Origin of the sequence: Algoriphagus sp. Y33, assembly GCF_014838715.1 — a bacterium.
Classification (GTDB): domain Bacteria; phylum Bacteroidota; class Bacteroidia; order Cytophagales; family Cyclobacteriaceae; genus Algoriphagus.
Genome location: NZ_CP061947.1, coordinates 4,330,001 through 4,445,343, shown reverse-complemented (window position 1 = coordinate 4,445,343; position 115,343 = coordinate 4,330,001). Strand labels below are relative to the sequence as shown.

Below are 115,343 nucleotides of genomic sequence, written 5' to 3'. Positions count from 1 at the left end.
AGCAGCTACGGCGGTTTTGCCAATAGTTTTACTTATGGGCCTATTTCATTGGAATTGTTTTTCCAAGGGCAATTTGGAAATAAGGTATGGAACTCAGATATCTACAATCTAGGAGCTTGGGGGTCTGGACCTGACAATCAGTTTGTAAGTCAGGAAGATTATTGGAAGCAGCCTGGGGATGTGACCACGGTAGGTAAGCCCTACGAAGGGGGGCAAGCTCCGGGAACCTCAAATATTGGAACAGCATCTACAAGACTATTGAGTGATGGTGGATATGTAAGATTGAAACAAGTGACGCTGAAGTATACCTTAGGGACAGCCACTGCCCAAAAAATAGGAATGAGCAGTGCAACTATCTATGTGCAAGGAATGAACTTGGCCACTTTCACTAAATACAATGGGATAGATCCAGAGGTTAACTCGGTAGGTGAAACTACTTACGGTTCCTTTCCAAATGGGAAGCAGATCACGGCTGGTATCAATCTTAACTTCTAATCGGAACTAAGGATGAAAAATTTTATAAAAATATTTATAGTAGGAAGTGTGCTATTCTTTGGTGCGTGTGATAGCATGCTGGAGACCGAACCAAGGCAAGACTTAACTCCTGAGACAGCCTTTACGGATGTAGAGAGCTTTGAATCCTTATTGTTATCTATTTATGGAAAAGTAAGAAGCTTTGACTATTATGGGCAGACGATGATGGTCGCTCCCGAAATCATGGCAGATAACCTAAGAATCATTGCCAACACCGGTAGATATATAGGACAGGAAGTTAACGCAGATAGAGCTCATATCAACCTTTGGGATTTTGACGAGGATACAAATGAATTCAGAGGCATTTACGCTGGAATCAATGAAGCCAATATTCTTCTTACCGAAATAGAGGAGGTAGAAGGGGATGAGGGGCTTCGCACCCAACTTAAAGGAGAGGCTTATTTTCTTCGGGCATTGTTTTACTTTGATTTAGCGAGAGTGTATGGTTATGAACCCGGTCAGGAAGTAAACGGATGGTCAACATCGGTTATTTTGAGGACTACCCCGACATTGGGCTTTTCAAATGCCGATTTTAGAGCCAGAAGCACAAATAGAGAAGTTTATGATCAGATTGAGTCCGATCTAAGCAATGCTGTTTCAAGCCTTGGGACTGAGGCAATAGGTACTGAAGGGATTTACCGAGCCTCTAAGGGGGCTGCTGAGTTGTTATTGGCTAGAGTTTACCTTTACGAAGGAAAAGACTCAGAAGCAGCGTCGATGGCTACACAAGCTATGGCTACTTTCGGGCTGGATAACACCGGGGAGGGGTTGTTGGAAGCTGCCGGGTATGAAGCTGCTTTTAATACCTTTCCAAATCCTGAATCGGTTTTCGAAATTGAAATCAGATCGGTGGATTGGTCAAGTGTGGATGGTGTAAACAACTCTATGAGTTCATTGACTGCAGATGTCTATACAGGCGCTCAGTTTATTGTAACAGCTACAGATGAGCTTCTTGATTCATATAGTGCAGGTGACGTGAGAAGAAATATGTGGGAGGAAACTACCCGAAGCGGCGCAGATGGGGTGGTGTATGAATCAAAAAAATGGCTGGGAGCTAAGGGTGACTTCTTGGAAAATCTTCCCATTTTACGTGCTTCTGAGTTATACTTGATCAGAGCAGAGGCTAGACAGAAAACCGGAGATGCTACAGGAGCCCTTGCTGATTTGAATGCATTAAGAAGCAAGAGGGGAGTAAGTTCATTGGCGGGACTGTCGGGCAATGCTCTTTTCCAGGCAATTCTAACTGAACGAAGAATTGAATTTGCGCTAGAGGGACATCGATGGTTTGACTTAAAACGGAATGGGCTAACCATCTCTAAGGCTGGATCAATTGAACCTGTTCCTTACAGTGATTATCGTATCCTTGCACCCATTCCTCAGGATGAAATTATTCTGAATGATCTGTTGGAAAATAATCCTGGTTATAACTAAAAATCAGAAAATTATGAAATTGAATAAGTTATATATATTCTTAGCAGTGATTTTGACATCTATGTCAATGACTGCTTGCTTTGACGATCAGGGTGCTGATGCTATTTTTGACGGAGGGTTCGTTGAATTTGAGGATGGAAGATTGCCTAATGGACGGACGGCTTCATTTGTAAGACTAAATGATGACCAGATCGATGTAGTAGATCTTCAACTAAATAGAGTTTCTACAGTTAGTAGTAATCCGATCAATGTAAATATAGAAGTAGATCCAAGTTCGACAGCAATAGCTGGAGTACACTATACATTTGAAGCTACTTCTACGACTATTAGTGCAAACGAGTTTGTTGAAACTATTCCCATTACGGTTTTGACAGGAAACATTGATCCTTCAGAATCACCTAATCTTGTCTTGAATATTACAAGTGCAGACGGAGCTCAGGTTTCCACAAACTATGGTTCGGTTACTTTGGCAATCAGGGTGATTTGTCAATCAGAACTAGAAGGAACATATTCTGTGTTTTACGAAACGCTTAAGATTGGGGACGGTACTGGAGGTGCAGATCAGACTTTAACCAACTATTCCTTGGATGATGAGGTTAATTTTGAAGTTTCAGGCACTGGAGCGTATCTGGTGGATGATATCAGCTTTGGGATATTTCCTGGGATGTATGGTGATGCAGCACCAAGTGGTACTGTCTACGATGTCTGTAGCGTCATCACTGGTGAACCTTCGAATACAGACCAATATGGTGATTCATATACCATCAATGGGATTGTTAACGAGGATGGGACAATATCAATCACTTGGGTGAATACCTGGGGAGATGGTGGCGATGTCGTACTGACAAAAAAGTAGTCTGTTATTTCTTTAGATACAAAAAGAGGGCTGAGGATAGCCCTCTTTTTTTTAAACTTTGATTAATTTATAGCGGTTTATAGAATTGGTAACGTAATCAAGAGATATGAGGAAAATTATATTAACTCTTACACTGCTTGTAGTTGCTGCTGCAGTACTCTTTGGGCAAAGCCATAGTTCTGTCAAAAGTGAGTTAAGCAGTGCCAGGACTCAGATCAATTCTTCATTTGATCAGGATTATCAGCATCTATTTATGCCAAAGCATTTGCTTATACAAAAGGCGAATGCCAGGGAAATTCCGTTAAGACTTACTTTGAGTAATGGTGAAATAGCAGAATTGCAATACTTTGATCAGACGGAAAATCCGGTCTATTATAAAACAATGAATGTAAATGCTGCAAATACTACAGGTACTGTAGCTTTACAACCAAATGGAAATCTGGGAGTCAATCTCACTGGAAAAGACATGGTTGTGGGTATTTATGATCAAACTAGACCAAAGATTGACCATGTAGAATACAAAGGCAGGCTTACTCAAGTGGATGGTTCTACGGAAACTATTTCCAACCACTCTACCCACGTTTCAGGGACGATACTTGCATCCGGGATTAGGGAAAACGCAAAAGGAATGGCTTCTGAGGCTACTGGGTGGGCATTCAATTGGGAAAGTGATCTCTCAAAAATGAATAACAATGCGTATGATCCAATCACAAAACCCGGTGGGCACCTTGTTTCCAACCATTCCTATGGGGTGGTTTTGGGTTGGTACACTAATTCCAGCAACAATTGGGCATGGGCTGGAAACGCTAGTATAGATCCTGACGAAGACTATAGATTCGGGTTTTACTCTTCCAAAAGTAAGGGATTGGATGATTTGATTTTTTCCAAACCTTATTATACGGTGGTCTGGGCTGCCGGAAATGACCGGAGTGATTCCGGTGATGGCAGTAGAGATCCCGATGGACCTGATGATACCATAGGCCCGGAAGGTGTGGCGAAAAATGTAATTACAGTAGGAGCAGTGAGTAATGTGCCAAATTATTCCAGGCCTTCGGATGTCTCGATGAGTAACTTTTCAAGTTGGGGACCTACAGATGACGGGAGAATAAAACCGGATTTGGTAGGTATGGGAGTGGGTGTTTTTAGTTCTGCTATTGCCAATGGAGGATCCTCAGATGCATATGCGACACTAAGTGGAACATCCATGGCATCTCCAAATGTAACCGGGTCACTCTTGTTGCTTCAACAATTGTATAGTAAACGAAACAACGGACGTTTTATGTGGGCTTCTACTTTGAAAGCTCTGGTACTCAATACCACCAAAGAAGCCGGTCAAAATACAGGACCTGATTATGTATACGGTTGGGGACTGCTTGATACGGAAGCCGCTGCCAATATCATTCTGAATGAAAATGGTTCTTCTGAAATTATACGAGAGGTTAATCTTGCTAATAAAGAAATATATGAATACGAATTTATTTCTGATGGTGTCAACGCTATCCGAATTACCATTGCATGGACTGATCCTTCCGGTACACCGGCAGCTGCCTCTTTGAATCCAAAGAATCTTATGCTTGTAAATGACCTTGACATCCGTGTAGTAGATGAACAAGGGAAATCCTACTTCCCCTGGACTCTGAATCCGGATGCAGGGCCCACAGCTAGTGCAGCTCAAGATAAAGATAACTTTAGGGATAATGTAGAGCAGATTTTAATTTCTTCTCCCATATCCCAAAAATATAGAGTTAAAATTTCACATAAAGGTGAATTGGTAAATGGTTCCCAAGATTTTTCGCTTGTGATGAAAGCGGGGACTCTTGATGGTGCAGATGAAACCCTTTATTGGATTGGAGGATCCGGTGGCAATTGGAATAATGAAAAGAATTGGTCCGCTTCATCAAATGGCCCTCCGATCAACAAAGTCCCTACACTCAGTTCAAGAGTAGTATTTGATGGGATTGCCGGCAGTTCTACAGTTGACTTTCCTGCCAATGCATATGCATTCAGTGTAAATCTCTTTGGCGATCAACCAGTGAATTTTGATTTGAACAGTAATACGCTTGAGGTTTCCAATGGACTACGGATAAGCAATCAAGTTACTACTGTCGAAAATGGAGAGATTGTTTTATCCAATGATGGTGTTAACAAACAAATCGTAGAGTTGGGGCAGGCTACTTTTGATGATGTAAACCTCCATTTCTTAAAAGGCAACTGGGAAGTCATTGAAGCCGAGCGTCTGGATGATGTTACAATTGGTCAAGCAAATTTGGAATATAAGACTGAGGAAATCCGTCTATCTACGTTGTTACTGTCTTCAGATGGATCATTACAGGGGGATTTTGATGAAATATTTTTTAGTGAGCAATTGGTGATAGCATCGGGAGCATCATTGAAGGAAACAGTGGGATTAGTGTTTGAGGGAACAAGCGGGACTTTTGAGAACAATGCTGCGGAATCCTCATATTTGCTGTCTATCACTTCAGGTTCATTGAATTTATTGAGCGATGGGATAACTTCTTTAGCTATAGACAATGGAGAAGCGGTTGTGCGAACTCCCCTGATTAATATTTCCAAGCTTTCCATAGGGCAAGCAGCTATCTTGAATCTTGGACAAAATGCTCAGGTTGTTATTTCAGAGGAAATTATTTCATCTGCCACACCTGGAAATCCTGCACATATCACAGCAAACTCTAAGGGAAAACTAATTCATGATCAATATAGAAAGTATTGTTTTGAAAATATCTCCATCACCAATGTCGACTTGGAAGGGGAGGCAATTATAAATCTAGGAAACTCTGGTACAATCACCAATTCAAGCGGTTGGCTTGAACAGAACTGTGAAGATGTACTTTTTGCAAATTTCGAAGCCCTCTATTCATGCGCGGGAGCGGCGGTCACTTTTGAGAATTTAAGTGAAGGGGCTATAACAACCTATGCTTGGGATTTTGCAGGAATGGGGTCTTCTGACTTGGAAAACCCATTTTTTGTCTTTGAAATTCCAGGTACATATATGGTTACATTGAGGATTAGTAACGCTGAAGGGTTTACGGATATTGAGCAATCCATCGTTGTTGAAGAAAATGCCTTGCAACAGCCCAGTATCGTGGTGAATGGCAGTGTACTGACCTCCCAGCAACCTGGAAGTGCCTATCAATGGTACCAAAATGGCGAACTTATTCTGGGTGCAACCTTGAGAAGTTTTGAGGTTACAGAAGATGGATTGTACCGGGTGGCAATTTTCAACGATGTGTGCAACAGCATTTCTGACCCTGTAGTAATCTCAGCATTACCCGATCAAGAAATAGAATTAGGCAAATTTGGCATATTCATCGGCCCTAACCCGACTGAAAAATCATTGAATATTGTCGTCAGCAACGATTATCAAGGACCTGTTACATTCCAGGTAGTGGATATGGCTGGAAGAGTGTGTTTTCTGAAAAAAATCACTAAGAACATTTCTGAACTGGAAGTGCAGCTTGATTTGAACGGGTCTAGAGGGGTATATATATTACAGATTCAAACTAATAATTTAACGTTTCACAAAAGAATTATTAAACAATAATGAAGAAGCTATTTTTAATAGCAACCACCATTCTGATTTCGCAATTGGTGGTAGCGCAAATTTCGAATATTAACATGAACGGAGCTCCAGCCAGACTCTCTAGCTATACAGGAGTGGATGGTTCCCCCTATCTTTTCACAGACTGGTCAAAGGCAGATATCGAAACTTTGAACGCAGGGCTGAAAGAGGATGTAGCCTACCGGCTAAATATACACGACAATGAGCTGGAAGTTGTAAACGAGGCGGGCAATAAAATCTACCTCAACAAAGATTTCATAGAATATGCTGTTCTTCATCGGCCCTCTGTATTAGTCGCTACAAGTGAAGAAGGTATCCTGCCCAGCCTTCTTTTCAAGAAGGGCTTTGATATCGTTAAAGGAGTAGAACCTGACGAGTTGGTTAATGTGATTTCAGAGGGTGAAAAATATACCTTGATTAGAAAGTTCTACTCAGATTTGGTGACCCAGCCTAAAAACAGCTATTCCCCTTCTCAAGGTCAGATATTTGTGTTTGAAGAGAGTTTTTACCTGATTGACTCAAATAAAAATGTAACCTCCGTGCGTAACAAAACAAACAGTATCATAAAATCTTTGAATAAGAAAGATCAGTCACTGGCTAAAGATATTGTTAAGGAGAATAACTTGAATTTAAGTAGAGAGGATCACCTGATGGTGTTTTTCCAAAAACTCAATGAAACCTAATCGGACCGGAACATAATAACTGACTTTTGCCGATTATTTGATCAAGTCCTCTATTCGGCTAAAAAGAGGATCTTGTCCATTAAGACCTTCGCATTTCAATATGTAGCGGTTTTCTGAAAATTGTCGGCTATTTCGAAGAAAATTCTTATCAATTCGGCTGCTTGGCCTGTCTTACTGCCACCCTCCTCCCAAACTTCTGTATAGATCAATATTGGCTAGTAGGATGCGCATTTTAAGATCGATCAGATTTAATTCGCTTTCCAGCGCATCACCTTGTGCGGTGTTGACTTCTAGGTAATTTGCAAAGCCGGTGCGGAACAACAGAGCAGCATCCATTATTCCTTTCTTGGTAGTTTGAATTCTCTCTTCTGCAAGCACGTACTCCTCTTCTAAGTTTTCGATAGTCACCAGCGCATCAGAAACTTCCTTAACCGCAATGATCAATTTGTCTTTGAAGTCCAGCTGAGCTATCTCTCTGAAGGCCAAAGCTCTTTTATGGTTGTTTTTCAATTTTCCGTTCATAAAAACAGGTTGAAAAATAGCTCCATTCAGAAGTGCAAAGGCAGATTCTACAGGATTTGCAAGTTTGCTCAACTGAAAAGCATCCACACCCAACCCTGCACTGATGCTGATAGAAGGGTACTTCATTGCCTGGGCTATTCCTACCTGGGCATTGCTTTCAATCAGGGCGTATTCAGCGGAAGCGATGTCAGGCCTGTTGGAAATCAGCTCTATCGGTACGCCAGTACTATATGTGTTCTGAAAGTCAGTGTTTTGCAACTCACTGGTGATCTCAATTTCTTGCGGCGATCTACCTAAAAGATAATTGAGACGATTTTCCTGAATACTATAGTTTCTTTTGATCTGGGGAATCAGCGACTGAAATTTTAGTTTCTGGGATTCAGTTTGCTGAATTGCAAGAGAAGTAGCTTCTCCGGCTTCAAATTGCAGCTTCACTATCCTCAAGGTGTTTTCATTCAGTTTCAAGTTTCTGTCCGCCACTTCCAGTTCTGCTTTAAGTTTTAGAAGTGTATAATAGGTTGCCGCAACTTCAGCGACCAGAGCTGTTTGAACAGCTTTTTTGAACTCTTCACTCTGCATATAAGAGGCCAGAGCGGCGTCTTTCTGCCAGCGGTATTTTCCCCATAGATCTATCTCCCAGCTGGATGAAATCCGTGTATAGTAGGAAAGTCGCTCAGTATATAATGTGGAGGGAGGATTTCCATCATGTACATTTCTGGATCGATTTGATCCGAAATTCGCAAAATTTTCCGATGCATACTCCCTGTCCAAAGCTAAGGGTGTTATACCTAAAGAAGGGGACATGTTAGCTTTGGATTGTTTGAAGTTCAACATGTTGATCTCAATATTCTGGATAGCTCGTTGCATGTCGAGATTGTTTGACAGTGCAGTGTCTATCAGACTAACCAGATTGGGATCATCAAAAAACGCTGACCATCTAATTTCAGTTAATGCCCGGGAGTCATATGAACTGGTATCTTGGTTAGATGTGCCTCCATAGAATTCTTCTGAAATGTCAAAATTAGGTCTTGAGTAAGGCTCTCCCACTTTACAGCCCGTAGCGGCCAGAAGAAGAAATACCAATAATCTTATTGACTGTAATCTATTCATGGGGATGTGGTTGTTCAACGGTTTCCAAATTAAATCTGTCGTGTAGTGATTGGAATAAGTATGCCAGCACAGGTATGATGAATATTCCAAGTATAATTCCTGACAGCATTCCTCCTGCAGTGCCTATACTGACAGATTTGTTGCCTTGTGCGGCAGATCCAACAGAAAACATCAAGGGGATCAAACCTACAGTGAAGGCCAGTGAAGTCATGATAATTGCACGGACACGCAGAGCACTTGCTTCTAGGACAGCATCCAGAACACTGGCACCTGCACGTCTTTTCTGTGACGCAAATTCTACAATCAAAATAGCGTTTTTAGCCAGTAGCCCGATGAGCATGAGTATCCCCACCTGCACATAGATGTTATTGTTGATTCCTGCCAGATTTATGGCTAGAAAAACACCAAATATTCCAGTGGGTAGAGACAGCATCACAGCAAATGGGAGCCAGAAGCTGTTGTATTGTGCGGCTAGTATAAAATAAACCAGAACAATACTTATAATAAAGACCATGGTAGCATCTGAGCCTGAGTTTTTTTCCTCCAGACTCATGCCTGTCCATTCATAGCTGTAGTTTGCAGGTAATTTGGCCGCTATTTCTTCCACTGCTTTCATTGCATCGTTTGTACTATATCCTTCGGCCGGAAGAGCACTGATTTTTACTGCGGTATATAAATTATACCTTCTCACCAGCTCTGGGCCAAAACCCTGCTCCAGGCTAATCAGCGTATTTAAAGGAACCATACCCCCTTCGTTGTTTTTTACAAATACCGAGTTAATCGCCTTCGTATCCTCCCGATACTGAACATCGGATTGAGCAAATACCTGATATTGTCTGCCAAATCGATTGAAATCCCCTACACGTCTCCTTCCAAAATACCCTTGTATGGTCTTCATCATCTCACTGACACTCACTCCAAGTTTTTTGGCTTTTTCGTAATCTATATTAATATTGTATTGAGGGTAGTTTACGTCGAAGGAAGAAAAAGCATTCTCAATTTCTTTACGGCCCATCACTTCATTGATAAAATCGTTTGCAGCAAGGTTGAAATCACTAAGATCTCCTCCTTCCCTGTCCTGCATTACAAATTCCAGACCGCTGAAGTCACCAAATCCCTGTACTGTAGGTTTTGGATACACTCTGATCTTGGCATCGATGATATGAGAAGAAAGCTTTGAAGTGATGTCTGCAATAACTTCTTCCAATTCCATGATTTCGCCCCGCTCGGAAATGTCTTTGAGTTTGATGTAGGCCATGCCATAGGATGTACTGGCGGCATTATCTACGATATTGTTGCCGGCGACGGTATTGATTCCTGCAACCGCAGGGTGCTTTTTTAAGATAGAGTCAGCTTGGAGCAAAGCTTCTGAAGTCCTATGGAGCGAAGATGCCGGCGGCATAGCCAATGATAAAGTAAGGAAACTGTCATCCTCTGTGGGAATAAATGCTTTCGGTGCTAAACCTGAGAGAAAAACAGTTCCCGCAGTAATTAGAACCAGCCCCGTAAGAGAAAGCCATTTATGCATAATAGCCCATTTTGCCATAACTACATATTTTGCTACAAATCTGTCAAATACGGTATCGAACTTCTTGAGCCCGGTATCCCTCCATGTTTTTGCTTTGATGACAAACCTGGAGCCACTTATGCTCTGTGAGAATCTCCCTCTTTTTCTTGGCTGCGTTTGCTCTTTGAAAAATAATATGATAAGTACCGGTCCAAGGGTTAGTGATATTACAGCCGAAATCACTACTGCAATGATAATTGTGTAGGCAAACTCCTGATAAAACACCCCGACTGGACCACTTAGAAATCCTACAGGAAGAAACACTGCTGAAATGACGACAGTAATGGATATAATGGCACCGGTAATCTCATTCATTGCCTCATCCACCGCTTGTCGTGCCCTCATGCCATGCTTATGCATTTTCTCATAGATAGCCTCTATTACCACTATCCCATTATCTACTACTATTCCTATGGATAATACCATTGAAAACATACTGAGTACATTCATCGTACTGCCGATTAGCTGAAGGAAAAAGAAAGTTCCCAGTAAAGAAATCGGAATGGTGATGGCGGTGATAAACGTGACTCTAAAATTTTGCAAAAAGATAAATACGACAAGAAAAACTAGCACGAAAGCTTCAATCAGCGTTTTGACTACCTGACTCATTGATTCATCGATCTGTTTTCTTACACTGTATGAAATATCATATTTCATACCTTCAGGAAAGAATTTTGAACGCTCCTCTAATACTGTCCTTACCCGCTCATCAATTTCCTTGGCGTTGGATCCACTCATCTGGACGATGTCCATGGTCACCCCGGGCATGCCGTCGACCTTGTTGTCACTTGCGTAATTAGAAGCTCCGAATTCTAATCTGGCCACATCTTTTAAGCGAAGTATAGAGCCATCATTGGCAGCTTTTATGACAAGATTCTCGTAACGCTCAGGTAAACTGAATCTTCCTTCATGACGAATGACTGTTTCAAATACTCCTTCCGAATCTTCTCCAAATTTACCTGGGGCAGCTTCAAAGCTCTGATCTCTAATCTGCTTGATCACATCATCAGGGGTAAGTGCATACAAAGCCATTTTTTCAGGCATAAGCCAAACCCGCATGGCATAATCCCTCTGCCTTAGAATAGTCGCTTCCGCTATTCCTTCCACACGTTTAAGTTCCCTTCGAATATCCCGTCTGATGTAAGCTTGTAGAAAAGTTTCGTCATAGGACGGGTTTTCGCTGTAGAAATTAATGGTCATGATACTGCCTTTTAGCCTCTTCATAACCGATATTCCTGCTTCCACCACTTCTGGAGGAAGAAATTCAGTGACTTCAGAAACCCTGTTTTGGATATTTACAGCGGCGATGTCTGGGTTAGTGCCTGGTTTGAAATATACATTGATAGTCCCTGTGCCCGCATTAGTGGCAGAGGAACTGATATAGGTCATACCTTCTACCCCGTTGATGGCTTCCTCTAAGGGAAGTAGTACTGAACCTGCGATAGTCTCTGCATTTCCTCCAGGATATTTGATACTTACATTTACGCTGGGAGGAGCTATTTCAGGGAATCGCTCGACAGGAAGACTTCTTATCCCCATTACCCCGGCCAGAACCAAGAGGATAGAAATTACCATGGCCACCACTGGCTGATCTATGATTTTTTTTATCATTTTTGGAAAATTCTAATGCTGAGTTTAATTAAATGGGTCCTAAAAATATCCTAGTTAGGGACTCTGTTTCGGGTTATTGGATTGACCTTGACACCATTGGCCAATTTGTCTAGCCCTGAGGTGATGATTCTATCGTTTGCTGACAGCGTTTTTTCTTTTACGATATAATTGTTTCCGGATATTCCCTCAATTTCAATTTCTCTTCTTTCTGCAGTATCGTCCTCTTTCAAGACGAATACAAATTTCTTGTCCTGGATAGAAACTGTCGCTCCCTGAGGGATCATCACTGCCTTGGGGTAGATCTGCTCCATCAAAATCTTACCTGTATTTCCAAGTCTGAGTAGTGTGTCAGGATTGCTGAATTTTGCCCGTAGTGAAATGGATCCTGTAGCTCTATCAATCTGTCCAGAGGTAGCATCTACAATACCCGGATGATCATAAATAGACCCGTCAGCAAGTACAAGCTTTACGTTAGGGTTCATTTTCATCGATTGGGAGGTTGTATCCATTTTCATTCGTTGATATAAGAGGTAATCCGATTCACTCATCGAAAAGTACACGTATACATCATTTACATTGGAGAGTACTGTCAATGGCTCTGAATCTGTCTGTTTGACCACATTGCCTACTGATTTGGGAAATCTCCCTACAAATCCACTAACTGGGGCCTTAATGGTAGTAAACTCCAATTTGATCCTCATATTAGCCTCTGCAGCTTTAGCCTTTTCCAAGGAGGCTTGGGCAACCTCATAATCAGCCTGGGATGTTTTTTGCTGCACTTCAGAGATTACCGCATTTTCTATTAAGGGCTGAAGACGGTCCAACTCCGTTTTGGCTTTTCTGAGCTTGGCTTCTTCAAGTTGAACATTCGCACTGGCATTTCTTAAATCTTCCAAGTAGGGTTGCTGGTTGATGTCCATCAATGGTTGTCCTTTCTTTACATATTGCCCTTCATCCACATGGAATTTTTCTATGATGCCATCCACTTGAGGACGAATTTCCACATCTTCTGTTCCTTCAATGGATCCAAGATATTGGAATGGAACTGCAGCTTTTTCTTCCTTTAGGGTAATGTATGGAAGAGTCAATCCTTGATCTTCCACCTCTTTTTCTTTGCAAAAGCTCATCGATAAAGTCAGCAAAAGAAATGCAGGCAAGCGCATTGTTCCAAAGCTGGGTATTCTGTCAGAAATTAATTTCATAGAGTTAATTATCATAAATTGAATAATTTAAAAAACTATAGAAGGGCTTTCTTGTCAATAAAATTCATACTCGTTTCCCGTCTCTCTTATTGGTATTATAGACTTAGATGATAAACCATTAAGTAAGGATCTTTGTTAATTTTAGTATTCATGTCCTAATTGATCAATAAGAACTAAATGATTGATTTTAACTAGGTATCTGTGGAGCATTTCTCCTAATATGGTGCCACCTAAAGCGACTGTATTCGAACTGGGAGGGTTTTTAGCTTCATTTTTCTCCAATTGGAAGGTGGTATACCCAATTCTAGGTAGATTATCGGATAATGGTGTTTTAAGATAAAGCGGAAATCAGTGATAAAGCATCTCCCTTAGCTATAAAAATAAGGTTTATAAGACTGAAATAAAGATTATGTTCTCTTTTGTGGATTTGGTCAAGGTATAGCGTAGTAGCAATAAAGAAACGGATTTCTACGTCTGTGATGATTTTCCAAATTTATGTTAATGGCAGGAAGGCAATTTTGACCTTCTACAGGCAATTAAAGAACTTTCGGGAAGTAGTTGGGACATATTGATGACAATTTGGGCAATCTATCGTCTTGTAGCTTTCCATGCTTATCTCCTATCTTTGGACTGATTACTTGACACTAAATCAAATTCTAGAGGAAGTAATCCGCTTACGATTGATGCCTGGGGATATGCCGTTGAATAGCCAGTTTGAATTGCTTTAGATCTTAAGGGACATGCGAATTCCATATTCCGCATCTTCTGGTTAACTTTGTTGCCAATTACTATAGGAGATGATTTACGTTTGTAGAAAAGAACACTTCAATGCCGCGCACAAGCTGTGGAATCCGAAGTGGTCAGATGAGCAGAACATAGAAGTCTTTGGCCCTTGCGCCAATATGAACTGGCATGGGCACAATTTTGAGTTAATCGTGACGGTAAAGGGTTTGCCCGATCCTGAAACAGGATTCGTAGTGGATCTCAAAAAACTCAGCACCATCATCCGTGATTTAGTGATAGAGAAAGTGGATCATAAAAACCTGAACGTAGATGTGGACTTTATGGAAGGGAAATTGGCCAGCTGCGAAAATCTAATCATGGAATTTTGGAAGATTCTAGAACCGGCAGTGAATGCAATTACTTCCCATGGAGGGCTGCACAAGCTTACATTGTACGAGACTCCAAGGAATTTTGTGGAGTACTTTGGGGAGTGATTTTTTTAATTTGAAATTTGAAATCTAAAATTTGAAATCTCACAAACTCTACATCATCTCCGGCGAACGATCAGGAGATCTGCATGCTTCTAATCTGGTGCGATCACTTCTGGATCAAGATTCCAGCCTAAACATTCGGGGAATGGGCGGGTCTTATTCCAGAGAAGCGGGGGTCGAACTAGCGGTAGATTATGCGGAAGTTGCTCTTATGGGATTTTTGGAGGTAATGCTGGGTTTCCGCAAAGTGCTGAAATACCTTAAGCGGGTAAAGAAGGATATTATTTCTTATCAACCAGACGCAATTATTCTGGTAGATTATGGCGGATTCAATATGAAAATTGCCGCTTTTGCGAAAAAAAATAATATTCCTGTCCATTACTACATTCCGCCGAAAGTATGGGCTTGGAATCAGAAAAGGGCTTTAAAGCTCAAGGCTTTTACAGATCAGATTTACTCTATATTGCCTTTTGAACCGTTTTTTTTCAATAAATATGACCTTCATGTCCATTATGTAGGGAATCCTCTCTTGGATGAGATTTCTAGGTTTGTTCCTCATGAGTTTTTCTTCCAAAAGAATGAGCTTAATTACCAGCCAATAATTGCATTACTGCCTGGCAGCCGGGCGCAGGAAATTAATGCAATGCTTGATCAAATGATCGCTTTAATTAAAGAATTTCCAAATGCGCAGTTTGTGATTGCAGGAGTGGCTGATCTCGGCACTGGGATATATCAAAGAGGGATTGATGCGGGTATTCGCGTGATTTTTGACCAGACTTACGATCTGCTTTCACATGCGATAGCCGCAGTCGTTACCTCGGGTACAGCTACTTTAGAGGCGGCCCTGTTTAGAGTTCCTCAGGTAGTGGTGTATCGAACGAGTCGTATTTCTTATGCGATAGCCAAAAGCTTGATTCGAGTGCAGTATATCTCCTTAGTCAACTTAATCGCAGATAAAGAAGTAGTAAAAGAGCTTATCCAGCATGATTTTTCTATTCCTAATCTGAAAGCTGAGCTGCGGCAGATTCTCGGTAATCCAGTATATAGGGGGCAGATGTTGCAGGGGTACGATATCATAAAGGAGCAAATCGGCGAGAGTAGTGCTTCAGACGCTGCCGCAGAGCTTATTTTGCAAAGTCTTGGAAAAAAATAAACCCTGCTTCATGGAAACAGGGTTTTATTATTAGGCAACCTGTAGTCGCTTAAACTTGGATTTGTCGAACTTTTCATGTGCGTATTTAGCATCTATGACCAGTTCTTTGATTGAATCATCTGACGGAATGTCATACATCGCATCTGTGATGATTGCTTCGCAGATTGATCTCAAACCTCTTGCCCCAAGATTGAACTCCACGGCTTTTTCTACGATAAAGTCAATTCCACTTTCTTCGAATGTGACCTTTACGCCTTCATAATTGAGGAGCTTAGAATATTGCTTTACTAATGCGTTTTTTGGTTCTGTCAGGATTCTTTTCAATGCATCAGCATGGAGAGGATCCAAGTGAGTCAATACGGGAAGTCGTCCGATTAATTCCGGAATCAAGCCAAAAGCTTTCAGATCCTGTGCCGTCACATATTGAAGCAAATTTTCACGGTCAGCCACTGCATCGGCTGCAGCTTTACTGAATCCCATCGGTTGCGTATTAAGGCGTTTACCGATGTGTCTTGCAATTCCGTCAAAAGCTCCTCCGCAGATAAAGAGAATGTTCTCCGTGTTGACAGCGATCATTTTCTGATCAGGATGCTTTCTGCCTCCCTGAGGCGGTACATTTACAACAGTACCTTCCAAGAGCTTTAGCATTGCCTGCTGCACACCTTCTCCACTCACATCTCTGGTGATAGAAGGATTGTCAGACTTTCTCGCAATTTTATCCAACTCATCTATATAAACTATTCCGCGTTCAGCTGCCTCCACATTGTAATCTGCTGCCTGCAGCAATCGGGTCAGAATACTTTCCACATCTTCCCCCACATATCCGGCTTCAGTCAGTACCGTAGCATCAGCTATACAGAATGGAACTTCCAGTGTCTTGGCCAAGGTTTTAGCCAGATAGGTTTTACCTGTTCCGGTATCACCTACCATGATAATGTTGGACTTTTCAATCTTCACATCATCGTTTTCATCTTTTTGGAATAGGCGCTTGTAGTGGTTGTAGACAGCCACCGTCAAAACTTTTTTGGCATCTTCTTGACCAATTACATATTGATCCAGATAGCTGGTAAGTTCCTTAGGTTTTTTGAGTTTGATTTTTGGTTTGGAATCGCCTGTTTTCTTGGCTTTGTCCTCTTCGCCAAGAATCATGTGAGCCTGATCAATGCAGAAATTACAAATGTGTGCAGAGATTCCCGACACCATTAGATCTACATCTTTCTTATTTCTACCGCAAAAGGAGCAGGTAATTTGAGCCATTATTTTGGTTTTTTAACTAGTACTTCATCGATAAGTCCGTAAGCTTTCGCTTCTTCTGCCTTAAGCCAATAATCTCTTTCTGAATCCTTCTCTATCACTTCCGGGGTTTTGCCGGTATGTTGAGCAAGAATACCATACAATTCCTCACGCATAGATAGTATAAGCTTCAAGGATATTTCCATATCTGTGGATTTTCCCTGCATACCGCCTGATGGCTGGTGAATCATCACTCTGGAATGTTTCAGAGCGGATCTTTTTCCCGCTGCTCCGCCCGCAAGCAATACCGCTCCCATAGAAGCAGCGATCCCAGTGCAGATAGTTGCCACATCAGGGCTTATAAACTGCATGGTGTCATAAATCCCAAGACCGGCGGTTACCGATCCTCCAGGACTGTTGACATAAAGCAACACGTCTTTCTTCGAATCTACGGACTCTAGGAAAAGCAACTGTGCTACAATAATGTTGGCAATGTGATCATCTACTCCTGTTCCAAGGAAAATGATACGGTCCATGATCAACCTTGAGAATACGTCAATCTCTCTGAAATTTTGAGGTCGCTCTTCAATTACAGAACGAGTCATGTTTTCAATATGTTGAGTGTACTGGTCAAAAGCAGTACCACTTACGCCTTGATTATGGATGGCGTATTTACGGAATTCTTCTTTGTTAATCATCTGTTGAGTTTGTTGTGGTAAGCAAAAATAAAAAAAGCCCTTGAATAAGGACTTTTTTATGATGATTTAAGCGATTTACTTCTCTAAAAGTTCCTTAAACTCATCGATGCTTATATCCTTTTCTTTCAAACTTATCTTTTCCATTGCAAAAGCAAGTACTTTTTCGTTCTGGATTGAAGTAAGCATATTCATATAGTTCTGACCTTCTTCACCTTTCAGGTAATTGTCCACGAACATGTCCATGCTGTCTTCCATCTGTGCGCCAAGACCTGAAGCTGCGAATTGCTCACGAACCATTTGCTTAGTTTTCTCAATTACTTCTTCGTGCTCAGCTTTGATTTCATTTTTGGTAGCAATCTCGTTAGAGATTAAAGACCATGTTAATTGTCGTGCGTAAATTGGGAATTCCTTTTCAATGTCTTCTTCAGTTACTTTGCCTTCATTGGCAATCGTCAGCCATTCTTTCAAAAATGCTTCAGGAAGATCAACTTTAGCAGCTTCTGTCAATACTTTCTTTAATTCTTCCTCAGTGAACACTTTGGATTCTTTGTCGTAATTCGTTTGAAGTGTTTCGCGTACTTTTGCGGTAAACTCCTCTTCGGACTTTACTACATCAGGACCGAAGATCTTATCGAAGAACTCTTGGTTCATTTCGGCAGCCTCTGTCCTGTTGATGTTTTTTACTGTCAAAGTCAACACTCCGTCAAGACCCTTCGACTCTTCTTCGCTTAGGCCGAAAGCCTCTTCCCACTGACCTTTCTTCACATCTTTGGCTTCAAATTCTACAACAGCTTCTTTACCAACACCGATGAATTTTCCAGCAAGTTTCTTGGTGATTTTAGTCAAATCCAAAGAAACTGTCTGCTCGAAGTCACCCTCAGCAGCTTTTAAGTCCCCATAGATACGGTCACCTTCTTCGCTTACTTCCGGATTAGTACTGTTGCCATACTGAGACTTTAAATTGTCAAGAGTTTCATTGATCAGCTTATCGTCTACTTTGATGGAGTATTTTGTTGCTTTGATCTTAGGGTCAAGCGTAAGATCTACCGATTCGACAAACCCGATTTTATAGTCAAATTCGAAATCTTTCTGAGTTTTCCAGTCGATAGACCCGTTTTGGTCTTGCGGAAGAGGATCTCCCAAGATTTTGAAAGTTTGCTCTTTCAGATAAGTATTCAGTGATTCGCTAAGTATAGTGTTGATTTCTTCCACAAGTACAGATGTGCCATACATGCTCTTCACCATAGAAATAGGTGCTTTGCCAGGTCTGAATCCCTTGATATTTGATTTTTTGGCAAAGTCCTTAAGTTTTGCGTCAACCTTAGGTTGGTAATCTGCTTCGTTTAATTTAATTTTAATTGAAGCTTGATTTGCTGAATGCTTGTCTTGTGTGATTTCCAAAGCTCAAAATTTAATAATGAAGATTAACTAAAAACCCCCAATCCCTTTCCTGTGGTTGAAGACAGTTGAGTGATTGAGGGTTCGGTATTTCGTGCGGATAGAGGGACTCGAACCCCCATGCCTCGCGGCGCTAGATCCTAAGTCTAGTGCGTCTACCAATTTCGCCACATCCGCAATACGTACAATTAAAATGTGAAACAATGATTCCAAATCCAATTGTGGATGCAAATGTAGGTACTAATAGATAAAATACAATAGTATATGAAAAAAAATATTCAACATTTGAAGTAAGATAAGCCTATAGCCCCATTTTTGTGTTAAATTTCTCCAGTATGATTGAAGTGGACATAGAAGAAGAAAGAAAAGAAATACTCAAACGCTACAGAAGGCTACTGAGACAGGCAAAACCAATTCTTAAAGATGGAGACGCCAAACTGATCAAAAGAGCTTTCAATGTATCACTTGAAGCGCATAAGGACATGCGTCGAAAGTCAGGGGAGCCCTATATTTATCATCCGTTGGAAGTAGCTCTAGTCTGTGTGGAAGAAATCGGCCTAGGAACTACCTCCATTGTAGCTGCTTTACTGCACGATGTAGTGGAAGATACGGAATGGGAGCTTGAGGATATAGAGCGGGAGTTTGGCTATAAGGTAATGACTATTATAGATGGTCTCACCAAAATCGCAGGAGTCTTCGAATACGGAAGCTCTCAACAAGCAGAGAACTTCCGCAAGATGCTTCTTACGCTTTCTGACGATGTGCGGGTGATTTTGATCAAGCTTGCCGATAGGCTTAATAATATGAGAACGCTGGGCAGCATGCCGAGACATAAGCAACTCAAAATTGCATCCGAGACCATGTATCTGTATGCGCCTTTGGCGCACAGGTTAGGACTATACGCAATTAAGTCTGAGCTCGAGGATCTTTATCTGAAATTTACCGATACGGCCACTTACAAGGATATTGTTTTCAAAATAAACGAATCAAAGTCCTACAGGAATAAATTCATCCGAAGTTTTATTCTTCCAATAGAGGAGGAACTGAAAAGAACCGGGTTGGATTTCACGATTAAGGGTAGACCCAAATCTGTTTTCTCTATCTATAATAAGATGAAGAAGCAGGGGATTCCTTTCGAGGAGGTCTATGATTTATTTGCAATCCGAATTATCCTGAACAGTGATCTTGATAGTGAAAAGGCAGATTGTTGGCAAGTGTATTCTATTGTCACGGATTTTTATCGGCCGAATCCTGACAGGCTTAGAGATTGGATAAGTACGCCTAGGTCTAATGGCTATGAATCTCTACATACTACAGTAATGAGTGGGACCGGTCAATGGGTAGAAGTACAGATTCGTACCGAGCGTATGGACGAGATAGCTGAGCGGGGATATGCTGCCCACTGGAAATACAAGGATAAAGAAAACTCTAAAGGGAATTCCGGATTGGATGACTGGATCACGCAAGTCAGGGGATTGCTGGAGTCTAATGATGGGAATGCGATTGAGTTTATGGATGATTTCAGGGGGAATCTATTCCATGATGAGGTGTTTGTTTTTACCCCAAAAGGAGATCTGAAAGTATTGCCGTTTGGTTCTACTGCTTTGGATTTTGCATTTGAGATCCATACAGAAGTAGGAGCCAAATGCATCGGTGCAAAAGTTAACCAGCGGCTAGTACCAATTTCCCATAAACTGAAAAATGGTGATCAGGTAGAAATTCTTACTTCCAATAAGCAAAAGCCTAGCGAAGATTGGCTCAATAATGTTGTTACTTCCAGAGCAAAAGCCAAGATCAAGGATGCCCTTCGCGAGGACAAAAAGTCTGCGATCCTAGACGGAAGGGAGATTGTGCAGCGCAAGATGAAGCAGATGAAGATGGAATTCAACTCTGAATCCGTAGAAAAGCTTCGGGCATTTTTTGAACTCAAGACGGCAAATGAATTTTATTTTCGAGTGGGAATAGGGGCTATAGACCCTACATCCATCAAATCCTTCAAGGATTTTAAAGCAACACAAAAGCTCCAAAATAAATCGAGTCAGGAAAAAGTAAGGGATGAATCGACGTTTACCAAAGAGATAAAAAGCCTTAAAGGACCCGATCACGATCAGCTACTTATAGGTGAGGACATGGATGTAGTGGATTATATTTTGGCAAAATGCTGTAATCCTATTCCCGGAGATGACGTTTTTGGTTTTGTGACCGTTAATGAAGGAATCAAGATTCACCGTACTTCCTGTCCGAATGCATTGGAACTGCTTTCTAATCATGGTAATCGGGTAATCAAGGCAAGATGGACCAGCCAAAAAGAAATAGCATTCTTGGCCGGGTTACGGATTATAGGCACAGATCGTGTGGGACTCATCAATGATGTGACCAAAGTTATTTCCAATGAATTAAAAGTAAATATGCGATCGATCACAGTAGACTCAGATGCAGGTATATTTGAAGGGACGATTAAGCTCTATGTGCATAGTACTGAGCATCTTGATAATTTGATTGAAAACTTAGTGGAGGTTGACGGAATATTGAAGGTTTCAAGGTTTGATTGACCCAATGAATCTTTTCTTACTTACAAAAGTTATATTTAAAAAAACACCCAGCAAATGCCTTTGAATACTACTCACTTCGAAGAGGTAAAAAAGATATTTACAGCTTATCTTGAGACAAAGAAGCTCCGAAAAACTCCTGAGCGCTATGCTATCCTCGAAGAAATTTATACCCGGACGGGTCATTTTGATGTAGAGTCACTGTACATCAGTATGAAGAACAAGAACTACCGTGTAAGCAGGGCGACGGTTTATAATACGTTGGATCTATTGGTAGAATGTGATTTGGTGACCAAGCATCAGTTTGGCAAAAATCTAGCTCAATTTGAAAAGTCTTACGGCTTCAAGCAGCACGATCACCTGATCTGCACAGATTGTAGTCAAGTACTTGAATTTTGTGATCCTCGAATCCAGAATATACAAAATACTGTAGGAGAAATTTTGAATTTCAAAGTGCTACACCACTCCTTGATATTGTATGGTAATTGTACCAAAGAGAATTGTGATAACCGAAAAGAAGATACTCCATGAAGTTGACTTATAATACGAGTAAAGATGAGTTGGCTCATTATCTATTTATTCAGGGTGATTTGATAGGGGATGAGATGGGGCCAAAATTGGTCGAGGTTGTTTCTGATGCAGTGGAAGAAGGAGGCAAAAAATTTGTGGTTGATCTTAGTGAAGTGAGATACATCAGTTCTAGTGGAATTGGCCTTTTGATCACGATGCTTACAAAGATGAGAAATAAAGACGGTGAGGTTTACTTGACAGCTCCTTCCGAGCATGTGAAGAAATTGCTTATAATAACCAAGCTGAATAATATTTTTACGGTTTTTGATTCAGTGGATGAATTTAAGAAGAAGATGTAGTTTCTTTTACCCTTGCTTAAGGGTAAGAAGGGGCTGATTAGACCTGTTTTATGGAAATGTTTGATGAGAGTTTTCAAATACCTGTGGAGATTAGCCTTACAGAATCGTATTCCGGTTTTTTAACCTAATTACATGAAAACCAAGTATGGTTCGGTGTTTTGGGGCAAAGCTCAACAGGGGGAGGATGCAATGTGTCATTACTGTGTCAATCCGGGCAAAAAGAAATAATTACCCCCATTCTCTTGGTTTTCTATAGGCTTATCGCAAATTTCACGCTTCAAAAAGTCAAGTGTAACAGATAAGACCGCACATCAAATGAAGATGGATGTACTTCTAGGTCTCCAGTGGGGAGATGAAGGAAAAGGAAAAATAGTAGACGTATTAGCGCCAGAGTATGAAATTGTAGCCCGTTTTCAAGGAGGTCCAAATGCCGGGCATACCTTGGAGTTTGACGGAATAAAGCACGTTTTGCATCAGATCCCTTCGGGGATATTTCGCTCACAGATACTTAATATAGTAGGCAATGGTGTCGTACTTGACCCGATTGTCCTGAAGAGGGAAATAGATGGATTGGGTAAATTCTCTATCGATTATATGAAAAACCTGGTAATCTCTAAGAAAGCCACAATTATCATCCCAACACATAAATTACTTGATGCCGCATTGGAGCAATCCAAAGGAGATAAGAAAATCGGATCAACGTTAAAAGGAATCGGGCCAACCTATCAGGATAAAGTTGGAAGAACAGCGCTTCGGGTAGGGGATATTCTAAGTCCTGACTTTAAGGAAAAATATGAAGCACTTGTAACTAAGCATAAAACTACTCTTTCTTTCTATAAGCATCCATTGGATGAATTGTCTGGAATGGAAGAGCAATTCTTCGCTGCAGTTGAATTTTTCAAGACCTTAAATCTAATCGACAGCGAATATGTAGTAAATGAAGCGTTGGATGCCAATAAAAAGATTTTGGCTGAAGGGGCTCAAGGATCGTTGTTGGATGTGGATTTTGGCAGTTACCCGTTTGTGACGAGTAGTAGCACGATGACTGCCGGTGCCTGTACAGGATTGGGAGTTGCTCCTTCCAAAATCGGTGAGGTTTTCGGCATATTCAAGGCATACTGTACCAGGGTGGGCAGTGGCCCTTTTCCTACCGAGCTATTTGATCAGGATGGCGAAGATATGAGAAAAGAGGGGAATGAATTTGGGAGTACTACCGGTAGGCCGAGAAGATGTGGCTGGTTGGATTTGCCTGCTCTTCGTTATTCTATCATGATTAATGGAGTGACTCAATTGTTTATGATGAAAGGTGATGTTCTGAATATTTTCAAGGAAATCAAAGTATGTACTCATTACGAATTACCTGATGGAGAGAAAATTGACAAATTGAGCTTTGAGATTACTGAGCAGGAGGTTACCCCGATTTATAAAACGCTGAAAGGTTGGAATTGCTCTTTGGAAAATATCCATTCATATGACGATTTTCCTGCTGAATTGAAAGGCTATGTGGAATATCTCGAAAGCGAATTAAAAGTTCCTATCAAGTTGGTTTCTGTAGGTCCGGATCGTACTCAAACGATTCTACGCTAACTATACCCAACTTACTTGAAGCCCTTGATTTAATATCAAGGGCTTTTTTTATATCTACGCATTTAAATAAAGTGTATTTTGGCTGTGCCATTATAAACCATGTGTAGAATTGAGATTTTTGCTTTTAGCCCTACTGTCTTTTGTTGTGTCGTTCAGGGCATATTCGCAGGTCGGGTTTCCCTATTGTGAAACTTTTGCGGAAAAGGAGTCTGCGGGTTTAGTAACTGTTTTTGGGGGTAGTGCAAGATTGGTGGATGTAGCACTTCGCTTGACAGATGCTGACAGAGATCAAAATGGATTTATATACATAGATATACCGTTTTCTTCGGCTTACGGTATCAAAGCATCATTCGAATATTTCATGTATGGAGGAACTGGAGCAGATGGTCTTTCAGTATTTTTGTTTGATGGAGATACCCCGAATTTTAGCCCCGGAGGATTTGGGGGATCTTTGGGATATGCTCAGAAAGATAACTTACCTGGATTGACGGGGGCGTATATGGGATTGGGTTTTGACGGTTTTGGTAATTTTAGTAATTCTTCGGAAAATAAAAGTGGAGGATTCTTGGGAGGAAATGCCGGTTTCTTTCCCAACAGTATAGTATTACGAAGTGGAGGGAATGGATTGAATGGCTACGACTTTGTAAATGGTAAAATAACGTACAACCCTCCTCCGGGGAATGCCGATCTAGCACTGGATGTGGAGTATCAGTTTCCCTTGAGTTCAGGTGGTTTTGGAACTAGCCGGGTAGAAGATTTGAATCAGCCGGGGTATAGGAAGGTTTTTCTTGAGCTTGAGCCACACCCGAATGGTGTTGGTTATATTGTCAATCTTGAGATGGTCGTGACTACTGTTTCAAACGAGCCCAGAACAATAACCATATTCCCAGCCACGGCTTTTACATATGAAGCACCCCAGAACCTGAAAATCGGATTTGCTGCATCTACAGGCGGTGAGACAAATATTCACGAGATTCGAAATTTGATTGTAGAAGTTTCCGATGATAAGGGATTGATGAATCCGGATGGAGTAGATTTTGGGGAATTTACAGCTTGTGAAGGGCAGGAGAATCGGTACTACATCACAGATGAAAAAGTAGTCCTTCCCAATGAAAACAGCGAGATTAGATGTCTACAATTTTATAAGTCACTGGCGGATATTGAAGAAAACGGGGATATATGTGCTCAGGGAAAATGTATTGAGGAAAATGGTACTTTAGAATTGGCTCAAGGTACATTCAAGGCTGGAGTAAATGGAGGGGATTTTAGCTTTATTCCAAATGTCGGGTTCACAGGCCAAACCGTGACTGCTTATTATAGGATTACTGACAATTACGGAAAAAGCTCCTCGGGCAATGCCATAACATTGAAAATTGAGGAATCCCCTGTTCCGGTGAATATTATCTTAAACGATAGCGATGATTTGATTGAAGGTGTGAGGTTGTGCGAAGGGGAGAGTGTGGCTTTGAGGGCTCAAGGTGATGAAGTATATGATCGCTTTGAGTGGTATCAAGATAATAAGCTCATCGAAGGGGCTGTCTCGTCACAATACACAGCGAATGCCGAAGGGGAGTATTGGGTAAAAGCGTATAACCAATTGAATTGTCCGGCAATCTCTCCTCGGGTTTTAGTGAATTTTCCCGGATTTCCTGATTTTGATTTTCCTTCTCCTGTGGTGGAATGCATCCCGGGAAAGGGGATAGATGTAACAAGTATTATTTCAAACTATGATCCTTTCGCTTATACGTATAAGCTAATAGGTGGAGGGAAAATTTATCTGAATGATGAAATGAAGGAGGTTTCACTTTCCGGTGAATATGAACTTCAGGTTAAGCATGCTGATTTAGCATGTTATTCCTCCCCGCAGCCACTTCAACTTATAATTCTTGAAGAGGAGCTTTTGGCAGATTTCGAATTTGAAATACAAGAAACAGGAGTAAAAGGTGAGGAAGATGGAGGATTCTTTCCTCATGATGTCTTCCAGTTTACAGATGAGTCTAGTCTGGATGCTGAAAATTGGAGTTGGGATTTTGGCGATGGTACTGTTTCTTCTGAGCAACACCCTACCCATAGTTATGGTAAAAAAGGACTTTTTGATGTGAGACTTACCGTTACGAATCAGTGGGGATGCGAATCAACAGAGATTAAAAGAGTCTCAATTTTGCGAAGCTACAGGATAATGTTTCCTACCGGGTTTACTCCTTTAGACAGTGAAAATCAATTTTTTGCCCCAAAATCCAAAGGATTGGTTTCAGGGGAGCTATTGATTTTTAATATCTGGGGGGATCTCATTTTTCAAACCGATGATTTAATGACCCCGGGATGGGACGGTACGTTGGAAGGAAAGCTGCTGGATGCGGGCATTTATGTATATCGATACAATGGGGTCGCTACTGATGGGGAAAAAGTGACTAAGACAGGTAAATTCAAGCTGATCAGATGATGCGGGTTTATCTAATTTTTGTTCTTGTTTTACTTTCAGCTTCAGAGGCTTTCAGCCAAGACATTCAGTATTCACAGTTCTATGCCAATCCCTTTTATTTGAACCCAGCGCTGGCGGGAAGTACAGGTCTTACTAGAGTGGGAGTCAACTTTCGGAATCAATGGCCTGCCTTAGATCAAAGTTTTATCGCATATACTGCTTATGCAGATCATTTTTCCGAAAAGTATAATTCCGGAATTGGGATAGTAGTATCCGGAGCGAGAGAATCTTTCACCCAAAGTAGGACTGACGAAGTTGGTTTGGTGTACAGCTATAGATTACAGTTGGGTGAAAAACGGTTTGTTCACGTGGGAGCCCAAGGAAGTTTTTTGTCGAGGGATGTGCTTTTTGACCGGGTTATTTTAGGTACCCAACTAGATATAGAAAAAGGAGTGATAGTGGGGAATCCGGGAATGGGATTTTCCGGTGACAGTCAGTTGAGGGCAGCGGATCTGAATGCGGGGCTATTATATTATGAAGATAAGTTTTGGTTTGGTTTTTCTGCTTTTCATTTATTGAAACCTCAGATTAGTTATTTGGAAATAAATTCAAACAGGCTTCCGGTCAAATATTCTTTGCACGGGGGAGTAAGGTTTAGTCTTGCTCCGGGGAATATCAATGATTATTTCAACAATACGGATCAGGAAAGGTCGCTGGCATTTGCATTTAATTATAAGTCTCAGGGCGTTTTTGATCAATTAGACATTGGAGCGGAGTTTTATTTCGAACCTTTGATTCTTGGATTTTGGTATCGGGGTCTGCCTACCAAGTATAATTTACCAAATAATGAATCCTTAATTGGGTTGATTGGGATTGAATTAGACTCGGGGCTGGATTTTGGATATAGTTTTGATTACTCTATTTCAAAGTTGGGTCAGCGTATGACAGGCGGAGCCCACGAAGTTTCTGTCAGGTATGTTTTCTCGTCCCAGGATCCTCGTAAAAAGTATCATCCGCCTCTCCCCACATTCCGATATTGAGCTGAATTCTATATAGAACAGAAGAAACTATTTGAAAATATAATAGTGGCAGAATTTCCTCTTGTACGGATGGGATTAGAGGCTAAGAAACAGGAAAAGATACTTTAGCAATTTTTCTCTGTCTCTATCAGCGGGTTATGATAAATGAGCGTTAAAGTCTCAGAAATCTATTGCCGGTAAAATAAAAAGGGAGATATTTGCACTCCCAAACGGCGCATACGGAGCCGGGGAAAGAGAGGAAAGGCTCTGAAGAAGCATTGAAAAAATTAATTTTGCGAGGGTGTTTGGAAGTCAGAAAAGACCACTTACCTTTGCAGACCCTTCGGCAGGGAAGGGGACAAAGCGGGGAGGGAGAAGCCTCCGAAAAACTTTAAAAATTAATTTTGGCAGAGCGTATTGCAGATTAAAAAATCTCTCTTACCTTTGCACTCCCTTCGGCAGGGAAGGGGAAAAAACGGAACGGAAACCGAAAGGTTGAAGCCTCTGACAGAGACCGCAAATGCGCGGTACCAAGTTCTTTGAAGTAATGTAAGACGAAAAAAAAATTAACCTGGTAACAGACAGGGAGACGTTTGTGGGACTTGCTTCGTGCGGTTTCACGGACAGTGTATATAATGATAATTTACAATGGAGAGTTTGATCCTGGCTCAGGATGAACGCTAGCGGCAGGCCTAATACATGCAAGTCGTACGGTAGACTGCTTTCGGGTAGTTGAGAGTGGCGAACGGGTGCGTAACGCGTATGCAACCTACCCCATACAGGGAGATAGCCCGGAGAAATCTGGATTAATACCCCATGGCACTGTGAAGAGGCATTTCTTTACAGTTAAAGATTTATCGGTATGGGATGGGCATGCGTCTGATTAGCTTGTTGGGGGTGTAACGGACCACCAAGGCGACGATCAGTAGGGGTTCTGAGAGGAAGGTCCCCCACACTGGCACTGAGATACGGGCCAGACTCCTACGGGAGGCAGCAGTAGGGAATATTGGGCAATGGACGAGAGTCTGACCCAGCCATGCCGCGTGCAGGAAGACGGCGTTCTGCGTTGTAAACTGCTTTTATCTGGGAAGAAAATGCCCCTGCGGGGGAAATTGCCGGTACCAGATGAATAAGCACCGGCTAACTCCGTGCCAGCAGCCGCGGTAATACGGAGGGTGCAAGCGTTGTCCGGATTTATTGGGTTTAAAGGGTGCGTAGGCGGCTGTTTAAGTCAGTGGTGAAAGACTCCGGCTCAACCGGGGCAGTGCCATTGATACTGGACAGCTTGAGTGTTGGAGGGGTACATGGAATTGACGGTGTAGCGGTGAAATGCATAGATACCGTCAGGAACACCGATAGCGAAGGCATTGTACTGGCCAACAACTGACGCTGATGCACGAAAGCATGGGTAGCGAACAGGATTAGATACCCTGGTAGTCCATGCCGTAAACGATGATTACTCGCTGTTATGTCTATATGATGTAGCGGCCAAGCGAAAGCGTTAAGTAATCCACCTGGGGAGTACGCCCGCAAGGGTGAAACTCAAAGGAATTGACGGGGGTCCGCACAAGCGGTGGAGCATGTGGTTTAATTCGATGATACGCGAGGAACCTTACCTGGGCTAGAATGTGAGGGAATGCACTGGAGACAGTGCAGTCAGCAATGACCCGAAACAAGGTGCTGCATGGCCGTCGTCAGCTCGTGCCGTGAGGTGTTGGGTTAAGTCCCGCAACGAGCGCAACCCCTATGTTCAGTTGCCAGCGCGTAATGGCGGGGACTCTGGACAGACTGCCTGCGCAAGCAGAGAGGAAGGAGGGGACGACGTCAGGTCATCATGGCCCTTACGCCCAGGGCGACACACGTGCTACAATGGCGCATACAGCGGGTAGCTACTTAGCAATAAGATGCCAACCTCTAAAAGTGCGTCTCAGTTCGGATCGGGGTCTGCAACTCGACCCCGTGAAGCTGGAATCGCTAGTAATCGCGCATCAGCCATGGCGCGGTGAATACGTTCCCGGACCTTGTACACACCGCCCGTCAAGCCATGGAAGTCGGGTAGACCTGAAGGCAGTAACCGCGAGGAGCTGTTTAGGGTAGAACCGGTAACTGGGGCTAAGTCGTAACAAGGTAGCCGTACCGGAAGGTGCGGCTGGAACACCTCCTTTCTGGAAAAGTCCCTGTCACCAGGAGTCTTGCATTGCTTCAAACACGTTCCCCCGAAGGGGGGAGACAAAGTTCATTGACATGTTTAGCAGAAATTGTAACAGAGGCGGTGCGCGAGCGCCGCACGAGTAGAGTAAGTGAATAAGGGCGCACGGGGGATGCCTAGGCTCTCAGAGGCGAAGAAGGACGTGATAAGCTGCGAAAAGCCACGGGGACCGGCCAATGCGGTTTGATCCGTGGATATCCGAATGGGGCAACCCCCCCGATTTATCGGGGATCCCGCAAGGGAAGCGAACGTGGGGAACTGAAACATCTAAGTACCCATAGGAGGAGAAAATAACAATGATTCCGTGAGTAGTGGCGAGCGAAAGCGGAAGAGCCCAAACCGTCCATGTCACGGCATGGGCGGGGTTGTAGGACCTGTACAATCAAGAACGACGAGACGGGAACAGCGTGGGAAAGCTGACCGCAGGGGGTGATAGTCCCGTACCGGAATCGTTGTTTTTGAGACGGGTATCCTGAGTAGGTCGGGACCGGAGAAATCCCGATTGAAACTGCCGGCACCATCCGGTAAGGCTAAATACTCCTGAGAGACCGATAGTGGACTAGTACCGTGAGGGAAAGGTGAAAAGTACCGTGAATAACGGGGTGAAATAGAACCTGAAACCGTGCGCTTACAAGCGGTCGGAGCCACTGTGTGTGGTGACGGCGTGCCTTTTGCATAATGAGCCTACGAGTTACTCCTCACCGGCAAGGGTAAGGCATTCAGTGCCGCACCCGGAGCGAAAGCGAGTCTGAAAGGGCGAATTAGTCGGTGGGGGTAGACGCGAAACCTAGTGATCTACCCATGGCCAGGTTGAAGTTGTGGTAACACACAATGGAGGACCGAACCGATAAACGTTGAAAAGTTTCCGGATGAGCTGTGGGTAGGGGTGAAAGGCTAATCAAACTGGGAAATAGCTCGTACTCCCCGAAATGTTTTTAGGAACAGCGTCGGGAATTGTATGGCGGAGGTAGAGCTACCGATAGGACTAGGGGGAGTCAAATCCTACCAAATCCTGACGAACTCCGAATGCCGTCATACAGAACCGGCAGTGAGGGCTTGGGTGCTAAGGTCCAAGTCCGAGAGGGAAAGAACCCGGACCTTCCGCTAAGGTCCCCAAATCCGTGTTAAGTTGAACAAAGGTGGTCCAGCTGCAGAGACAGCCAGGAGGTTAGCTTGGAAGCAGCTATTCCTTTAAAGAGTGCGTAACAGCTCACTGGTCGAGCGGCAGGGCGTCGATAATAATCGGGCATCAAACACGGTACCGAAGCGAAGGATTCGACTCCGATTTATCGGAGCGAGTGGTAGGGGAGCATTCCAACGGCGGTGAAGGTATGGCGTCAGCCGTGCTGGAGCTTTTGGAAAAGCAAATGTAGGCATGAGTAACGATAATGCGGGCGGGAAACCCGCACACCGCAAGACCCAGGTTTCCTGATCAACGCTAATCGGATCAGGGTTAGTCGGGACCTAACGCGAACCCGAGAGGGGTAGTGGATGGACAATGGATTAATATTTCCATACTAATTATACAGGTGATGGAGTGACGGAGTGATGAAAGATCCGCGCGGTGACGGAATACCGCGTTAAAGGCAGTAGGTATTGGACCCATAGTAAAATGCGTGGGTTTAGCCGAAGCTGACAGTACCGTGCGTCTTCGGACAGGCGGATAGTGATCCTAAGGGCTTCCAAGAAAAACTTCTAGCGCTAAGCGTATAATTACCCGTACCGCAAACCGACACAGGTGGTCGAGGAGAGTATCCTAAGGTGCTCGAGTGAATCATGGCTAAGGAACTCGGCAAAATGGCCCTGTAACTTCGGGAGAAGGGGCGCCCCCGGCGACGGGGGCCGCAGTGAAGAGGCCCAGGCGACTGTTTAACAAAAACACATGGCTTTGCAAAGTTTCAAGACTAAGTATAAGGCCTGACACCTGCCCGGTGCCGGAAGGTTAAGAGGGGATGTTACCGCAAGGGACGCATTGAATCGAAGCCCCGGTAAACGGCGGCCGTAACTATAACGGTCCTAAGGTAGCGAAATTCCTTGTCGGGTAAGTTCCGACCTGCACGAATGGTGTAACGATCTGGGCACTGTCTCAGCCATGAGCTCGGTGAAATTGTAGTCGCGGTGAAGATGCCGCGTACCCGCAACGGGACGGAAAGACCCCATGCACCTTTACTGCAACTTAGTATTGGTACTGGACAAATGATGTGTAGGATAGGTGGGAGACGTTGAAGCGGGTTCGCCAGGATCCGTGGAGTCACTGTTGAAATACCACCCTTTGTTTGTCTGGTATCTAACCCCTGTATAGGGGGACATTGCTTGGTGGGTAGTTTGACTGGGGTGGTCGCCTCCAAAAGGATAACGGAGGCTTCCAAAGGTTCCCTCAGTACGCTTGGTAACCGTACGTGGAGTGCAATAGCATAAGGGAGCTTGACTGTAAGGCCGACAAGCCGAGCAGGGTGGAAACACGGGTATAGTGATCCGGCGGTTTTGAATGGAAGAGCCGTCGCTCAAAGGATAAAAGGTACGCTGGGGATAACAGGCTGATCTCCCCCAAGAGCTCATATCGACGGGGAGGTTTGGCACCTCGATGTCGGCTCGTCACATCCTGGGGCTGAAGAAGGTCCCAAGGGTTGGGCTGTTCGCCCATTAAAGTGGCACGCGAGCTGGGTTCAGAACGTCGTGAGACAGTTCGGTCCCTATCTGTTGCGGGCGTGGGAAGTTTGCGAGGACCTGACCTTAGTACGAGAGGACCGGGTTGGACTGACCGCTGGTGTACCGGTTGTGATGCCAATTGCATTGCCGGGTAGCTACGTCGGGAAGAGATAAGCGCTGAAAGCATCTAAGTGCGAAACTCCCCTCAAGATGAGACTTCCAACTAGGGCCGTCAGAGACGATGACGTCGATAGGCTACAGGTGTAAAGGCAGCAATGCCATAGCCGAGTAGTACTAATTGCCCAAAAACTTACGCGCTGTTTGTTACAGTTTCTGCCAAGACATGTTGTTTTCCCAGGTACGGGGTATCTGGAAAGAACTTAAGATATTATGTGATGTATAGCCACAAAGATTTAGGCGGCCTGGCGCAGGGGTCCCACCTCTTCCCATCCCGAACAGAGAAGTTAAGCCCTGCAGCGCCGATGGTACTGGGGTTACACCCGGGAGAGTAGGCCGCCGCCTCATTTATTCAAAAGCCAGCACTATGCTGGCTTTTTTGCGTTTGGGGGCTACCGCTTCTTTAGTTAAACCCGTGTTTATTGTGATGAAGGGTTGGTGGTTAGGGCTTTAATTTTAGCATCGATAGCTTTCGCCATACTATTTTTGATTCCATTTTTCATTTTTGGAATATTATTGCAGTTTTGCATCAAATTAAATTTGAATGTCCGTTCTATTTAAAGGTCTCTGTATTATACATCCTGATGGTTTGGGAGAACCTGAGGATTACGTTTTTGAAAAGGGAGAGTTTACACCTATAGCTTCAAGCAACACTTCACATTATGATCAGGAAATTGATGCTACCGGCTGGCTTTTGTCGCATGGTTGGATAGATCTTCGATGTGGGGTGGGAGAGCCTGGACACGAGTATAAAGAATCGATAGAAAGTCTTGCGGAATGTCTAGTTACCAGTGGTTTTTCTGCGGCTGTCATTCTCCCAAATACAGAGCCGGTTATTCAGTCAAAAGGAGATGTAGATTTTGTGTTGAATAGGGCAAAAAGATATACTCCGGAATTTTTGATTCAGGGGGCTGTAACCAAGGATACCGAAGGAGAGAATTTCACTGAGATCCTTGATATGCACCACCAATCAGGAGTCTTTGTTTTTGGTGAAGGAAGGAAGCCTTTAGCAAATGGGGACCGATACATGAAGGCACTTCAATACCTGCAGAAGTTTAATGGCGTGTTGTTTGATCATGCCTACGATCCTTTATTAGCAATCTTTGGGCATATGCACGAAGGGGATAATTCCACAATGCTTGGAGTGAAAGGAATGCCTAACCTTGCAGAAGATGTTGCAATTCAAAGAAATTTAGAAATTGTTCGCTATACAGGAGGGCGGATTCATTTTCAGACAATCAACACCGCTAAGGGAGTTAGCCTCATAAGGGGTGCAAAAGCTGAAGGATTAAATGTGACAGCGGATATTTCTATATATCAGCTGCTGTTTAGTGACTCCGATTTGATGGAGTTTGATCCAAATCTTAAAGTATTACCGCCGTTCAGGGGAGATACTGACCGAGAAGCTTTGATTGAAGGTATTAAGGATGGTACAATAGACGCATTGGTGAGCAACCATCAGCCGGAAGACAGAGATTCTAAGTTTATGGAATTTGATCTTGCTCATTTCGGGATGGTTGGTTTGCAGACGTTTCTTCCTGCTATGGCTTTGCTTAAAAATGAACTTGGATGGCCATTATTAATCGAAAAGATTACAAGTGGTCCCAAAGAAATATTGCCTCATGAACTAACTCAGTCCTGGACAATTTTTGATCCTGAAGCTGATTGGACGTATGATGAAAAATCTAATAAATCACTTTCATCCAATTCACCTTGGTTTGGAAGTGATCTTAAAGGAAAAGTGAAGTACGTGATTCAAAAGGGTCAGCTAATAGAAGTGGATGTATAAGTACTTTAGTTCATCATATAGGTTTGGAGGTTTTGCTGGTGCTTTGAGTATCCTTGCTTTTATCACGTTGTCATTCCTTTATCCCGATCCCACCAATCTTACGCTGATTTTTGGCTATATTATTACTCCGATTGCCATATTTTTGGCTATTAAATTCTTCAAAGAATATAGCAACGAGGGCTATTTGTCTTTTGCAGAGGGCATGTCTGTAGGTTTTGTGGCTTATATGTTGGAAGCAGTTATTTCTTTGGGAGGAATATGGATAGTACTGATAATACACCCGGAGCTATTTGTTCAGGTTAAAGATTCAAAGCTTGCTGTATTGGAAAGTAGCAAGGAATCAATAATCACGCAGGTGGGGGAAAGTTCTTTTGACTTGACCATGGAAAGCATCAAAAACATGGTGCCATTTGATATCGCTTTAAATGATGCGCTGTGGAAAATCATTCCCGGACTGTTTTTTACTATTATTATATCTATTATTTTAAGGAAAAATCCTAACTAACGAGCAAATCATGGAAAATTCGGCACCAATATCTGAGACAGTTAAAAAATGGGGATTAATCTACGGGTTAATTGGAATTATATACACCTATATAACGGCTATGCTAGGTCTACAAGGCAATTCTTCCAGTATTGCCTCAGGTATTATCTCATTTCTTTTAACCGTTGGCATCGCTTTTACAATTTATTTTTTAGCTACAAAAGAATACAGAACTGAGAATTCAGGCCTGTTGGCTTTCGGTAAGGCATTTGTGATATGCCTTCTAGTTGGTTTATTAGGAGGTGTTTTACGTAGTGTTGGATTTTATTTATATATGAAATTCATAGATCCTACATATGTGGATTCTATTATTGAAGCTCAAATGCAGGCTCAGGAACAAATGGGAGGAACTGCTCCCGATCCTGATAGTTTGCCAGCTTTTATGAAATTTATGCAAACACCTGAATTCTTTGCAGTATCAACATTTATTTCAGCAATTTTTGGTGCAATAATCCTTGGGCTGATAGTGGCAGCTATAAACCAGAAAAAGGAAGATTTCTCGTATTAATATGCCACAAATTTCAGTTGTAGTTCCCGTATTTAACGAGGAGGAGTCTCTGCCTGAATTAACTCAATGGATTAGCCGTGTCATGCATGATCACGGCTTTTCTTATGAGTTGATTTTCATAAACGATGGCAGTACAGATAGTTCCTGGGGAATTATCAATTCTCTTTCGCACGACTCTACGGTGGTGAAAGGTGTTAATTTTACCAGAAACTACGGCAAATCAGCTGCACTGGATGCGGGGTTTAAGAAAGCATGTGGAGATGTAGTGATTACCATGGATGCTGATCTGCAAGATAGTCCGGACGAGATCCCTGGACTGTACGTGATGATTATGGAAGGAAAGTTTGATGTGGTGTCCGGCTGGAAAAAGGAGCGTCATGACCCGTTAGGTAAAACTATTCCTTCCCGGTTTTTTAACGGAGTAACAAGGTGGATCTCCGGAATCAAACTTCATGATTTCAATTGTGGATTAAAGGCGTACCGCCTTAAGGTTGTAAAAAATATTCAGATCTATGGGGAGATGCATAGATACATTCCACTGCTTGCCAAATGGAATGGATTTGGCAAAATAGGAGAGAAAGTTGTTCAACATCAGGCTAGAAAATATGGGTATTCCAAGTTTGGCTTAGAGCGGTTTTTAAATGGTTTTCTGGATTTGATTTCTGTGTCTTTTGTGCATCGATATAAAAAGAAGCCCATGCATTTTTTTGGTTTCTTGGGGAGCTTTTCATTTTTGGCTGGATTTATAATTACCTGTTGGTTGATCTTTGAAAAAGTCTATGGATTAAGCAAAGGGCATAAAGTCAGGGAAATAACCGACCAACCCCTATTCTTTTTAGCATTGGTGGCTTTGATTATAGGGGTCCAGCTCTTTGTGACAGGATTCATTGCGGAGTTGATGACTTCCAATCAATCCAAGGAAACGGAATATAAAATTGACGAGGAGATAAACTTCGACTTTTGATGAAGTTCTCGGTAATCATACCGGTCTACAATCGTCCCGAAGAGTTACGCGAATTAGTACTTAGCCTTACAGAGCAGACTTTCGCTGATTTTGAGGTAATCGTGATTGAAGACGGCTCCACGCAGGATTCGAAAAATGTTGTCAATGATTTTGATGTAAAGCTGTGTATCCATTATTTGTCACAGTCCAATACAGGACAGGGATTTGCCAGAAACAATGGGATGAAAATTGCCTCCGGTGATTTTTTTGTTATCCTCGACTCTGATGTGATTTTGCCCTCCGATTATTTAGAAAAGCTTTCGAATGCCATTCAGGATAGAGGTCTTGATGCTTTTGGAGGACCTGATGCAGCGAAGGATGATTTTTCGGAATTACAAAAAGCGATGGATTTTGCTATGACTTCTATTTGGACGACCGGTGGAATCCGTGGTAAAATAAAAGATCCGTCCAAGTACCAGGCCCGCGGATTCAATATGGGGGTTTCCCGAAGGGTTTTTGAAACGATAGGAGGTTTTTTGGATCCTAATCGTGGCGAAGATATAGAGTGGAGTATAAGGATTAAAAAGGCGGGCTTCAGGCTGGAATTGATTCAGGAAGCGTATGTGTACCATAAGCGCAAAAACACATTGCTTTCATTTGTCAGACAGGCTTTTTCTTTTGGGAGAAATCGGGTGAATGTTTCTAGATTTCAACCTGGAGCCATTGCCATTGTTCATTGGTTACCAACGGCATTTCTGTTGTTTAGTCTTTCAATTCCCCTTTTGTATTTAGTGTATAAACCGCTCTTCCATCTCAATTTATACATGTTCCTAATCTGGAGCGTCGGTGTGATCCTTTCATCCACCTTTCATAATCGTTCTGTAAAAGTAGGTCTATTGAGTTATGTTACTTCAATTTTACAACTCTGGTCTTACGGGCTTGGGCTGCCTTATGAGCTCTTGAATAAGTCCGTAAAAGGTTAATTCCCTTTTCTACATACAAAGATAACTTCTTCTGAGGGAAGTGCATTTTGCGTTACCAATTCAGGAGAGATCTCTTTTACAAACAAATTTTCTTCAATTTGTAGTCCTGATTTCCTAAGGCGTTTGGCATAATCCTTTCCAAACTTCCGCACATGGTCTCTCTGTCCAAATATGCGTTCGCGTTCGGCGGGTTCCGTTATGGTTTTGTCCTCTAAGGTCTTTTCGATAGGGTATACAGGAGATTGGATTATGCCCCATCCGTCTGGCTTTAATACACGGTTAAACTCAGTACAAGCTTTTAAATCGTCTTCTACATGCTCCAAAACATGGTTGCAGAAGACGACATCAAAGCTGTTTTCGGGAAATGGAATATCGTGAACATCCATTTTGACTTTAGCCAGTGGGGATTCTATATCGGCGGTGATATAATCTAAGTTTGTCAGCGCTTCAAACCGCTCAATAAAGCAATGTTCGGGAGCAACATGAAGCACCCGGAGTGGAGCTGTGAAAAAGTTTGTTTCCTCTTTGAGGAAAAGCCACATCAATCGATGACGCTCCAGAGATAGGCAATTGGGGCAAAGTGCATTTGCTCTTGCAATTCGGCCATAAGGTAGAAATGTTTTGTAGCTTTGACCGCAAACTGGGCATGTGACAGCCTTCCCTGAATTTAGCTTTGCAAAAACTTGCATGACGAAAGGGCTTACCCGTTGCAATAATGGTCTAGGGACGTATCGTATAACGAAACTGATGATGGACTTCATGATAAATTTTGATCAGACTGCAAGTTACGCAAAGGGGTAAAAGGAGTGGTATTTAAATGGATGTTTTGCTTTTTTTAGGTTTTTTAGGATTTCAAATGCAATAAGATTCTTGTTTGTGGTGAATCAATCAGTATTTTAGTTGATGTGAATAGTTAGCCTTTTTCAAATTAAGATAGCGCCTTTATGAAAATCAAAAGATCACTTTTTTTACCATGCTTTACTATACTGCTTATTAGTGGATCATCAATTAATGTTGTGACGGCGCAGGACACGCCAACCTTTACTTTGAGGGAGCTGGTTCAGCAGGCAAAGGATAATTCTCCTGCTTCACTCCGGGCCAAGACAATTAAAGAGAATAGATATTGGGAGTTTCGCCAATTTAGGGCAGATTACAACCCCCAGCTTAGATTCAATGGAACTATTCCTTCTTATACCCGATCCTATAGTGGTGTTACTCAGCCTGACGGATCAATAGGATATCGGGAGGTTAATCAGAACTTGGTTGATCTTGGTCTGGGGCTACAGCAAGTAATCGCACCTACAGGAGGAGTGATTTCAGTTAACACATCCAGCAGTCGTTTTGATAATTTTAGAAACGACCTGAACGAGCCAAGAACCCAGTTTTTAGGCACTCCGGTTAATATCAGTTTGCAACAGCCGATTTTTGCATACAATCCATTTAAGTGGAATAAGAAAATTTCACCTTTACTTTTCGAAGAAAGCAAGCGGGAATATGTTGAGGAAATGGAAAGCGTTTCCATGCAGGTGACATCATTGTTCTTTGATTTCTTGATTGCGCAAGTGAATGTTGAAATCGCCACAAAAAATCTTGAAAATTCGGAAGGGATTTACTCAATCGAAAAGAAGCGGTATGAAAAAGGGATGACTTATGAGGATGACTTACTTCAAATAGAACTTCAGGCCTTGCAGGCACAACAGGATTTAGCACAGGCCAAGCTTTCTTTGGAAAGTTCTTTGTTCGCTGTGAATTCTTATATTGGACTTAACCAGAATACTGAGATTAAATTGTTTTCGCCTACAGAAATCCCCGACTTTCATGTGGATGTGGAGCAGGCGATAGATTTGGCATTTCAAAATAGGTCAGAATCCTTGGGGTTTGATCGAAGGAGACTTGAAGCTGAAGCTGAGGTAGCTCAGGCGAGGGGGCAGCGATTCGAAGCTACATTAAACGCCAGCTATGGTACAAATAACACTGCGTACTCTTGGGGAGATGTTTATCAAAACCCAAACACTCAGGCCTTGGTGAATTTAGGAGTCTCAGTGCCTATTCTGGACTGGGGTAGAAGTAAGGCCCGAATGGCACAATCCATGGCAAATCAACGGTTAGTTGATTATACAGTCCAGCAGGATATGGTGAATTTTGAAGAGGAAATCTTCACTAAGGTTAAAAATTTCTTGATGATAAAGGAGCGGTTGAATGTCACGAAAGTAGCCGATGATGTGGCTCAGCGAAGGTATGATATAGCATTACGAAGATATCAGACAGGCAATGTTACTATTACGAATCTCAATATTGCCCAAAATGAAAAAGACTCTAATAAAAGAGCCTTTTATGAATCCTTACGTGATTATTGGATGGCCTACTATGAGTTAAGAGCCCTTACTTTATACGATTTCGAAAATGGGGAGTTGCTTTATGCTCCTGAGCTAGATTAAATTTGGAAACAGATTTATGAGTTCTCGCTGATATAAACTTCTAACTTTTTCATCTTTTTCTCCAGTTTTTCTATTGATTTGGAGTGCTTGTCAATTTTCTTGGTGATTTTTGCTACATCATTAGGAGAAAGCTTGCCCGCAGAATTTTTTTTCTCAAAGTCTGTTCTAAGATCTATGCGCTTTTCAACGGCTTTTTCGTGCTGCCCTTTATATTTTTCAAGTTGCGCTATGGACTTTTTTACTTTTTCTTGAACCTTGGCATCTACCGCTGCAGAGCTTACCTCTTGAGCTGTAGCCTCCGATGGGGATAGGTAAACAACCCCAACTAAAAGGAACAATACAAATATTAGTTTTTTCATAATTTTTAGTGATTTATTCTAGAAATATACTCAAAATTATTCTATAGTGCAGTTTTATATTTTAATCTAGATTTGGATTGCTTGATTCATGCTTTGGTAAGCGACCTGATTTTTTTAAAGATTCCCGCACTATCCATTCAAGTTGGCCATTGGTACTACGGAACTCATCAGCAGCCCATTTTTCGAGTGCTTTCATCATATTCTCGTCCAGCCGTAGTGCAAATGCTTTCTTCTTTGGCATTATTACTGATTTAATGTTCCTACATTGAGTACCGGACTCGCACTTTTGTCAGAGCAGAGTACCACCATTAGATTAGAGACCATTACAGCTTTTTTCTCCTCGTCAAAATCTACAATTTCTTTGAGTTTAAGATCTGCCAATGCCATCTCTACCATTCCCACAGCCCCCTCTACTATTTTTTGTCTAGCAGCTACTATCGCTGTGGCCTGTTGTCTTTGGAGCATGGCGGAAGCAATTTCCGAGGAGTAGGCTAGATGTGATATTCTAGCTTCAATCACCTTGATTCCGGCATGGTGGAGCCGCTCACTGATTTCTTGTTCTAGAGAGTGATTTACATCTTCCACCCCTGATCTCAACGTGATTTCAGCTTCTTCCGACTCAAAATTATCATAGGGATAGAGACCGGCCATTTTCCTTATAGCTGCATCAGATTGTAAATGGACAAAGTTTTCATAGTCATTTACATCAAATGTAGCCTTGAATGTGTCTTCCACTTGCCATACAACTATGGTTCCAATCATTACGGGGTTGCCGATCTTGTCGTTAACTTTTACCGGTTTGTTTTCGAAATTCCGTACCCGCAATGAGATTTTCTTTTTTGTCATAAATGGAATTACCCAATAGAAGCCATTGGCTTTTACACTTCCTTTATATTCACCGAAAAGTAGGAGGACCATAGATTTGTTTGGTTCGACAATGAAGAAGCCAGGGGAAGTTGCCGCAGCCAAAATACTAATGAAAATTAGCCCTTGATGACTGGTAAGTAAGAGAGCTAAAATGAATAGGACAATAATGAGCAAGATCATCGCGTATCCTGAAATGGGTTTAGTTATTTTTTCCATGTTAATATGATGTTAAAATGATATCATTTTGAATTACGGTAAAAATAAAATAAAGTTCCATTTCATGAAAAAAAATGCTCCGAGAGTGATCGGAGCATCAGATTAAGATTGGTTGGGTTATCCGCTTTTCTGCCACTAAAGAGATTTAAGCATTAGATGGAATTTATCATTTAGTCACTTTGGCCTGCCTAGATGTGGTGATGCATCGGTAGTTTTGCCAATAAAATAAGGGAAATATGGTAGTTGGCATCACCGCAGAATCTATTGCTTATTTACTTCTTTTTAAAGAGTGAGTCGACAAATTCCTTTCGATTGAAAATTTGGAGGTCGGTCATTTTTTCGCCAACGCCAATATACTTCACAGGGATTTTAAATTGATCTGAGATGCCGATTACTACCCCCCCCTTGGCGGTACCGTCTAATTTGGTAATGGCAAGAGCAGTGATTTCTGTTACTTTCGTAAATTCTTTTGCCTGGATAAAGGCGTTTTGTCCCGTGGACCCATCCAATACGAGTAGAATCTCATGAGGAGCATCAGGGATAAATTTCTGCATAACCCGTTTGATTTTTCCCAACTCATTCATTAGATTCACTTTGGTATGAAGTCGACCGGCTGTATCGATGATGACCACGTCGGCATTAGAGTCTACTCCTTGTTTTACGGCATCAAATGCCACAGAAGCAGGATCTGTATTCATCCCATGAGAAACCACGGGCACACCTACTCGCTGACCCCATAGAATCAACTGGTCTACGGCTGCGGCTCTAAATGTATCGGCGGCGCCTAAAATCACAGATTTTCCTGCTGAATGGAATAGATTGGCAAGTTTTCCGATAGTGGTAGTTTTGCCCACACCGTTCACACCTACTACCATGATTACATAAGGTTTTTTACCTTCGGGTAGATCAAAGTCCAGTAGATCCTGAGAGTTGTTCTCTTTGAGAAGATTTTCGATTTCTTCTTTGAGAATAATGTCAAGCTCGGCAGTGTTGACATATTTATCTCTAGCGACCCGCTCTTCAATCCTTCTGATGACTTTGATGGTGGTATCTACACCCACATCCGAAGTGATTAGAATTTCTTCCAATTCATCCAAAACCTCATCGTCCACTTTGGACTTGCCGACGACGGCTTTACTGAGTTTTGTAAAAATATTTTCGCTTGATTTCTGAAGGCCTTGATCGAGGCTTTCTTTCTTGTCTTTTGAAAAGAAACCAAAGATACCCATACATGTGCGTTTTAAAAGTGGAATATAACGAAAAAGTCCCTGCTGACCGATGGACAGAGGGACTAGAATGCCTTATGTTGCGATTGCAACTTATTTTTTCAAGGTTTCCTGTACCAGAGGGGAAGGAACCATTTCTTCTCTGAAGGTATAAGCGCCAGTCTTCTCAGATCTTACTGCTTTGATTACTTTGGCGTAAGACACGCCACCTTCTTTTTTAAGGGTTGCTACTACTTTCTTAGCCATGGTCTTGTCGTTTTTAACGGAATTGCTTCCGAGCTAGATTACTTAATTTCTTTATGAACAGTTACTTTCTTCATGATTGGGTTGAATTTTTTCAATTCCAATCTTTCAGTAGTGTTTTTTCTATTCTTGGTAGTGATATATCTTGAAGTACCTGGCAGACCGGAAGCTTTGTGCTCCGTGCATTCCATAATCACTTGTACTCTGTTGCCTTTCTTAGCCATCTTTGTATTGATTTAAGGGTCGTGACCTTGATTATCTGATTACAATCATCCCGTTATCCTGAGCCTCTTTCAAAACCGCAGTGATACCTTTCTTATTGATAGTCTTCAATGCCTTAGTACAAACTTTCAAAGTGATCCATGCATCTTCTTCTGGAACGTAGAACGTCTTCTTGTGAAGATTAGGGGAGAATCTACGCTTAGTTTTGTTGTTTGCATGGGAGACGTTGTTACCTACTCGAGGTCTTTTTCCGGTAATGTCACAAACTTTTGCCATGGTAATGTATAGTAAATTGTATCCGTTTCTGTAATGAGTCTGCAAATATCGGAACTTTTCGGGGATTTGCAACAATGCATTTCAAAAATATTTCCTTTTACCTCAGGCTTTTGGATAGGGACAATGTTTGCAGCCACTTCCACAGCAATAGCCCCGTTTTAGGTGGTACTTTTTGGTGAAAACCATCAATCCCTGAGCATTGAAATAAAAGTCTTCCGAACTTAATGCTGGGGTTGGGAGGGGCTTCTTGGGATCTTTCATGGTTAGGGTAAAGGCAATTGCTATATTTGGCCTTGGAGGACTCCTTATTAGTATAGTACACAAAATTACGAAAAACATGCAGACTATTAGTTCAAGCAAACAAGCAATAGCATTAGAAGATAAGTACGGTGCCCATAATTATCATCCATTGCCGGTCGTGTTGGCGAAGGGGGAGGGTGTTTTTCTCTGGGATGTAGAAGGAAAGCGGTACTATGATTTTTTGTCAGCCTACTCAGCGGTTAATCAGGGACATTGTCATCCCCGTATCAAAGATGCATTGATAGATCAGGCTGGTACGCTCACTTTGACTTCTAGGGCTTTTCATAATGATGTGCTTGGTCCTTTCGAAAAATACCTCTCTGACTATTTTGGTTTTGACAAAGTGCTCCCAATGAACACGGGGGCTGAGGCAGTGGAGACAGCTATCAAAATAGCAAGAAAATGGGGATACGAGAAAAAGGGTGTGGATGAAAACCATGCTAAAATTGTCGTTGCGGAAAATAACTTTCATGGAAGAACAACGACAATAATTTCTTTTTCCAACGATGAAAATGCACGGAAGAATTTCGGTCCTTACACTGCAGGATTTGTAAAGATACCTTATGATGATCTTTATGCGCTGAAAACAGTTGTGGATGATCCGGATGTGGTTGCGTTTTTGGTGGAGCCTATTCAGGGCGAGGCGGGCGTGTATGTGCCGGGAGAAAATTATCTAAAGGAGGCAAAAGCTGCATGTGAAGCCAAAAATGTTCTTTTTATCGCCGATGAGATTCAGACGGGAATAGCCCGCACGGGAAAATTGCTTGCAGTAGATCATGAAAATGTTAGACCCGATATCCTGATTTTGGGGAAAGCTGTTTCAGGTGGGTTTTATCCTGTTTCCCTTGTGTTGGCTGACGATGCCGTGATGAATGTCATCAAGCCGGGACAACATGGGTCTACTTTTGGAGGGAACCCGCTGGGGGCGCGGATCGCAATGACAGCTTTGGAAGTGGTGAAAGACGAAAGACTGGCCGAAAATTCCGAGAAGCTAGGCAATGTATTTCGGTTGAGAATGCAGAAGCTGGTTGAGAAATCAGATCTCGTGAAGTTGGTCAGGGGAAAAGGTCTTCTCAATGCCATAGTGATCAATGATTCTGAAGAAAGCAGTACCGCTTGGAATATTTGTATTGCTTTGAAAGACAATGGATTGTTGGCAAAACCCACCCATGGCAATATCATTCGATTTGCTCCGCCTTTGGTGATGACTGAAGAGCAGATCCATGAGTGCTGTGATATAATTGAGTCTACCATAGTGAATTTTGAAGGATGATGACCTGGGGTGCCTAAAGGATTTGTGGAATAAGTAAGGTTTTGACCTTCGATTGACCTCCCGTGTTTCTGGAACCAGGGAGGTTTTTTAATTGTCTTATGCTTAGTTTTGCATCATTAATAAAACTGAACCAACACATGTTAAAAGCTGTCATTTTTGATATGGATGGGGTGATTTGCCATACCAATCCGTTTCATTCCATTGCTTTCCAGCGTTTTTTCGCGAAAAGGAATCTTAACCCCACTGAAGCTGAGTATGCAGAGCATATGTATGGCAAGAATAATGGGTATATCCTGAGTCATTTCCTTGGGAGGAAAATAGAGGGAGAGGAGTTGGCGTTGCTCGAAGAGGAGAAAGAGGGGTTGTTTAGAGAAATTTATAAAGCTGAAGTTGATCCTATTTCAGGCTTTATAGAGTTTTTTTCCGAGTTAAAATCAACAGGTCTACCCACTGCGGTTGCGACTTCTGCACCTCGCGCTAACTTGGATCTAATCATAGGTGCGCTGGGGATAGGAGGGCAGATGCAGTCACAGCTCGCTTCGGAAGATGTGTCTATGCACAAACCAGATCCGGAGGTGTATCTACAAACTGCGTCCAAGCTTGGTGTAAGGCCTGAAAACTGCTTAGTGTTTGAGGATTCTTTCTCGGGGGTTAGTGCAGGATTAAATGCAGGGATGAAAGTAGTCGGAGTATTGTCCAGCCATACTAAAGGAGAGTTGCCGAAGTGCAGTAGTTATATTCATGATTACAGAGAATTGTCAATAGATCAGATTAAGAACCTTTTCAAATAAATTATGCTACGCAGACCCCGAAGAAATCGAAAATCCGAAGCCGTAAGAAACCTTGTAGAAGAAACTAACCTTTCAGTAAAAGATCTGATTTTTCCGATGTTTCTTGTGAATGGTCTTAATAAGCGGGAGGGGATAGACTCTATGCCTGGGATTTATCGTTTTTCCATCGATACGATGCTAGGTGAAATCGAAAGTTGCTTGAAACTTGGAATACAGGCATTTGATGTGTTTCCCGCTTATCCTGATGACTTGAAGGATACTGTGGCTTCCGAAAGTTATAACCCTGAGACTTTTTATTTAAAGGGGTTGCGGGAAATTAAGAAGCAGTTTCCTGAAGTTTGTCTGATGTCTGATGTGGCAATGGACCCATACAGTAGCGATGGTCACGATGGATTAGTGAAGGGCGGAAAAATTTTAAATGATGAGACGTTGGAAATTTTGGCTAGGATGTCCCTCGCCCAAGCAGATGCAGGGGTCGATATTATTGGTCCCTCGGATATGATGGATGGGCGAGTTGGATACATTCGTGAAATATTGGATGAAAGCGGATTTACAGATACATCTATTATGGCTTATACAGCCAAGTATGCAAGCGCATTCTATGGGCCTTTTAGAGATGCATTGGACTCTGCCCCCAAGTTTGGTGATAAGAAGACCTATCAGATGAATCCGGCAAACTCTCAGGAGGCCTTGATCGAAGGTGGCTTGGATACGGAAGAAGGTGCGGATTTTCTAATGGTGAAGCCTGCTCTCTCTTATCTGGATATTATTAGGCTGCTAAAAGAAAACTTCCCTTTGCCAATAGCGGCTTACAATGTGTCAGGTGAGTATAGTATGGTGAAGGCCTCCGCGGAAAGAGGCTGGATTGACAGCGACCGGGCTATGCTTGAGATCTTACTGAGTATTAAACGTGCCGGGGCGAAGGTGATTCTTACATATTTTGCCAAAGAATATGCAAGTTTTGTGAGATAGTGAACAGTACTTCTTTTTTTTACATGAAAAACCGGATTACTCCGGTTTTTTTATGTCAGTAGGTTTATATTTTGATCCATTTTATGTGCTTCATTGTAATTTTTTAAGGTAGTGACGTGAAAAAAAATCGATTTTCCAAAAATTTATATTTTTCGTAAAACACATAAGCTGACTTAAAAAACTGTTATTTTTCATTTATCAAAATATTATCTCAAATACATAGGTTATTTTTCGATAAAGTTCTGATAAGGGGGCATGGTAGCCATCCTTGAAGAATATTATAGATTTTATCCAAATAATATTTTTAATATAGTTAGGTTCTCAAAATGACCTATATCATGTATTTTTTTGCAAAAAATGTAAAAAATGGATATAAAATGACATTTAAAATTATGTTTTTATGCTGAAAATGTAAAAATGGATTTGTTTTTTTACCAATAATATAATTACATTCGATTCAAGTAATGCGTCGTAAACCTATCGTAAATTCTGAAAATTGTTCTTTTAACTATATCTAACCTATGAAGTATTTCACAACACTGTTGGCCCAAGATGTGGCCGCAACAATGGACTTGTCTGCTGAGATTTCACAAAACCTCCTTACGACAAACAATGTTTGGATGATGCTTTCCACTGCCCTCGTGTTTATTATGCACTTGGGATTTGCGGGAGTGGAGGCAGGGTTTGGCCAAGCCAAAAACACAGTAAACATCCTATTTAAAAACACGATTACTCCCATTATCGGTATTTTGTCCTATGCCCTAGTGGGATTTTACCTGATGTATCCTGGGTTTGAAACGCCGGGATGGTTTGGTTTTGATGCATCGGGATGGAGCATGTTCTGGTTTTCTCCCGGAGATGCAGATGTGGGCACTGGATACGCTGACGGAGGTTATACCTACTGGACTGACTTCTTGTTTCAGGCGATGTTCGCTGCTACAGCGGCTACGATAGTTTCGGGAGCTATTGCGGAACGGGTAAAACTTTGGGCTTACTTGGTTTTTACCTTATTGTATGTAGGGATTGTCTATCCATTAATCGGCAGCTGGAAATGGGGCGGTGGAGCATTGGATGCGATGGGCTTCTATGACTTCGCAGGAAGTACTTTGGTTCACTCAGTAGGCGGATGGGGAGCACTGGCAGGTGTAATATTAGTTGGTCCTAGAATCGGGAAATATGTCAACGGTAAGACTGTGGACAAGCCTGGGTCAAGTGTTCCTTTGGCAGTAATAGGTGTGTTCTTGCTGTGGTTGGGCTGGTTCGGGTTTAACGGAGGCTCAGTATTATCCGCAGATCCTGCGTTGGTTTCATTTGTGTTGGTAACTACCTGTCTGGCTGCATGTGCCGGTGGGCTGGGAGGATTCCTTGCCGGGAACTTAGTCTTTAAACGCTTGGATCTGGGTATGGTGCTTAACGGCATACTGGCCGGCCTTGTAGGTATTACAGCCGGAGCTGATGTGATCAATCCTTTGGCTGCGGTATTTGTAGGTTTTGTTGCAGGGATATTGGTAGTGTATTCAGCGGTGCTGTTGGATAAGTTTAGGCTTGATGATGTGGTTGGTGCGGTTTCTGTCCATCTGACTTGCGGTATATGGGGGACTCTGGCCGTTGGTATTTTTTCTACCAATCCTGATCACACTTTCTTGACACAATTAACAGGCGTGGCTATATGTGGAGTTGTTGCTTTCTCTGCTGCTTTCCTAATATTCTTTGTCCTGAAAAAGACGGTAGGTATCCGTGTCTCCGAAGAGCATGAACGTAACGGCTTGGACTCGCACGAACATGGAATCCGCGGCTATACTATTGTTTACGACGAATAGTCTATAGAAAACATTGCTCTGCCAGGGGAGGAGCTCTTCCCTTGGTGGGCTTTATTTGATCAATCCTATTTTAAACCATTACCAATTTGTAACATGAAAAAATTTCAACTATCCATAGTTGCGTTGCTGCTTTCAGTTTCTTCCATGAGCTTTGCTCAGGAAGTCACCATTGTCGAGGAAGAAAGCGAGCCGTCTAAATTGACTTTCTCCGGTTCTGTCGATGCGTATTTTAGAACAAATTTTAATGGCCCTAACAAGGGCGAAAATATTCAAGCTCCAGCTTCCTCATTTGCCAATCTTCCAGGCTTTTCTTTGGGCATGGCAAATATAATTGCGACTTACCAAGGCGAGAAAGTGGGAGCTGTAGCGGATTTGGTGTTTGGACCAAGAGGAGAAGATGCTGTTTTTGGCTCTCCTATGTATGCAGGAGGAATGGCCGGTAGTTCTCAGATTGTGAATCAACTCTATGTGTACTGGAATGTGAACGATGTGGTGACTTTAACCATGGGGAACTTCAATACCTTTCTTGGGTACGAGGTGATTTCCCCAACCGCTAACTTCAATTATTCCACTTCATATATGTTCTCCTATGGCCCATTCTCTCACACCGGTTTGAAAGCGGACTTTGCACTTTCTGATAAGTGGTCTTTGGCAGCGGCCGTGATGAATCCTACAGATATGACGGAATTTAATCTTTTGGGAACATATACACTCGGAGCTCAATTGGGTTATTCTGCTGATGCAGGAAGCGCGTATTTAAACTTTGTATATGGTGATCAAGACGGCAAGCTTGACACAGATAGTCAGTCATTGGTTTCTGGGCAGTCCTCTATGGGAAGTTTGTTTCAGGTGGATTTGACAGCCGGAATCGATTTGTCCGAGACGATCTATCTAGGATTAAACACTACCTATAATACCACTTCTGCGGGAGAAATTTATAACGGATCGAGCATAGATGATCTGGACGGTGATGGTGCAGGATTCTTTGGTGTTGCGGGTTATTTGCAGGCAAAGACTTCTGATATGTTTTCCATCGGTCTTCGAGGAGAATATTTCAGCGTGTTTAATGGAGGGCTTGACGGAGTGGTTGGTCTGGATAGACCTGCTGTAGATGGAGGTGAAGGAAGTGTTTTTGCTACTACGCTTTCAGGTAACGTAAGAATAAACAAAAACCTAACACTTATTCCCGAATTAAGATTGGACTCTATGAGTGAGGACTTCTTTAAAGATAATGATTTGAATGATTCAAAGAGCTTAGCGTCATTTATGTTGGCTGCAGTATTTGCTTTCTAAAAATATAAACAGGGTCTATTGTTAATCTTTAAAGCCGGGATGAATTTCATCCCGGTTTTTTATTTTCCCCGGGTTAAACTTTAAAGTGGGTTTTTCCCGAAGCTTATTTTCCCGAAAATGCTGTTGTAAATTGAGTTGTTAGGTTATTTTGAAGCTAAATAAAATAAGTGTATTTAAAATTTAAAGAATATAATTTTACGATTTATCGAAAAACATCTAAATAATACTGATTTTACGTAACCTTTTCTTGACGTATAAGTATAGATAAGTGAGTGTAACTTAAACAATACATGTTATGAAGAGATCGGTATTATTGCTTGCAATTATGATGGTATCGGCAGTGGGATTTTCGCAATCTACCTTGAAAGGTCCAAAAGCTAAGAACGCAACTGCTGCTGAACGTGCAGCAAATGCTTCGCCATTAAAGTTTAAAATAGAGCCATTGGAACTCAAGGGGCCTGCGGCCAAAAATGAGAAGGTGTGGAAACGGGAAGACGTGCAAACTGAAACGGTATTTGTTCGAAGAGAACAACCACTAAAAGGACCGAAAGCTAAAAACAAAAAAGTCTGGGAGGATTAAACTTCCTTTTGATAAATGTTAAATAGGTTAATTGAAAAAGCCCGGTAAATGCCGGGCTTTTTGTATTTCGCTCATAAATCCTGTTCTCTTTCTAGCATAAGCACTGCTGCTTGGGAGACTATATAGTATTTTTCTCCTTCGTAAATAACTTCATGTGCTCCCGTAAGCAGAAATATCGCCAAATCCCCCTCTTTGGCTTGAAGAGGAACATATTTCACCTTTTCTTCACTGTCCATCCAGGGTTCATGATCATCGGTAGCCACCGGGATTGGATATCCGGGACCGGCCTTGATAATGTAGCCTTGTTGTACTTTTTCTTTTTCCTGAATCCCGGGTGGGAGGTATAAACCTGACCCTGTTTTTTCATTGGGTTTTTTTAGTCGGATCAACACCCGATCTCCCACTACAATCAATTTTTTAAGTTTATTCTCTGCTGTCAATTGCATGGCTTATGGTTTCTACTGATCAAATTTATATAAGAGTCAAAATTCTTAATCAATGGCTCTGTAACTAAAAAGGCATCTGTTTTTACACAGATGCCCTTTGAGTTGGTCTAGCTTAGGGTGCTATTATTTTTTCTCTTCTTCGCTTACTTCTTCGTAATCCACATCAGAGACTCCATCACCGGCATCAGTAGATCCTGCACCGGCATTTGTGTCATTTCCCGCTGCTCCCGCTCCTTCAGCTCCCGCGGCATTATACATTTCCGTAGAGGCAGCTTCCCAAGCTTTGTTCAATCCTTCCATTGCGGAATCAATTCCTGCGAGGTTTTGAGATTGATGTGCAGCTTTAAGAGTTTCAAGTGCTCCTGAAATTGCAGTTTTGTTGCCTTCGGAAAGCTTGTCTCCATATTCTTTCAACTGCTTCTCCGTTTGGAATACTAGGCTGTCGGCTTGGTTCAATTTATCGATTTTCTCTTTTTCAGCTTTATCAGATGCAGCATTTGCTTCTGCTTCGGATTTCATTCTGTCGATTTCTTCCTGAGAGAGCCCTGAAGAAGCCTCGATTTTGATCTTCTGCTCTTTGCCTGTTCCCTTGTCTTTTGCAGATACATTTAGAATACCGTTAGCATCAATGTCAAAAGTCACTTCGATCTGAGGAACACCTCTTTGTGCCGGTGGAATGTCGGAAAGCTGGAATCTACCAATTGTTCTGTTGTCCTTGGCCATGGCACGCTCTCCTTGAAGTACGTGAATATCCACAGCAGGCTGATTATCAGCAGCAGTTGAGAATGTCTCTGACTTTTTGGTAGGGATAGTGGTATTAGACTCGATCAATTTGGTGAATACACCCCCCATTGTTTCAATGCCGAGAGAAAGCGGAGTCACATCCAAGAGAAGAACGTCTTTCACTTCACCTGTCAATACTCCACCCTGGATTGCTGCTCCTATAGCTACTACCTCATCAGGGTTAACTCCTTTGGAAGGCTTCTTGCCGAAGAATTTCTCAACTTCTTCTTGGATTTTTGGGATTCTCGTCGAACCTCCCACCAAGATCACTTCATCAATATCGGAAGGGGTCAAGCCGGCATCTGCTAAAGCTTTCTTACAAGGCTCCATAGATCTTCTCACCAAATCTTCGGATAGTTGTTCGAATTTAGCTCGACTCAAAGTTCTTACCAAGTGCTTAGGTCCGGTTTGAGTTGCGGTGATATAAGGAAGATTGATTTCAGTAGAAGCAGAGCTCGAAAGTTCGATTTTTGCTTTTTCGGCAGCCTCTTTCAGTCTCTGAAGCGCCATAGGATCCTGTCTCAGATCGATTTGCTCTTCTGATTTAAATTCTTCAGCTAGCCAGTTCATGATCACTTGATCAAAGTCATCACCACCGAGGTGAACATCACCGTTGGTAGATTTTACTTCGAATACTCCGTCACCAAGTTCTAATACAGAGATGTCAAAGGTGCCACCGCCAAGATCATACACGGCGATCTTCATATCCTGATGCTTTTTGTCCATACCATATGCCAATGCCGCAGCAGTTGGCTCGTTGATGATACGTTTAACCTCAAGACCTGCGATCTGACCGGCTTCTTTGGTAGCCTGACGCTCGGAATCGTTGAAATATGCCGGAACTGTAATAACTGCTTCGGTCACTGTTTGACCCAAGAAGTCTTCGGCAGTGCTCTTCATTTTCTGAAGGATCATAGCAGAAAGCTCCTGTGGAGTATAAGAACGGTCACCTATCTTTACGGCTACCGTGTCGTTAGATCCTTTTTCCACTTTATATGAAGCATGTTTTTTCTCCTCGGAAATCTCGGAGAATTTTTTGCCCATGAATCTTTTCACTGAAGAAATCGTATTCTGAGGGTTAGTGATAGCTTGGCGTTTGGCAGGATCTCCCACTTTACGCTCACCGTTTCCGTTGTCAAGGAAAGCCACAATTGAAGGTGTGGTTCTTCTTCCCTCACTGTTTTGGATGACTACAGGTTCATTACCTTCCATCACTGCTACGCAGGAGTTGGTGGTTCCTAAGTCAATGCCTATGATTTTTCCCATGATTATATGTTTTTAAGTTATTTCAAATTGATATAACTCCCTTTCTTCAATGGATGTGCCATCTGAGAATTCACAGCATTTTGTGTCACATTGGCAGAAAAGTTGACATGTGGAAGGGAAGAAAAACACTGAATTGTCATTTATTTCTTCATACTAAATGTCCAAGCTGACAGTTTTAAAGAAAAATCAATCTGGGTTTGCAACCAATTAGCCTTCACTTGCATCTACTAGTTATAATGAAACCATTTTTTAGGGGAAATATGAACGAGAAATGTCGCTGGTGTCTGGTGATTTTGCTGGGAGTAGGCATACTTACCGCCAATAGAGAATTGGAAATAGTGGCTTCGGTGTGGAGTTATTTGAAAGAATTTGCTTCTTTCGCTAAAAATTTTTTCATCTGAAGAAGGCATTTTCTAGCATAGAGACTTATTTTTAGGTTATGCCAGAATCGTTACTTATCCAAGACATATATGTTTATCCAATTAAATCCCTTGCCGGAATAAGGCTCTCCGAAGCTAAGGTTGAAGAAAGGGGATTTGAATTAGACCGGCGATGGATGCTGGTGGATGAAACGGGTAAATTCATCTCTCAGCGTAAATTCCCGCTTATGGCGGCGATAAAGGTCGAAATCGGAGATGATTCACTCACTGTATATCACCTTTCCAACCCTAGTAAATTGATTCGTATTCCCTTTGACGCCGCAGGGGAAGAAATATCTTCGGTAGAGGTTTGGGATGATAAGATGGCTGCCCGGTTGGTCGCAAAGGAATTTGACGATTGGTTTAGTGACGTGTTGGGTATGGGGGTGCGTTTGGTGAAAATGCCAAGTACCACGGAGCGAAAAGTGGATCCAAGGTATGCTGTAAATGGAGAATCGGTAAGTTTTGCCGATGGAATGCCTTATTTGCTTATAGGACAAAAATCCCTGACTGATCTCAATTTCCGCTTGCGAGCTCCTGTGTCAATGAATCGCTTTCGCCCCAATATTGTCTTTTCGGGCGGAGAACCTTTTATAGAGGATTCCTGGGGGAAAATGCAAATAGGTGATGTCAATTTTCAGGTAGTAAAACCATGTGCCCGCTGTGTGTTGATAACTGTGGAGCAAGAGACGGGGATAAAAGGTGCGGAGCCATTGAAAACCTTGGCTACCTATAGAAAAGTCGGCAACAAAATTCTTTTTGGGCAAAATATGGTTGCTTTGTCAACAGGAGTTATCAAGGTTGGAGACGAACTTAAGTTGATGTAATTACGGGTAAATATACATCAATGAAGCTAGGATATTTAAACAGAGAAATCCTGCTTCTGGAGAAGCAGGATGACTTTTTGGGGTCCGCATATAACTTTGTTGCCCTCGGTTAATTCTTTTTGCTTATTTAAACTCTTTCACCGTTTCAATAAAGACTTTGACCATTTCAGGATTAATATCCGGATATACGCCATGGCCAAGATTGGCAATGTGTCTCGTGCCCCGGAATTGCGCCATCATTTCTATAGTCGCTTCACGCACTTGGTCGGCGGTACCGTAAAGTGCGGCAGGATCTAGATTTCCCTGCAATGTTTTATCTGACCCGATCAATTTTCTTGATTCGGCTATTCCCATATTCCAGTCCAAACCTATCGTTTCGCAAGTTAATTTGCCCATTTCTTCTCTGGCAAAGAATGCACCTTTGGCAAACACAGTTTTCGGAACTGAGGTAATGGCGTCACAGATTTGGGCGATATAAGGCAAAGAAAATTCCGAGTATTGTTTTGGCCCCAATATTCCCGCCCAACTATCAAAGAGTTGCACCAATTGTGCTCCTGCTTCGATCTGGGCTTTCAGGTAATTGATCGTGCTATCAGTTATCATCTGAAGCAGTTTATGGGAAAATGCCGGTTGAGTATAAAGCATTTCTCTGGCCGTAGAGAATGTTTTGCTGCCATGCCCTTCCACCATGTAGGAAAAGATAGTCCACGGCGCACCCGCAAAACCAATTAATGGTACACGGCCATTCAAGGCTATTTTGGTGATGGAAATGGCGTCCGTCACGTATCGAAGTTCTGAACCATCCGAGATATGCAGCTTCTTAAGATCAGCTTCAGATCGTACTGTATTAGGGAATAACGGACCTCTTTTTTCTACCATTTCATAAGGCAAGCCCATCGCTTCAGGAATCACCAAAATGTCTGAAAAAATAATAGCAGCATCCACTCCCAGTAAATCCACCGGTTGTATCGTCACTTCGGCAGCAAGTTCGGGAGTTTGTGCAAGTTCAATGAATCCACTGACACTTTCTCTTACTTTTCTGTATTCAGGCAAAATCCGTCCTGCCTGGCGCATCAGCCAGACGGGAGTTCGTTCTGTAGGTTCGCCTTTAGCGGCTCGGAGTAAGAGGTCGTTTTTCAAATGCATGGTACAAAGATAAGAGCCAATTTAATTTTGGTAGGTAAAATGAGGACATAAAAAAACTGGACCTATGTAAGACATCGATCCAGCTTGCGGTAATCAGTTGGTTTAGGGTAATGTTTTAAGGTGTTATTTCTATTCTATTCGTTTAAAATCTTCATCGGTTAGTCCAAGAAGTTGAGTCACAGCATTATAGTCAGTTAAATCAATTCTGGCATTTGCGGAAGCGAAATCACCGGGCACAACAACTATACGGAACAGTTGGTTTTCTGTATAGGATGCGTCAAGTGAAGCAAAGTCCACGTCACCATCTAAGAACAGTCTAAAATCACTGCTGGTGAAATCGTAATTATATACTAAAATAGCTCCTCCTTGAAAATATGTTGTCTGGGGCATTGCTCTCCAGATAGGAGTTGCTCCGTCCGCTTCCCACATTACAAAAGCAAGTACTACATCACTTTCTATGATCGGCGGTTCAAAAAATCTAGTGTCCATGTAATCATTGTCAGCAGTAAAATCCACTTCTACTTCAAAAACTTCCGATACAATGTTAACGCCCGGTTCACCATCAGCACCACGCGGTCCCTGCGGCCCTTCGCATCCTTGGAATACAAACATCCCAAATAGAGCCAAAATTAATAAGTTTATATTTTTCATACAGTAGTTTGTTAAGGTTAGTAAGATGCTTTCACGAATTGTGCCATTAAATGGTTGGTTAAAAATCCTTAACTTCTTTTTACCTGATTGGTGCAATGACCTGAACTTCGTTTTCAGAGATGATTTTGTCTATATAAACGCCACTGAGTTCCAACTTATTCTCTTTTGCGTAATTATTCAGTTTTTTCTTAACACTCTCCGGGTTCGGCATTACCCATTTATTACTTTTTATTGTGGCAAGTAGGTAACTCTTATTGTCAAAGGAACGAAACTCTAAATCCGGAATTGGCAACGTTTGATTGATGGCGACAAATACAACCATGGTGTCATGCTTTCCTGCAGGCTCTACTTCATAAATGGTATGAAGGAGGCTTCCGGGATGCAGCTCTTTTTGAGTCTCGATCTTTAGGAAAACCTCCCCCAAATCCTTGTTACCCGGAGTTCCTCTGTAGGTTATACCAGCAAGATTCTCGGGTTTGGTTTTGATCAGTTGTACTTCAATAGGGGTGTTCCCGCCTAATTTGCCAAAGCCCCAATATCCTACGATCGTAAGAATGCTCAGTACCGCAATGGCTAAAACCAATATTTTTTTCATTTTTAGAAAAGGTAACGAACTCCGATTGCTCCCTGGCCTTTGACATGGCCTATGCGGTCAATCAATTCTAGAAAAAAACCGGCTTCACCAAACACAGAGATCGGCACATCATCAAAATAGTACTCTGCACCAATAAATGCTTCGGGTCCAAAATCAACATTTGTACGGCTGTCTTTTTTCACTAGGGAAGAAGTAAGTCCATCTACATAAGAATAAGTGACTTTGGTGGTTCTTAACTGAATGCCTGCGCCCCCGTAGGCAAGTAGGTATCCTTGAGTGATGCCAAAAATATCTGTAATGTCCTCATGATATGCAGAACGTACATTGAAAGAAAGCCCTTTACTGGCACTGTGGGAAACGTAAAATGCGTTTGGCTCAGGAAGTTTTTTTTCAAAATTTCGTTGATAATAGTTTGCACCGTTTATGCCTGCACTTCCTATCATTCCTTCAATGGAAATGTAATCACTGATGAAATCTTTGTAAGTAATGGAAAGCGGCTCTCCCAGACGGATTCCAACTCCTCGTTCTTGCGCAAAACTCATGAATGGTAGTAATACTAACAGGGTAATTAATCTGTATTTCACTTGATCGATGTTTTTTAAATTGAATCCAATAATCAGGCTAAATCGCCATGGTTTTGAGTTGCATCTGATGCAATTGGGTGTAATAGCCTCCCAATTCCAATAGAGAATCATGTGTCCCCGTTTCTACTATTTTCCCTTTGTGCAGAACTATGATTTTATCCGCTTTTTGGATAGTGGATAGCCTATGCGCGATTACAATGGATGTTCTTCCTGTCATCATCGTTTCTATGGATTCCTGAATCAATTCCTCTGTTTCTGTATCAACAGAGGAGGTGGCTTCATCCAGAATGATTATTTCCGGATTATAAACCATAGCTCTTACAAAAGATATCAATTGGCGCTGGCCGACAGAAAGTGTAGATCCACGTTCCATCACATTGTAATCAAGCCCGCCCGGAAGCCTTTCTATAAAGCGTTTTGCACCGGCAAGTTCGGCAGCATGCATCACTTGTTCTCGGGTGATGTCGGGATTACCTAACGTGATATTGTAGAAAATTGTATTGGAAAACAGGAAAACATCCTGAAGGACTACTCCGATGTGCTTGCGTAAAGTGTCAAGTTCAAATTCACGTATATCATGCCCATCGATTGTAATATCTCCTTTATTGATTTCGTAGAATCTGGAAATCAAATTTATAATGGATGATTTGCCCGCTCCTGTCGCTCCCACGAGTGCGACTGTCTGGCCTGATTCTACCTCGAAACTGATGTCTTTTAGCACGTAGTCTTCATCTACATAGGCAAACCAGACATTTTCCAATTTGATATTTCCCCTGACTTTGGAGGGGCTGTAACTTCCTTCGTTTGCGATGTGCTCGTCGCTTTCAAGCAGCTTGAAAATGCGGGAGGAACTTACCACACCCATCTGAAGTGTGTTGAATCTGTCTGCAATCATCCGAATAGGCCGGAAGAAAAGCTGCAGATACATAATGAAGGATATCAAAACCCCAATTTCGATTTGCATTCCCAAGACTCCTACTGCTCCGTACCAGACCACAAGACCTATTCCAATCGCCTGGATAATTTCAGCCACCGGGAAATAAATTGAATAATAGAGAACCGAGCGTATATGTGCTCTTCTGTGTTCTTTGTTTATTTCTTTGAATTTTTCGAACTCCCGGTCTTCACGGTTGAAAATCTGTACGATATTCATACCTGTGATATGTTCCTGCAAGAAAGAATTCAAATTGGAAACGGCATTTCTTACATCATTGAAAGTTACCTTGATTTTTTCCTTAAACACATAGGTGGAAATAATCATCAGTGGCAAGGTGGATAGACTTACCAGCGTAAGCTTCCAGTCGATAAAAAACATGACACCGAGGATAGTCACCAGCTGTAAAAGGTCTCCGATAATTGCCGCCAATCCTTCGGAGAATACATCCGCAAGCGTTTCTATATCAGAGATATTTCTAGTGACCAGTCTTCCGATTGGAGTGTTGTCGAAGAATTTTAGGCGAAGCTTTAGGAGGTGTTTATAGAGCTTAACACGAATGTCCCGGATGATCACTTGGCCGATCCAGCCGGAGTAATAAGTGTGAGCCCATTGCACCAAGGCCTGCACGATCATTAACCCTATGAGCAAATAGATAATGCGCAAAAGTCCTGCACTGTCGCCTACAGCCACATAGTCATCTATTGCTATCTGGATAAAATAGGGGCGGGTAGGAGCCAAAATAGCCAGAGCGACGGTAAGAAAGATCAGAAAGTAGAACTGAACTTTGTATGGTTTCACAAAGCCGTATAACTGCTTGAGTACTTTCGAATCGACGATTTCGCCGGAGGAGGTTTTTTCTTGTTCTAAGCTCAAGGTAAACTAGTCTAAATAAATGTCTTCTGAATATTCAATGTGGCTTAAAAATAGCCCGCATGCAGGTGCTGATTTTCCTGCCTTCTTTCGATTTCGTGATTCAATGATTTGATGCATTTCCGCAGATTCTATTTTGCCAAGCCCTATATCCACGAGAGTTCCCACGATTGCCCTTACCATTCCACGCAAAAATCGGTTCGCAGTTATATGAAATTGCAATTCACCATCTTTTTGTTCCCAATGAGCCGATTTTATTTCACAGCGAAAATGTTTAACTGCTGTATGCACCTTGCTGAAACACTCAAAATCCTGATGTTCCAAAAGGATTTTGGCCGCCTCATTCATTCGGTGTATATCCGGATTGAAATAATGTCTCCAGACATAGTCTTCTATAAACGGACTTTTTTGTAAAATCATCCGATAGATATATGATCTGCTTTTGGCACTGAATCTTGCATGAGCATCCTCTTTGACCTCACGGATAGCATTGATCGAAATGTCCTTAGGCAATATGCCATTAATAGCCCGGAGAAATTTGCTTCTATCTATTTCTTGTTCGGTATCAAAATGGCAAACCTGCATGCTTGCATGCACACCTGTATCTGTGCGTCCGCTTCCCATCACAGAGATAGGATTTCGAAAGTAAGTAGAAAGTCCTGCTTCCAAGGCCTCTTGGACAGTAAATGCGTTTTCTTGGATTTGCCATCCATGATAGCGTGTGCCTTTATAGCTTAAGTCCAAGAAATATCTTTTGCGCTCACTCATACGGCTGCAAAGATACTATTCCCAAGCAAATCACGGCGAGAAACCTGCTTTCCTTGGTAATGAAGTCATAAGGCCTTTTCTTTGCCAAAAAATCAGAAAGAAATGATCCAGCGCTTACAATCAGTTTTCCTTTTCCTCGTGGCTGTTGCCATGGGATTGACTTTGGGCTTAGACCTTTGGGTACAAGAAGTAGCAGATTCCGGAGAAATATGGGATCTCAATGCTTTGTTTTTGGAGCAGAGAAGTGCTGCCGGGGAGGTGCTTCAGACGTCCTCTAATTGGTATATTGCTGCGCTGGCATCATTCGTAGGGCTTTTGGCTATTATTTCTATCTTCCAATATAGAAATCGGGGTAGACAGATGATGATCAATATGATGAATTCTTTGTTAATGGTAGGCCTGGTCGCAATTGTTTTTTTAATCACGAATAGTCAGAATACAGAACTGGCTGCTACTGATAACGGTGAGTACCAAATTGGCTTCTGGGCGATTTTGGTAGCAATGGTATGTAATATGCTTGCCAATCGATTTATCAGAAAAGATGAAGCCTTGATCAAATCAGTGGATAGAATCAGGTAAAATAGAGGCTAGATATAAGAATCAAGACATTAGACTTTTTCAGCTCCAAACCTAAAAAGCCAGCAGATCGCTGGCTTTTTAGGTTTTAAAGAAAAATTTCCTACCAGAACCTAATACCCACAGTAGGATAGAAGGTTTTGAAGTTCTCAGTACTGATCACACCTACTTGGATGGAAATATGTTTGCTCAATTTTCTATTGTAATACGCCTGCATCGTGGTACCGCTGAATAGTTGACTTTTGTTTTCATTGATCAAGTAACCCACTCCAAAGATATTTCTTCTCGATCTCTCCGAGTTTCCGAATTCCCAAGCGAATTCTGCATTTGCAAACCAGTTACTGTTCACTTTGACGTTGTTTTCTATCCGCTCAGGGAAATAAACCGTGTTGGTGACGGATCCTCCAAGTGAGAAATTGCGCCAATTCACAAGGGCTCTGAATCCAACTACCGGCGTAAAATCTCCTCCTGTATAGTCCAGACCAACAGGAAAGGTCATTTCCAGACTGTCTATGTAAGGAATGTATTTTTTCTCAAGTTGGTATTTCACATGTTTTAAACCGGTGGAAGGGAAATTTTCACCAAGCCGGTAAGCAATGGTGATGAATTCGGGAAAATTGGTTGCTTTTCGAAGTAAGGGTTCAAACTCCTCTGTCAGCTCCTGTGTGGTGAATTCTGTGTTATTAAAATACAAGACCAATTTGCTTTCATTTGGAAAATCAAATACAAGTGTGTCGGTTACCGGCCAATCTCTATCCAGCCATTCCTGATTGGAAGCGGAAAGTTTGTTTTCTACTGCCTGGGCGGAGGCTTGAAAAGCGCATAGCATTGCCAGGCAAGAAACGAGTAGGATTCTTTTCATGATGATTTTAGTTTGAAAATTTAGCTGTTTACTGTTTTTGAAAATTTATCTTAATGGAATTTTTGGGTTGTTCAGATCTCCCGATTTGTTGGTTATCAATGTTCTCAGGGTTGCTAGAGCCGAAGGTGGTCTGGAGTTTTTTCTTGTCCTGAAATCCCCATGATATTTTGACTCTATGCAGTGTCTGTAGCTCCTCCGGTTCGGGAATGGATGGAGCTTTCAACTCAGAAACCACCGTATTTTCAATGGCTAGATCTTCTAAATCAAGCTTGGGGAGCTCGATGGCAACAATTGTCTCCCTCTTGACAGGCTGCTTAGGGGATGCATTTGTTCTAGTTTTTTCCAGTTGAGATTCTACAGCTGCATTTAAAGGAGATTCTGTTTCAGCGATAGGTTTTTCATCAGGGATTATAAGTTCAGGAGAAGGAGCATTCACCTCAGTGATCAATTGAGGTTTCACATCCTTGTCTCCAAATTTCAGATACGCAATGCTGGAAACAGCCAAAATCAATGCGATGGAAGCAGCTACCAGTCCGTATTTCCACAGGGGAATTACTGGGGTTTTGTTGTCAAGTTCGCGTTCTATGGTGTTCCAGAGATCGGCTTTAGGCATTCTCTCAGGAAGATTCGCTACATGCTCCTTTACCTGAAGGTCGAAATCCTTCCGCTGCTGAATCTTACTCCATAAATCTTGTTTTGGATTATACTTATTCATACTTGCAGTAGTTTAGTAATTCGCTTTTTCAACAGTGCCTTAGCATAATGCAACTGGGACTTGGAAGTACTCTCGGAAATCCCCAACATTTCTGCGGACTCTTTATGGGAATATCCTTCCACTGACAAAAGCAGAAATACTGCTCTGGCTCCTGCCGGTAAACTCAAAATAGCCTGATCGAGCATCTCTGCATCAAACCAAGAATCAAAGGCCTCATTTGATTCCATTTCTACATTTTCTATCGGTTCGAAGTGGATTTTCTTTTTACTCTGTAAAATCGCCTTACGAACTGTGATCGTTTTCATCCAACCAATTAGTGCTTCCGGATGCTTTAGCGCATTGATTTTTTGGAAAATCTCCACGTAAGAATCCTGAAGCACATCATTTGCTTCATCCTCATCGTTCACTATCCTATAGCAAGTAGTATAAAGCATGCCTTTGGTCTGTTCAAAAAGCTGAAACTGCGCGGATCTGTCTCCTCGGAGGACTTTGGATATCAGGTTTGAGTCTAGCTTTTGAACATTCATAGAATTGTTTTATACCTAAGAGAGTTATTTGACAGATAGAAGGTTGGAATAGAGATAAAAGTTTTCCCGAACTTCATTGCATTTTACAAATTCTTTGCGGGCGCATCGGAAATAATGGTAATTTCAGGTTCACCCTTTTGCAAGTATTAACAACCATCATATGAAATCGAGTCTGCCTGAGAAAGACAGGAATGACCTAACCGGGACTTGTCCCGAACCTACCTGCCGCATACAAGTTTGCTTCGGCAGAAGGATGATTATCAACCATGCAAGATTCCATAGCCTGCCCTGACTAATCAGGGTGGCCAAATAAAATCAAATTATAATCACATGAAACTAGAAACGCTCGCCATTCACGGAGGAAATATTGTCTCTGATTCCGAAAAGCCAGTTATACAGCCGATCACGCTCAGCACGACTTTTATTCATCAGCCCGAGTCGATGATCTATGCCAGGGCTAATAACCCAAACCGCCATTCACTGGAGCGATTGCTGGCAGCATTGGAAAAAGGTGCCGATGCAGCTGCTTTTTCTTCCGGAAATGCAGCTGGAGTTGCGGTTTTTCAAGCACTGGAACCGGGATCACACTTGATTGCGCCTGAGGATATGTATCATGGCTTGAAAAATGCGATTCTTTCTCTTTTCAAAGGTGTGCTGGAAGCCACTTTCGTTGATATGAACGATTTGGCAGAGGTAGAAAATGCCTTCAAATCCAACACAAAATTAGTTTGGGTGGAGACACCTTCCAATCCCTTGCTAAAGATTACTGATATCAGTGCTGTGGGAAGACTGGCTAAGGAAAAAGGAGCTATTCTAGCATGTGATAACACCTTTGCCACTCCTGTTTTTCAAAATCCAATTGATTTTGGTGCTGATATCGTGATGCATTCAAGCACCAAGTATTTTGGAGGACATTCAGATATTATGGGTGGAGCGTTGATTACCAGAGAGACTTCGCCATTTTGGGAAAAAGTGAAAAATGTACAAATCTCTGGCGGAGCGGTTCCTTCGCCAATGGATTGTTATTATCTATGTAGAAGTATCAAGACGCTGCCTTATCGAATGAAAGGTCATGCTGAGCATGCGATTGTTTTGGCTAATTTTCTTTCCAGCCACGATCGCGTAGAAAGGGTTTATTATCCTGGATTGAAGACTCATCCAGGACATTTGATAGCTGCTAACCAGATGACGGGATTTGGAGGTTTATTGTCTTTCCAGGTCAAAGGGGATGCCGCGGATGCAGATCGTGTGATTTCCAAACTTAAATACTTTACCAATGCAACCAGCCTTGGAGGAGTGGAAAGTCTGATTGAGCGCAGGGCTGCAAGTGAAGGTCCAGATACCTTGACTCCCCAGAATTTAATCAGAGTGTCAGTAGGATTGGAGCATTTGTATGATCTGCTGGAGGATATGGAAAACGGGCTGAGATAAACAAGTCAATTAACTGCGGGGGAACTCTGGGTTTTCGCAGGGGGCACAATTTGGCTTTATCCATAGGAGTATGTTGGCTCATATTCATGAACAATCCAGAAGAACATATCCCGATCGGATAGTGAGGAGACCTCATCTTGATCGGGTAAAGTTGCAAGTGATTTCTCCACTCGGTTGATATACTCTTTAGCAAATCCAAGGAGAAATCATCACGGTCTAACCGAAATGCCCAATTCCTTTTGCCATCAACCCTGCCAAGAGAGGGATGATGAATAGAATCAAGAGTTCTAGGCGTAGTAGCATAAAAATGGATTTGGGAATAGCTACCACTTCTTCGTGATCACCTTTTCTGTTTTTGATGAAAAAAACAGTCGGATAAATCGAAAGTATTCCTATGGTGGCAAAAAGTGTGATTTTGATATGGAAAATGAAGTTTAGCGAGTAAAACACCGTTGGCTTCCCATATCCACCTAACCACAGCGTAAGGCCAACGGCCAAAAGTGTCAGAGCAGCCATTCCATAAACCCCGTCGATTATGGCTATTTTTTTTATTTCTTTTCTGGTCATTGTTTTCTTAAGCAAAAGATGTTCAGAAACCAGTGATCCCACAATTGCAAATATGCTGATAAAATGAAGGTAGCGGAGTAGAATTTCGGTGGTCATGCGTTGGTGTTTATGTTTTAGCGCCGTACCTAAAGGCACGGCTGATGTTACGATAAATTAATTTGCTATCCGTAGTATGTCCCTACGGGACGATTTTGGTTATGTAGGTTTGTAGAATGGAGTGGTTTTTCTTAAAGTGAAGGAGATTTCATTTTGCCATGAGAGGCTCTTGTCGAAGACTTTGCTTTAAATTGTTCATCTATTTCTAGCCCGCCCAGCCTTCACGATCCAAACTTCTGTACTGAATAGCTTCGGCAAGATGCTCGACCTTGATCTCTTCACTTCCTGAAATATCGGCTATGGTTCTGGCCACTTTCAATATTCTGTCATAAGCTCTGGCTGATAATCCCAGCCTTTCCATGGCAGTTTTCAAGAGCGTCTTGCCCGCTTCATTGATTTGGCAGATTTGCTTCGTTAAATGTGATGGCATCATGGCATTGCAGAATACTTCAGGATTATCTTTGAATCGCTCCTTTTGTTTTTCCCGTCCAAGAATCACGCGTTCACGTATTTCCTTGCTGGATTCGGTCTTGCGGGTGGAGGTCATCTCATCAAATTTGACCGGTGTCACTTCCACGTGAAGATCGATGCGGTCCAGCAGAGGACCCGAAACTTTGTTCAAATAGCGCTGCACAATCCCAGGCCCACAGACACATTCTTTTTCCGGGTGGTTATAGTAGCCACAGGGACATGGGTTCATACTGGCAATCAACATAAAATTGGAAGGGAAATCCACGGATACTTTCGCTCTGGAGATCGTCACCCTTCGCTCCTCCAGCGGCTGGCGCATCACCTCAAGTACTGTGCGTTTAAACTCAGGTAATTCATCTAAAAACAATACACCATTGTGAGCCAGCGAAATTTCTCCCGGCTGGGGATTTCCGCCCCCACCTACCAATGCCACATCGCTTATTGTGTGATGGGGTGATCGAAACGGACGATTTGCCAGCAATGACCCGTTTTTGCCAAGCTTGCCTGCGACGGAGTGAATCTTTGTCGTTTCCAGTGCTTCTACCAAAGTAAGCGGTGGAAGAATAGAAGGCAGACGCTTGGCCAGCATGGTCTTTCCTGCCCCGGGAGGGCCAATCATAATCACATTGTGTCCACCTGCGGCAGCGATTTCCATTGCCCGCTTGATGTTTTCCTGCCCCTGCACATCAGCAAAGTCAAATTCAATCTCATCCAGCGAATGGTAGAAAATCTCTCGTGTATCTGTCACTAGGGGGGCTATCTGCAACTCTCCCATCAAAAAATCCGTGGCTTGCTGCATAGTTGCCACTCCTATAATATCCAGATTATTGACAATAGAGGCTTCTTTTGCATTTTCTACTGGAAGGATAAAGCCTTTGAAGCCTTTCTTCCGTGCTTCTATAGCAATTGGAAGTACGCCTTTAATAGGCCTGAGATTACCGTCCAGCGAGAGTTCTCCCATAATTATATAATTCTCAAGCTCAGGAAATTCCACTTGCTCAGAAGCCTGCAAAATTCCCATTGCAATAGGCAAATCATAGGCAGAACCTTCTTTTCGAACGTCTGCCGGAGCCAGGTTTATCACGACTTTTTGTCGAGGCATTCTGTAGCCGAAGTATTTCAGGGCACTTTCCACCCGCTGCTGGGATTCTTTTACAGCAGAATCGGGTAGCCCCACCATAAAGAAACTGGTACCTTGTCCCACATTCACTTCTATCGTGATAATATTAGCATCTACGCCGGATACTGCGCTTCCAAAAGTTTTAGCTACCATAATTTATAAAAAAAGAAAACCTGATTGGTTTCCTTAATATAGGGCTTTAGGAAAATAAAATTCTTATGAATTCACATAAATTTCCCTCGAAAGCAGTTTTTTAAACAGTTTAAGGCTTTGGGATGACATTATTTCTCTATGCTCAATTCCACCAAAATCAAAAGATCGTTTGGTGTTTTGGGTTTTGGAGTTTGGGAATCAATAGTTTTTTTGGAATAACTTGATGCAAGCACAACTAATAAAAAAATAGGCGAATAGAGCGGCGGCTTTTCCATAGAGCATGTGGAAATAGTAGTAGTGATGCTCCGTAAGCTGATGGAAATCATAGACGGCTTCTGGGATTATCTTCCACTTTCATAGATCAGCAAAAACTGAGGATGGGCATTTTTTAGAAATTGAAAAAAAAAGGAAACCGCTAGGGTTTCCTTGATAAATCTGTTTCGGATAAATACTATTTGTCAGTGAAATTCTGGCGTGGAGCAATATTGCTCTGATCCGAGTCATGGGTTGGGTTTGATGGACGAGCAACTGGCTTTGCCGGAGCAGTAGGATGTTCGAAATCATAAATTTTAGCCTTAAGTGCATGCGTTTCGCTTTCCATCTTTTTGATTTGGGACGAAAGACTGCTGTATGCAGCATAGCTGCTGCCCCAAGCGGCAAGAAATAGAATTAAACCAATCAGTGTTATAGTCACCATGGAATCAGATGTGATTTCTTCCATGCCAAAGATCCCACCAAGTGTATCGAAGGCAATGAAGAAAATAAGAAAAGCACCAAAATAGACTAAAAGGGCTATTTGAAGGATTGGGTGAAGTTTTTTCATGGGATTTAGAATTAGTTTTAACGAATATACTAAACCGACTGAATACTAGAAAGCTTCTGGTATAAGCCCTCTGTTTGGCTTAGCTCCAAATGTGTTCCTCGTTGTACTATTTTACCCTGCTCGATGACCAAAATCTCGTCTGCATGCTGGATCGTACTAAGTCTGTGTGCAATGACAAGGGTAGTCCTATTGCTCATTAGTTTGGTGAGCGCTTCTTGCACCAAATGTTCTGACTCAGAATCTAAAGCTGAGGTAGCTTCGTCAAGGATCAGAATCGGAGGGTTTTTCAATACAGCCCGGGCTATGCTAAGCCGCTGTCTTTGACCGCCGGAAAGCTTAGATCCGCGTTCTCCGATTGAAGTTCGGTACCCATCCTCCATTTTTTTAATAAATTCATGTGCATTGGCAATTTTCGCTGCCTCCACTACCTGCTCTTCTGTTGCTCCCTCTACTCCAAATGCGATGTTGTTGAAAACGGTATCGTTGAATAAGATGGATTCTTGCGTCACTATTCCCATTAGATTGCGTAAATTTTTGACTTCAAATGTTTTGATGTTTTTTCCGTCTAAAAGGATTTCGCCATCAGTAGGGTCGTAGAATCTTGGGATAAGATCTGCCAGTGTGGATTTTCCACCTCCGGAAGGTCCGACTAGTGCTATTGTTTTACCTCTATTCAAGGTGAAATTAATGTCTTTCAGTACTCGCTGGTCTTCGTAGGCAAAGCTTACATTTTTAACTTCTACTGATTTCTCAAAGAAACTCAATGCTGCCGGATTAGCAGGAGAGCTGATCTGAGTTGGAGTGTCCACCACAGTGAATATGCGCTCTGCGGAGGCAATGCCTCTCTGAATGCTGCTGACCGCGCGGGATATTTCTTTTGCGGGATTTAATACTTGAGTGAAAATAATAATGTAAGTAATGAAATCAGAAGCACCGAGGTCAGAATTGCCACTGAGCACCAATCCTCCTCCATAGACCAATATCCCTGCTACCACAAATACACCCAGAAACTGGGAGATAGGGGAGGCGAGCTCATTCTTGCGAGCCATGTTGACATTCACACCGGCATAATAATCAGTTTCCTGATCGAATTTGCCTCTCATAAACCGCTCTGCATTGAAGGCTTTGATCACCCGCATTCCGCCTAAGGTCTCATCGAGAATATTTACAATTCTGCCGAGAGATTCCTGGCTTTGTACCGCCTTTTTCTTTAGTCTTCTGGTAATTCCTCCGATGATCGCTCCGGTAATCGGGATGATCAATATGGTAAAAAGCGTCAGCTTGGCAGACATGAAGAAGAGTACCAGGAAATATAAAATAATGGTAACGGGCTCTCGGAATACTACACGAAGTGATTGCACTATGGTGTTTTCGACCTCTTGCACATCATTGGTCATCTTGGACATTAGATCGCCTTTCCGCTCATTGCTAAAGTAGCCGATGTGAAGTTTGGTAACCTGCCCGAAAATATCCATACGCATGCGTTTGATGACAACCGCACGGACTTTTGCCAAAACTACCCCGGACAAGTAGGTGAATAGATTGGAAAGGAAAACCGAAATGACGATGATGGCACAGACATAATATAGGGTGCCCATTTTTCCGAATTCCTCAGCGATCTGTAGGAAATTGTAGTTGAAGAGATGGGAGAAGTAGGCCAAAGAAAAACTGAATTCAGGCTTCTCTGAATATTGAGCAAGCGAGATAGGATCCACTTGCTCGAAGATCACATCAAAAAGTGGTTTGAGCAAGGTGAAATTCAGCAAGCCAAAAACGATGGCAAGAAATGCGTAAATGATATAAATAGGCACGAATTTCCCATAAGGCTTGGCATAGGATAGTATTCGCAGATAAGTCTTCATAGACGTGTAGTCGTAAAATAATCCCGCAAGTTACGTAAAAATGACAGTTGAGGTTTTCAAACTAGTAGTTGTAATCAGGTCTGATGAAATTCCAACGGAAAGCAAGTTGAAGGTAGTGGGTGGTCTCGGGGCTGTCCAGGTCGGGAGATGTTCTCCTTCTGAGCGTGTGTGATGCATCAATGAAAAAATTATGACGAAGCATAAAGCTCGTATTCAGATTTGTCTGGATCACTTTGTTTTCGATTCCCTGCCCTATCTCATTTCCAAATAATCCAGTCGGGCTCCCCACAAGTCTGTTTTTCAAGATATCACCGCCCCAATTTGTTTCCTTGTCCGGATCGCTACCGTAGAGTTGGTACATGCCCAATAAAGTCAAGTTTAGTTTTGGAATAGGCTGGTATCGGAGAATTCCCAGCATTTCCCGGAAGTTGGCTCCTCTGGGATGAGTCAGCGGTGTCCGCCAATTGCTGTAGGATTGAAAATCGAATTTCTCTTGGAAAGTATAGGGTCTTGCCGAATTATACTCCAACTGTAAATCAAAATTTGATATTTTAAAGAGGTTAATGTATTTGAATCCTGCTTGCAGCCCGTATTTGTTCCGCTTGGATCCTTTGCCATCTTGACCGAAAAACTCAGAGAAGACAAATTCATCCAGCGCAAATTGTCCATAAAGCTGCATGGAAGGATAGAAATTCCATTTGTAATCCATTCCCAACATGACCTTGTCTGGAGTGCCGAGTGATTGTTCCACCCAGCGGTAAAAGACAATAGGATTGTAGTAATTGAAATCTGCCTTGTCGGTCATCACTGATTCGAAGAATCCCAGATTAAGGTTTTTGCCCACATTGAAACCAAGCCGGTGAAAGGAAAACCATTTCTGCGGATATCTCCCATCGGTTGGCCTACCTCTATCATAATCCGCATCAGCAGTCATCTGAGACCAGATGTTGGTCAATTGAAATTTCCATACCTGCGTATTTAATTTCACAAACATGTAAGGATTGGAAAAGTCTGACAGCAAAAAAGACCTGTAGCCTTCCCCGATAAAGTTTCTGTCATGACCAACCTCTATTTGGATGTGTTTGGTGATATTGAAACTTACATGTCCCAGCGCAGAGAAGTAGCTATAACCTTCCTCATTATATTCTTTCCAAAAACCTTCTCCGGGAACAGCTCCGTTGTGAGCGGCATAGCTTTTTGTCCAGCTTGGGAAAAATGCTTCAGAGGAAGTGAAATAAGTGTAAAAACCCACTTTCTTATCTATTGATCCTCGAAGAACTACTCCGCGCGAAAGTCGATTTGGGCTTTGGTCGTTGTCCTGTTCAATGCCGCCATTTAGGTAGATGACAGGACTTAAATGGATATCAAACTCATCACTATAATAATGTGCAAAGTCTCCGGGTCTGCGATATAGTCCTTTCAAGAAAGGCTTTTTTGATTCCGGTGTTTCTCTGCTAATAAATTCCCAATTGTCTTGACTCAAATAAGCAAGGTTGAACAGGTCAGATCTAGAGCGGATGACGGCGTCACCTGCGAGACTGTCCAAGTATGCCGCCACATGATCTCTTCGGTAAGGTTTTGTACCTGAATGGAAATTCCCATTGTTTTTTCCCTGGAGAATTTCGTACCGCTCGATCTTTTGGTAATAATCCCTGTCGAATGGAATATAACTTCCCTGTGAAAAGGCAAAAGATGATAATAAAAATGTGCCTATAAGTATAGGCAAGCAAAAGCTCGGATGGGGACTGGATATCTTTAGCATCAGCTAAATCTAAAAATTATCTCATTGAAAATCCCTTATTTTGTGTTCTTGAATCGACTTTTTAAATCCTTTTGATCAATTGACATAGAAATACTTGACAAAGATTTGGTGGATTTTCTGAAAAATGGTAACTTTGTGCCTCATTTGAAAGAGGTACTATATAACTAGCAATAATATGAAAGCTGATATCCATCCAAACTACAGAGACGTCGTTTTCTACGACACATCTAGTGAGTTTAAGTTTCTTACTAAATCGACCATTGAAACAAGCGAGACAATCACTTGGGAAGATGGCAATGAATATCCTTTGTTCAAGGTGGAAGTGAGCTCTCAGTCTCACCCGTTCTATACAGGTAAGAAAATGATGCTTGATACTGCGGGACGTGTTGAGAAATTCAACAGAAGATACGCTCAGAAGAAGTAATTCTTTCTTATCTCAGGCTAAAAAGTCTCCCGGAGCATGGATTCCGGGAGACTTTTTTATTTTTGCCTCATGGACTCAATTTTGTTGTTTGATGATCCCGCCATCCGCGGATCATTGCTCCCTTTTACTTTTACCAGGCCAGTGGCCGACATCCGCATAGGAATTCTGAAGATTTCTGAGAAGTGGGAAAAGATGACAGGTTCCCCCGTTTCGTACCTTACCCAGGATTACCTTCAGAATAAATTTTCCCGCAAAGTAGGTGAGGGGCTGGCTATAAATGGCGCTTGGCTTCCCGATAGGAATAGCTTAAGATGGTTAAAGTCTCTTTCTTTTAATCAGTCGCTTTATTTCGGGAGAACATTGCTGGCTACTTACATAGGCGAAACAGAAAAGAATCTTGCTGTGAAGGGAAAGGAAATTGTCCAGATGGATTTGCAGCCAACTCTATTATTAAAGACTTGGAATATATTTCAATTCAATGGGGCTGAAATCAAAAAGGATTTCGACCTACTCACCCAAGGTAGAAAATCCATCAAAATCAGCGATCCTCATACGATCCTTTATTCGCCTGAAAAGATTTTTATCGAAGAGGGGGCAGTGATTCGGGCAGCAGTGTTGAATGCGGAGAATGGACCGATTTATATAGGGAAAAATGCTGAGGTACAAGAAGGCGCATTGATACGTGGCCCATTTGCACTTTGTGAAAATTCTACGATTAACATGGGCGCGAAAATAAAAGGTGATACTACTGTGGGTCCTCATTCCAAAGTTGGTGGGGAAGTGTCCAACTCGGTTATATTTGGTTATAGCAACAAAGGACATGATGGATTCTTGGGGAATTCTGTGGTCGGGGAATGGTGTAATATGGGGGCTGATACAAATGTCAGCAACCTGAAAAACAATTATTCTCCAGTTAAACTTTGGGACTACACAACGGGGAATTATACCAACACGGGTTTGCAGTTTTGTGGGTTGATGATGGGTGATCACTCCAAATGCGGAATCAATACCATGTTCAATACAGGAACTGTGGTGGGCATTGGATCCAATGTCTTTGGTCCGGGGTTTCCTCGCAAATTTATTCCTTCCTTTGCTTGGGGTGGAGAAGAAGGATTCTCTACCTTTTTGTTTCCGAAATTTATAGAGACTGCAAAAGCTGTGGTAGCAAGACGGGGAATGGAAATGAATATAGAAGAACAAGAAATCTTACACACAATTTTCGAAATGTCCAAAAACTATAGAATTTGGGAAACCTCATCCTGATTAATTAATCCATGCAATTCGCAGCTATACCGGGGCTTCCCGAAACCAAAGAAAATCTAATCAACGCTGTCAAAAACAATCATTTGGCGCATGCACTGTTATTTCATGGGCCTGAAGGCTCCGCTAATCTGACTATGGCTCTGGCGCTGTGCACGTATTTGTACTGCGAAAACCCGGGAACTACGGATTCCTGTGGGGCTTGTGCCTCTTGTCAGCGGATGAGCCGATTGGTTATGCCAGATCTGAATTTTGCTTTTCCTACTATTGCCACCGCCAAGGAGGATGATAAAGAAGATGATGAAAAGGTCGATCTACTGACAAACTGGAGAAAGTTTGCGACAGAACAGCCTTATGGAAACGTGCATGATTTTATCTATTTCAATAAGTTCGAGAAGAAGCAGCTAAATATTTCCAAAGGAGCCGCACGCAAAATTATTCAAGCCCTTTCTTTGATGTCTTTCGAAGGAGGGTATAAAATAATGATGATCTGGGCGCCTGAATTTCTGCATCCTTCGGCGGCAAATGCGCTGCTGAAAATTCTTGAAGAGCCTCAGCCCAAGACGCTTTTTATATTGGTGACAGGTCATGCCGATCAATTGCTGACCACGATACTTTCGAGAACTCAGAAAGTGACCATCCGTGGTTTTTCAGATGAAGAAGTGAAAAACCATCTCATCACTAAAAGACTGTGTGATGAATCCTCCGCAGGTCAGATAGCGATGCTGGCAGATGGTAATTTGCGTGAAGCATACCGGCTAGTGGAGCAGGTAGAAGATCTGCAGGTGAGAAAAATCAGAGAATGGTTTTTGTCGTGTTACAAAGCCGATTTCAAAAGCATTTTTGGACTTGCGGATGATTTTCACAAATCAGATAAAGAAGCGCAAAAATCCCTTGTCTTGACAGGTCTGAATGTTCTTCGCGAGATACTTCTGAAGAATGCCGGGCTAGACGAGCTCCTGCGTACCCATGATGAGGATCGGGACTTTGTCAATAAAATCAGCGGAAAAATCCTTAAAGAAGAGCATGTGGGCAAGCTTTATGGCGACTTTAATACGGCTCATTATCATCTGGAAAGAAACGGTAATGCTAAATTTATCTTTACAGATCTTTCTATGAATGTGACCAGATTGATGGCTAAAATCAGCTGATATGGATCAAAAAATAATTGGCAGAAAAGAAAAGGTGTCTCTCCCTGATCTGGGATTGAAGCTAGTATGGGCAAAAGTAGACACGGGGGCATATACCAGCAGTATTCATGCTGAAAACCTGAAAGTAATCGAAGTGAAAGGGAAGCTCGTGTTGCAATTCCAGCCTCTACTGCCGGGGCACAAATCATATACAGGCGATGTGGTTACTTTTGAGCATTTCAGAGAGAAAAAGGTGAAAAATTCATTCGGCCATGCAGAGGTTCGTTATTTGATAGAAACTACCTTTGAACTTGCCGGTGAAGTCTATTCGGCAGAGTTTACACTATCGGATCGGTCAAGCATGAGAAATGCGATTCTCCTTGGCCGGAAAATCCTTAGAAATCGTTTTCTTGTAGATGTATGTAAAGTCAATCTGGCTAGACAATACAGAAAAAAAATAAACTGACTAATGATTTATTTTAAGAGTCATGAATATGCCTCATACCCCCTAAAAATTTTCATATGAAAATTGCAATCCTATCCAGGAACCCAAATTTGTATTCTACCAAAAGACTTTTTGAAGCGATTCATAAAGCAGGGCATGAAGCGACAATTGTAAACCATAGTATTTGTGACTTGATCATTGAGCAAGAAGGCCCTTCTATCATCTACAAGGGTGAAAAACTCACTGATATAGATGCTGTAATTCCCAGAGTTGGTGCTTCGGTTACTTTTTATGGAACAGCCGTGGTGCGCCAATTCGAACTCATGGGGGCATTCTCTGCAGTAAATTCTCAGGCTATAGTAAGAAGCCGGGACAAATTGAGAAGCTTACAGATCTTGTCCAGTGCAGGGTTGGGAATGCCTAAAACGGCTTTTACCAACTTTTCCAAGGGAGGAGAAAAGCAAATTATCGAGCACGTGGGAGGCGCTCCTCTTATCATCAAATTACTCGAAGGTACTCAGGGGCTTGGAGTTGTTTTGGCGGAGACCAGAAAAGCCAGTCAATCAGTGATAGAGGCTTTTCATGGACTGAAGGCTAGAATCATTGTTCAGGAATTTATCAAGGAAGCGAAAGGGGCCGATATACGTGCATTCATAGTGAATGGAAAAGTGGTCGGCGCCATGAAGCGTCAGGGTGCGGAGGGGGAATTCAGATCCAATCTTCACAGGGGAGGAAAAGCCACCATTATCAAGTTAAGCCGGGCAGAAAAACAAGCAGCTTTGGGAGCCGCAAAAGCACTTGGACTGGATGTAGCCGGGGTGGATATGCTTCAGTCTGCAAGGGGGCCATTGATTTTGGAGGTAAATAGCTCTCCTGGTTTGGAGGGAATAGAGAAAGCTACAGGTATAGATATCGCCGCTGCAATTGTGAAATTTATAGAAGAAGGGGTGAATAAGCGCCCTATGAAAATATCAAGTCAATGAGTCGATTAGTGAAAATAGGCACACGGGGAAGCAAGTTGGCACTCTGGCAAGCCTATCATGTGGAGGAGCTATTGCAAAAAGAGGGACTGAGTACGGAAATTGTGATCATTGATACCAAAGGAGACCAAATTCTTGATGTTTCCATTGCCAAGATTGGTAGTAAGGGGGTTTTTACCCAAGAGCTTGAAGATCAACTGTTGGACGGAAGAATCGATATTGCTGTGCATAGTGCTAAGGATATGCAATCCAATTTGCCGGAAGGTTTTGAAATCATAGCCTTTACCAAGCGTGAAAAAGAAAATGATGTGCTTGTCTCTCATGATAAATCTGTTTCGCTTAAGGAAGAAATTGTGTTGGGTACTTCATCTACACGACGGGTGTCTACCTTGAAGCATTTTTATCCGCATGTGAAAACGGTGGAGGTTCGGGGAAATCTTCAAACCCGCATCCGCAAAATGGAAGAGGGATTGTGCGATGCGCTATTGTTGGCATACGCAGGAGTGCACCGGATGGAATATGACCATATGATTGTGGGCGAACTGGATCTGGATGAATTTACTCCGGCGGTGGGGCAGGGCTCTGTGGCTATCGAAGTTGCCGAAAAACTAAACCCGGAAGTAAAGGCTATGATTGCAGCCGCATGTAATCACCGCGAAACTTCCTTGAGGCTGCGTGCCGAGCGGGCATATCTAAGAGTACTTGAAGGGGGATGCAGCATTCCTGTGTTTGCGCTGGCAAATCTTGACAGTGACCAAGTCAGCCTAAAAGGCGGGATTGTGAGCTTGGATGGAAGGGAGAGGATTTCTATTGAAGTGAAAGGGAGTGCAGACGAGCCCGAAAAGCTGGGACAGGAGTTGGCAGACAAGGTTTTTGCCGTAGGCGGAAGAGCCATATTGGATCAAATTAAAACAACACTGAATAAATGAGATTTCTAAGAACGTTACTTTTTCTCTTCCTTTGCGCCAGCTCATTCGCCTGTGCAGCTGATAAAGATTATGTGATCACGATAGAGACAAGTCACGGTAACATAGTGGCGGTACTCTTTGACGACACGCCTGAGCACAAATCCAATTTTATCAAATTGGCTGAAGCCGGTAGATTTGATTCCACGGAATTTCAGCGAGTGATCAAAAATTTTATGGTTCAGGGAGGTGATGTGTTCACGAAGGAAAATTTGCCAGCTCAGGAATGGCCAACCTTGCCGGCAGAAATTCGACCGAATCATTACCACAAAAAGGGAATGATCGCTGCTGCCCGTCAGGGGGACGGAATCAATCCGGAAAGAAGATCAAACGGTTCACAGTTCTATATAGTGATCGGAAAAGTATATAATGAGTTGGAATTAACCACGGATATGGTACCGCTTCAGAAAGCTTTTATGAAATACATGGAATTGGGAAGCCAGGCAGAATTGAAAAAAGAATATGTTCGACTTTATAATGAGCAGAAGTATGATAGTTTGACAACAATGCTTCTCTCCAAAAGGGAAGAACTGGAAAAATCATTGAATATTAAGTTGACTAAGGATTTTACTCCCGAGCAGATAGAAGCCTATACTACTGTAGGCGGAACACCGCATTTGGATAAGGAATACACTGTTTTTGGAGAAGTAATCCAAGGACTTGAAGTTGCCGATGCGATTTCAAATCTCCCTACCCAGCGGGATAGTCCCGTAGAGCGGGTTTTCATGAAAGTAACTGTGGACAAAATGTCCCGAAAGAAAATTGAAAAAGAATATGGCTACACCTATGCAGATGAGAAGTAAAAAGAAAGTTTTTATCACCGGTGCAAATGGTCTGCTTGGTCAAAAGCTCGTGGCTCAATTGACCGAAAAAGAAGCATTTCAGGTAATAGCAAGTGGCAAAGGTGAATGCAGGTTGCCGGGTACCGGATTTGAATACGTTTCTCTTGATATTACGAGTGAGGCAGAGGTAGGAAAAACCTTGGCTGAAATCAAACCGGATATCATTATCCATGGAGCAGCGATGACCCATGTGGATCAATGTGAACTGAATCAAGATGCCTGTTACGACGCAAATGTCAACGCTACAGCTTATTTGATCAAGGCCGCCGAAGCGGCTCAAGCCCATTTTATATTTTTGTCTACAGATTTCATATTCTCGGGAAAAGAAGGGCCTTTAGACGAAAATGCTGAGCCGGCACCGGTCAATTACTATGGAGAAACCAAGCTGAAAGGCGAGGAGATGGTCATGGGTTGTAAGACTAAATGGGCTATTGCCCGAACAGTATTGGTTTTTGGGATAGCCCATGATATGAGCCGGACGAACATTGTGCTTTGGGTGAAATCCTCACTGGAAGCAGGCAAGGAAATCCCATTGGTAGATGATCAATTCCGCACCCCGACACTTGCTGAAGATCTGGCTGCAGGTTGTATTTTGATCGCTGAAAAAGAAGTCGAGGGAGTTTTTAATATTTCAGGGTCTGATTTTCTGACTCCCTATGAAATGGCAACTATTACGGCTGAGTTCTTTGGACTTAACAAAGAATTAATAAAGCGGGCTGATTCGAGTACGTTTACCCAGCCGGCAAAAAGGCCTTTAAAAACAGGTTTTATTATCTCAAAAGCTCGGGAACAGCTTGGTTTTGAGCCTAAAACTTTCCGGGAGGCAATTGGTATTTTGGCAAAACAAATTATCTTAGCCCGATCTTAAAAAGCAGTTTATACACCCTTATTTAATTTTAGAATAATTTATGGCAGTTAGCAACGATACCGAAGAAAGAGGTCAATGGGGATCGAGTCTTGGCTTTATCATGGCCGCAGCAGGATCCGCAGTGGGCTTGGGAAACATCTGGAGATTCCCTTATCTAGTCGGTGAGTATGGAGGTGGAGCCTTCGTTTTTGTATATATAATTTGTGTACTATTCATTGCTTTGCCATTATTGTTTAATGAAATAGCATTAGGTAGAAAATCAGGTAAGAATCCCATTGGGGCTATTCGCGAGACAGGAGGTAACCGCTTTTGGCAGAGTGCGGGGGTACTTTGTGTTTTGGTTTGCTTTTTTGTGTTCAGTTACTATTCTGTGATAGCAGGCTGGACTGTTGGCTATATTTTTACGGAGATTATCAATATTCCGATTGATTTTGCGGTCTTTGTAAAGACACCTATGTATGTTATTCCATTGACATTTGTGTTTATATTAATGACTATATTGATCGTATTGGGTGGAGTATCCGGAGGTATAGAAAAAGCATCCAAATTCCTGATGCCGGTTTTATTTATTATTATCATTTTTATTGCGGGACGTTCAGTTACTTTGGAAGGAGCTTCAGCAGGGATAGAGTATTATTTAAAGCCGGATTTCTCCAAAATTAGTGGAGCAGTAATACTTCAGGCCTTGGGACAGGCCTTCTTTTCTATGTCTGTGGGGTGGGGTTTGATGATTACTTTTGGGTCTTATTTGCCTAAAAAATCAAACGTTATCCAATCTGGCGGATGGATTGCGGGAATGGATACCTCTGTCGCTCTTTTGGGTGGATTGATGATTTTTCCGGCTTTATTTGCATTACTTCCGGGTAAAGATCCTGCTGCCGGTCCGGCTTTGGTTTTTGATGTGTTGCCAAAAGTATTTGACGCTATGCCGGGTGGTAATATCGTAGGCGGATTGTTTTTTATCCTACTTATGGTAGCAGCTCTAACCTCTACTATTTCCATGCTGGAAGTACCGGTGGCATATTTGATTGATGATAGAAAATGGAATAGAAAACGTGCTACATGGACAGTAGGTATATCAGCAATGGCTCTTTCAGTGCCTTCTGCGCTTTCCCAGATTCCGGGTACTTTCTTTGCCAATCTGCATATCAACTTTTTTGGCAACAGGCTGGAAGGATTCTTTGGGATAATGGATTTTGTCTTTGGCACCTTTGCGGTGATCGTAATTTGTTTGATGCTTGCTTTGTACACAGGTTGGGCATCGAAAATTTCTGACTATGCAGATGAATTAGCTTCCGGCGCACCCGGCTTTAAAGGGCCATTTCGTGGAGGTTGGATGTTCTTTATTAAATATGTCTGTCCTATTGTTATCATTCTTTTGATTTTGAATATGTTGGGAGTAATGGGGTTTGAGCAAGCTGCATAAGCTCTTATGTTTGCATGTGTTGAAAAAAGGAAATCTTCGGGTTTCCTTTTTTTGTTTAAGGTATTGTTCTCTTGGCAGGGGAATTGCTAATTTTTCTTAAATTCTATCGTTAGTTAGCATACTAAACCAATTACATACAACCATGAAAAAAATCATTCTTTCCTTCGCATTGCTTACAATTGTGCTGACAAGCTATTCTCAGGGGATCTATATAGGTCCAAAGGTGGGGCTTAGCCAAACAAAACTTGATCTTAAAAGTGATCAATTCAAAAACGGAGAATCAAAATTCGGATACCATTTAGGGGTTTTTGCCAGAATCAATCTGGTTGGTTTATATCTTCAGCCCGAGGTATTGTTTACCCAAACTCAAGGGCAGTTTTCATTCGATGCGGAAGACCAACCTATTCGGGAATATGATGCGGATTTTAACCGGGTGGATATTCCTGTAATGCTGGGCTTTAAGATGTTTAAACTGCTGAGAGTACAGGCAGGTCCAGTAGCGAGTATCAATGTGAACTCAAAGCTGAAAGAGGCTGGGGAAACGGTACGAGATGCGGATTTTAGGAGTGCAACCATTGGCTATCAGGCAGGCCTTGGACTGGATATTGGCAATCTGATAATTGATGCCAAGTATGAAAGTGCTTTGGATAAGTTTACGGGAAGCATGGCAGGTTTCAACACCGACCAGCGAACAAACCAGTGGATATTGTCGGTAGGTTTTAGAATATTCTAGGTGACTTTGATATGATATGGAAAAGCCCGGTTGATTGGGCTTTTTCTAGTTGTCCTCCAGAAGCAGGATGGAAGTGGTAGGAGTGAGGTCAATAATCTGTGTTTATTTGGCAACCAACCTTGTTTTATAAATCACGGAATAGTCATTTTCAGCTTCTGAGAAATTAAGAGAAAACCAGATTTCATCTTTTGAGATATATTTATCCAGCGTTCCGAGTATCTCATTTTTTGAGATGGGCGGGCTGATTTCTTTCCCGTCAAAGATAACCAATCCACCAACGTTGATTTTCCCCAACTCTTCCCATTGTTTGTTCATATCTTCCCCGGCCTTACTTGTGGCTTCGTTGTATTGATCTACTGTCAAGCCGGAAAGATAATCCACTAGAAACTGCTGATCCTCAATCGCTATGATTTTGTTAATCGTGCCTACATACAACTCACTTATATTGATGTTGTCATCTACTTGGTCACTTTTGGGCTCATTTTCGAAAAATGAGCTAAATGGGATAGGCTTTGTCGAACCCAATAAACTCAAATCTGAAAGAGGATAGGCAAAAATCTTTGGCTCGTGTCTATAGGCAATGTATAGACTATCCTTGCCAAGTGTGAACGTCGGGTAAAAGGAAAAGAATTTATAGGCTTTTTCTTCACTACTAAATTTGGAAGTGGCAGGGAATGGGATTGCTGGAGCATAGGTCTCAGTTTGTAGGTCTAGAACTTCGATGTGAGTGGATTTTTTCTGAAAGTCAATGCCTTGGCTGCCGAAATCATCCAAACCCCGTCCCGGGAGATTAAGGAAAAGCCGGTCTTCCTTTATGAATAAATTATCTGCACCGCCAATGATGATTTGGGCCCTCGGAGTAAAGTCCGGAGTGTATTTTTTCTGCAATTGGCCTTGAATGTTATACCTGTAAACTCCGGCAGTAGTAGGGATCAGAAACTCATTGCTAGTTAAGAACTTGCTTTTTCCATAGAGATTGGATTGATATTGGTTTGGCCCCTCACCACTCAACTTGTACTGATAAAGAATCTCACCCTCAATATCTGACACCAATATAGAATCTGTAGTTTGATCCCTTAAGAGAAGGAATTTTCCATCATGACTGATGTCCATCAGAGAGACATTGCCAAGGTAATCTACGACTAGAGAATCATAAATTTCGAATTCATAGCTCTGTTCAGCGACAGAAGCAGAAGATTTACTTTCTTCTTTTTCCCCTGAGCAGGCTAGTGCCAAGCTCACTAAAAGGAGATATAGGTAGGTTAGGTTTTTCATTTCTGTACCAATTGAAGTTTATAAAAAGTCAAGTAATCCTGCTCTTTGCCGATGAAATCGTCATTTCGAAGAGCATAGAAAGGTTTGGAGAGGGATTCGATGTTTAAGATAGGGCCAATCTTTGATGAAACTAAAACTTCATTGGACCAGCCAAAGTCATATTGATATACTTTGAGGTAAGTCTTTTTAAATTCAGGATATCGGTGGAAATTTTCTCTTTCTTTGAGCTCAAAGTTCTTGAAGGTATCACTGGTTATTCCACCATGATAATAAACGGTGAGGTGAGATGGATCCGAATAAATGGCATTAATACTCGCTTCATGTAGTTGCATGGATTGGGAATAGGATACGGGTTTCTTCTGTCCTGGAATTAACAGAAAATCAGAGGGAGAAAAATCCATACTTCTTATCCAGGAAACTGAATCCCCCATAGTATATACATGGACAAGGGGCTCATTAGATAAAGTGAGGTAAAGACTGTCGTTTTCAATTGTGAAGTTGATATAAGGACGGTCATGGAATTTATCAGTGGAAAATTTTGAGGTCGGAGGAATTCTTACAACTGGTTTTGAATCCTGGGTTTCCAGATCATATAGTTCTAGCAGCGGATAATCTCTGTAAAAGTGATTGATGTAGGGGCTGATTCCATCCCTTCCCGGATACCATAATAGGATTTTATTGTTCCAGAATTTGATGTTTTTCCTGTTGTATGCTCCACCGCGGGCTTCGCCTATGAATGGCATTTCTAGGCTTTTCTTTAAATTCAGGCTACTATCGAAGTGGTAGATGTCTCTAAAAGAAGTTGTGCCGTAATATTCACCTTGATTTTCAATCAAAGTCTCTAGCCAAAGGACAGTGCCAGGACCTTCTTGTGGGTATGTTTTTTTGATGAGGATATTGCCTGTAGAGTCAAATTTAATCAAAGTGTTTCCTTCTATGTTTTTTATAATTCCAACCCCTTTGTTAAATGTCCCTTCCACGATATCGGCCAGATAATCCACCTGAATCGAATCCACGATTTGTAGCTCCCATTCATTTGAAAATTCAGAAGCTTCTTCTTCGGTGTTTTCTGAAGAAGAGCATGCAAAGATGCTGGCGGTTGCAATAGTGAAAAAAAAGTGTCCGTATTTCATTTTTCAACCAGTTTCATTTTGTAGACCCTCAAAAAATCTTCTTCTACATCCTGGGCTGGGGCCTTTTGAAAGTAGATAAACTCTCTGTCAGCAAGATGTCCTCCATTATTTGTGTTTTTGGGATAGTCCAATTGTGCCAGAAGTTCTAAACTGTTCTCATCATAAATCAAAATGCCGGGAGGTGATTTTTCCTGCAGTTTTCTATAAAGAGCCATGCCTTCTTCTTCTTTTCCCTCACTCCATAATTTTTGAGCTTCCACCATTTCCACAGGATCGAGCCCGGGGAAATAGGAGATTAGTATTTTTCCACTCTGGACAAAAATATTTTTTATCGCAGCGTTTCCGCCGTTTACCGAAAAATTGCCTTCCGAGAGTTCTTCACGATCCACACCTTCTATCGGAAATAGATGTGGGATGTCAAGAGCTAAGGCTGTGTCAAGTGTAGCATTTTTGGGAGAAAAGTCATAAATCCAGACTTTCGGCTCCCCACCATGTGATAGATATAATTTTCCTTTGTTCTCTGCAAAAGCAGGTAGGTAATCGCTTTGAATAAATCCCTTGCCATTGCGGAACAGACTGCCTTCTTCAAAGGGGCCAAAGTCCGTTGTTTCACCGGTTTCCAAATTGACTATCTCCAGTGCTTTGTATGTGTCGTAAAACTTCTGCTCTCCAGCATAGGTATTTCTAGTTCTGATAGAATTCATTAGTAGGTAGGAAACACCCTCGAATTGGACTATTTTAGAGGTTTTGCCTGTTATAGACATAAATGCTGCCGCTCCCATGTCTTCAGGATGCTTTATCTTTTTTAGCATATTGCCTTCTTGATCATAGATAAAGACCCCGTTCATGCCAACTTGGATGAGCTTGTCATTTTCCCAAATTACAGGCAGATCAATCAAAAAACCGTAGGCATCCGGTGTGTCACCATTTTTTGAAAGTGTATCAAGGATTTCTCCGGATTTCTCTGAAATGATGATCTTTTTGGAAGGAAAATCAAAGAACGCAAATCGACTTCCCTCGGGATTGGTGGAAGCAAGGATAGGGGAACCTAAAAAATCAAGATCCAGCGAGTCCAGCAATTCAAATTCAAGTTTGAGGGAAGTGTCCCTTTCTGTTACATTCTCTTCAGGGCTTCCACACGCTGAAAAAAGGCCGAGAAGAATTAGCGAAAAAAAAGAATTGCGCATTTCAATTAACTAGTAGTTGATCTTTAAATTAAAAACAATATTCGAAAATCAATAAAAAAACTCAGCCTTTTGACTGAGTTTTAGTTTTTTAACCAATAACATTCCCTTCATCATCCCATTGGATTATCGTTCCCCGATCTTCAGGTTTGAGGTATTGAGAAATGTACTTTTCTTCCAGATGCATTCCATGCTTGTCCATTACTTCTTGAGGTACACCATCCCAAGCATTGGGCTTATTTCCAACATAGCCTATGTATTTCCAGCCAGCTTCGGTAGAGAAATATCCTGAGCATGTCAAGTTTCTTAGAGAATTAAACCAGCGTACACCACCATCATACTCGGGCTTTGCAGTATCCGGCCACGCTACCTCATCCACGATTTGCATTACTTCAGTTTCACTTAGCTCATTGAATGTTTTTCCAAATTTCTCATCGGCTTCGAAATCCAGCCACATCAACCCCCCGCGCATGGGGGTTTGATTTCCTGGCTGATCTTTCATCATAAACTCCATGAAATCCACCACGCCAATTTCCGTTGCAGCGGGGGACTCATCGTCTTTAGGCATAATGATGTCAACCAATGTGCTAAGCTTTTTTCGCTCATCGTCGGTGAAAAAGGTTTCAGAAAGTAATTCTTGATTGCGTTGTTTTTCTTCTTGAGTTCTACCTCCGATTGTGCCTGCATCCAGCAGTGCATTTTCCTGTAAAGACTGCTCTTCAGGCGAACATCCGGTAAGTAGGAAACCCGTACCAACTGAACCGGTAAAGAGTAGTTTGAGGTTTTCTCTTCTGTTCATGGCTTAAATATTTTTCTTTTTCAGTTCTGATACGATGTAATCTGATGTTCTCCAGCTTAGCGCTAAGATCGTCCAAGTGGGGTTTTTATCCGCTTGAGATACAAAAGATCCTGCATCTACTACAAACAAATTTTTGCAATCATGGGCTTGTGAATTAGAGTTAAGCACAGATGTTTTTGGGTTATTCCCCATTCTTGCTGTGCCCACTTCGTGAATGATTCTTCCGGGAGCAGCAAGACCATAGAGCGTATCTGCACCTGGTTTTGATCCTAATAATTTGGCTCCGGCACCAGTTAAGATTTCTTCAAAAGTATCTTGCATGTGCTTTGCTTGATTAATTTCCTGATCCGTCCACTTGTAATTAAAGCGGAGTACAGGAATGCCAAATTTGTCCACCACAGTTGGATCGATTTCACAGTAATTGTCAAATCTCGGAACACTTTCTCCACGGCCTGCCATTCCTACAGTGGATCCATAGATTTGGCGGATGTCTTTTTTCAGCCCTACTCCATAGCCTCCATTTGCACTTGGTTTTCCGAATTCGTCCGTGATGTATTTTCTCATTGAGTCCATTCCGTTACCTGCTCCGTAGCTAGGCTGACTCATTCCTCCTCCATATTCTATATGGTAGCCTCTGGCAAAATCAAGTTTTTTATTGTCCAGCCACCACGGCGTGTACATATGCATGCCACCTGTCCCGTCTTCATTGTAGCGGTCTCGACCCATCAAGTCTGGAATAATCCCTGATCTGCTGGCACCTGTAGAATCATGCAGGTAATGACCCAATACACCGGAACTATTACCGATCCCGTTTGGATGCGTCTTTGATATGGAATTTAGCATGATCCGGGATGTCTCACATGCAGATGCGCCAAGTACGACTACTCTGGATTTGAGTTTGTATTCTTTCATGTCTTTTACGTTGACAAAAGAAACGCCTGTAGCTTTTCCGGAATCATCAGTAGTGACTTTTCTTACCATGCTGTGCGTGTAGAGATCCACTTTTCCCTGCTTCATGGCAGGATGAACCAAGCATGTCCCAGCGGAGAAATCTGCATAAACCTGACAGGCACGGTTGCATTGGCGACAGAAAAAACAAACTCCACGCTCCTTATTGATCGGTCTGGTAAGCATAGAAAGCCGGGACGGAATCATCGGGATACTTGCGGCAGTTGTGCCTTTTTTTAGGTAAAGCTCATGGAGTCTTGGCTTAGGTGGAGGAAGAAAAAAACCATCGGGTTCATTGTATATTCCTTCTTTGGTGCCATAAACACCGATCAGTTTATCTACTTTATCGTAGTACGGCTTGACATCGTCATAGCCAATAGGCCAGTCATCACCCAGCCCATCTATGCTTGCTCGTTTGAAATCATTGGGGCCAAATCGTAAAGAGATTCTTCCCCAGTGGTTGGTTCTACCACCGACCATTCTGGACCGGAACCAGTCGAACTCTGACCCGTCTTTTCTGGTGTATGGTTCGCCTTCGATTTCCCAGCCTCCTATAGCAGCATCAAAATCTCCAAAAGGGCGGAGTTGAGTGCCTGCGCCTCTTCGTGGGGATTCCCAAGGAGGTCTAAGCTGGGTTCTGTCTTCTTCCTTAGCAGGGTCAAAATCTCCGCCTGCCTCAACAACTGCTACTGAGAGTCCGGCCTCAGATAGGATCTTGGAGGCCATTCCGCCGCCAGCTCCGGATCCAACGATAATGACGTCGTAAGAATCCCCGGGAGAGTTGATTTGAAAGCTCATTTTTTAAAAATTTTAATGAATGCTAAAATATAGCGTAAAAAATTAGATCAATGAAACTGACTTGCTACAACCTTGAACGCATGTTCCTTATATGGAATAATTCTTCTGAAATATCTTTAAAAAATTGACACTTTGAATCTATTACTTAAAGTGAGTTTTCAATGTAAGGCCAAATCGTCTCAAACACGATCTCATGCCCCTCTTCCGTAGGATGAATGCCGTCAGGAAGATTTAATTCCGGAATTCCCCCTACATTTTCCAAGAGAAAAGGGATTAAAACCACGTCTTTTTCGGCTGCTACGGCAGGGTACATGGCAGAAAACTCACCGGCATATTCCTGACCCATATTCGGGGGGATTTGCATGCCAGCCAATATGATTTTTGTTTCAGGGTATTTTGATCTGACCTTATCTATGATTTTAAGTAAATTGCTTTTAGTCTCAGTGAGTTTTATTCCCCGAAGCCCGTCATTTCCTCCAAGCTCTAGGATGAATACGTCAGGCTCATCTTCCAGAAACCAATCCAATCGGCTAAGCCCTCCTGCTGAGGAGGGCAACGCTTGGGTCTGCTTGCCAACTTATAAACAGAATAAATGTATTTTTTCTTTTAGAAAATCCAAAAACATACCCAGTACAGGGTATGTTTTTGGATGTGGAGAACACCTATTTTTGAGGAAATAAAAAAACACATTTTATGAAACAGTATTCTACACGCACTAACTCTTTGAATAGTTTTTTCTTTCTATACTGATTCTTTCCTTGTTGCGTCATTGACAGGCGGCTGACAACTAGAGCCCATGGAGGAAAAACTTACAGAGCCTGAAGTAAGAGAACAAAGTTCAAGTTCCTTCAAGATCCGGTCCGCTTCTCACTCAGACTTGCAGAACCTCGGACTCCAGATGCACAAGAGGCTGGGTGTACATGTGATTAAATCCGCTCAGCTCCGAGAGAATTCAGACTTTCTTTTTGATCTGGATGCCTCCTTCCTTACCCAAGACACCATCGCAAGAAAAACCTACACAGTCCCTTTTTTAGAAAAGAAAGATCGGTTCAGCATTTTCAATCTGGTAATGGTCTCCGACAGCTTGAATAAGCTACTGGATCAATACATCTTGAAGTATGAGTTCGATAGTCTTCAGTACCTATCATTTTTAGAAAGCGGGGATTTTCTTCAATCGGGAGCAACTATCAAACGGTATTCCTTTTCGAGCTTTTTCAATGATTCCAATCCGTTGCTGCTGGAGAGGTGTCAGGGGATATCGGATGCAAATGGGAATCCTGTGACTTGTGATCAGGTGACCATTAGTTCAGGATCTGGAAACGGCGGGGACGCGGAGGAAGTGGCGAAGCGTGGATTTCTCTCGAAGGCGGAGATGCATCAGGGGGTGGGGGGGGGGGAGGTTCCTCATGTACTTGGACTATAAGTTATACGCCTTGTGGATGTGATGGAGCGAGCCATACACACAATTGTGGATGCGGAAAGCAAGAAATGGTATTGACCGTTGATTGTACTGGCGCAAATTGGCGAAAGACGAATTCAAATGAATCGGGCTTGAGGACATGTATGGACTGTGAACTATCCGATTTTGGGACACCTGTTTTTACTAAAACCAAGGTTTCTTCATCCATCAATGCAAAACTAGGTGGGATTTTGAGCGATTTCCACTTACAATATTTAAGCAACAATACGGAATTTGCAAATGCATTATGGCAAGTGCTTTTGACAGATGGCAATCAGGATAACGAAGCGGCACTGTTTACCATAGCGGCGGGGATGAATGGCGCTTTGACAGGAGAATTCAATTCGACCTTTGGGTTAGCCATCGACGGGCTAATGACTGAATCTACAGCCGATTTTTCGAACGATATTATTTTAAGGCTGCTTCAAGCCTATTTTGAAATCAAATACGCAACCCTAAAATCAGCTAACCCAAGCTGGTCTGAAGAGAAGTTGTTTTACGAAACAGCCAAAGAGGCCATTCACCTTGGCTTGGATGGAATAGGCTTGATTGAAGGTTTTGGTATCCCCGCTGACCTGCTCAACGCCGGGTTATATTACTTAGAAGGAGACCGGGTAAATGGTAATCTCAGCCTTTTAGCAGCCACACCTGTTATCGGATTGTTTTCGACCACAGTAAAGGGAGCTCTTCGATTGAAAGGAATAATCCCAGGGACGACTAGACGAATCTCCCAGGTATGGGTAAAGGACGGTAGTCTAATTAAGTTTGGAGGAACACGGCTTCGAACTGCCATGGGGATAACTGATCCTTCTAAACATGCCCATCATATATTACCTTTGGAGCATGCAAACCATCCGTTAGTGCAAAAAGCAGCGAAGGCGAATGGTAACCCTTTTCACATTAATGAAATAAATAATGGCCTTGAAGTTCTGGCTACTCAAAATACTACTCATCCCACATATAATGCTTGGTTTTTAGAAAGACTAAATAGCTTTAATAGGATCTATCCGCGTGCAACACCAGAACAGGCCTATTCTTATATTAATCAGCAGATCTCTAAAGCAAGAACGGCTATTCAAAACTTACCTGCCAACGGAAAAATAAATGATGTAAAATGGGATTAAAATATTATCAACTTCAAATAATGAATGAAGCTAGAAGAGAATATGTTCAAGGAGAACAAAATATTTTGGGCTACATGGAATATGATGGAAATCCGAGCATTGGAATGGCGCCAGTCCAAAAAATCGCAGCAAGTTCTAGTGTTAAAGATTTTTACTCAGCTTCATCTGATTTAGGAAGTAGGAAAATCATATCCACAAGAGCTAAGGAGTTATTGGATGGTTTTAGGAATGATAATGTTATTTATTTAAGGTGTCCTTTGACTAGAGGATCTGTAAAACTAAATGACTTTTGGATTACTGATGTAATCAAATATGATGATCAAGAAGTAGACTTTGAGCTGTCTAAATTTAAGGTTTCCGAGGGATGGATAGAAAAAGAAGTAAATGGCATAGCTACAGAATTTGGGCAAAGAGTAACGGATATATCGTTTCATAATTTGGAAGAAATGAAAAATACTCAAGAGAAAAAGCTCAATTATTTAAGTTATATCCTTACCAAGAAATTGGTAATAAAGGAGAGATTTTCTTCGCCTTTCTTTTTTCTTAAAGTCTTTGGGATTTCCGATTTTATCGTTTGTGAGGAAATAAAAAACGAACTCCAAAAGCAAAAACTAGATAAGGGTGTTGAATTCAAGCCATTAGAACTGTCCGATAACGAGTGGTATGGCCCCAATGGCATTCGGAAACTGTATTATAAATAGTAAACTGAATCCAGCCCAGAGCAGTAATCCAACAGTAAAAATCAACAATCTGGATTTCTAATGAAATATTATGAAGTACATGTCATATACAATGTAGCAAAAATCAAATATGATTCTGGTTTTGATGAACAAGACCTGATAATGGGGGCTCAAATACCGGAAGTGCAGGATTTGTCTAGTTACAATATCCATACCCAAGTAGTGTCTGCTAGAGGAAAACTACTGGATATTTATAAACCTTCTTCAAATCTATCGATGAGGGTTATATTGTCCGATCGGGCAAAATTGCTTTTAGAATCCTACAGAAAAGGAAACATCCGGTTTTATCCCTGTCCGATATTGCGTGGAAAAGAGAGGGTGTTAGATTATTGGATCACGGATATAGTGATTTTTGATGATGAATGGGTGGACATTCCCAGATCTACTTTCTTTTTTAAAAAGAGGAAATTAATTGGTTCAGAAGATGAAACACCAAGAAAATATGAAAAAACCGAGCAAATCATTCAATTCAATGATTTGTTTGAACTCAAAGAATTTAAGGAAAAGGAAATGTGGTACATGGATGAACTAAGACCTTATAGGATTTTAATCAAGGAGGGTTGCCCACACCATATTTTGTCCATCTATACCACTGCTCCCAGGTGTTTAATCGTCTCCGAAGAATTAAAAAATGAACTCCAAAAACAAAAAATGGATAAAGGATTAGAATTCAAGCCCCTGGAAATCTCTGGCCCAGAGTGGTATGGTCCCAATGGTCTGAGACAACAGTATTATAAATAAACAGAATCCAGCCCAGAGGTAATCTGAGCTGGATATTCATTTGAAGTTAATTTTAATCCGATGAAACAAACTAGCATACCTAGTCTTGAAGAATGGGTAGATTCTGAGCCAGAACTGAATAAGAAAACTACTGAATTATTCGAATCTGACTTGTCCATAGAAGTACAGGCCAGAGAGGCACTTCATTATTTAGTACAGGTCTATGGTCTTCCTCTAACTCCGCTGGATTTAGTGGATAGGGAAGAAGAAAGCGAGGGAGATTCCTCATGTCCACCGATTTCAGTATTTGAGCAGATCGCCCAGCTTCTTTTCGTAGATCCCGAAAATAACGATCCCCGGTATCTGGTGATTAATTCAGCTTATTTGATCAAACACAAGCTGACCATCGATATGACCCAAGAACTGGAAGAGTTTTTAGGAAAAAATGAACTCCAAGGTTTGGGCTATCGAGGGGAAGATATTCTGACAGCCGAATTGCTTCCGGTTAAAATGGGGGAAAGCTGGTCTGAATTGGGATGTAGATTCTTTATCAAAGACGATGTCAGCTAATGTATGATTGCATTCTTACTAAGTAGCCCAATTTTGTAACCTCTTCAAGGTAGAGATCGCTGACGATGGAGTTTTGGCTGTAGGCTTTTGAAGATTATTTCACCTTTTCTAATTCCACGTTCCATTTACCGACTAAGAAGGGGAAAGTCATATTAAACTTTTATAGTAATATTCTTTTCAAAAATCTTATATCCCTTCTGGAGGCAATCATTCACTAAAAAGGGTCTTAGATTGAATTTACAAAGCCTGCTCTATGTAAGGCCAAATCGTCTCAAACACGATCTCATGCCCCTCTTCCGTAGGATGAATGCCGTCAGGAAGATTTAATTCCGGAATTCCCCCTACATTTTCCAAGAGAAAAGGGATTAAAACCACGTCTTTTTCGGCTGCTACGGCAGGGTACATGGCAGAAAACTCACCGGCATATTCCTGACCCATATTCGGGGGGATTTGCATGCCAGCCAATATGATTTTTGTTTCAGGGTATTTTGATCTGACCTTATCTATGATTTTAAGTAAATTGCTTTTAGTCTCAGTGAGTTTTATTCCCCGAAGCCCGTCATTTCCTCCAAGCTCTAGGATGAATACGTCAGGCTTTTCTTCCAGAAACCAATCCAATCGGCTAAGCCCTCCGGCAGTAGTTTCACCTGAAAGTCCGCCGTTGATTACTCTATAGTTCAGTCCTAGGCTATCTATTCTCTCTTGAGTCAAACCTGCAAATCCATCTTCGGGATCGATCCCATAGGCAGCGGTCAAGCTATTTCCAAAGAACAGGATTATTTTCTCATCAGAATTCTCTTCTACCGATTTCTCTAGGACGGTTTCGGATTGGGTGGTCTCTGCTTTTTTCTCAGCGCATGAAATAACTGTCAATCCAAAAAATAGGAGAAGCACTGAAGGAAATAAATGGTTAAGATTGAATTGCATATGATGAGAATTGTGAAATGTAAAACTATATACCCAAAAGGATTTTAAGGCAAAAGGTTCAAGAAAAAGCAGAGTTTTACACGGGGCAGAATAATATTACCAAAGCAACTACAGAAAGTAAGAGACAGAAGCCTTGGAAATAGGGGTTTCGAAATTTGATAGAACTGGCCAAAAAGGCTGTTGCAAGACCGGAGATCAAGAGGGAGAGAAAAGAAGTTGACCGTGGAACATCAAGCATAAACCACTTGTCCAGTTCATAAAGCATGAATACACCAAAGAACGAAAGAAAACAGAGATTCAATGGCAATAGATAATGTTCTGTTAGCTGTTTATCCTTTTTCATGAATCGTTTCTTTTGATAAGTTTTCTTTCTTCCAATAGTTGTAAAGTTGATAGGAAATAAAGCAGAACAAGAAAATATAAACTGCGGGAGTCATCAGCATAGTTGCGTACGCATAACCTATAAATACTGCGATCAAGCCCAAAAAAACAATAAGGGCTATAGTTGAAATAGAATAAATAAAGATGGTCTTTTTCACCAGATCTTTTTCCTCGCCCGTTTTTTTCTTGCGAATCAGATAAATGAAAAAGCCGGTAATGGAAAGAACTCCGGAAGTAATGGCAAGCAATGCATAGGTGATTTTTAGAAAAATCCCCCCAAATCTCCCAAAGTGCAATCCTTCCTGAATGTAATAGAATTTGTCGGAGAATGCCTGCTCTCTGATATCATAAACATCCAAAATTTCCAGTGATGTTTTATCGAGAACCAATTTGGAAATATGGGGTTCAAACGGCAAATGACCGGCATCTCCCTTCACCTCGATTGTATTTGTGCCGTTTTTTGAAGGAATGACCTGTGTAGGTGTGAATTCGGGGATTTGGGCTTTTGCAATTTCTACCGCTTTCCAAAAATCGTATTCTTGGTCAATGTCAATCTCTGGATTTGAGATTTTCTCCGATCTTACAAAAGTATTAGGAGCTTTGATGTCAAAAGCTTTGATCAAAACCGGCTGAAGTCCCAGCCATGCACCGGTTCCGGCAATCATCAGATTGAAAAGCAGTGCGGCCATTCCTATCATCTTGTGCCAATCTGCCATCAAAATCCGAAGGTTCTTTTGTCTGATTGCACCGAAAATCTGATTTTTCATGAATTGCCCATAGATCAGTAATCCCGTAATACACAATATAAATAATCCTATTCCGGCCAGACCTACGAGTTGTCTACCCCACCAGGAATCCATAAGCCGTACATGGATTTGCCTCAAATAATTGGAGAGGCTGTCTGTGTGGGATTTTTGACCTAAGATCGTCCCTGTGTATGGATTGATGAAAACCTGGATTCTTTGGGAGTCCTTTGCTCCTGCATCATAGAAAATATCCAATATCAGCGGATCAGCGGCTTTTGCAGGCGGCATTGCTCCTAAGACCCTGAAATCCGGATTTTCCAGTTGCACCTGGGATATTATCCCATTCATTGGAACGTAAGAATCCCCGGTTTCTTTAAGTTCATACCCGCGCTCCAGAAATGCATCGATCTCAGGGATGAAAACGGCAACAGCGCCAGTCAAACTGAGCGCTGCAATGACGATTCCGACGTAGAGTCCGATCCATTGGTGGATCTTCCAAAGAAGGTTTTTAGATTTTTTTGCCGCCACTTTTCAGGGTTAGAAAGAGAAAGTAATTGTTCCTAATACATTTCTGGGTGCGCCTGGAAATAATCTGAGGTAGTCGTATCCTCCCACCCAGTGTGTTTTGTCGGCCAGATTGTTGACATTCAGTTGCAAGCGTACGTTACCGGTCGTATAGAACAGTGCCGCATTCATCAGTGAGTATCCAGGGATGGTTTGTGTTGCATTGAGCGAAAGGTTTCTTTCTGTTACGAAGTTTGCTCCAAATCCCACTCCCAATCCTGTCAAAGAGCCTTGGTCAAACTCATACTTCGTCCATAGATTGCCTTGGTGTTTTGGAGCATTTGGCTTTTGTCTGTTAAGATCTTCCTCATTTGGGCTTTCTGTGATTTCAGCCACGTTGTAAGCGTAAGAAGCCATTACGCTCCAGTTCATCAGAATTCTTCCGGTCACGTCAAGTTCCACCCCTTTGGCTGATTCTTTGCCGATTTGCTGAAGTAAGTCGATCTCTCCCGGTACAGGATATAACGTGTTCCGCTGATCGATTTGATAAACGCCTGTAGTCAGTTCAAGTCTTTTATTGAACCAATCGGATTTCATTCCAAATTCAACCATAGAGCTGATCAATGGATCAAATGGGCCTCCCGCATTTGGATTGGAGATAGTGGATGCCGTCTGCGGATTGTAGCCTTCCACGTAAGTACCGTAAAAATTTATATGCTCGTTGGCTTTGAATACCAAACCAAACCGGGGAAGCAAGACATTCTGGTTTACTTTTTCTTCCTCCACTTTTTTGTAGTTTTCATAGTCGGTATAAACTTCATACCTAAGTCCTATCATCGCTTCCAATTTCCCAAAGCTGATTTGATCCTGTATATAAAAACCATTTAATTGGTAGCGTGTGGGGTCGTAACTTCTTTGAGCGTAGAAATACTTTGACATATCCTGCATGGTCTGGGAAGCGATAGGATTCTCTAAGTCAAAATGGGGAACATTGGGAATTGGGTTTCCATTGGCGTCAAGTAGGTAATTTTCCCTGTTTGCTGGGTTGTAGCTCGAAATAAAGCCGGTATTTGTCGCATTTCTATATCCATTTGCAGTCAATTGTGAGCCACCGGCAGGCAGCGTCTCCTGAGCATAATCGTATCCAACTACGAGCTTATGGGATACTTCGCCTGTTTTTTTCTGAATATTGAAATAAGCAGACAGATTGTCGACAAACCGGGTTCTCTTTCTGATGAAAACCTGACGGGCTACCATAGTTCCTATGGTATTCCCATCTCCGTCCACGGCGTAGCTGTTAGAAGACCGATGCTCCGTAAGATCCTCATTGTAGCCGGTTTTCATGTAGGAAGCATTGAAACTGATATCCTTGCTGATTTGATGGTTTAGCGATGTAGTTATCGTGTAAGTTTGTTCTTTCAAGAAATCATTTGCAGTATTTAAGGATCTTGAAGTAGGAGTAGAGTAAAGATCATCTTCAAAAGTAGACTGCCCCCTATCCAATCGGCTGTTGGAATTATTGAATACCAAATCCAAATTCACACGGGTTTTTTCGGATGCAATGAAAGAAAATGAAGGCGCTACCACGATGTTTTTGTCAAACTGCAAGTCTCTGAAATTCTGGGTGTCTTCGTAGCCAAGGTTTAATCTGTAAAGCAACGTCTTTGACTTATTGGCAGGGCCTGTGAAATCAGCCAATCCCCGAAAATTATTGAAACTCCCAACTGAGAAACTCAAGCTGTTTCTATTGATGTCCAATGGTTTTTTTGTTACCCGATTTACCACTCCCCCTGGACTTGCATTTCCGAAAAGTGCCGAAGAAGGGCCTTTCAATACTTCTACTCTTTCCAAATAATTGATCAGTGGCTGCTTCCAAAATCCGGAAGTGGAGCGCATGCCGTTTACCAGCTGGGTATTGCTTCCACCGTTGATTCGGAAACCACGGATGGTGATGTCGTCATAAAAAGTGAACTGACTTACTCCCGAGAAGTTTTTGACAGTTTCTCCCACGCGCATCAGTCCTTGATCCAAAATTAATTCTTTGGTTACATAAGAAACTGATTGTGGCAAATCTTTGATATTAGTCTGAGTTTTGCTCCCTAGAAAAGTGGCAGTGTTTTTATAACCTTCTTCTTTCCTACCTAGGATCTCTACTTCCTGTAGGTTGGACGTTTCTTCTTGCAGCTGGAAGCTTCTTGTGAAAATTGGCTTGTTGATAATTATTTTTTCATTGACAGTGTTGTATCCAATGAATGATAATTTCAATTGATACTCTCCCGGCTTGTCGAAAACAAGGGAATAATTCCCATCAATATCTGTAACTGTGCCAAAAGAAGTGCCGGCAACCTGGATGCTTGCACCGACCAAAGGTTCTCCGCCGATCGCTTTAATGGATCCCCGTAATTCGTAGACGGACTGGCTATAGGCACCTATAATACTTAGGAAGTATATGGTCAAAAGGGTAGAAAATCCTTTCATATGTTTATAATTGTTTTTAATGTAATCCCGCATGGTAGATAATCATTCCGATGTGTGACGTACTGAGATATGCCTTACTTTATTTAGATTGATTATTGATAAGGCAAAAGTATGTCAAGGATTTGAAAAAAAGCATCTTATCTGGATTTATTTTAAATAAAATTAACGGACGCGCTTTCGGATCTATGCGCATTTGAAGAAATGAACCCATAATTGCCTTCAATTCAGTTGTTTTTCGATTCGGAATAATACCATTTGCGGGTTTGTAGCGGGAATGCTATCTTCAAATCAACCATAGCGAAGTTTTTTCGTTAAGCCTTTTCATACCCTTTATTGACTCCCATTACAACACATGAATATTTTATCAGTATCAAACCTGAGTAAGGTTTATATAAGCGGCAGCAGAAAACTGACTGTTTTGGACGAGGTGACTTTCAACATCAAAGAAGGAGAAATAATATCGATTGTAGGACCGTCAGGCAGCGGTAAGACGACGCTCTTAGGACTTTGCGCCGGCTTGGATTCAGGCTCTACCGGTAGTGTTGTATTGGCAGGCAAAGCACTGGAGACGCTTTCGGAGGATCAGCGAGCAGCTGTAAGAAATCAAAGTGTTGGTTTTATTTTTCAGAATTTTCAGCTGCTGCCTACTCTTACTGCGCTGGAAAATGTGATGGTGCCTTTGGAGCTGAAAAAGCGAAAGGATGCTCGCCAGAAAGCACAGGAACTTCTTGGCAAAGTCGGTTTGGGTGATCGAGGGACACATTATCCCACGCAGCTTTCCGGTGGAGAGCAACAGCGCGTTTCTATTGCCAGGGCGTTTGCCAATGAGCCTAAAATCCTTTTTGCGGATGAGCCAACCGGAAATCTGGATACAGAAACGGGAGAAATGATCGAGAAATTGATTTTTGATCTGAATAAGGAAGAAGGAACTACACTGGTGCTGGTTACACATGATCTGGAACTGGCGGCCAAAACGCAGCGCATTATTCATATTAAGGGAGGAAAAATACAGGAGGGTGCAAATGCCTGATTTCGGATGGATTATAAAGATGGCTTTTCGGGATTTTCGGAAAAACATCTCTAGACTTTTGCTTTTTGTCTCATCAATCGTAGTCGGAATCGCCGCTTTGGTGGCAATCAGTTCCTTTGGTGAAAACCTCACTGCGGACATAGATAATCAAGCCAAAGAGCTTTTGGGGGCTGATTTGGTTTTGGAAAGCAACAAGCCGATTGGAGGGCAGTCAATAGATAGCGCGGCTACTCAAATGGCTTCTGAAGTCAATTTTGCCAGTATGGTCGCCTTTCCTGAGACGGGAGCAAGCCGACTGACACAAGTTCGGGCGCTTGAAGGAGATTTCCCTTTTTACGGTTTTTTAGAAACAATTCCGACTTCAGGGGATGCGAATTTCCGCGACGGAGGGAAAAAGGCATTGGTGGAAAAGACCTTGATGGCGCAGTTCAATGCCGAAGTGGGAGATCAGATCAAAGTAGGAGAGGTGCTTTTTGAAATAGTAGGAGAATTACAAAAAGTACCGGGTCAAACTGGAATTACAGCATCTGTTGCACCTGCGGTCTACATTCCCAAGGCCTATTTGGATGAAACAGGATTGGTACAATACGGCAGTAGGGTCGAGTATAGCAAGTATTACCAATTTGCATCGGGGACAGATGTGGAGGCACTGATCAAACCCTACGGGGATCAATGGGAAGAAGACCGTGTGGATGCTGATACTGTAGAAGACAGAAAACGTTCCACTGGTCGTTCATTTGCAAACCTTTCCAATTTTCTAAGTTTGGTGGCTTTTATTGCATTATTGCTAGGCTGTGTGGGGGTGGCAAGTGCGGTGAATGTCTTTGTGAAAGAAAAGTTGTCTTCGGTAGCCGTATTACGTTGTTTGGGAGTTTCTTCAAGGGATGTATTGCTGATTTACCTGACTGAGATTATGATTATGGGTTTAGTGGGAGCAATACTGGGAGCTTTTCTGGGCACTTTACTGCAGTTTGTATTACCTACTGTATTTGCCGATTTTCTTCCGGTGGAAGTTTCCTTTGGGATTTCCTGGCTCTCTGTGGGTTTCGGGATTATTACAGGATTATTCGTTTCTGTACTTTTTGCGTTATTGCCTCTACTGAAAGTGAGAAATGTCTCTCCAATGGCAACGCTAAGACCCGAAACCGGTGATTCTACTTTGTTGAAAGATCCGTTGCGTTGGTTGGTTATTGTGGGAATTCTTACCTTTATCTGGATTTTTAGTTTTTACTTGTTGGATAGGGTTGATTTCGCTTTTGGTTTTACCGGATTCGTGGTGTTTGCTTTCGGGATTCTCTGGGGAGTAGCCCAACTGATTATCTGGGCGGTTAGACGGTTTTTACCTATCTCTTTCGAATATACGTTGCGTCAATCTTTGGCGAATCTGTATAGGCCAAACAACCAAACGGTGTCGTTGATTGCAACCATAGGACTGGGCACAGCGATGATTTCCACCTTGTTTTTCCTACAAACCCAACTGCTGGAGGAAGCCAAGTTTGCGGACAAGGAGGATCAGCCGAATATGTTGCTCTTTGATATTCAGACTGCCCAACTGCAAGATGTAAAAGCTAAAATAGAATCGCGTGATCTTCCGATCATGCAGGAGGTTCCCATTGTGACCATGCAGTTGAGTGAAATCAATGGGGTGGATAAAAAGGAAAATGAAGAGCTGTCTGATGAAGAGAATTATTCCCGCTGGCTTTATAATAGGGAGTTTCGAGTGACTTATCGGGACACACTTATTTCTTCAGAAAAACTCACTAAAGGTGAATTGATTCCTCTGGGTGCGCGGGGTGACAGCATTTTTGTTTCCTTCGAAAGCGGTTTTGCCACGGGCAATGGGATGAAAATAGGGGATGAGGTAGAATTCAATGTGCAAGGGAGGGCTATCAAAACTTACATAGGGAGTCTCCGTGATGTGAAATTCACGCAGGTTTCTACCAATTTTCTGGTGCTCTTTCCTGAAGGAGTGTTGGATCAGGCGCCTAAATTCCACGTACTGATTACCAAAACCAAAAATGACCGGGAAGCTGCTGATGTACAGTCTGAAATTGTACGGGAATTCCCGAATATTTCCATTATTAACTTGGGGACTATTGTGGAGACGCTGGAAGAAATCTTGGGAAAAATCAGCTTTGTGATCCAATTCATGGCGTTTTTCAGTATTGCCACGGGAATATTGGTACTGATCAGTTCACTGATCATCAGTAAGTATCAGCGGATGCGGGAGAGTATTCTACTAAGAACTCTCGGTGCCAGTTCTGCTATTGTAAGTAAAATCAATACACTGGAGTACTTCTTTTTGGGAAGTTTGGCATCGTTGTCAGGGATTATTCTGTCCTTTGGAGCGACTTGGCTATTGAGTGAATTTGTGTTCAATATTTCATTCCGGGGAGCTTGGTTAGAAGCATTATTTCTTTATCTGGCTATCACAGGTTTGACGATTATTCTGGGATGGCTTAATGGAAGGAAGATTATCAATCAGCCACCAATGGAGATATTGAGAGGGAATTAAGATAAGATATGATTATACGCAATGATGCCAGTGGCATCATTTTATTTGGTTTCCTGACAGGAAGGCCCTGCCCGTCAGGTGGGGATGGCGGATGACCCGCCGCAGCGAGGCAGTCCGAAGTAGCCTAAAAGGAATTAGGGAAAATGGTCTTCAAAAAATTGAGGCTTTTAAATTGAAAACCGAAGCATTAGATTGTCTTTTGAACTTATCAAGGAATATAGCCACCGTGAGTACCCCAGTCGTGGCTTTCCCAGAAGAAATTTTTCTTTTCTTAACATAGAAAAAACCACTTTTGTAAGTGAAGAAAAACTACTTTCATTTCCTGATCAATTGGAATGAATTTTTCCTAACTAATTATAAACTAAACGCTAAACATATGAACCTATGAAAACTTTCAAGGACGTCCTTAACTTCTGTTCAGTGTTGATACTTTTGAGTTTAAGTTCTTGCGCAACCAACCCTGTCACAGGTAAAAAGCAGGTTGTATTTATGTCTGAAGCTCAAGAAGTTGCTATGGGGAAGCAGTCGGACCCTGAAATTGTCGCCTTTTTTGGGCTATATGAAGACCCCCAACTCCAAGAGTTTATTACTGCCAAAGGAAATGAAATGGCCGCAATCTCCCACCGGCCAAATTTGGAATATGAGTTCAAAATAGTGGATTCGCCGGTCATTAATGCTTTTGCAGTCCCGGGCGGTTACGTGTATTTTACACGTGGTATTATGGCGCATTTCAATAATGAGGCGGAATTTGCGGGCGTTTTGGGTCATGAGATTGGTCATATTACGGCTAGACACTCAGTGATTCAGCAGCGGAATCAATTATTCGGTCAACTGGGACTCTTGGCAGGGATTATATTGGTACCTGAATTGGGACAGTTTATGGATCCTTTGTCCCAAGGAATGCAGCTGGCATTATTGAAATTTGGAAGGGATGCAGAGCGTCAATCCGATAAACTAGGAGTGGAATACTCCTCCCAAATCGGGTATGATGCCGTGGAAATGGCTGGTTTTTTCGAAACGCTCGAAAGACAACAGGGAAATTCAGGGGCAAGTGAAATCCCACCTTTTCTCTCAACACACCCTTCTCCTGACGAAAGGAATGCCACTGTGGAAAACCTTGCGAGGAACTGGCAGCAGAAATCAGGCATTGCCAAATTTGAGGTAAATAGAGATAGTTATCTGCGGAAAATTGACGGACTGGTAGTGGGTGAAGATCCGAAGCAGGGATTTGTGGAGAACAATACCTTTTACCATCCGGTCCTGAAAATCCAGTTTCCGATTCCGGCAGCCTGGGGTCATCAAAACACTCCTCAACAGTTTCAAATGGCACCTAAGGCAGGAGATGCGATTATGATGCTCACGTTTGCCCAGGGGGCTACCTTGGAGGAAGCTGCAAATGCAGTTTTGGAAAAGTATAAGCTCACCAAGGTGGAATCTAAGAAAGAGACCATCAATAAACTGCCTGCTCTAGTCATGGTGGCCGATCAAAAACAGGAGCAGGGCACCATTCGTGTTCTTTCGACGCTAATTCAGTTTGACGGGAATATTTACAGCCTGATGGGGATTGCAGACCTTACAAAGTTTGACTCGTATCAGCCCGTTTTTCAAAAGACCATGCGGGATTTTCAGGAATTGCGGGATTCGGAGAAACTAAATCGCAAACCTGATATTATCAAAATCAAAACAGTTCCCCGGCAAATGACCTTACAGGCAGCTTTTCAGCATTTTGGCATGGCCACTGAGCGCTTTGAAGAACTCTCCCTTCTCAATGGGATGCGGTTAACGGATCAAGTGGAAAAAGACATGTTAATCAAAGTCATCGGGAAATGATGGATATAACTTTAATCCCGTATTAGCGCTTTTTTGCATACCTTTGCAGCCTTAAAAAGTAGGAAAACTGTGAAAGCGAGAACGTTAAAAAAAGACAAAGTCAATATTGTAACCATGGGGTGCTCCAAGAATCTTGTTGATTCTGAAGTGCTTCTCACCCAGCTTAGAGGAAACGGGATCAATGCCAGCCATGAGTCGGGTACTGATGATAACAATATTATCATCATCAATACCTGTGGGTTTATAGACAATGCAAAGCAGGAGTCAATTGATACCATTTTGCAATATGTAGATGCCAAGGAGCAGGGCTTGGTGGACAAAGTCTATGTGACAGGATGCCTTTCGCAACGCTATAAAGATGACCTGGAAAAGGAAATTCCCCAGGTTGATGCATTTTTTGGGACTAGAGATTTACCTGCTATACTGAAGAAATTCAAGGCAGATTACAAGCATGAACTGGTGGGAGAGCGGCTTTTGACGCATTCTTCACATTATGCTTACATGAAAATTTCGGAAGGCTGTGATAGACCTTGCTCTTTTTGTGCAATTCCTATTATGCGTGGAGGACACATCTCTAGACCTATTGAAGAGTTGGTCAAGGAAGCAGAACATAAAGCTGCGGGAGGCACGAAGGAATTACTTCTAATAGCCCAGGATTCCACCTATTATGGGTTGGATATCTACAAAAAGAGAAATCTTGCTGAATTGATGCGAAGGCTTTCTGATGTCAACGGAATCGACTGGATTCGTTTGCACTATGCATATCCTACAGGCTTCCCGATGGATGTGATCGAAGTAATGAAAGAGCGGGACAACATCTGTAATTATCTGGACATTCCTTTACAACACGGTTCTACGGATGTGCTGAAAGCCATGCGTCGTGGTACCACACGCGAAAAACAGGAAAACTTAATCCATAGCATCCGGGACATTCTTCCTGATATCGCCATCCGAACTACACTGATCGCGGGTCATCCAGGTGAAGGAGAGAAAGAATATCAGGAGATGGTGGACTTCGTGGAGCGGATGAAATTCGAACGTTTGGGTGTATTTACCTATTCTCATGAGGAAAGTACGCATGCCTATACGATGGAAGACAACATTCCTCAGGAAGTGAAGCAGGAGCGTGCGAATAATCTGATGGAGATCCAGGAGCAGATTTCTTACGACCTAAATCAGGAGAAAATAGGCAAGACTTTCAAAGTGTTGATCGATAAAAAGGAAGGCGGCCATTTCGTAGGCCGTACCGAGTACGATTCTGTAGAAGTGGATAATGAAGTGCTGATCGATGCTTCGAAATACTATTGCCGGGTTGGAGATTTTGTGAATGTGAAAGTGACCGATGCGACAGAGTTTGATCTGTATGCGGAGGTGGAGGGATAAAGATAATTAGTTCTCTTCTGGAAGATCCGGGGGTGGCGTACAATGAGTACTGCTTCTGGAGAAGTAGCAACAAAAGGAAAACTATACGTTTCATAGTGTTTCTCATGAATTAGCATTTTCTTTATTTTTATACTCCAGATTTCGAAGCAGCATTTAAGTAACTTTTAAAACTGATTTTTATGAGGTCTTTCCGGGTTTCTGATCAGCATGCAGTTTATTTTTTGACTTTAGCCATTGTGGATTGGATAGATGTTTTTACTAGGAAGGAATATAAGATAGAAGTAGTTGATAGTCTAAGCTTCTGTGTGGAAAGAAAATCAATTGAATCCAGAGCAACATGGATGTTGAAAGCTTTTAGGGAAAAGGGGGCTAATCAAAGTAGAATAACAAATTATAAGTTTTGGATAGATGGATTACATGCTATAGCGATAGAATCAAATCATTTTTTTGAACAGAAAATGCATTACATTCATCAAAATCCGGTTGAAGCTATGATTGTAGAAGAGGCGGAAGAGTATCTATTCAGTTCTGCGAGGGATTATGCTGGGAAAAAGGGTTTGGTGAAAGTTGAGCTATATTGATTTCGTTAGCCTTTTAATTTGAGTACTGCTTCAGGAGAAGCAGTACAACTACAAAAGGGTTAGTTAAGGTTGGACTTTACTGATTCAAACGTCCAGCTTCTGGAGAAGCAGCACAGCGGGGAACAGCGGGGAACACAACTAACAAATGAGATTGATTTTTGCCGTCTCCCGTCATCTCCCTAATTTAGCGATCTAAAATCACCCGAATGCAATTGATCGAAGTTACCACGCCTGCCCATCAGAAAGAGTTTATTGAGATGGCAGTCCGGTTGTATAAAAACGAAAAGAATTGGATCAGGCCTCTTGATGCGGATATCGAGGGGCTTTTTCATAAAGAAACCAACAAGCTCTTTCGAAATGGGGCAAAGGCCAAGCGTTGGCTTTTGCAAAATAAAAACCAAGAAACCATAGGACGGGTAGCAGCTTTCATCAACCCAAAGATGAAGGAGAAGCAGCCGACCGGCGGTTTGGGTTTCTTCGAGTGTATCAATGACCAAAACGCTGCTTTTTTGCTTTTCGACACGGCGAAAGCCTGGCTGGAGAGTGAGGGGATGGAGGCTATGGACGGCCCGATCAACTTCGGCGAGCGTGACAAGTGGTGGGGATTGCTCGTAGACGGCTTTACCGAGCCGAACTATAATATGCCTTGGAACTTTGGCTATTACCAAAAGTTTTTTGAGGACTACGGTTTCCGGATTTACTTCAAGCAATTCACTTACGCCAGACCTGTGCAGAACCTTGGTTTTGATGAGAAAATGAAGGTCAGGGCAAAGGTAATTATGGATGATCCCGATTACGATTTTCACTATCTGAAGGGAAAAGAACTAAAGGAAAAAGCACCGGAATATTTCATGACGGTGTATAATAAAGCATGGGCACGGCATATCGGGAAGTCTCTGGCGCTGAAAGAAGCCCAGCTGATGTTTGCCAAGATGAAACCGATCATCGACGAAAAACTGATCTACTTTGGATTTTACAAGGGAGAGCCGGTTTCGTTTTTTATCCAGATTCCTGAAATCAACCAAATTTTCAAGCACGTGAATGGAAAGATGGATTTGATCGGCAAACTTAAATTCCTATGGTATAAGACCTTTTCGCCACCCAACAAAATGCTCGGGCTGGTGTTTGGTGTAGTGCCGGAGCATCAGGGGAAAGGAGTGGAGAGTGCCATGATCATTACTTATGATAAAATGAGTGGCAAACCATCATTTCCATACAAAACCATCGAGATGAACTGGATCGGAGACTTCAACCCAAAGATGATGCGCGTTTGTGAGCAGCTTTTGGCAGAGATTTATAAGACCCATCATACCTATCGATACCTATTTGATCGGACAAAACCTTTTGAGAGACACCCGATATTTGATTGATGGCTCAGTCTGACACGCCCCACTTATCAACTCAACTTTGCCACATTACAACTTTCCAGTTTCCAGTCCAAATCTTGCAATTTTAAATATTTCAATTTTCCAATACAGAATAAAAAAATGAAAAAATACGATGTAACAGGCATAGGAAATGCCTTGGTAGATATAGAATTCAAGGTTAAAGACCGATTTTTTACCGATAATGGCGTTGAAAAAGGCCTGATGACACTGGTGGATGAGGAGCGCCAAAATGCTTTAATGCAAGTAATCAATACAGAAGAAGCCAAAAAGCAGTGTGGCGGATCCGCCGGGAATACTGTGATTGCGGTTTCTCAGTTTGGGGGCAAAGCTTATTATTCCTGCAAAGTGGCCAATGATGAATTGGGGCATTTCTATATGAATGACATGAAGGATGCGGGTGTTTCACATAATCTCAGTGAAAGCAATTTGGCTGAAGGGATCACCGGGAAATGTCTGGTAATGGTGACCGGGGATGCAGAGCGGACAATGAATACATTTCTGGGAATTACCCAGACTTATTCTTCGGCAGATGTCAACGAAGCAGCGATCAAGGATTCTCAATATTTATACATTGAAGGATACCTGATCACTTCTGAGAACGGCAAGGAGGCAATGATGCATGCGAAGAAAATCGCCGAAGAAAACGGTGTTAAGGTGGCGTTGACTTTTTCTGATCCGGCAATGGTAAAGTACTTCAAAGATCCTATGGCTGAGGTAATAGGGGCCAGTGTAGATTTGCTTTTTGCAAATGAAGAGGAAGCGATGATTTTTACAGGGAAAGATAATCTACTGGAAGCACGGGAAGAAATGAAAAAACTGGCGAAGCATTTTGTGATCACCCAAGGGAAAAACGGAGCTTTAATCTACGACGGAGATACGTTCATAGATATCGAACCTTATGCTATCACGGCGATAGATACCAATGGAGCAGGTGATATGTTTGCGGGTGCTTTTATGTATGGAATTACTAACGGTCACAGTTATGCCTCAAGCGGAAAACTTGCTTCCATGGCGAGCTCAAAGATCGTGGGTCAATTCGGGCCAAGGCTACAATGGCATGAAGCTAAGGATATATTGGCAAGACTAAATCCATAAAATTAAGGCTCTGAAATCATCTTTTCAGAGCCCTAATTTTTATTCTGCATATCCGCTTTTCTGCCGGTAAAGAAACAAAAGCAATATAGGATTTGGTAAACTTTAGCATTGAAGGTCATTCTGTCACCCGCCATCCCCGCCTGATGTCGGGCAGGGGCCTTCCAGTCAATAAAGCAAGGAAAATATGGCTGCTGGCATCATAGCGGATAATCATAATTTTTATTATTTATTGTCCTTAAATTTTAGATTGCAATAAAATAGTATTTTTTTAGAGTAAAATTGTGTTGAAGGGTTCGGCCGGTTCCGAAAAAGGGTTTTTTAGGACTTTTTTATAGACCTCGTAAATGATTTTAATTAATGAGAATATATTCCAATATACTATGATGAGAAAACTTACTGCTTTGGGGTTAGTGGCAGGGATATTAAGTGTTCCCGCTCTTGCACAAACCAAAATTGAGTTCAAGGAATTTGACTTGGACAATGGGCTGCATGTGATCATGCATCAGGACAATACTACGCCAATCGTGGTGACTTCAGTTCTTTACCATGTAGGTTCTAAGAATGAGCAGCCGGACAGAACCGGTTTTGCACACTTCTTTGAGCACCTGATGTTTGAAGGATCTGAAAATATCGAACGGGGAGAATACATGAATATAATCCAAGCTCATGGCGGCACACTGAATGCGTATACGTCAAATGATATTACCTACTATTATGAATCTTTGCCTTCGAATGAACTGGAGCTGGCACTTTACATGGAAAGTGAGCGCATGCTACACTCAAAAGTAGATCAGACAGGTGTGGAAACTCAGCGTGAGGTCGTCAAAGAGGAAAAACGTCAGAGCTATGACAATAGGCCTTACGGAAGTATTCTGATCGAAACGTTAAAAAGAGCCTACACCGAGCATCCTTACCGCTGGGCTCCAATCGGATCCCTGGATGATTTGAACGCAGCTTCCATCGAAGAATTTCAACAATTCTACAAGGATTTCTACATACCGAACAATGCTACGCTGACCATCGCCGGAGATATAGACTACAAGCAGACAGAAGAATGGGTTAAAAAATACTTTTCGGAAATACCTAAGGGAACAAAGGAAGTCTATAGACCGGATGTAAAGGAACCTAAGAAGACAGCCGAGATCAGAGATATTGTTTATGACAATATTCAGATCCCGGCAGTAATTCAATCCTATAATCTTCCTCCTAGAAATCATGCTGATTCTTATGCATTGTCTATGCTTTCCACATATCTGACGGGTGGCAACTCCTCGTTGATGACCAAAGAGCTAGTTGATAAGCAACAAAAAGCACTCGCTGTGGCGGCAATACCTCTTGATTTGGAAGATGGTGGGATTTTCATTATGTATGGAATCACAAATATGGGAGTGGAGCCAAAAGACCTAGAAACCGAAATAGATAAGCTAATCAAGCAGGTTCAGGACAATGGGATCTCGGATGGTGATTTCGAGAAACTTCAGAACATCATGGAAAATAATATAGTGAGTGGAAACTCATCTATGGCGGGAGTAGCCGAAAATCTTGCAGAAGCTCACGTGATGTTTGGTGAAGCTGATTATGTAAACAAGGTGATGGAAGCCTACAGCAAAGTCACAAAGGCTGACATTCAACGCGTAGCCAAAGAATACCTGACCTTAGATGGTCGTGTGGTTCTATACTATTTGCCAAAGCCAACTGAAGCAGCGCAGTAAATGACTCACCTAAACAATCGAAATGACATGAAGAAAATAACAATATCCTTTGTATTGAGCCTTTTGGTGTCTGTCGTGAGCTTTGCTCAGGTGGACAGAAGCCAGTTTCCAAAAGCGGGGCCTGCGCCTATAATAAAAATTGGTGAGGCAGAGACTTTTACCCTTGACAATGGACTGAAAGTATTTGTGGTAGAGAATGATAAACTTCCACGCGTATCATTCACGTTGGTGCTGGAAAGAGATCCATTGTTTGAAGGAGATAAGGCAGGATTGACAGGCTTTGTAGGCCAGATGATGAAGGCAGGAACTACAAGTCGAACCAAAGATCAAATTGATGAGGAGATAGATTTTATAGGAGCGAATCTGGGAGTGTCTTCTACGACTGTTTCGGCATCTTCTTTGAAAAAGCATCAGGAGAAAATCCTCGATTTGATGGTTGATGTGCTTTATAATCCTATTTTTCCTGAAGAAGAATTGGAGAAATTGAAAAAGCAGTCACTCACAGCCTTGGCTACAAGCAAGGATGAGCCAAATGCCATCTCCGGCAGGCTAAGCAGCGCTATGGTTTATGGTAAGGATCATCCATACGGCGAAGTGGAAACAGAGACTTCCCTTAGTAAAGTTACCGTGGAGGATGTGAAAGACTATTATACTACCTTCTTTAAACCAAATATTGCTTACTTGGCTATCGTGGGTGACATGAGTAAATCAGAAGCGGAGGAAGTGGTGAAGAAATATTTTAGCGAATGGGAACGGGGAGATGTACCTAAATTCACTTATGATGCTCCCGCGCCTCCAAGCAAAAAAATGGTGGGACTGGTTGATCGCAGCTCGTCTGTCCAAACCGTGATTGATATCGCCCAGCCGATAGATCTTACACTCGGTGATGAGGATTATATTTCAAGCAGAGTTTTAAATCAGATCTTTGGAGGCGGCTCCTCTTCCAGACTTTTTATGAATCTTCGTGAAGATAAAGGCTACACTTATGGTGCGTATTCTTCTTTCTCTGCGGATAAGCTTATTGGACAATTTTCTGCAAATGCCTCAGTCCGTACTGAGGTGACTGATTCTGCCATTGTAGAATTCATTTATGAAATCAACCGATTGGTGGATGAAGGAGTAACGGAAGAAGAGCTGGAAAAAGCGAAATCCAACCTTGCTGGATCATTTGGAAGATCTCTGGAGAGCCCTTCTACTATTGCGAATTTCGCATTGAATATCGAGAGATACGGTCTTCCAAAAGATTACTACGAGACCTATTTGCAAAAAATGAATGCGCTGACTGTAGCGGACATCAACGAGACTGCCAAAAAACTCATTGATCCTAATAAGCTTTTCATCACAGCTGTAGGAAATGGCACTGAGATCAAGGATAAATTGGCACAGTTTGGAGAGGTTACGCTATATGACAATATGGGCTTTCCTGCCAAAGAAATGGCAGCTGTAGATGCAGACATGACTTCTGCCAAAGTGATTGATAACTACATTGCCGCCATCGGCGGGCTGGATAAAGCCACTTCCATCAAATCAGCCAAACTGGAAATGCAGGCAGAAGTGATGGGTACGCAGCTGACAATTGAATTGATCCATGATGATGCCAACATGCGGTTTGCCCAGAAAACATTGGTCGGAGGAAATGTCATGCAGACATCGGTAGTCAAAGATGGTAAGGGATCCGCAAGTGTTCAAGGACAATCCATGGCAATGACAGACGAACAAGTGGATGCTGCAAAACTGAGCACCTACTTTTTGCCTGAGTTGCATTACCAGACCATGGGTTATACGCTGACACTTGACGGAATCAAAGATGTGGAAGGAACTCCTGCCTATAAAATAATTGTAGCTACCCCATTGGGTTCATCAGTGAATAACTATTACTCAGTAGAATCAGGACTAAAGATCAAAAATGAAAATCCTGTATCAGGAGATACATTTTATAGTGACTACCAGGAGAAAAACGGGGTTTTGATTCCAATGACACAGACAATCAAGTCGGCGATGATTCCAGTTCCTTTGGAGGCAAAAGTGACCGGTTTGGAATTAAATCCGGAATTAAACGAAGAGGATTTCAACTAACTAATTATGAAGAAAAGTATTTTAATATTCGCTCTTGCGCTTTTGGCATTACCGGTGGCCACAAAAGCGGGCATGGAGGAAAAAGAAAGTCTATCGATAGTCAAGGTTGACAATTCAGTCAAAGAAGTGATAGATAGTTATGTCAAAGCGACTGGTGGCGAGGCCAATATGAAGGCAGTTCGTAATATGGAAATGAAAATGCAGGCTGAGATTCAGGGGATGATGCTGGATATTTCCAGCGTGGTAGACCGTGAAAACCAGCGTTTACTGAACTTGACAGAAATGGACGGCAATGTATTGTCAAAGACTGTATTGAAAGATGGTGTCGGTAAAGTGACCGCGATGGGCCAGGAGCAGGTTTTCACGGAAGAGCAGGTAGAAGCTGTACGGAATCAGGTTTACGCTTTCCGCGAGTTGTATCTGGATGAATTGGGAATCAACGTGACCTATGGTGGAACTGCTGAAATAGAAGGAGAGCAAGCCCACAAGCTTATATTTGAAATAGGCGGAGAAGGTAATACTACGGAATATTACAGCGTAGCTACCGGATTGAAGCTGCAGACGGAGTCAACGGAAATTGGAACAGTTATCTATAAGGACTATCAGGAAGTGGATGGTCTTATGATGCCAATGGCGATGAGTATTACAAACAGTATGATGCCGATGCCAATGGAAGCAAGGGTGATTTCCATTTTATTCAATCAGGATTTGGATGATACTTTATTTAATTAGAAGAGTCTAATGTGAAAGATTTAAAGTTAAAGGGCTGTCTGTGAGGGCAGCCTTTTTGCATTAGCCATTGATCCATGTATCTCTCTTGGGATTATTTTTTTTGTCTACTAGGACATGGTTTTGGAAAAGAAGCTTGTCTGTAGTGCGTAATTCCATATCGAGATTTCTCCCATATCGATTTACGGATATCTTAAGTATTTTATTGTCAAGATTTTGTGAGTTTATTAGATCTCCCACCATTAGTTTTTTATAAGCATCGCTTGAGGGATGGATTTTGCTGACTTTGCCGTCTTCACCCTTGATAATTCCAAAACCCGAAGCTAAACAGTCTTCTCCGGCATTGGTTTGCAGCTCAAAACCCAGTGAATTAAAATACTTTTCTACGACAGGAAAAATATCTTCTTTGCCTGCGATATGATCTTCGTAGAATTGATTGAAATAAATAGGGTGATCGGTCTGTGAAAGTATTGCTTCCCATACTTCCTCCATAGAGTACCCAATTTGTGGTTTGCCGAATCGTTTCCAGAGGATCTTCATCACGTGATGAAGGGAAGAATTTTCATCCAGAAGCATAGCGTCCAAACAAAAAGCAATCAATGCACCATGGGTGTAAATACTCACTTTTTTGTCGGGTATTCCAGCTACATACCCATCTATCCAAAGATCAAAGCTGGATTCTAAGATAGATTGGTTGCGCCAGCCAAAGTTTAGAGATTCTCTGTTCAGAACTTTTTCAAAAGTTTCACAATATTCTTTTAGTGTAAAATAACCTGATTTCAATAGAAAGACATCGCCCATATAGGTTGTGATTCCCTCTGCCACCCATCCTGCTTGGTGGTAAGCCTCATTGGCAAAGTTGTAAGGTGCAATTTCCTTAGGTCTGATCCGGCAGACATTCCAGGCATGATAGAGCTCGTGGCAACTTACACCCATGAGTTCATTCATGTGCTGTCGTTTCGTTAGGTTTTCAGCAGGTCCAAAGGTGACCACAGTTCCCCGCTGATGTTCCACGCCGTGGTAGTGCGGATAGGGTAGGAGTTGATAAATGAAATGATATTCATCCACAGGGAATTCTCCGAAGGCTTCGATTTGCTTTCCTGCAAACAGCTGAATGTTGTTTTTAAATTCAGTCAAGTCGAAAAGTACCTTTCCGTGAAACCAGAGGTGAAAGTTGACGTCATTGATTTTAAAAGCCTCATGGGTCAAGTTTTGTGAAGCAAGGAAGCTGCTGTCAGCCAATTGTTGGAAGGAGGAGGCAAATAGTTTACTGTTTTCGGATAGAAGTGTGGTGCAAGATTGAAAATGCGCGGGAAAGGTTACATTAACCTGTATTTTCTCTTCAGACTGCCCTTCAACATCAAAACAGCAATTGACAAAGTTTAGGTAAATCTGCTCGTCATCCACCCAGCAAGAACCAGCGTCCATCCTGGCACAGTGATATTCATAGCATACTTGGTACTCGCCCACATGATCGGGGATGAATTCCCACAGGTCTTTGGTGAGTTTTGAAGCAGGGACTTGCTTTCCTATCGGGGTTAAAACGCTAAGACTTCGGATATTTTGTGCGTAATTTGTCAGCTGATAACGTCCTGCACGCCAGGCCGGAAGTTGAAGCCGTACCGGCGAAAGATGCCTTACTGGAATGTGAAGGGCGATTTGGATGTATTGAGAAAGAGGGTTGTGGGATTCTATGTAATAGCTGATCATTGGGGAATTGATTGAATTTAAGCAAATGTTTTTTGCCTTGTTTGTATTTAAAGAAATGGTACTTATCTTTGCAGTCCTTTTTGGGGGTGATTCCCAAGGAATAAAGAATCAGAAAGCAATTAGATAAAGATATTCGATCATGAAAAGAACATTTCAACCTTCTCGTAGAAAAAGAAAAAACAAACACGGCTTTAGAGAAAGAATGTCTTCTGCTAACGGTAGGAGAGTACTGAAAGCCAGAAGAGCAAAAGGAAGACACAAATTGAGTGTTTCTTCTGAAAAGACTTTGAAGAAGTAATTCTTTGCACTGATTTTCGTATGTTCACGTACGATTTTAGTCCTTGTGATGAATTATAGACTCCCAAAAAGCGATAGGCTTCATGCCGACAAGCTTATCAAGGAACTTTTTAACGAAGGTTCCTCTTTTTTTTTATACCCATTTAAAGTCCAATTTTTTGTTAATAAGGAACAGAGAAATGGAACCCCACAGGTACTTTTCTCCGTTTCGAAGAAGAAAATCAAAAGGGCGGTAGGTCGTAATTTTGTTAAAAGAAGGATGAGAGAGGCTTATAGGCTAAACAAATCTTTGATCCCACCCTGTACTATGTCTATTGGCTTGATATATGTAAGTTCAGAGCTTATGGAATTCTCAGTAATTCAGGCCAAACTTACTTTGGCTTTAAAAAAATTGGCTGGTATTATAAGCGAAAATCAAAAACACCATGAAATCGAGCACGATGAAGATTGTCATCCACTGGAATAAATATTTGGTGCGAGATTCCATGTCACCTTTGAAATAAAATTTTAAACCCATGAAATCGAGCATGACCAAGAACGTCACACAGAGGAATGATTATCCGTTATGCGAGATTCCATATGGCCATCGAAAAACAATTATAATCATATGAATAAATCATTGAAAAAATCCCTCCTTATTATTGTTTTAGGAGCATTTGTGCTCACAGGATTTTTTGCTTTCAATGCTAAAAATGACAAGCTATTTGCCATAGCCAAGAATATTGACATTTTCGCTACACTGATCAGAGAGTTGGATTCCTATTATGTAGATGATATAAATCCGGATGAATTGGTTTCTATAGGCATCAATGCTATGCTGGAGGAGTTAGATCCCTACACTACCTATATTCCTGAGGAAGACTCGGATGATTATCGGATGATGACCACGGGAGAATATGCAGGCATTGGCGCATTGATTGGGAATCGAGGTGAGGGAAGCATGGTTATTATGCCGTACACTGGCTTCCCCGCTCAGATTGTAGGTTTGAAGATTGCAGACTACATTTTGAAAATAGACACAACCGACGTTACTGGCTTAGGAACTGCAGATGTATCTGCACTACTCAAAGGTCCCGCAAATACCCCTGTTCACTTACAGGTGAAAAGGAATATGGATACACTGGAATTCGATGTGATTAGAAAGAAAATAGCCATCAAAAATGTACCCTATTATGGTAAACTTGATGAGCATACAGGATATATTAAACTTGCTGAATTCACGACAAATGCTTCCACCGAGGTCAGAAATGCATTGGTGGACTTAAAGAGTCAGGGGATTGACAGATTGGTGTTGGATGTGAGAGACAATCCCGGCGGACTTGTTAATGAAGCTGTAGAAATAGTTAATCTTTTCATACCTAAAGGAAGGGAAGTAGTAAAGACTATTGGCAAACTCCAAAACGTAAACTATACGTATAAGACTAGCAAGACACCGGTTGACAAAGATATTCCTATGGTTGTATTGCTTAATGAGCATAGTGCCTCTGCTTCGGAAATCGTGGCCGGTGCTTTACAGGATTATGATAGGGCGGTTTTGATCGGAAGAAAGTCATTTGGAAAAGGGTTGGTGCAGACTACTGTGCCGCTGACGTATAATGCACAGATGAAGGTGACGACGGCCAAATATTATATTCCAAGCGGGCGTTGCATCCAGGCAATTGATTATTTGGAAAGTAGGGAAAATCATAAATTAGTGACGGTTCCTGATTCGTTGAGAAAAGTATTTCGGACAAAAAATGGCAGGGCCGTATTGGATGGTGCCGGGATCGAGCCTGATGAAGAGGTAGAACAAAAAAATTATGCCCCAATTTCGTATAGTCTGGTAGCACGAAATCATGTATTTGATTTTGCCACTGAATATTTCTATAAGCATCCTGAGATTGCAGCTCCATCTAGCTTTGCCGTTTCGGATGCGGAATATGATGAGTTTGTGGAATGGTTGGAAGGAAAAGAATACGATTATACTACCTACTTGGAGAAGTCTTTGGAGGATATGCGTAAAAATGCAGAGAAGGTGGAATATTATGAGGAGATCAAGGCTCAGATCGATGCACTTGAAAAAAGAGTGAATCATAGTAAGGAACAGGATTTGGTTACCAATAAGGAGGAAATCAAAGGCATACTCTCTCAGGAGATTGTATCCAGATATTATTTCCAAGAAGGAATGATTCAGTCTGGCTTGGACGATGATGAGGATGTAATTCTAGCCAAAGAGTATTTGCAGAAACCGGATAAGATAAAGAAGGCACTGACAGCCTCATCTAAATAAGGATTATGGCAGTTATTCTCTCGCTGGAGACCTCTACACCGGTTTGTTCCATTGCAGTTCACCAAAAAGGAGTATTGCTGGGAAAGAAATCTTTAGATGTTCCGGGGGCTCACTCAGAGAAACTGATGGGGATGATCCAGTCTCTTCTGGAGGAATGCAGTCTCACGATTAATCAAATCAATGCAGTCGCAGTCTCAGAAGGCCCGGGGTCTTATACCGGTCTTAGAATTGGTGTTTCTGTTGGCAAAGGGCTGGCATATGCCGGAGATATACCCTTGATAGCAGTCAGCACATTGAAAGCGCTTTCATACGGAGCAAGAGTGCAGATAAAAAATCAGGGATTAATAGTAGCTATGCTTGACGCCCGGCGGATGGAGATTTACTGGGAAGTATTTGACTATGATTTGAATTCTGTCAGAGAGCTTGATTCGGAAATTATCGATGCCGGATCTTTTTCGGGGTTGCTAGAGAAGGGAACCGTTTTTTTTGTGGGAGATGCGGTTAAGAAAGTATCAGAAGTAATTGCGCATCCAAATGCAGTTTTCCTAGATGTTAAAATCTCGGCCGAGTACATAGGGGTATTGGCTTTTGAGAAATTTCTAAGAGCAGAGTTTGCCGATGTGGCTTATTTTGTCCCTAATTATCTGAAGGAGTTTAAAGCTCTTCAGTCTAAAAAGAATCCATTGTTGATATGAGCGAGATAGTAAACAGAGTTGCAAATAGCCCGATCGTTACGATTAATATAGAGGAGATTTATCCTAGAGAAGAACGTGTACTATTTGATATTAAACCTTTTCTCTTCCAAGAATTGATTTTGAGGGAGAAAGATTTCAGGGCAGCACTCAAGGAAATTGATTGGAAACAATATGAAAACAAATGGGTGGCGATTACCTGTACCGCAGATGCGATCGTTCCTAATTGGGCTTTTATGTTGGTGGCAACTTATCTTAATTCTATTGCCTGTGGGTATGCAATTGGAGATTTAAAAGAACTTGAAGTGATGATTGCTGAGGATTGTTTGAGAAAAATAGACTTGGAGGCATTCACGGATAGGCCTGTTGTGGTCAAAGGGTGTAGTGATTTTCCCATTCCTTTATTCGCTTATGGCAAAATAATTTCACTGATACAGAGCAGAGCAAAATCCATAATGTATGGGGAGCCATGCAGTACGGTTCCTCTTTACAAAAAACAAAAGTCCTGATAATTAAAGGACTGGAAAAATCCCCCAGCTTTTTTACGTTTTTCTTTTTGTAGGCTATTGCCGATAAGATAAAAAGGTTGATATTTGCACTCCCAAACGGCGCATACGGAGCCGGGGAAAGAGAGGAAAGGCTCTGAAGAAGCATTGAAAAAATTAATTTTGCGTGTGGGTTTGGAAGTCAGAAATGATCACTTACCTTTGCATTCCCTTCGGCAGAGAAGGGGATAAAGCGGGGAGGGAGAAGCCTCCGAAAAAACTTTAAAAATTAAATTTTGCGGAGCGTATTGCAGATTAAAAAATCTCTCTTACCTTTGCACTCCCTTCGGCAGGGAAGGGAAAAAACGGAACGAAAATCGAAAGATATCAGTTTTGGCCAAGGTCACAAATGTGTGACACCAAGTTCTTTGAAGTGATGTAAGGCAAAAAAAAGTAACCTGGTAACAGACAGGGAGACGTTTGTGGGACTTGCTTCGTGCGGTTTCACGGACAGTGTAT

At 42.1% G+C, this 115,343-nt stretch carries 101 protein-coding genes, 1 tRNA gene and 3 rRNA genes (1 of these 105 cut by a window edge); 62 read left to right on the top strand and 43 right to left on the bottom strand.

What is annotated here, in order from left to right; translation table 11 throughout:
- From ID165_RS17890 to ID165_RS17870, 5 genes are all read left to right on the top strand, one after another.
- Positions 1-495, top strand: partial view of a TonB-dependent receptor gene (locus tag ID165_RS17890; protein ID WP_192346611.1) — the 3' end only. The gene continues 2,499 nt to the left of window position 1, outside the view; 495 of the gene's 2,994 nt are visible here — the last part of the coding sequence; the start codon falls outside the window, past its left edge; its stop codon occupies positions 493-495.
- Between the two features lie 12 nt (positions 496-507).
- Positions 508-1,965, top strand: coding sequence for a RagB/SusD family nutrient uptake outer membrane protein (locus ID165_RS17885; protein ID WP_192346609.1), 1,458 nt, complete (start codon positions 508-510; stop codon positions 1,963-1,965).
- A 13-nt stretch (positions 1,966-1,978) separates the two neighbouring features.
- Positions 1,979-2,821: a hypothetical protein gene (locus ID165_RS17880; RefSeq protein WP_192346607.1), complete on the top strand. Its 843-nt coding sequence runs from the start codon at positions 1,979-1,981 to the stop codon at positions 2,819-2,821.
- Positions 2,822-2,927: 106 nt separating this feature from the next.
- Positions 2,928-6,383, top strand: a complete 3,456-nt coding sequence (locus tag ID165_RS17875; protein ID WP_192346605.1) for a S8 family serine peptidase — start codon at positions 2,928-2,930, stop codon at positions 6,381-6,383.
- Positions 6,383-7,084 (top strand): hypothetical protein, encoded by a 702-nt coding sequence (locus tag ID165_RS17870; RefSeq protein ID WP_192346603.1) that lies wholly within the window; start codon positions 6,383-6,385, stop codon positions 7,082-7,084. Before ID165_RS17875 ends, ID165_RS17870 begins: the two co-directional genes overlap by 1 nt.
- A 171-nt stretch (positions 7,085-7,255) precedes the next feature.
- Here ID165_RS17870 and ID165_RS17865 read toward each other — a convergent pair whose 3' ends face one another.
- From ID165_RS17865 to ID165_RS17855, 3 genes are read right to left on the bottom strand one after another with little or no spacing between them, the layout of a single operon-like run.
- The gene (locus tag ID165_RS17865) at positions 7,256-8,716 is read right to left on the bottom strand and encodes an efflux transporter outer membrane subunit (RefSeq protein WP_192346601.1); all 1,461 of its coding nucleotides are present in this window, start codon (positions 8,714-8,716) and stop codon (positions 7,256-7,258) included.
- Positions 8,709-11,894: an efflux RND transporter permease subunit gene (locus tag ID165_RS17860; protein ID WP_192346599.1), complete on the bottom strand. Its 3,186-nt coding sequence runs from the start codon at positions 11,892-11,894 to the stop codon at positions 8,709-8,711. The genes ID165_RS17865 and ID165_RS17860 overlap by 8 nt, the downstream gene beginning before the upstream one ends.
- Positions 11,895-11,944: 50 nt before the next feature.
- Entirely contained in the window at positions 11,945-13,096 is a 1,152-nt protein-coding gene (locus ID165_RS17855) for an efflux RND transporter periplasmic adaptor subunit (RefSeq protein WP_225586823.1), read from the bottom strand.
- A 797-nt stretch (positions 13,097-13,893) separates the two neighbouring features.
- Between ID165_RS17855 and ID165_RS17850 the strand changes: the two genes are divergently transcribed.
- Positions 13,894-14,313, top strand: a complete 420-nt coding sequence (locus tag ID165_RS17850; RefSeq protein WP_192346597.1) for a 6-carboxytetrahydropterin synthase — start codon at positions 13,894-13,896, stop codon at positions 14,311-14,313.
- Positions 14,314-14,344: 31 nt separating this feature from the next.
- Positions 14,345-15,463 (top strand): lipid-A-disaccharide synthase, encoded by a 1,119-nt coding sequence (gene lpxB, locus ID165_RS17845; RefSeq protein WP_192346595.1) that lies wholly within the window; start codon positions 14,345-14,347, stop codon positions 15,461-15,463.
- A gap of 30 nt (positions 15,464-15,493) precedes the next feature.
- Here the strand turns inward: lpxB and clpX are convergent, their stop codons facing one another.
- The 4 genes from clpX to ID165_RS17825 all read right to left on the bottom strand — a co-directional run bounded on the left by clpX (position 15,494) and on the right by ID165_RS17825 (position 18,969).
- On the bottom strand, positions 15,494-16,720 hold the full coding sequence (clpX, locus tag ID165_RS17840; protein ID WP_192346593.1) for an ATP-dependent Clp protease ATP-binding subunit ClpX: 1,227 nt from the start codon (positions 16,718-16,720) through the stop codon (positions 15,494-15,496).
- Positions 16,720-17,394 (bottom strand): ClpP family protease, encoded by a 675-nt coding sequence (locus ID165_RS17835; RefSeq protein ID WP_304503149.1) that lies wholly within the window; start codon positions 17,392-17,394, stop codon positions 16,720-16,722. The genes clpX and ID165_RS17835 overlap by 1 nt, the downstream gene beginning before the upstream one ends.
- A 75-nt stretch (positions 17,395-17,469) precedes the next feature.
- Positions 17,470-18,795: a trigger factor gene (gene tig, locus ID165_RS17830; protein ID WP_192346591.1), complete on the bottom strand. Its 1,326-nt coding sequence runs from the start codon at positions 18,793-18,795 to the stop codon at positions 17,470-17,472.
- Between the two features lie 92 nt (positions 18,796-18,887).
- Positions 18,888-18,969, bottom strand: a tRNA-Leu gene (locus ID165_RS17825).
- 158 nt (positions 18,970-19,127) lie between these two features.
- Here ID165_RS17825 and ID165_RS17820 point away from each other — a divergent pair.
- The 14 genes from ID165_RS17820 (at position 19,128) to ID165_RS17755 (ending at position 37,040) form a co-directional block, all read left to right on the top strand.
- On the top strand, positions 19,128-21,344 hold the full coding sequence (locus ID165_RS17820; protein ID WP_192346588.1) for a bifunctional (p)ppGpp synthetase/guanosine-3',5'-bis(diphosphate) 3'-pyrophosphohydrolase: 2,217 nt from the start codon (positions 19,128-19,130) through the stop codon (positions 21,342-21,344).
- A gap of 54 nt (positions 21,345-21,398) precedes the next feature.
- Complete coding sequence (locus ID165_RS17815) at positions 21,399-21,872, top strand: Fur family transcriptional regulator (protein WP_192346586.1); 474 nt, start codon at positions 21,399-21,401, stop codon at positions 21,870-21,872.
- Positions 21,869-22,210, top strand: a complete 342-nt coding sequence (locus ID165_RS17810) for an STAS domain-containing protein (protein ID WP_192346584.1) — start codon at positions 21,869-21,871, stop codon at positions 22,208-22,210. The genes ID165_RS17815 and ID165_RS17810 overlap by 4 nt, the downstream gene beginning before the upstream one ends.
- A 315-nt stretch (positions 22,211-22,525) precedes the next feature.
- Entirely contained in the window at positions 22,526-23,797 is a 1,272-nt protein-coding gene (locus ID165_RS17805) for an adenylosuccinate synthase (protein WP_192346582.1), read from the top strand.
- A 118-nt stretch (positions 23,798-23,915) separates the two neighbouring features.
- On the top strand, positions 23,916-26,240 hold the full coding sequence (locus ID165_RS17800) for a PKD domain-containing protein (protein WP_225586821.1): 2,325 nt from the start codon (positions 23,916-23,918) through the stop codon (positions 26,238-26,240).
- Positions 26,237-27,259, top strand: a complete 1,023-nt coding sequence (locus ID165_RS17795; RefSeq protein ID WP_192346578.1) for a type IX secretion system membrane protein PorP/SprF — start codon at positions 26,237-26,239, stop codon at positions 27,257-27,259. Before ID165_RS17800 ends, ID165_RS17795 begins: the two co-directional genes overlap by 4 nt.
- 624 nt (positions 27,260-27,883) lie before the next feature.
- Positions 27,884-29,403 (top strand): 16S ribosomal RNA (locus ID165_RS17790).
- A gap of 129 nt (positions 29,404-29,532) precedes the next feature.
- A 23S ribosomal RNA gene (locus ID165_RS17785) occupies positions 29,533-32,414 on the top strand.
- Between the two features lie 95 nt (positions 32,415-32,509).
- Positions 32,510-32,621: ribosomal RNA gene (rrf, locus tag ID165_RS17780) — 5S ribosomal RNA — on the top strand.
- Together the 16S, 23S and 5S rRNA genes form the textbook arrangement of a ribosomal RNA operon.
- A 196-nt stretch (positions 32,622-32,817) precedes the next feature.
- Positions 32,818-34,062: a dihydroorotase gene (locus ID165_RS17775; RefSeq protein WP_192346576.1), complete on the top strand. Its 1,245-nt coding sequence runs from the start codon at positions 32,818-32,820 to the stop codon at positions 34,060-34,062.
- Positions 34,055-34,567, top strand: a complete 513-nt coding sequence (locus ID165_RS17770; RefSeq protein ID WP_192346574.1) for a DUF4199 domain-containing protein — start codon at positions 34,055-34,057, stop codon at positions 34,565-34,567. The genes ID165_RS17775 and ID165_RS17770 overlap by 8 nt, the downstream gene beginning before the upstream one ends.
- A 10-nt stretch (positions 34,568-34,577) precedes the next feature.
- Positions 34,578-35,114 (top strand): DUF4199 domain-containing protein, encoded by a 537-nt coding sequence (locus tag ID165_RS17765; protein ID WP_192346572.1) that lies wholly within the window; start codon positions 34,578-34,580, stop codon positions 35,112-35,114.
- A 1-nt stretch (position 35,115) separates the two neighbouring features.
- Positions 35,116-36,078 (top strand): glycosyltransferase family 2 protein, encoded by a 963-nt coding sequence (locus ID165_RS17760; RefSeq protein ID WP_192346570.1) that lies wholly within the window; start codon positions 35,116-35,118, stop codon positions 36,076-36,078.
- Positions 36,078-37,040 carry a glycosyltransferase family 2 protein gene (locus ID165_RS17755; RefSeq protein WP_192346568.1) on the top strand — a complete coding sequence of 321 codons (963 nt, stop codon included), beginning with the start codon at positions 36,078-36,080 and terminating at the stop codon, positions 37,038-37,040. Before ID165_RS17760 ends, ID165_RS17755 begins: the two co-directional genes overlap by 1 nt.
- On the opposite strand, the gene ID165_RS17750 is transcribed toward ID165_RS17755, so the two are convergent.
- Positions 37,037-37,801 (bottom strand): class I SAM-dependent methyltransferase, encoded by a 765-nt coding sequence (locus ID165_RS17750; protein ID WP_192346566.1) that lies wholly within the window; start codon positions 37,799-37,801, stop codon positions 37,037-37,039. The genes ID165_RS17755 and ID165_RS17750 overlap by 4 nt on opposite strands.
- 183 nt (positions 37,802-37,984) lie before the next feature.
- Between ID165_RS17750 and ID165_RS17745 the strand changes: the two genes are divergently transcribed.
- Positions 37,985-39,478: a TolC family protein gene (locus tag ID165_RS17745; protein ID WP_192346564.1), complete on the top strand. Its 1,494-nt coding sequence runs from the start codon at positions 37,985-37,987 to the stop codon at positions 39,476-39,478.
- A gap of 14 nt (positions 39,479-39,492) precedes the next feature.
- On the opposite strand, the gene ID165_RS17740 is transcribed toward ID165_RS17745, so the two are convergent.
- From ID165_RS17740 to ID165_RS17705, 8 genes are all read right to left on the bottom strand, one after another.
- Positions 39,493-39,837, bottom strand: a complete 345-nt coding sequence (locus ID165_RS17740) for a hypothetical protein (protein WP_192346562.1) — start codon at positions 39,835-39,837, stop codon at positions 39,493-39,495.
- 61 nt (positions 39,838-39,898) lie between these two features.
- Positions 39,899-40,078, bottom strand: coding sequence for an Arc family DNA-binding protein (locus tag ID165_RS17735; RefSeq protein WP_192346561.1), 180 nt, complete (start codon positions 40,076-40,078; stop codon positions 39,899-39,901).
- Positions 40,079-40,080: 2 nt separating this feature from the next.
- Positions 40,081-40,920 (bottom strand): SPFH domain-containing protein, encoded by an 840-nt coding sequence (locus tag ID165_RS17730; RefSeq protein WP_192346559.1) that lies wholly within the window; start codon positions 40,918-40,920, stop codon positions 40,081-40,083.
- Between the two features lie 272 nt (positions 40,921-41,192).
- Positions 41,193-42,149: a signal recognition particle-docking protein FtsY gene (gene ftsY / locus ID165_RS17725; RefSeq protein WP_192346557.1), complete on the bottom strand. Its 957-nt coding sequence runs from the start codon at positions 42,147-42,149 to the stop codon at positions 41,193-41,195.
- 90 nt (positions 42,150-42,239) lie between these two features.
- A complete protein-coding gene (locus ID165_RS17720) occupies positions 42,240-42,392 on the bottom strand; it encodes a DUF4295 domain-containing protein (RefSeq protein WP_082632367.1) in 153 nt (50 codons plus the stop codon).
- A gap of 38 nt (positions 42,393-42,430) precedes the next feature.
- Complete coding sequence (gene rpmG / locus ID165_RS17715) at positions 42,431-42,613, bottom strand: 50S ribosomal protein L33 (RefSeq protein WP_057939355.1); 183 nt, start codon at positions 42,611-42,613, stop codon at positions 42,431-42,433.
- 31 nt (positions 42,614-42,644) lie between these two features.
- Positions 42,645-42,887, bottom strand: a complete 243-nt coding sequence (gene rpmB / locus ID165_RS17710) for a 50S ribosomal protein L28 (RefSeq protein WP_192351650.1) — start codon at positions 42,885-42,887, stop codon at positions 42,645-42,647.
- Between the two features lie 102 nt (positions 42,888-42,989).
- The gene (locus ID165_RS17705) at positions 42,990-43,148 is read right to left on the bottom strand and encodes a DUF5522 domain-containing protein (protein ID WP_192346555.1); all 159 of its coding nucleotides are present in this window, start codon (positions 43,146-43,148) and stop codon (positions 42,990-42,992) included.
- 76 nt (positions 43,149-43,224) lie between these two features.
- Between ID165_RS17705 and rocD the strand changes: the two genes are divergently transcribed.
- From rocD to ID165_RS17675, 6 genes are all read left to right on the top strand, one after another.
- Positions 43,225-44,460, top strand: coding sequence for an ornithine--oxo-acid transaminase (gene rocD / locus ID165_RS17700; protein ID WP_192346553.1), 1,236 nt, complete (start codon positions 43,225-43,227; stop codon positions 44,458-44,460).
- 137 nt (positions 44,461-44,597) lie between these two features.
- A complete protein-coding gene (locus tag ID165_RS17695; RefSeq protein ID WP_192346550.1) occupies positions 44,598-45,251 on the top strand; it encodes an HAD family phosphatase in 654 nt (217 codons plus the stop codon).
- Positions 45,252-45,254: 3 nt separating this feature from the next.
- A complete protein-coding gene (gene hemB, locus ID165_RS17690) occupies positions 45,255-46,223 on the top strand; it encodes a porphobilinogen synthase (protein ID WP_192346548.1) in 969 nt (322 codons plus the stop codon).
- Positions 46,224-46,744: 521 nt separating this feature from the next.
- Positions 46,745-48,043: an ammonium transporter gene (locus tag ID165_RS17685; RefSeq protein ID WP_192346546.1), complete on the top strand. Its 1,299-nt coding sequence runs from the start codon at positions 46,745-46,747 to the stop codon at positions 48,041-48,043.
- A gap of 93 nt (positions 48,044-48,136) precedes the next feature.
- Positions 48,137-49,336 carry a porin gene (locus ID165_RS17680; protein ID WP_192346544.1) on the top strand — a complete coding sequence of 400 codons (1,200 nt, stop codon included), beginning with the start codon at positions 48,137-48,139 and terminating at the stop codon, positions 49,334-49,336.
- A 295-nt stretch (positions 49,337-49,631) separates the two neighbouring features.
- Positions 49,632-49,916: a hypothetical protein gene (locus tag ID165_RS17675; RefSeq protein WP_192346542.1), complete on the top strand. Its 285-nt coding sequence runs from the start codon at positions 49,632-49,634 to the stop codon at positions 49,914-49,916.
- 71 nt (positions 49,917-49,987) lie between these two features.
- Here the strand turns inward: ID165_RS17675 and ID165_RS17670 are convergent, their stop codons facing one another.
- Together ID165_RS17670 and dnaK are read right to left on the bottom strand one after the other, a co-directional pair.
- Complete coding sequence (locus ID165_RS17670) at positions 49,988-50,362, bottom strand: co-chaperone GroES family protein (protein WP_192346540.1); 375 nt, start codon at positions 50,360-50,362, stop codon at positions 49,988-49,990.
- Positions 50,363-50,485: 123 nt separating this feature from the next.
- Positions 50,486-52,411, bottom strand: a complete 1,926-nt coding sequence (dnaK, locus tag ID165_RS17665; protein ID WP_192346538.1) for a molecular chaperone DnaK — start codon at positions 52,409-52,411, stop codon at positions 50,486-50,488.
- A gap of 236 nt (positions 52,412-52,647) precedes the next feature.
- Here dnaK and ID165_RS17660 point away from each other — a divergent pair, with 236 nt between their 5' ends.
- Positions 52,648-52,812, top strand: coding sequence for a hypothetical protein (locus ID165_RS17660; protein ID WP_192346536.1), 165 nt, complete (start codon positions 52,648-52,650; stop codon positions 52,810-52,812).
- A gap of 38 nt (positions 52,813-52,850) precedes the next feature.
- Positions 52,851-53,657: an MOSC domain-containing protein gene (locus ID165_RS17655; RefSeq protein ID WP_192346534.1), complete on the top strand. Its 807-nt coding sequence runs from the start codon at positions 52,851-52,853 to the stop codon at positions 53,655-53,657.
- Between the two features lie 123 nt (positions 53,658-53,780).
- Here the strand turns inward: ID165_RS17655 and hemE are convergent, their stop codons facing one another.
- The 6 genes from hemE to truA form a co-directional block, all read right to left on the bottom strand.
- Complete coding sequence (gene hemE / locus ID165_RS17650) at positions 53,781-54,803, bottom strand: uroporphyrinogen decarboxylase (protein ID WP_192346532.1); 1,023 nt, start codon at positions 54,801-54,803, stop codon at positions 53,781-53,783.
- Between the two features lie 129 nt (positions 54,804-54,932).
- Positions 54,933-55,454 (bottom strand): hypothetical protein, encoded by a 522-nt coding sequence (locus ID165_RS17645; RefSeq protein ID WP_192346529.1) that lies wholly within the window; start codon positions 55,452-55,454, stop codon positions 54,933-54,935.
- Between the two features lie 79 nt (positions 55,455-55,533).
- Entirely contained in the window at positions 55,534-56,049 is a 516-nt protein-coding gene (locus ID165_RS17640; RefSeq protein WP_192346527.1) for a hypothetical protein, read from the bottom strand.
- A gap of 2 nt (positions 56,050-56,051) precedes the next feature.
- Positions 56,052-56,633, bottom strand: a complete 582-nt coding sequence (locus ID165_RS17635; RefSeq protein WP_192346525.1) for a hypothetical protein — start codon at positions 56,631-56,633, stop codon at positions 56,052-56,054.
- A 37-nt stretch (positions 56,634-56,670) separates the two neighbouring features.
- Positions 56,671-58,443, bottom strand: coding sequence for an ABC transporter ATP-binding protein (locus ID165_RS17630; protein ID WP_192346523.1), 1,773 nt, complete (start codon positions 58,441-58,443; stop codon positions 56,671-56,673).
- 6 nt (positions 58,444-58,449) lie between these two features.
- Complete coding sequence (truA, locus tag ID165_RS17625; protein WP_192346521.1) at positions 58,450-59,208, bottom strand: tRNA pseudouridine(38-40) synthase TruA; 759 nt, start codon at positions 59,206-59,208, stop codon at positions 58,450-58,452.
- 102 nt (positions 59,209-59,310) lie between these two features.
- Here truA and ID165_RS17620 point away from each other — a divergent pair, with 102 nt between their 5' ends.
- The gene (locus tag ID165_RS17620) at positions 59,311-59,787 is read left to right on the top strand and encodes a DUF4293 domain-containing protein (RefSeq protein ID WP_192346519.1); all 477 of its coding nucleotides are present in this window, start codon (positions 59,311-59,313) and stop codon (positions 59,785-59,787) included.
- A 100-nt stretch (positions 59,788-59,887) separates the two neighbouring features.
- Here the strand turns inward: ID165_RS17620 and ID165_RS17615 are convergent, their stop codons facing one another.
- Genes ID165_RS17615 through ID165_RS17605 form a run of 3 tightly spaced genes read right to left on the bottom strand, consistent with a single transcriptional unit; the run spans position 59,888 to position 61,888 of the window.
- The gene (locus ID165_RS17615) at positions 59,888-60,646 is read right to left on the bottom strand and encodes a hypothetical protein (RefSeq protein ID WP_192346517.1); all 759 of its coding nucleotides are present in this window, start codon (positions 60,644-60,646) and stop codon (positions 59,888-59,890) included.
- Positions 60,647-60,674: 28 nt separating this feature from the next.
- Positions 60,675-61,361 (bottom strand): hypothetical protein, encoded by a 687-nt coding sequence (locus ID165_RS17610; protein WP_192346514.1) that lies wholly within the window; start codon positions 61,359-61,361, stop codon positions 60,675-60,677.
- Positions 61,358-61,888 carry an RNA polymerase sigma factor gene (locus ID165_RS17605; protein ID WP_192346512.1) on the bottom strand — a complete coding sequence of 177 codons (531 nt, stop codon included), beginning with the start codon at positions 61,886-61,888 and terminating at the stop codon, positions 61,358-61,360. The genes ID165_RS17610 and ID165_RS17605 overlap by 4 nt, the downstream gene beginning before the upstream one ends.
- A 330-nt stretch (positions 61,889-62,218) precedes the next feature.
- On the opposite strand from ID165_RS17605, the gene ID165_RS17600 reads away from it, so the two are divergent.
- Complete coding sequence (locus ID165_RS17600; RefSeq protein ID WP_192346510.1) at positions 62,219-63,319, top strand: PLP-dependent aspartate aminotransferase family protein; 1,101 nt, start codon at positions 62,219-62,221, stop codon at positions 63,317-63,319.
- Between the two features lie 216 nt (positions 63,320-63,535).
- On the opposite strand, the gene ID165_RS17595 is transcribed toward ID165_RS17600, so the two are convergent.
- From ID165_RS17595 to ID165_RS17575, 5 genes are all read right to left on the bottom strand, one after another.
- Complete coding sequence (locus ID165_RS17595; protein ID WP_192346508.1) at positions 63,536-63,982, bottom strand: DUF2214 family protein; 447 nt, start codon at positions 63,980-63,982, stop codon at positions 63,536-63,538.
- 205 nt (positions 63,983-64,187) lie between these two features.
- Positions 64,188-65,726 carry a YifB family Mg chelatase-like AAA ATPase gene (locus tag ID165_RS17590; RefSeq protein WP_192346505.1) on the bottom strand — a complete coding sequence of 513 codons (1,539 nt, stop codon included), beginning with the start codon at positions 65,724-65,726 and terminating at the stop codon, positions 64,188-64,190.
- Between the two features lie 451 nt (positions 65,727-66,177).
- A complete protein-coding gene (locus ID165_RS17585) occupies positions 66,178-66,549 on the bottom strand; it encodes a hypothetical protein (RefSeq protein ID WP_192346503.1) in 372 nt (123 codons plus the stop codon).
- Positions 66,550-66,578: 29 nt separating this feature from the next.
- Positions 66,579-68,411, bottom strand: a complete 1,833-nt coding sequence (locus tag ID165_RS17580; protein WP_192346501.1) for an ABC transporter ATP-binding protein — start codon at positions 68,409-68,411, stop codon at positions 66,579-66,581.
- A gap of 61 nt (positions 68,412-68,472) precedes the next feature.
- A complete protein-coding gene (locus ID165_RS17575) occupies positions 68,473-70,173 on the bottom strand; it encodes a hypothetical protein (RefSeq protein ID WP_225586819.1) in 1,701 nt (566 codons plus the stop codon).
- A gap of 175 nt (positions 70,174-70,348) precedes the next feature.
- On the opposite strand from ID165_RS17575, the gene ID165_RS17570 reads away from it, so the two are divergent.
- From ID165_RS17570 to ID165_RS17525, 10 genes are all read left to right on the top strand, one after another.
- A complete protein-coding gene (locus tag ID165_RS17570; RefSeq protein WP_057939325.1) occupies positions 70,349-70,597 on the top strand; it encodes a type B 50S ribosomal protein L31 in 249 nt (82 codons plus the stop codon).
- A gap of 69 nt (positions 70,598-70,666) precedes the next feature.
- Positions 70,667-71,860, top strand: a complete 1,194-nt coding sequence (locus tag ID165_RS17565) for a GlmU family protein (protein WP_192346499.1) — start codon at positions 70,667-70,669, stop codon at positions 71,858-71,860.
- An 11-nt stretch (positions 71,861-71,871) separates the two neighbouring features.
- Positions 71,872-73,008 (top strand): ATP-binding protein, encoded by a 1,137-nt coding sequence (locus tag ID165_RS17560; RefSeq protein WP_192346497.1) that lies wholly within the window; start codon positions 71,872-71,874, stop codon positions 73,006-73,008.
- Between the two features lies 1 nt (position 73,009).
- Positions 73,010-73,453 carry a RimK/LysX family protein gene (locus ID165_RS17555; RefSeq protein ID WP_192346495.1) on the top strand — a complete coding sequence of 148 codons (444 nt, stop codon included), beginning with the start codon at positions 73,010-73,012 and terminating at the stop codon, positions 73,451-73,453.
- 56 nt (positions 73,454-73,509) lie between these two features.
- Entirely contained in the window at positions 73,510-74,415 is a 906-nt protein-coding gene (gene rimK, locus ID165_RS17550) for a 30S ribosomal protein S6--L-glutamate ligase (RefSeq protein ID WP_192346494.1), read from the top strand.
- A complete protein-coding gene (gene hemC, locus ID165_RS17545; protein WP_192346492.1) occupies positions 74,412-75,341 on the top strand; it encodes a hydroxymethylbilane synthase in 930 nt (309 codons plus the stop codon). Before rimK ends, hemC begins: the two co-directional genes overlap by 4 nt.
- A complete protein-coding gene (locus ID165_RS17540; RefSeq protein WP_192346490.1) occupies positions 75,338-76,180 on the top strand; it encodes a peptidylprolyl isomerase in 843 nt (280 codons plus the stop codon). Before hemC ends, ID165_RS17540 begins: the two co-directional genes overlap by 4 nt.
- Complete coding sequence (locus ID165_RS17535; RefSeq protein WP_192351646.1) at positions 76,152-77,087, top strand: SDR family oxidoreductase; 936 nt, start codon at positions 76,152-76,154, stop codon at positions 77,085-77,087. The genes ID165_RS17540 and ID165_RS17535 overlap by 29 nt, the downstream gene beginning before the upstream one ends.
- A gap of 40 nt (positions 77,088-77,127) precedes the next feature.
- On the top strand, positions 77,128-78,513 hold the full coding sequence (locus ID165_RS17530; RefSeq protein WP_192346488.1) for a sodium-dependent transporter: 1,386 nt from the start codon (positions 77,128-77,130) through the stop codon (positions 78,511-78,513).
- A 142-nt stretch (positions 78,514-78,655) separates the two neighbouring features.
- The gene (locus ID165_RS17525; RefSeq protein WP_192346486.1) at positions 78,656-79,246 is read left to right on the top strand and encodes a porin family protein; all 591 of its coding nucleotides are present in this window, start codon (positions 78,656-78,658) and stop codon (positions 79,244-79,246) included.
- Between the two features lie 102 nt (positions 79,247-79,348).
- Here ID165_RS17525 and ID165_RS17520 read toward each other — a convergent pair whose 3' ends face one another.
- The 6 genes from ID165_RS17520 to ID165_RS17495 form a co-directional block, all read right to left on the bottom strand.
- The gene (locus tag ID165_RS17520) at positions 79,349-80,521 is read right to left on the bottom strand and encodes a hypothetical protein (protein ID WP_192346484.1); all 1,173 of its coding nucleotides are present in this window, start codon (positions 80,519-80,521) and stop codon (positions 79,349-79,351) included.
- Positions 80,518-81,654, bottom strand: coding sequence for a hypothetical protein (locus tag ID165_RS17515; protein WP_192346482.1), 1,137 nt, complete (start codon positions 81,652-81,654; stop codon positions 80,518-80,520). Before ID165_RS17515 ends, ID165_RS17520 begins: the two co-directional genes overlap by 4 nt.
- On the bottom strand, positions 81,651-82,841 hold the full coding sequence (locus ID165_RS17510; protein WP_192346480.1) for a hypothetical protein: 1,191 nt from the start codon (positions 82,839-82,841) through the stop codon (positions 81,651-81,653). The genes ID165_RS17515 and ID165_RS17510 overlap by 4 nt, the downstream gene beginning before the upstream one ends.
- An 88-nt stretch (positions 82,842-82,929) precedes the next feature.
- On the bottom strand, positions 82,930-83,637 hold the full coding sequence (locus ID165_RS17505) for a gluconate 2-dehydrogenase subunit 3 family protein (RefSeq protein ID WP_192346478.1): 708 nt from the start codon (positions 83,635-83,637) through the stop codon (positions 82,930-82,932).
- Between the two features lie 3 nt (positions 83,638-83,640).
- Positions 83,641-85,383 (bottom strand): GMC oxidoreductase, encoded by a 1,743-nt coding sequence (locus tag ID165_RS17500; RefSeq protein ID WP_192346476.1) that lies wholly within the window; start codon positions 85,381-85,383, stop codon positions 83,641-83,643.
- A gap of 145 nt (positions 85,384-85,528) precedes the next feature.
- Complete coding sequence (locus ID165_RS17495; RefSeq protein ID WP_192346474.1) at positions 85,529-85,939, bottom strand: arylesterase; 411 nt, start codon at positions 85,937-85,939, stop codon at positions 85,529-85,531.
- Positions 85,940-86,179: 240 nt separating this feature from the next.
- Between ID165_RS17495 and ID165_RS17490 the strand changes: the two genes are divergently transcribed.
- From ID165_RS17490 to ID165_RS17470, 5 genes are all read left to right on the top strand, one after another.
- On the top strand, positions 86,180-86,806 hold the full coding sequence (locus ID165_RS17490) for a hypothetical protein (RefSeq protein WP_192346472.1): 627 nt from the start codon (positions 86,180-86,182) through the stop codon (positions 86,804-86,806).
- A gap of 128 nt (positions 86,807-86,934) precedes the next feature.
- Positions 86,935-87,966: a hypothetical protein gene (locus ID165_RS17485; RefSeq protein WP_192346470.1), complete on the top strand. Its 1,032-nt coding sequence runs from the start codon at positions 86,935-86,937 to the stop codon at positions 87,964-87,966.
- A gap of 20 nt (positions 87,967-87,986) precedes the next feature.
- Positions 87,987-88,667: a hypothetical protein gene (locus ID165_RS17480; protein ID WP_192346468.1), complete on the top strand. Its 681-nt coding sequence runs from the start codon at positions 87,987-87,989 to the stop codon at positions 88,665-88,667.
- 60 nt (positions 88,668-88,727) lie between these two features.
- Positions 88,728-89,447: a hypothetical protein gene (locus tag ID165_RS17475; protein WP_192346466.1), complete on the top strand. Its 720-nt coding sequence runs from the start codon at positions 88,728-88,730 to the stop codon at positions 89,445-89,447.
- A gap of 60 nt (positions 89,448-89,507) precedes the next feature.
- Positions 89,508-89,996: a hypothetical protein gene (locus tag ID165_RS17470; protein ID WP_192346464.1), complete on the top strand. Its 489-nt coding sequence runs from the start codon at positions 89,508-89,510 to the stop codon at positions 89,994-89,996.
- 237 nt (positions 89,997-90,233) lie between these two features.
- On the opposite strand, the gene ID165_RS17465 is transcribed toward ID165_RS17470, so the two are convergent.
- The 4 genes from ID165_RS17465 to ID165_RS17450 form a co-directional block, all read right to left on the bottom strand.
- A complete protein-coding gene (locus ID165_RS17465) occupies positions 90,234-90,923 on the bottom strand; it encodes an arylesterase (RefSeq protein ID WP_192346462.1) in 690 nt (229 codons plus the stop codon).
- A gap of 76 nt (positions 90,924-90,999) precedes the next feature.
- Positions 91,000-91,266 carry a hypothetical protein gene (locus ID165_RS17460; protein WP_192346460.1) on the bottom strand — a complete coding sequence of 89 codons (267 nt, stop codon included), beginning with the start codon at positions 91,264-91,266 and terminating at the stop codon, positions 91,000-91,002.
- Entirely contained in the window at positions 91,253-92,578 is a 1,326-nt protein-coding gene (locus ID165_RS17455; RefSeq protein WP_192346458.1) for a PepSY domain-containing protein, read from the bottom strand. The genes ID165_RS17460 and ID165_RS17455 overlap by 14 nt, the downstream gene beginning before the upstream one ends.
- Before the next feature lie 9 nt (positions 92,579-92,587).
- Positions 92,588-95,032 (bottom strand): TonB-dependent receptor, encoded by a 2,445-nt coding sequence (locus ID165_RS17450; protein ID WP_192346456.1) that lies wholly within the window; start codon positions 95,030-95,032, stop codon positions 92,588-92,590.
- A 352-nt stretch (positions 95,033-95,384) separates the two neighbouring features.
- Between ID165_RS17450 and ID165_RS17445 the strand changes: the two genes are divergently transcribed.
- From ID165_RS17445 to ID165_RS17400, 10 genes are all read left to right on the top strand, one after another.
- The gene (locus ID165_RS17445; RefSeq protein ID WP_192346454.1) at positions 95,385-96,062 is read left to right on the top strand and encodes an ABC transporter ATP-binding protein; all 678 of its coding nucleotides are present in this window, start codon (positions 95,385-95,387) and stop codon (positions 96,060-96,062) included.
- Positions 96,055-98,577: an ABC transporter permease gene (locus ID165_RS17440; protein WP_192346452.1), complete on the top strand. Its 2,523-nt coding sequence runs from the start codon at positions 96,055-96,057 to the stop codon at positions 98,575-98,577. The genes ID165_RS17445 and ID165_RS17440 overlap by 8 nt, the downstream gene beginning before the upstream one ends.
- A 384-nt stretch (positions 98,578-98,961) precedes the next feature.
- On the top strand, positions 98,962-100,407 hold the full coding sequence (locus ID165_RS17435; protein WP_192346450.1) for a M48 family metalloprotease: 1,446 nt from the start codon (positions 98,962-98,964) through the stop codon (positions 100,405-100,407).
- A gap of 69 nt (positions 100,408-100,476) precedes the next feature.
- Entirely contained in the window at positions 100,477-101,790 is a 1,314-nt protein-coding gene (rimO, locus tag ID165_RS17430) for a 30S ribosomal protein S12 methylthiotransferase RimO (RefSeq protein WP_192346448.1), read from the top strand.
- A gap of 179 nt (positions 101,791-101,969) precedes the next feature.
- Positions 101,970-102,371, top strand: a complete 402-nt coding sequence (locus ID165_RS17425; RefSeq protein WP_192346446.1) for a hypothetical protein — start codon at positions 101,970-101,972, stop codon at positions 102,369-102,371.
- Between the two features lie 206 nt (positions 102,372-102,577).
- Complete coding sequence (locus ID165_RS17420) at positions 102,578-103,741, top strand: hypothetical protein (protein ID WP_192346443.1); 1,164 nt, start codon at positions 102,578-102,580, stop codon at positions 103,739-103,741.
- 117 nt (positions 103,742-103,858) lie between these two features.
- On the top strand, positions 103,859-104,854 hold the full coding sequence (locus tag ID165_RS17415; RefSeq protein ID WP_192346441.1) for an adenosine kinase: 996 nt from the start codon (positions 103,859-103,861) through the stop codon (positions 104,852-104,854).
- 383 nt (positions 104,855-105,237) lie between these two features.
- A complete protein-coding gene (locus ID165_RS17410) occupies positions 105,238-106,566 on the top strand; it encodes a pitrilysin family protein (protein ID WP_192351644.1) in 1,329 nt (442 codons plus the stop codon).
- A 27-nt stretch (positions 106,567-106,593) separates the two neighbouring features.
- Entirely contained in the window at positions 106,594-108,642 is a 2,049-nt protein-coding gene (locus tag ID165_RS17405; protein ID WP_192346439.1) for a pitrilysin family protein, read from the top strand.
- A 6-nt stretch (positions 108,643-108,648) separates the two neighbouring features.
- Entirely contained in the window at positions 108,649-109,374 is a 726-nt protein-coding gene (locus tag ID165_RS17400) for a peptidase, M16 family protein (RefSeq protein WP_192346437.1), read from the top strand.
- A 60-nt stretch (positions 109,375-109,434) separates the two neighbouring features.
- Here ID165_RS17400 and ID165_RS17395 read toward each other — a convergent pair whose 3' ends face one another.
- A complete protein-coding gene (locus ID165_RS17395) occupies positions 109,435-111,081 on the bottom strand; it encodes a M61 family peptidase (protein ID WP_192346435.1) in 1,647 nt (548 codons plus the stop codon).
- A gap of 139 nt (positions 111,082-111,220) precedes the next feature.
- Here ID165_RS17395 and rpmH point away from each other — a divergent pair, with 139 nt between their 5' ends.
- The 5 genes from rpmH (at position 111,221) to ID165_RS17370 (ending at position 114,848) form a co-directional block, all read left to right on the top strand.
- Positions 111,221-111,379 carry a 50S ribosomal protein L34 gene (gene rpmH / locus ID165_RS17390; protein WP_074226946.1) on the top strand — a complete coding sequence of 53 codons (159 nt, stop codon included), beginning with the start codon at positions 111,221-111,223 and terminating at the stop codon, positions 111,377-111,379.
- Positions 111,380-111,427: 48 nt separating this feature from the next.
- The gene (gene rnpA, locus ID165_RS17385; protein ID WP_192346433.1) at positions 111,428-111,844 is read left to right on the top strand and encodes a ribonuclease P protein component; all 417 of its coding nucleotides are present in this window, start codon (positions 111,428-111,430) and stop codon (positions 111,842-111,844) included.
- Between the two features lie 141 nt (positions 111,845-111,985).
- Complete coding sequence (locus ID165_RS17380) at positions 111,986-113,647, top strand: S41 family peptidase (protein WP_192346431.1); 1,662 nt, start codon at positions 111,986-111,988, stop codon at positions 113,645-113,647.
- 5 nt (positions 113,648-113,652) lie between these two features.
- Complete coding sequence (gene tsaB, locus ID165_RS17375) at positions 113,653-114,342, top strand: tRNA (adenosine(37)-N6)-threonylcarbamoyltransferase complex dimerization subunit type 1 TsaB (RefSeq protein ID WP_192346429.1); 690 nt, start codon at positions 113,653-113,655, stop codon at positions 114,340-114,342.
- Positions 114,339-114,848, top strand: a complete 510-nt coding sequence (locus ID165_RS17370) for a DUF2480 family protein (RefSeq protein ID WP_192346427.1) — start codon at positions 114,339-114,341, stop codon at positions 114,846-114,848. The genes tsaB and ID165_RS17370 overlap by 4 nt, the downstream gene beginning before the upstream one ends.
- Positions 114,849-115,343: the final 495 nt, after the last annotated feature.

Coding starts and splice junctions, on each gene's coding strand:
- ID165_RS17765 (WP_192346572.1), top strand. CDS start 34,578: ATGGAAAATTCGGCACCAATATCTGAGACAGTTAAAAAATGGGGATTA.
- ID165_RS17565 (WP_192346499.1), top strand. CDS start 70,667: ATGGACTCAATTTTGTTGTTTGATGATCCCGCCATCCGCGGATCATTG.
- ID165_RS17605 (WP_192346512.1), bottom strand. CDS start 61,888: ATGAATGTTCAAAAGCTAGACTCAAACCTGATATCCAAAGTCCTCCGA.
- ID165_RS17570 (WP_057939325.1), top strand. CDS start 70,349: ATGAAAGCTGATATCCATCCAAACTACAGAGACGTCGTTTTCTACGAC.
- ID165_RS17610 (WP_192346514.1), bottom strand. CDS start 61,361: ATGAATAAGTATAATCCAAAACAAGATTTATGGAGTAAGATTCAGCAG.
- ID165_RS17720 (WP_082632367.1), bottom strand. CDS start 42,392: ATGGCTAAGAAAGTAGTAGCAACCCTTAAAAAAGAAGGTGGCGTGTCT.
- ID165_RS17640 (WP_192346527.1), bottom strand. CDS start 56,049: ATGAAAAAAATATTGGTTTTAGCCATTGCGGTACTGAGCATTCTTACG.
- ID165_RS17525 (WP_192346486.1), top strand. CDS start 78,656: ATGAAAAAAATCATTCTTTCCTTCGCATTGCTTACAATTGTGCTGACA.
- ID165_RS17655 (WP_192346534.1), top strand. CDS start 52,851: ATGCCAGAATCGTTACTTATCCAAGACATATATGTTTATCCAATTAAA.
- ID165_RS17750 (WP_192346566.1), bottom strand. CDS start 37,801: ATGAAGTCCATCATCAGTTTCGTTATACGATACGTCCCTAGACCATTA.
- ftsY (WP_192346557.1), bottom strand. CDS start 42,149: ATGGGTATCTTTGGTTTCTTTTCAAAAGACAAGAAAGAAAGCCTCGAT.
- ID165_RS17770 (WP_192346574.1), top strand. CDS start 34,055: ATGTATAAGTACTTTAGTTCATCATATAGGTTTGGAGGTTTTGCTGGT.
- ID165_RS17410 (WP_192351644.1), top strand. CDS start 105,238: ATGAGAAAACTTACTGCTTTGGGGTTAGTGGCAGGGATATTAAGTGTT.
- ID165_RS17805 (WP_192346582.1), top strand. CDS start 22,526: ATGAAGATGGATGTACTTCTAGGTCTCCAGTGGGGAGATGAAGGAAAA.
- ID165_RS17835 (WP_304503149.1), bottom strand. CDS start 17,394: ATGATTAACAAAGAAGAATTCCGTAAATACGCCATCCATAATCAAGGC.
- ID165_RS17735 (WP_192346561.1), bottom strand. CDS start 40,078: ATGCCAAAGAAGAAAGCATTTGCACTACGGCTGGACGAGAATATGATG.
- ID165_RS17575 (WP_225586819.1), bottom strand. CDS start 70,173: ATGCTAAAGATATCCAGTCCCCATCCGAGCTTTTGCTTGCCTATACTT.
- ID165_RS17775 (WP_192346576.1), top strand. CDS start 32,818: ATGTCCGTTCTATTTAAAGGTCTCTGTATTATACATCCTGATGGTTTG.
- ID165_RS17500 (WP_192346476.1), bottom strand. CDS start 85,383: ATGAGCTTTCAAATCAACTCTCCCGGGGATTCTTACGACGTCATTATC.
- dnaK (WP_192346538.1), bottom strand. CDS start 52,411: ATGGGAAAAATCATAGGCATTGACTTAGGAACCACCAACTCCTGCGTA.
- ID165_RS17875 (WP_192346605.1), top strand. CDS start 2,928: ATGAGGAAAATTATATTAACTCTTACACTGCTTGTAGTTGCTGCTGCA.
- ID165_RS17865 (WP_192346601.1), bottom strand. CDS start 8,716: ATGAATAGATTACAGTCAATAAGATTATTGGTATTTCTTCTTCTGGCC.
- ID165_RS17615 (WP_192346517.1), bottom strand. CDS start 60,646: ATGAAAAGAATCCTACTCGTTTCTTGCCTGGCAATGCTATGCGCTTTT.
- rpmB (WP_192351650.1), bottom strand. CDS start 42,887: ATGGCAAAAGTTTGTGACATTACCGGAAAAAGACCTCGAGTAGGTAAC.
- rpmH (WP_074226946.1), top strand. CDS start 111,221: ATGAAAAGAACATTTCAACCTTCTCGTAGAAAAAGAAAAAACAAACAC.
- ID165_RS17585 (WP_192346503.1), bottom strand. CDS start 66,549: ATGAAAAAACTTCACCCAATCCTTCAAATAGCCCTTTTAGTCTATTTT.
- rocD (WP_192346553.1), top strand. CDS start 43,225: ATGCAGACTATTAGTTCAAGCAAACAAGCAATAGCATTAGAAGATAAG.
- ID165_RS17510 (WP_192346480.1), bottom strand. CDS start 82,841: ATGCGCAATTCTTTTTTTTCGCTAATTCTTCTCGGCCTTTTTTCAGCG.
- ID165_RS17755 (WP_192346568.1), top strand. CDS start 36,078: ATGAAGTTCTCGGTAATCATACCGGTCTACAATCGTCCCGAAGAGTTA.
- ID165_RS17445 (WP_192346454.1), top strand. CDS start 95,385: ATGAATATTTTATCAGTATCAAACCTGAGTAAGGTTTATATAAGCGGC.
- ID165_RS17540 (WP_192346490.1), top strand. CDS start 75,338: ATGAGATTTCTAAGAACGTTACTTTTTCTCTTCCTTTGCGCCAGCTCA.
- hemB (WP_192346548.1), top strand. CDS start 45,255: ATGCTACGCAGACCCCGAAGAAATCGAAAATCCGAAGCCGTAAGAAAC.
- ID165_RS17695 (WP_192346550.1), top strand. CDS start 44,598: ATGTTAAAAGCTGTCATTTTTGATATGGATGGGGTGATTTGCCATACC.
- ID165_RS17705 (WP_192346555.1), bottom strand. CDS start 43,148: ATGAAAGATCCCAAGAAGCCCCTCCCAACCCCAGCATTAAGTTCGGAA.
- rimK (WP_192346494.1), top strand. CDS start 73,510: ATGAAAATTGCAATCCTATCCAGGAACCCAAATTTGTATTCTACCAAA.
- ID165_RS17370 (WP_192346427.1), top strand. CDS start 114,339: ATGAGCGAGATAGTAAACAGAGTTGCAAATAGCCCGATCGTTACGATT.
- hemC (WP_192346492.1), top strand. CDS start 74,412: ATGAGTCGATTAGTGAAAATAGGCACACGGGGAAGCAAGTTGGCACTC.
- ID165_RS17580 (WP_192346501.1), bottom strand. CDS start 68,411: ATGAAGACTTATCTGCGAATACTATCCTATGCCAAGCCTTATGGGAAA.
- ID165_RS17470 (WP_192346464.1), top strand. CDS start 89,508: ATGAAACAAACTAGCATACCTAGTCTTGAAGAATGGGTAGATTCTGAG.
- ID165_RS17620 (WP_192346519.1), top strand. CDS start 59,311: ATGATCCAGCGCTTACAATCAGTTTTCCTTTTCCTCGTGGCTGTTGCC.
- ID165_RS17425 (WP_192346446.1), top strand. CDS start 101,970: ATGAGGTCTTTCCGGGTTTCTGATCAGCATGCAGTTTATTTTTTGACT.
- ID165_RS17380 (WP_192346431.1), top strand. CDS start 111,986: ATGAATAAATCATTGAAAAAATCCCTCCTTATTATTGTTTTAGGAGCA.
- ID165_RS17870 (WP_192346603.1), top strand. CDS start 6,383: ATGAAGAAGCTATTTTTAATAGCAACCACCATTCTGATTTCGCAATTG.
- ID165_RS17745 (WP_192346564.1), top strand. CDS start 37,985: ATGAAAATCAAAAGATCACTTTTTTTACCATGCTTTACTATACTGCTT.
- ID165_RS17435 (WP_192346450.1), top strand. CDS start 98,962: ATGAAAACTTTCAAGGACGTCCTTAACTTCTGTTCAGTGTTGATACTT.
- ID165_RS17450 (WP_192346456.1), bottom strand. CDS start 95,032: ATGAAAGGATTTTCTACCCTTTTGACCATATACTTCCTAAGTATTATA.
- clpX (WP_192346593.1), bottom strand. CDS start 16,720: ATGGCTCAAATTACCTGCTCCTTTTGCGGTAGAAATAAGAAAGATGTA.
- ID165_RS17860 (WP_192346599.1), bottom strand. CDS start 11,894: ATGATAAAAAAAATCATAGATCAGCCAGTGGTGGCCATGGTAATTTCT.
- ID165_RS17505 (WP_192346478.1), bottom strand. CDS start 83,637: ATGAACAGAAGAGAAAACCTCAAACTACTCTTTACCGGTTCAGTTGGT.
- ID165_RS17855 (WP_225586823.1), bottom strand. CDS start 13,096: ATGAAATTAATTTCTGACAGAATACCCAGCTTTGGAACAATGCGCTTG.
- ID165_RS17395 (WP_192346435.1), bottom strand. CDS start 111,081: ATGATCAGCTATTACATAGAATCCCACAACCCTCTTTCTCAATACATC.
- ID165_RS17420 (WP_192346443.1), top strand. CDS start 102,578: ATGCAATTGATCGAAGTTACCACGCCTGCCCATCAGAAAGAGTTTATT.
- tsaB (WP_192346429.1), top strand. CDS start 113,653: ATGGCAGTTATTCTCTCGCTGGAGACCTCTACACCGGTTTGTTCCATT.
- ID165_RS17590 (WP_192346505.1), bottom strand. CDS start 65,726: ATGGTAGCTAAAACTTTTGGAAGCGCAGTATCCGGCGTAGATGCTAAT.
- ID165_RS17795 (WP_192346578.1), top strand. CDS start 26,237: ATGATGCGGGTTTATCTAATTTTTGTTCTTGTTTTACTTTCAGCTTCA.
- ID165_RS17440 (WP_192346452.1), top strand. CDS start 96,055: ATGCCTGATTTCGGATGGATTATAAAGATGGCTTTTCGGGATTTTCGG.
- ID165_RS17600 (WP_192346510.1), top strand. CDS start 62,219: ATGAAACTAGAAACGCTCGCCATTCACGGAGGAAATATTGTCTCTGAT.
- ID165_RS17645 (WP_192346529.1), bottom strand. CDS start 55,454: ATGAAAAATATAAACTTATTAATTTTGGCTCTATTTGGGATGTTTGTA.
- ID165_RS17810 (WP_192346584.1), top strand. CDS start 21,869: ATGAAGTTGACTTATAATACGAGTAAAGATGAGTTGGCTCATTATCTA.
- truA (WP_192346521.1), bottom strand. CDS start 59,208: ATGAGTGAGCGCAAAAGATATTTCTTGGACTTAAGCTATAAAGGCACA.
- ID165_RS17415 (WP_192346441.1), top strand. CDS start 103,859: ATGAAAAAATACGATGTAACAGGCATAGGAAATGCCTTGGTAGATATA.
- rpmG (WP_057939355.1), bottom strand. CDS start 42,613: ATGGCTAAGAAAGGCAACAGAGTACAAGTGATTATGGAATGCACGGAG.
- ID165_RS17480 (WP_192346468.1), top strand. CDS start 87,987: ATGAATGAAGCTAGAAGAGAATATGTTCAAGGAGAACAAAATATTTTG.
- ID165_RS17520 (WP_192346484.1), bottom strand. CDS start 80,521: ATGAAAAACCTAACCTACCTATATCTCCTTTTAGTGAGCTTGGCACTA.
- ID165_RS17535 (WP_192351646.1), top strand. CDS start 76,152: ATGGCTACACCTATGCAGATGAGAAGTAAAAAGAAAGTTTTTATCACC.
- ID165_RS17595 (WP_192346508.1), bottom strand. CDS start 63,982: ATGACCACCGAAATTCTACTCCGCTACCTTCATTTTATCAGCATATTT.
- ID165_RS17680 (WP_192346544.1), top strand. CDS start 48,137: ATGAAAAAATTTCAACTATCCATAGTTGCGTTGCTGCTTTCAGTTTCT.
- ID165_RS17685 (WP_192346546.1), top strand. CDS start 46,745: ATGAAGTATTTCACAACACTGTTGGCCCAAGATGTGGCCGCAACAATG.
- ID165_RS17740 (WP_192346562.1), bottom strand. CDS start 39,837: ATGAAAAAACTAATATTTGTATTGTTCCTTTTAGTTGGGGTTGTTTAC.
- ID165_RS17660 (WP_192346536.1), top strand. CDS start 52,648: ATGAAACCATTTTTTAGGGGAAATATGAACGAGAAATGTCGCTGGTGT.
- ID165_RS17820 (WP_192346588.1), top strand. CDS start 19,128: ATGATTGAAGTGGACATAGAAGAAGAAAGAAAAGAAATACTCAAACGC.
- ID165_RS17880 (WP_192346607.1), top strand. CDS start 1,979: ATGAAATTGAATAAGTTATATATATTCTTAGCAGTGATTTTGACATCT.
- ID165_RS17475 (WP_192346466.1), top strand. CDS start 88,728: ATGAAATATTATGAAGTACATGTCATATACAATGTAGCAAAAATCAAA.
- ID165_RS17400 (WP_192346437.1), top strand. CDS start 108,649: ATGAAGAAAAGTATTTTAATATTCGCTCTTGCGCTTTTGGCATTACCG.
- ID165_RS17490 (WP_192346472.1), top strand. CDS start 86,180: ATGGAGGAAAAACTTACAGAGCCTGAAGTAAGAGAACAAAGTTCAAGT.
- ID165_RS17850 (WP_192346597.1), top strand. CDS start 13,894: ATGATTTACGTTTGTAGAAAAGAACACTTCAATGCCGCGCACAAGCTG.
- ID165_RS17405 (WP_192346439.1), top strand. CDS start 106,594: ATGAAGAAAATAACAATATCCTTTGTATTGAGCCTTTTGGTGTCTGTC.
- ID165_RS17670 (WP_192346540.1), bottom strand. CDS start 50,362: ATGCAATTGACAGCAGAGAATAAACTTAAAAAATTGATTGTAGTGGGA.
- rnpA (WP_192346433.1), top strand. CDS start 111,428: ATGAATTATAGACTCCCAAAAAGCGATAGGCTTCATGCCGACAAGCTT.
- ID165_RS17465 (WP_192346462.1), bottom strand. CDS start 90,923: ATGCAATTCAATCTTAACCATTTATTTCCTTCAGTGCTTCTCCTATTT.
- ID165_RS17815 (WP_192346586.1), top strand. CDS start 21,399: ATGCCTTTGAATACTACTCACTTCGAAGAGGTAAAAAAGATATTTACA.
- ID165_RS17530 (WP_192346488.1), top strand. CDS start 77,128: ATGGCAGTTAGCAACGATACCGAAGAAAGAGGTCAATGGGGATCGAGT.
- ID165_RS17730 (WP_192346559.1), bottom strand. CDS start 40,920: ATGGAAAAAATAACTAAACCCATTTCAGGATACGCGATGATCTTGCTC.
- ID165_RS17760 (WP_192346570.1), top strand. CDS start 35,116: ATGCCACAAATTTCAGTTGTAGTTCCCGTATTTAACGAGGAGGAGTCT.
- ID165_RS17555 (WP_192346495.1), top strand. CDS start 73,010: ATGGATCAAAAAATAATTGGCAGAAAAGAAAAGGTGTCTCTCCCTGAT.
- ID165_RS17515 (WP_192346482.1), bottom strand. CDS start 81,654: ATGAAATACGGACACTTTTTTTTCACTATTGCAACCGCCAGCATCTTT.
- ID165_RS17675 (WP_192346542.1), top strand. CDS start 49,632: ATGAAGAGATCGGTATTATTGCTTGCAATTATGATGGTATCGGCAGTG.
- ID165_RS17460 (WP_192346460.1), bottom strand. CDS start 91,266: ATGAAAAAGGATAAACAGCTAACAGAACATTATCTATTGCCATTGAAT.
- ID165_RS17560 (WP_192346497.1), top strand. CDS start 71,872: ATGCAATTCGCAGCTATACCGGGGCTTCCCGAAACCAAAGAAAATCTA.
- hemE (WP_192346532.1), bottom strand. CDS start 54,803: ATGCATTTGAAAAACGACCTCTTACTCCGAGCCGCTAAAGGCGAACCT.
- ID165_RS17885 (WP_192346609.1), top strand. CDS start 508: ATGAAAAATTTTATAAAAATATTTATAGTAGGAAGTGTGCTATTCTTT.